The organism is Pseudokineococcus lusitanus (genome assembly GCF_003751265.1).
Taxonomy (GTDB): domain Bacteria; phylum Actinomycetota; class Actinomycetes; order Actinomycetales; family Quadrisphaeraceae; genus Pseudokineococcus; species Pseudokineococcus lusitanus.
Genome location: NZ_RJKN01000006.1, coordinates 114,764 through 230,106 on the forward strand (window position 1 = coordinate 114,764; position 115,343 = coordinate 230,106).

The 115,343-nt window shown below is 76.3% G+C and carries 96 protein-coding genes, 3 tRNA genes, 1 pseudogene and 1 riboswitch (2 of these 101 running past the window's edge); of the genes and pseudogenes, 42 read left to right on the forward strand and 58 right to left on the reverse strand.

Annotation, left to right across the window (positions count from 1 at the left end; all coding sequences use genetic code 11):
• The 5 genes from EDC03_RS17385 to EDC03_RS12090 form a co-directional block, all read right to left on the reverse strand.
• Positions 1-190, reverse strand: partial view of a hypothetical protein gene (locus tag EDC03_RS17385; RefSeq protein ID WP_148058076.1) — the 5' end (the start) only. 794 nt of this gene lie to the left of the window's left edge; 190 of the gene's 984 nt are visible here — the first part of the coding sequence; the start codon lies at positions 188-190; its stop codon lies off the left edge, out of view.
• 92 nt (positions 191-282) lie between these two features.
• The gene (locus EDC03_RS12075; RefSeq protein ID WP_123380502.1) at positions 283-1,254 is read right to left on the reverse strand and encodes a nucleotidyltransferase family protein; all 972 of its coding nucleotides are present in this window, start codon (positions 1,252-1,254) and stop codon (positions 283-285) included.
• A complete protein-coding gene (locus EDC03_RS12080; RefSeq protein ID WP_158674284.1) occupies positions 1,251-2,255 on the reverse strand; it encodes a DUF262 domain-containing protein in 1,005 nt (334 codons plus the stop codon). Before EDC03_RS12080 ends, EDC03_RS12075 begins: the two co-directional genes overlap by 4 nt.
• Positions 2,256-2,321: 66 nt before the next feature.
• Positions 2,322-3,464, reverse strand: a complete 1,143-nt coding sequence (locus EDC03_RS17390) for a hypothetical protein (RefSeq protein ID WP_148058077.1) — start codon at positions 3,462-3,464, stop codon at positions 2,322-2,324.
• Positions 3,461-4,867 carry a DNA cytosine methyltransferase gene (locus EDC03_RS12090; protein ID WP_123380505.1) on the reverse strand — a complete coding sequence of 469 codons (1,407 nt, stop codon included), beginning with the start codon at positions 4,865-4,867 and terminating at the stop codon, positions 3,461-3,463. Before EDC03_RS12090 ends, EDC03_RS17390 begins: the two co-directional genes overlap by 4 nt.
• A gap of 791 nt (positions 4,868-5,658) precedes the next feature.
• Positions 5,659-5,765: riboswitch (TPP riboswitch) on the forward strand.
• A 74-nt stretch (positions 5,766-5,839) separates the two neighbouring features.
• Between EDC03_RS12090 and EDC03_RS12095 the strand changes: the two genes are divergently transcribed.
• The 4 genes from EDC03_RS12095 to EDC03_RS12110 are packed head-to-tail and all read left to right on the forward strand — an operon-like array spanning position 5,840 to position 9,754.
• Positions 5,840-6,529 carry a YkoF family thiamine/hydroxymethylpyrimidine-binding protein gene (locus EDC03_RS12095; RefSeq protein ID WP_123380506.1) on the forward strand — a complete coding sequence of 230 codons (690 nt, stop codon included), beginning with the start codon at positions 5,840-5,842 and terminating at the stop codon, positions 6,527-6,529.
• Complete coding sequence (locus EDC03_RS12100) at positions 6,526-7,146, forward strand: ECF transporter S component (RefSeq protein WP_123380507.1); 621 nt, start codon at positions 6,526-6,528, stop codon at positions 7,144-7,146. Before EDC03_RS12095 ends, EDC03_RS12100 begins: the two co-directional genes overlap by 4 nt.
• A complete protein-coding gene (locus EDC03_RS12105) occupies positions 7,143-8,948 on the forward strand; it encodes an ATP-binding cassette domain-containing protein (protein ID WP_123380508.1) in 1,806 nt (601 codons plus the stop codon). Before EDC03_RS12100 ends, EDC03_RS12105 begins: the two co-directional genes overlap by 4 nt.
• Positions 8,945-9,754 carry an energy-coupling factor transporter transmembrane component T family protein gene (locus tag EDC03_RS12110; protein WP_123380509.1) on the forward strand — a complete coding sequence of 270 codons (810 nt, stop codon included), beginning with the start codon at positions 8,945-8,947 and terminating at the stop codon, positions 9,752-9,754. The genes EDC03_RS12105 and EDC03_RS12110 overlap by 4 nt, the downstream gene beginning before the upstream one ends.
• Before the next feature lie 167 nt (positions 9,755-9,921).
• On the opposite strand, the gene EDC03_RS12115 is transcribed toward EDC03_RS12110, so the two are convergent.
• A complete protein-coding gene (locus tag EDC03_RS12115; protein WP_123380510.1) occupies positions 9,922-10,665 on the reverse strand; it encodes a TSUP family transporter in 744 nt (247 codons plus the stop codon).
• Positions 10,666-10,716: 51 nt separating this feature from the next.
• Positions 10,717-12,981, reverse strand: a complete 2,265-nt coding sequence (locus EDC03_RS12120) for a glycoside hydrolase family 3 C-terminal domain-containing protein (RefSeq protein ID WP_123380511.1) — start codon at positions 12,979-12,981, stop codon at positions 10,717-10,719.
• A 94-nt stretch (positions 12,982-13,075) separates the two neighbouring features.
• Here EDC03_RS12120 and EDC03_RS12125 point away from each other — a divergent pair, with 94 nt between their 5' ends.
• Positions 13,076-13,681: a TetR/AcrR family transcriptional regulator gene (locus EDC03_RS12125; protein ID WP_123380512.1), complete on the forward strand. Its 606-nt coding sequence runs from the start codon at positions 13,076-13,078 to the stop codon at positions 13,679-13,681.
• Positions 13,682-13,824: 143 nt separating this feature from the next.
• Here the strand turns inward: EDC03_RS12125 and EDC03_RS12130 are convergent, their stop codons facing one another.
• The 3 genes from EDC03_RS12130 to EDC03_RS12140 form a co-directional block, all read right to left on the reverse strand.
• On the reverse strand, positions 13,825-14,157 hold the full coding sequence (locus EDC03_RS12130) for a DUF202 domain-containing protein (protein WP_123380513.1): 333 nt from the start codon (positions 14,155-14,157) through the stop codon (positions 13,825-13,827).
• Positions 14,154-14,519 carry a DUF202 domain-containing protein gene (locus EDC03_RS12135; protein ID WP_123380514.1) on the reverse strand — a complete coding sequence of 122 codons (366 nt, stop codon included), beginning with the start codon at positions 14,517-14,519 and terminating at the stop codon, positions 14,154-14,156. The genes EDC03_RS12130 and EDC03_RS12135 overlap by 4 nt, the downstream gene beginning before the upstream one ends.
• A gap of 243 nt (positions 14,520-14,762) precedes the next feature.
• Positions 14,763-15,752, reverse strand: a complete 990-nt coding sequence (locus EDC03_RS12140) for an EamA family transporter (protein ID WP_199720210.1) — start codon at positions 15,750-15,752, stop codon at positions 14,763-14,765.
• 73 nt (positions 15,753-15,825) lie between these two features.
• Here EDC03_RS12140 and EDC03_RS12145 point away from each other — a divergent pair, with 73 nt between their 5' ends.
• Entirely contained in the window at positions 15,826-16,377 is a 552-nt protein-coding gene (locus EDC03_RS12145) for a CGNR zinc finger domain-containing protein (RefSeq protein ID WP_123380516.1), read from the forward strand.
• A gap of 7 nt (positions 16,378-16,384) precedes the next feature.
• Here EDC03_RS12145 and EDC03_RS12150 read toward each other — a convergent pair whose 3' ends face one another.
• The 3 genes from EDC03_RS12150 to EDC03_RS12160 all read right to left on the reverse strand — a co-directional run bounded on the left by EDC03_RS12150 (position 16,385) and on the right by EDC03_RS12160 (position 19,533).
• Positions 16,385-17,179 carry an IclR family transcriptional regulator gene (locus EDC03_RS12150; protein ID WP_123380517.1) on the reverse strand — a complete coding sequence of 265 codons (795 nt, stop codon included), beginning with the start codon at positions 17,177-17,179 and terminating at the stop codon, positions 16,385-16,387.
• Between the two features lie 94 nt (positions 17,180-17,273).
• Positions 17,274-18,662 carry an SLC13 family permease gene (locus EDC03_RS12155; protein WP_123380685.1) on the reverse strand — a complete coding sequence of 463 codons (1,389 nt, stop codon included), beginning with the start codon at positions 18,660-18,662 and terminating at the stop codon, positions 17,274-17,276.
• A 10-nt stretch (positions 18,663-18,672) separates the two neighbouring features.
• A complete protein-coding gene (locus EDC03_RS12160) occupies positions 18,673-19,533 on the reverse strand; it encodes a maleate cis-trans isomerase family protein (protein ID WP_241967168.1) in 861 nt (286 codons plus the stop codon).
• A 183-nt stretch (positions 19,534-19,716) separates the two neighbouring features.
• Here EDC03_RS12160 and EDC03_RS12165 point away from each other — a divergent pair, with 183 nt between their 5' ends.
• The 3 genes from EDC03_RS12165 (at position 19,717) to EDC03_RS12180 (ending at position 25,415) form a co-directional block, all read left to right on the forward strand.
• Positions 19,717-22,821 carry a glycoside hydrolase family 2 TIM barrel-domain containing protein gene (locus EDC03_RS12165; protein WP_123380518.1) on the forward strand — a complete coding sequence of 1,035 codons (3,105 nt, stop codon included), beginning with the start codon at positions 19,717-19,719 and terminating at the stop codon, positions 22,819-22,821.
• 305 nt (positions 22,822-23,126) lie between these two features.
• Positions 23,127-24,668: a flavin monoamine oxidase family protein gene (locus EDC03_RS12170; protein WP_123380687.1), complete on the forward strand. Its 1,542-nt coding sequence runs from the start codon at positions 23,127-23,129 to the stop codon at positions 24,666-24,668.
• A 93-nt stretch (positions 24,669-24,761) separates the two neighbouring features.
• Positions 24,762-25,415: a Rid family hydrolase gene (locus tag EDC03_RS12180; protein WP_422393825.1), complete on the forward strand. Its 654-nt coding sequence runs from the start codon at positions 24,762-24,764 to the stop codon at positions 25,413-25,415.
• A gap of 55 nt (positions 25,416-25,470) precedes the next feature.
• On the opposite strand, the gene EDC03_RS12185 is transcribed toward EDC03_RS12180, so the two are convergent.
• The 5 genes from EDC03_RS12185 to EDC03_RS12205 all read right to left on the reverse strand — a co-directional run bounded on the left by EDC03_RS12185 (position 25,471) and on the right by EDC03_RS12205 (position 31,058).
• Positions 25,471-26,766 (reverse strand): SGNH/GDSL hydrolase family protein, encoded by a 1,296-nt coding sequence (locus tag EDC03_RS12185; protein WP_123380519.1) that lies wholly within the window; start codon positions 26,764-26,766, stop codon positions 25,471-25,473.
• A gap of 233 nt (positions 26,767-26,999) precedes the next feature.
• A complete protein-coding gene (locus EDC03_RS12190) occupies positions 27,000-27,821 on the reverse strand; it encodes an ABC transporter ATP-binding protein (RefSeq protein WP_123380520.1) in 822 nt (273 codons plus the stop codon).
• Complete coding sequence (locus EDC03_RS12195) at positions 27,818-28,897, reverse strand: FecCD family ABC transporter permease (RefSeq protein ID WP_123380521.1); 1,080 nt, start codon at positions 28,895-28,897, stop codon at positions 27,818-27,820. The genes EDC03_RS12190 and EDC03_RS12195 overlap by 4 nt, the downstream gene beginning before the upstream one ends.
• On the reverse strand, positions 28,894-30,009 hold the full coding sequence (locus tag EDC03_RS12200) for a FecCD family ABC transporter permease (protein WP_123380522.1): 1,116 nt from the start codon (positions 30,007-30,009) through the stop codon (positions 28,894-28,896). The genes EDC03_RS12195 and EDC03_RS12200 overlap by 4 nt, the downstream gene beginning before the upstream one ends.
• An 8-nt stretch (positions 30,010-30,017) precedes the next feature.
• Positions 30,018-31,058 carry an iron-siderophore ABC transporter substrate-binding protein gene (locus tag EDC03_RS12205; RefSeq protein WP_123380523.1) on the reverse strand — a complete coding sequence of 347 codons (1,041 nt, stop codon included), beginning with the start codon at positions 31,056-31,058 and terminating at the stop codon, positions 30,018-30,020.
• Positions 31,059-31,271: 213 nt separating this feature from the next.
• On the opposite strand from EDC03_RS12205, the gene EDC03_RS12210 reads away from it, so the two are divergent.
• The gene (locus EDC03_RS12210; protein WP_123380524.1) at positions 31,272-31,628 is read left to right on the forward strand and encodes a VOC family protein; all 357 of its coding nucleotides are present in this window, start codon (positions 31,272-31,274) and stop codon (positions 31,626-31,628) included.
• Positions 31,629-31,809: 181 nt separating this feature from the next.
• Here EDC03_RS12210 and EDC03_RS18435 read toward each other — a convergent pair whose 3' ends face one another.
• The 7 genes from EDC03_RS18435 to EDC03_RS12245 form a co-directional block, all read right to left on the reverse strand.
• Positions 31,810-34,143, reverse strand: a complete 2,334-nt coding sequence (locus tag EDC03_RS18435) for a M6 family metalloprotease domain-containing protein (RefSeq protein ID WP_199720212.1) — start codon at positions 34,141-34,143, stop codon at positions 31,810-31,812.
• 263 nt (positions 34,144-34,406) lie between these two features.
• Positions 34,407-36,164: a dihydroxyacetone kinase subunit DhaK gene (locus tag EDC03_RS12220; protein ID WP_123380526.1), complete on the reverse strand. Its 1,758-nt coding sequence runs from the start codon at positions 36,162-36,164 to the stop codon at positions 34,407-34,409.
• A gap of 82 nt (positions 36,165-36,246) precedes the next feature.
• Positions 36,247-37,980: a glycoside hydrolase family 13 protein gene (locus tag EDC03_RS12225; RefSeq protein ID WP_123380527.1), complete on the reverse strand. Its 1,734-nt coding sequence runs from the start codon at positions 37,978-37,980 to the stop codon at positions 36,247-36,249.
• Positions 37,981-38,180: 200 nt separating this feature from the next.
• The gene (locus EDC03_RS12230) at positions 38,181-38,807 is read right to left on the reverse strand and encodes a PIG-L deacetylase family protein (protein WP_123380528.1); all 627 of its coding nucleotides are present in this window, start codon (positions 38,805-38,807) and stop codon (positions 38,181-38,183) included.
• A 156-nt stretch (positions 38,808-38,963) separates the two neighbouring features.
• On the reverse strand, positions 38,964-39,992 hold the full coding sequence (locus EDC03_RS12235; RefSeq protein ID WP_199720213.1) for a glycoside hydrolase family 6 protein: 1,029 nt from the start codon (positions 39,990-39,992) through the stop codon (positions 38,964-38,966).
• A complete protein-coding gene (locus EDC03_RS12240; RefSeq protein ID WP_199720214.1) occupies positions 39,989-41,926 on the reverse strand; it encodes a galactose oxidase early set domain-containing protein in 1,938 nt (645 codons plus the stop codon). Before EDC03_RS12240 ends, EDC03_RS12235 begins: the two co-directional genes overlap by 4 nt.
• Complete coding sequence (locus EDC03_RS12245) at positions 41,923-43,743, reverse strand: glycosyltransferase family 2 protein (protein WP_199720215.1); 1,821 nt, start codon at positions 43,741-43,743, stop codon at positions 41,923-41,925. The genes EDC03_RS12240 and EDC03_RS12245 overlap by 4 nt, the downstream gene beginning before the upstream one ends.
• A 509-nt stretch (positions 43,744-44,252) precedes the next feature.
• Between EDC03_RS12245 and EDC03_RS12250 the strand changes: the two genes are divergently transcribed.
• The 3 genes from EDC03_RS12250 (at position 44,253) to EDC03_RS12260 (ending at position 47,739) form a co-directional block, all read left to right on the forward strand.
• Positions 44,253-45,662 carry a glycoside hydrolase family 6 protein gene (locus tag EDC03_RS12250; RefSeq protein WP_123380531.1) on the forward strand — a complete coding sequence of 470 codons (1,410 nt, stop codon included), beginning with the start codon at positions 44,253-44,255 and terminating at the stop codon, positions 45,660-45,662.
• Between the two features lie 186 nt (positions 45,663-45,848).
• Positions 45,849-47,360 (forward strand): SulP family inorganic anion transporter, encoded by a 1,512-nt coding sequence (locus EDC03_RS12255; RefSeq protein ID WP_123380689.1) that lies wholly within the window; start codon positions 45,849-45,851, stop codon positions 47,358-47,360.
• A gap of 1 nt (position 47,361) precedes the next feature.
• Positions 47,362-47,739, forward strand: coding sequence for a helix-turn-helix domain-containing protein (locus EDC03_RS12260; protein WP_123380532.1), 378 nt, complete (start codon positions 47,362-47,364; stop codon positions 47,737-47,739).
• 369 nt (positions 47,740-48,108) lie between these two features.
• Here EDC03_RS12260 and EDC03_RS12265 read toward each other — a convergent pair whose 3' ends face one another.
• From EDC03_RS12265 to EDC03_RS12300, 8 genes are all read right to left on the reverse strand, one after another.
• On the reverse strand, positions 48,109-50,220 hold the full coding sequence (locus EDC03_RS12265; protein ID WP_123380533.1) for a hypothetical protein: 2,112 nt from the start codon (positions 50,218-50,220) through the stop codon (positions 48,109-48,111).
• Positions 50,217-51,341 carry a glycoside hydrolase family 130 protein gene (locus EDC03_RS12270; protein WP_199720216.1) on the reverse strand — a complete coding sequence of 375 codons (1,125 nt, stop codon included), beginning with the start codon at positions 51,339-51,341 and terminating at the stop codon, positions 50,217-50,219. The genes EDC03_RS12265 and EDC03_RS12270 overlap by 4 nt, the downstream gene beginning before the upstream one ends.
• A gap of 10 nt (positions 51,342-51,351) precedes the next feature.
• Complete coding sequence (locus EDC03_RS12275; protein ID WP_123380534.1) at positions 51,352-52,284, reverse strand: carbohydrate ABC transporter permease; 933 nt, start codon at positions 52,282-52,284, stop codon at positions 51,352-51,354.
• The gene (locus EDC03_RS12280; protein ID WP_123380535.1) at positions 52,281-53,258 is read right to left on the reverse strand and encodes a carbohydrate ABC transporter permease; all 978 of its coding nucleotides are present in this window, start codon (positions 53,256-53,258) and stop codon (positions 52,281-52,283) included. The genes EDC03_RS12275 and EDC03_RS12280 overlap by 4 nt, the downstream gene beginning before the upstream one ends.
• Entirely contained in the window at positions 53,255-54,598 is a 1,344-nt protein-coding gene (locus tag EDC03_RS12285; protein ID WP_123380536.1) for an extracellular solute-binding protein, read from the reverse strand. The genes EDC03_RS12280 and EDC03_RS12285 overlap by 4 nt, the downstream gene beginning before the upstream one ends.
• 152 nt (positions 54,599-54,750) lie before the next feature.
• Positions 54,751-55,905, reverse strand: a complete 1,155-nt coding sequence (locus EDC03_RS12290) for a LacI family DNA-binding transcriptional regulator (protein ID WP_123380537.1) — start codon at positions 55,903-55,905, stop codon at positions 54,751-54,753.
• Between the two features lie 280 nt (positions 55,906-56,185).
• Positions 56,186-57,406, reverse strand: a complete 1,221-nt coding sequence (locus tag EDC03_RS12295) for a S8 family peptidase (protein WP_199720217.1) — start codon at positions 57,404-57,406, stop codon at positions 56,186-56,188.
• Positions 57,407-57,658: 252 nt separating this feature from the next.
• Complete coding sequence (locus EDC03_RS12300; RefSeq protein WP_123380692.1) at positions 57,659-58,405, reverse strand: HAD family hydrolase; 747 nt, start codon at positions 58,403-58,405, stop codon at positions 57,659-57,661.
• Positions 58,406-58,540: 135 nt separating this feature from the next.
• Between EDC03_RS12300 and EDC03_RS12305 the strand changes: the two genes are divergently transcribed.
• Positions 58,541-59,866 carry an acetamidase/formamidase family protein gene (locus EDC03_RS12305; RefSeq protein WP_123380538.1) on the forward strand — a complete coding sequence of 442 codons (1,326 nt, stop codon included), beginning with the start codon at positions 58,541-58,543 and terminating at the stop codon, positions 59,864-59,866.
• Positions 59,867-59,958: 92 nt separating this feature from the next.
• The gene (locus EDC03_RS12310) at positions 59,959-60,369 is read left to right on the forward strand and encodes a hypothetical protein (RefSeq protein WP_123380539.1); all 411 of its coding nucleotides are present in this window, start codon (positions 59,959-59,961) and stop codon (positions 60,367-60,369) included.
• A gap of 27 nt (positions 60,370-60,396) precedes the next feature.
• Here EDC03_RS12310 and EDC03_RS12315 read toward each other — a convergent pair whose 3' ends face one another.
• Positions 60,397-60,840, reverse strand: coding sequence for a universal stress protein (locus EDC03_RS12315; protein WP_123380540.1), 444 nt, complete (start codon positions 60,838-60,840; stop codon positions 60,397-60,399).
• Between the two features lie 226 nt (positions 60,841-61,066).
• Here EDC03_RS12315 and EDC03_RS12320 point away from each other — a divergent pair, with 226 nt between their 5' ends.
• The 8 genes from EDC03_RS12320 to EDC03_RS12355 all read left to right on the forward strand — a co-directional run bounded on the left by EDC03_RS12320 (position 61,067) and on the right by EDC03_RS12355 (position 66,625).
• Positions 61,067-62,056 (forward strand): Bug family tripartite tricarboxylate transporter substrate binding protein, encoded by a 990-nt coding sequence (locus tag EDC03_RS12320; protein WP_123380693.1) that lies wholly within the window; start codon positions 61,067-61,069, stop codon positions 62,054-62,056.
• Complete coding sequence (locus tag EDC03_RS12325; RefSeq protein ID WP_158674287.1) at positions 62,053-62,679, forward strand: tripartite tricarboxylate transporter TctB family protein; 627 nt, start codon at positions 62,053-62,055, stop codon at positions 62,677-62,679. The genes EDC03_RS12320 and EDC03_RS12325 overlap by 4 nt, the downstream gene beginning before the upstream one ends.
• A 1-nt stretch (position 62,680) precedes the next feature.
• Complete coding sequence (locus EDC03_RS12330; RefSeq protein WP_123380542.1) at positions 62,681-64,186, forward strand: tripartite tricarboxylate transporter permease; 1,506 nt, start codon at positions 62,681-62,683, stop codon at positions 64,184-64,186.
• A gap of 82 nt (positions 64,187-64,268) precedes the next feature.
• Positions 64,269-64,763 (forward strand): DUF3592 domain-containing protein, encoded by a 495-nt coding sequence (locus EDC03_RS12335; protein ID WP_123380543.1) that lies wholly within the window; start codon positions 64,269-64,271, stop codon positions 64,761-64,763.
• 33 nt (positions 64,764-64,796) lie between these two features.
• Positions 64,797-65,132 (forward strand): hypothetical protein, encoded by a 336-nt coding sequence (locus tag EDC03_RS12340; RefSeq protein ID WP_123380544.1) that lies wholly within the window; start codon positions 64,797-64,799, stop codon positions 65,130-65,132.
• On the forward strand, positions 65,129-65,740 hold the full coding sequence (locus tag EDC03_RS12345) for a hypothetical protein (RefSeq protein ID WP_123380545.1): 612 nt from the start codon (positions 65,129-65,131) through the stop codon (positions 65,738-65,740). The genes EDC03_RS12340 and EDC03_RS12345 overlap by 4 nt, the downstream gene beginning before the upstream one ends.
• Positions 65,741-65,864: 124 nt before the next feature.
• Positions 65,865-66,149, forward strand: a complete 285-nt coding sequence (locus EDC03_RS12350) for an antibiotic biosynthesis monooxygenase (protein ID WP_158674288.1) — start codon at positions 65,865-65,867, stop codon at positions 66,147-66,149.
• Between the two features lie 101 nt (positions 66,150-66,250).
• Positions 66,251-66,625 (forward strand): hypothetical protein, encoded by a 375-nt coding sequence (locus EDC03_RS12355; RefSeq protein ID WP_123380547.1) that lies wholly within the window; start codon positions 66,251-66,253, stop codon positions 66,623-66,625.
• Here the strand turns inward: EDC03_RS12355 and EDC03_RS12360 are convergent.
• The 5 genes from EDC03_RS12360 to EDC03_RS12380 all read right to left on the reverse strand — a co-directional run bounded on the left by EDC03_RS12360 (position 66,615) and on the right by EDC03_RS12380 (position 75,340).
• The gene (locus EDC03_RS12360) at positions 66,615-67,517 is read right to left on the reverse strand and encodes a carbohydrate ABC transporter permease (protein WP_123380548.1); all 903 of its coding nucleotides are present in this window, start codon (positions 67,515-67,517) and stop codon (positions 66,615-66,617) included. The two genes, EDC03_RS12355 and EDC03_RS12360, sit on opposite strands and share 11 nt — an antisense overlap.
• Positions 67,517-68,359, reverse strand: a complete 843-nt coding sequence (locus tag EDC03_RS12365; protein WP_199720218.1) for a carbohydrate ABC transporter permease — start codon at positions 68,357-68,359, stop codon at positions 67,517-67,519. The genes EDC03_RS12360 and EDC03_RS12365 overlap by 1 nt, the downstream gene beginning before the upstream one ends.
• 98 nt (positions 68,360-68,457) lie before the next feature.
• A complete protein-coding gene (locus EDC03_RS12370; RefSeq protein ID WP_123380550.1) occupies positions 68,458-69,876 on the reverse strand; it encodes an extracellular solute-binding protein in 1,419 nt (472 codons plus the stop codon).
• Between the two features lie 92 nt (positions 69,877-69,968).
• Entirely contained in the window at positions 69,969-73,127 is a 3,159-nt protein-coding gene (locus EDC03_RS12375; RefSeq protein WP_123380694.1) for an alpha-mannosidase, read from the reverse strand.
• A 218-nt stretch (positions 73,128-73,345) separates the two neighbouring features.
• Positions 73,346-75,340 (reverse strand): AfsR/SARP family transcriptional regulator, encoded by a 1,995-nt coding sequence (locus EDC03_RS12380; protein WP_123380551.1) that lies wholly within the window; start codon positions 75,338-75,340, stop codon positions 73,346-73,348.
• Between the two features lie 63 nt (positions 75,341-75,403).
• On the opposite strand from EDC03_RS12380, the gene EDC03_RS12385 reads away from it, so the two are divergent.
• Complete coding sequence (locus EDC03_RS12385) at positions 75,404-76,348, forward strand: alpha/beta fold hydrolase (RefSeq protein WP_123380695.1); 945 nt, start codon at positions 75,404-75,406, stop codon at positions 76,346-76,348.
• Positions 76,349-76,442: 94 nt separating this feature from the next.
• Positions 76,443-77,615: pseudogene (locus tag EDC03_RS18595) on the forward strand (DUF222 domain-containing protein); the annotation flags it as partial.
• A 1,388-nt stretch (positions 77,616-79,003) separates the two neighbouring features.
• On the opposite strand, the gene EDC03_RS12395 reads toward EDC03_RS18595, so the two are convergent.
• Complete coding sequence (locus EDC03_RS12395; protein ID WP_241967173.1) at positions 79,004-80,398, reverse strand: FAD-binding oxidoreductase; 1,395 nt, start codon at positions 80,396-80,398, stop codon at positions 79,004-79,006.
• A gap of 151 nt (positions 80,399-80,549) precedes the next feature.
• Here EDC03_RS12395 and murQ point away from each other — a divergent pair, with 151 nt between their 5' ends.
• The gene (gene murQ / locus EDC03_RS12400) at positions 80,550-81,560 is read left to right on the forward strand and encodes an N-acetylmuramic acid 6-phosphate etherase (protein WP_123380553.1); all 1,011 of its coding nucleotides are present in this window, start codon (positions 80,550-80,552) and stop codon (positions 81,558-81,560) included.
• Between the two features lie 6 nt (positions 81,561-81,566).
• Here the strand turns inward: murQ and EDC03_RS12405 are convergent, their stop codons facing one another.
• A complete protein-coding gene (locus EDC03_RS12405; protein WP_123380554.1) occupies positions 81,567-82,058 on the reverse strand; it encodes an FBP domain-containing protein in 492 nt (163 codons plus the stop codon).
• A gap of 316 nt (positions 82,059-82,374) precedes the next feature.
• Complete coding sequence (locus EDC03_RS12410) at positions 82,375-84,468, reverse strand: DUF6077 domain-containing protein (RefSeq protein ID WP_148058078.1); 2,094 nt, start codon at positions 84,466-84,468, stop codon at positions 82,375-82,377.
• Between the two features lie 203 nt (positions 84,469-84,671).
• Between EDC03_RS12410 and EDC03_RS17640 the strand changes: the two genes are divergently transcribed.
• The 3 genes from EDC03_RS17640 (at position 84,672) to EDC03_RS12425 (ending at position 86,356) form a co-directional block, all read left to right on the forward strand.
• Positions 84,672-85,016, forward strand: coding sequence for a DoxX family protein (locus tag EDC03_RS17640; RefSeq protein ID WP_158674289.1), 345 nt, complete (start codon positions 84,672-84,674; stop codon positions 85,014-85,016).
• 81 nt (positions 85,017-85,097) lie between these two features.
• Positions 85,098-85,598 (forward strand): GtrA family protein, encoded by a 501-nt coding sequence (locus tag EDC03_RS12420; RefSeq protein WP_123380557.1) that lies wholly within the window; start codon positions 85,098-85,100, stop codon positions 85,596-85,598.
• Entirely contained in the window at positions 85,595-86,356 is a 762-nt protein-coding gene (locus EDC03_RS12425) for a class I SAM-dependent methyltransferase (RefSeq protein ID WP_123380558.1), read from the forward strand. Before EDC03_RS12420 ends, EDC03_RS12425 begins: the two co-directional genes overlap by 4 nt.
• 3 nt (positions 86,357-86,359) lie before the next feature.
• On the opposite strand, the gene EDC03_RS12430 is transcribed toward EDC03_RS12425, so the two are convergent.
• On the reverse strand, positions 86,360-87,838 hold the full coding sequence (locus EDC03_RS12430; protein WP_123380559.1) for a hypothetical protein: 1,479 nt from the start codon (positions 87,836-87,838) through the stop codon (positions 86,360-86,362).
• Positions 87,839-87,907: 69 nt separating this feature from the next.
• On the opposite strand from EDC03_RS12430, the gene EDC03_RS12435 reads away from it, so the two are divergent.
• The 3 genes from EDC03_RS12435 to EDC03_RS12445 all read left to right on the forward strand — a co-directional run bounded on the left by EDC03_RS12435 (position 87,908) and on the right by EDC03_RS12445 (position 90,118).
• Positions 87,908-88,828, forward strand: coding sequence for an alpha/beta fold hydrolase (locus tag EDC03_RS12435; protein WP_148058079.1), 921 nt, complete (start codon positions 87,908-87,910; stop codon positions 88,826-88,828).
• A 64-nt stretch (positions 88,829-88,892) separates the two neighbouring features.
• Positions 88,893-89,834, forward strand: a complete 942-nt coding sequence (locus EDC03_RS12440; protein WP_199720219.1) for an alpha/beta fold hydrolase — start codon at positions 88,893-88,895, stop codon at positions 89,832-89,834.
• 26 nt (positions 89,835-89,860) lie between these two features.
• Positions 89,861-90,118, forward strand: a complete 258-nt coding sequence (locus EDC03_RS12445; RefSeq protein ID WP_123380561.1) for a hypothetical protein — start codon at positions 89,861-89,863, stop codon at positions 90,116-90,118.
• Between the two features lie 9 nt (positions 90,119-90,127).
• Here the strand turns inward: EDC03_RS12445 and EDC03_RS12450 are convergent, their stop codons facing one another.
• From EDC03_RS12450 to EDC03_RS12460, 3 genes are read right to left on the reverse strand one after another with little or no spacing between them, the layout of a single operon-like run.
• Complete coding sequence (locus EDC03_RS12450) at positions 90,128-91,816, reverse strand: glycosyltransferase family 2 protein (protein WP_148058080.1); 1,689 nt, start codon at positions 91,814-91,816, stop codon at positions 90,128-90,130.
• Positions 91,813-92,721, reverse strand: coding sequence for an NAD-dependent epimerase/dehydratase family protein (locus EDC03_RS12455; RefSeq protein WP_123380563.1), 909 nt, complete (start codon positions 92,719-92,721; stop codon positions 91,813-91,815). Before EDC03_RS12455 ends, EDC03_RS12450 begins: the two co-directional genes overlap by 4 nt.
• Before the next feature lie 7 nt (positions 92,722-92,728).
• Positions 92,729-93,910: an NAD-dependent epimerase/dehydratase family protein gene (locus EDC03_RS12460; RefSeq protein ID WP_123380564.1), complete on the reverse strand. Its 1,182-nt coding sequence runs from the start codon at positions 93,908-93,910 to the stop codon at positions 92,729-92,731.
• Positions 93,911-94,204: 294 nt separating this feature from the next.
• Here EDC03_RS12460 and EDC03_RS12465 point away from each other — a divergent pair, with 294 nt between their 5' ends.
• Positions 94,205-96,496 carry a diguanylate cyclase domain-containing protein gene (locus EDC03_RS12465; protein WP_123380565.1) on the forward strand — a complete coding sequence of 764 codons (2,292 nt, stop codon included), beginning with the start codon at positions 94,205-94,207 and terminating at the stop codon, positions 96,494-96,496.
• Positions 96,497-96,523: 27 nt separating this feature from the next.
• On the opposite strand, the gene EDC03_RS12470 is transcribed toward EDC03_RS12465, so the two are convergent.
• Positions 96,524-97,819: a PP2C family protein-serine/threonine phosphatase gene (locus EDC03_RS12470; RefSeq protein WP_123380566.1), complete on the reverse strand. Its 1,296-nt coding sequence runs from the start codon at positions 97,817-97,819 to the stop codon at positions 96,524-96,526.
• 129 nt (positions 97,820-97,948) lie between these two features.
• Positions 97,949-98,031, reverse strand: a tRNA-Leu gene (locus EDC03_RS12475).
• A gap of 265 nt (positions 98,032-98,296) precedes the next feature.
• Between EDC03_RS12475 and EDC03_RS12480 the strand changes: the two genes are divergently transcribed.
• From EDC03_RS12480 to EDC03_RS18445, 7 genes are read left to right on the forward strand one after another with little or no spacing between them, the layout of a single operon-like run.
• Positions 98,297-99,049, forward strand: a complete 753-nt coding sequence (locus EDC03_RS12480; protein ID WP_123380567.1) for an FhaA domain-containing protein — start codon at positions 98,297-98,299, stop codon at positions 99,047-99,049.
• Positions 99,046-99,540, forward strand: a complete 495-nt coding sequence (locus EDC03_RS12485) for an FHA domain-containing protein FhaB/FipA (RefSeq protein ID WP_123380568.1) — start codon at positions 99,046-99,048, stop codon at positions 99,538-99,540. Before EDC03_RS12480 ends, EDC03_RS12485 begins: the two co-directional genes overlap by 4 nt.
• Before the next feature lie 7 nt (positions 99,541-99,547).
• Positions 99,548-100,996 (forward strand): protein phosphatase 2C domain-containing protein, encoded by a 1,449-nt coding sequence (locus EDC03_RS12490; RefSeq protein ID WP_123380569.1) that lies wholly within the window; start codon positions 99,548-99,550, stop codon positions 100,994-100,996.
• A gap of 9 nt (positions 100,997-101,005) precedes the next feature.
• Positions 101,006-102,397, forward strand: a complete 1,392-nt coding sequence (locus EDC03_RS12495) for an FtsW/RodA/SpoVE family cell cycle protein (RefSeq protein WP_123380570.1) — start codon at positions 101,006-101,008, stop codon at positions 102,395-102,397.
• The gene (locus tag EDC03_RS12500; protein WP_123380571.1) at positions 102,394-103,866 is read left to right on the forward strand and encodes a peptidoglycan D,D-transpeptidase FtsI family protein; all 1,473 of its coding nucleotides are present in this window, start codon (positions 102,394-102,396) and stop codon (positions 103,864-103,866) included. The genes EDC03_RS12495 and EDC03_RS12500 overlap by 4 nt, the downstream gene beginning before the upstream one ends.
• Positions 103,863-105,731, forward strand: coding sequence for a serine/threonine protein kinase (locus EDC03_RS18440; protein WP_123380572.1), 1,869 nt, complete (start codon positions 103,863-103,865; stop codon positions 105,729-105,731). The genes EDC03_RS12500 and EDC03_RS18440 overlap by 4 nt, the downstream gene beginning before the upstream one ends.
• On the forward strand, positions 105,728-107,728 hold the full coding sequence (locus EDC03_RS18445) for a protein kinase domain-containing protein (protein WP_148058081.1): 2,001 nt from the start codon (positions 105,728-105,730) through the stop codon (positions 107,726-107,728). The genes EDC03_RS18440 and EDC03_RS18445 overlap by 4 nt, the downstream gene beginning before the upstream one ends.
• Positions 107,729-107,734: 6 nt before the next feature.
• Here EDC03_RS18445 and EDC03_RS12515 read toward each other — a convergent pair whose 3' ends face one another.
• The 4 genes from EDC03_RS12515 to EDC03_RS12525 form a co-directional block, all read right to left on the reverse strand.
• Positions 107,735-108,445 (reverse strand): aminodeoxychorismate/anthranilate synthase component II, encoded by a 711-nt coding sequence (locus tag EDC03_RS12515; RefSeq protein ID WP_123380574.1) that lies wholly within the window; start codon positions 108,443-108,445, stop codon positions 107,735-107,737.
• 38 nt (positions 108,446-108,483) lie between these two features.
• Entirely contained in the window at positions 108,484-108,660 is a 177-nt protein-coding gene (locus EDC03_RS17895; RefSeq protein ID WP_199720220.1) for a hypothetical protein, read from the reverse strand.
• Positions 108,657-109,475 carry a class E sortase gene (locus EDC03_RS12520; RefSeq protein ID WP_241967174.1) on the reverse strand — a complete coding sequence of 273 codons (819 nt, stop codon included), beginning with the start codon at positions 109,473-109,475 and terminating at the stop codon, positions 108,657-108,659. The genes EDC03_RS17895 and EDC03_RS12520 overlap by 4 nt, the downstream gene beginning before the upstream one ends.
• A gap of 89 nt (positions 109,476-109,564) precedes the next feature.
• Entirely contained in the window at positions 109,565-110,278 is a 714-nt protein-coding gene (locus EDC03_RS12525) for a DUF881 domain-containing protein (RefSeq protein WP_123380575.1), read from the reverse strand.
• Positions 110,279-110,432: 154 nt separating this feature from the next.
• Here EDC03_RS12525 and EDC03_RS12530 point away from each other — a divergent pair, with 154 nt between their 5' ends.
• The gene (locus tag EDC03_RS12530; RefSeq protein WP_123380576.1) at positions 110,433-110,759 is read left to right on the forward strand and encodes a cell division protein CrgA; all 327 of its coding nucleotides are present in this window, start codon (positions 110,433-110,435) and stop codon (positions 110,757-110,759) included.
• A gap of 689 nt (positions 110,760-111,448) precedes the next feature.
• Here EDC03_RS12530 and EDC03_RS12540 read toward each other — a convergent pair.
• Both EDC03_RS12540 and EDC03_RS12545 read right to left on the reverse strand, forming a co-directional pair.
• The gene (locus tag EDC03_RS12540; RefSeq protein ID WP_123380578.1) at positions 111,449-112,336 is read right to left on the reverse strand and encodes a rhomboid family intramembrane serine protease; all 888 of its coding nucleotides are present in this window, start codon (positions 112,334-112,336) and stop codon (positions 111,449-111,451) included.
• 136 nt (positions 112,337-112,472) lie between these two features.
• A complete protein-coding gene (locus EDC03_RS12545) occupies positions 112,473-112,997 on the reverse strand; it encodes a peptidylprolyl isomerase (protein WP_123380579.1) in 525 nt (174 codons plus the stop codon).
• Positions 112,998-113,270: 273 nt separating this feature from the next.
• Between EDC03_RS12545 and EDC03_RS12550 the strand changes: the two genes are divergently transcribed.
• On the forward strand, positions 113,271-114,080 hold the full coding sequence (locus EDC03_RS12550) for a hypothetical protein (protein WP_123380580.1): 810 nt from the start codon (positions 113,271-113,273) through the stop codon (positions 114,078-114,080).
• A gap of 63 nt (positions 114,081-114,143) precedes the next feature.
• Here EDC03_RS12550 and EDC03_RS12555 read toward each other — a convergent pair.
• From EDC03_RS12555 to gyrA, 4 genes are all read right to left on the reverse strand, one after another.
• Positions 114,144-114,216 (reverse strand) — tRNA-Ala (locus EDC03_RS12555).
• Between the two features lie 65 nt (positions 114,217-114,281).
• Positions 114,282-114,355 (reverse strand) — tRNA-Ile (locus tag EDC03_RS12560).
• Between the two features lie 89 nt (positions 114,356-114,444).
• Positions 114,445-114,969 carry a DUF3566 domain-containing protein gene (locus EDC03_RS12565; RefSeq protein WP_123380581.1) on the reverse strand — a complete coding sequence of 175 codons (525 nt, stop codon included), beginning with the start codon at positions 114,967-114,969 and terminating at the stop codon, positions 114,445-114,447.
• A protein-coding gene (gene gyrA, locus EDC03_RS12570; RefSeq protein WP_123380582.1) for a DNA gyrase subunit A crosses the window boundary here: on the reverse strand, positions 114,966-115,343 show its final stretch. Its footprint extends 2,385 nt past the window's final position; 378 of the gene's 2,763 nt are visible here — the last part of the coding sequence; its start codon lies beyond the right edge, outside the window; the stop codon is at positions 114,966-114,968. The genes EDC03_RS12565 and gyrA overlap by 4 nt, the downstream gene beginning before the upstream one ends.

The window sequence follows — 115,343 nt, forward strand, 5'->3', positions numbered from 1 at the left end:
GCGTCCAATGCTCGCGCGCCAGCCGACTCTTGACCAGTATCTCGATACTGGCAAAGAGATGCAGGGCCGCATATTTTTGCCGGTTGAGCCTTTCTCCAGCCATGTCCTCTACAGCACTAGCTGCAAAGTCGAGCCCGTTCTCGATGGCGGCTGTTGAGGCAATAAGCTCGTGACTATTTAACGTACCCATAAGCCTCGTCCCTTGCCGGCCGGTCCTACAGGTAAGCCGCCCGGGCCACGATCCAACAGGAAGCAACTGGGGAGCCGAAGCTCTCAACTACACTAAGGGTTGACCTGGACCTCCTGAGGATAATCACCGAACGGCGGGTGGACGCGAACCATGGTGGGCGTCACTAGCACACGACGGCTACCGCCCTTCAGTGCGGCAATTACAGTTTCACTGCCCGCCATACGGTCTACGGCGACGACCACAGCCTGACCGGGACCAATCTGTGGCGCCTCGGCGATCACTGACCGAAAGTCGTCGTGCTGCACGTAGTCGCTCACGGCCTCGACGGTCAACGCACACGCCCGGAGCAAGGCCAACGCCGTGCTCGAAAATCGAACCACATCCGCTGGGCGATCAGCGCCCCTCCAAAGGCTTAGCCACGCCGCACACTCCAAGGCTTCGAGATCCGCTCCCCCAGGTGGCGGTCCGACATCTTGCATCTTTCCAGCCGATGGTAGATCGGCGAGCACGGAATCAAGCATCTCCAGTGCCGCTCGAGTCTGTCCGACCGCTCGACGAACCCCCCAAGGTTGAGCTAAAGCCTCGGGGCCTCCCTTATAGAGTTGGTCGTGTGTGGCACGCCACCATGCATATTGCAGTCCTGTGCGAACCTGAACTTCGAAGTCTCGATCGATCACTTCGGCAACCACAGACCGTGGCGGGATTCTCGACCCCAGACGCACTCTGAGGTGGATGTCATCGTACTTGAAGGCTTCCGGCGAGAGGGTCCTCGGCGGCTTTATTTCTCCATCAAAGCGTTCGAGCACAACACCGACCGCCGCATTCAGGTGCTCGCGTGTAGGAACTACCACTTGAGTCGCCCATAGGTCAGGCATACTCTTCAATGGCTCACCACCCGCCTCAAGCTTAGACAACGCGCTTTCAGGCGATTTGATACGTTGGTCGAACAACCAGCCGTTCTCCTCGCACAGAATACGGAGTCTCGGTTCGGCCGTCGTCTTAAGCACGTCGATAACGGCCAGAGCCTCTTCATAAGCCGCTAGCACATCATCGGGCACTCTCATGCGACCGACGCCGATGCAGGAGCCTCAGCCGTCTCCCCCAACAGAACGTCCCGGAGAATCTCCGCTCGCAAAAGCCGCGAGGCCTCCTTGTTCGAACCTTGGCGCACGGCGTCGTAATACTCGCGAACCATCGACGTATTATCGAATCGATTAATGGCAGACTCGAAGTCGTTAAGCCGTTCCGCCGCCTCCTGAGCAGAAGGGAGATCGTCGGACGGCACGAGCAGGACTGCCGCCCACAAACCATATAGGTCGGACAGATTCTTCCATCGCGAGTATCGCCACTGCAGAGGAAGAGACTCAAGGAAGGACAGTGTCCGCACGTATGCGCGATCATGCTCCTGCTCGTCAGGAATCTCGGCGTCGTAGTCGGCGTAGGCATCGTCCATCACGTAGCCACTACCGTCTTGGACGCCCTTCATAGTCAAGAGGTAGAGATCAGACACAAACTCCACGTCGAGCATGCGTTGCACTCGCGCCCTCGTTGCGACAGTGATGTCCTCCCAAAATGGAGCTGCCGCCAGTTCGGTCATCTTGGAAATGAACGCTCCCTCGTACTGAGCCTTCCGCAACTCTTGGCGATTAAGTTTCGCCACGTTTCGGTTCAGCCGGTCGAAGGCCACCTTCAGCTCGGCATCTTCCGCACGGTCGATATTCTCGACACTGAGCACGTAATCAGCGAAAGCGTCTTGTTCCTCTTGCCTAAGGTCCTCGTAATACGGGTCGCTCAAACCGGCGTCGTCGAAGTAGGCGGCGAGGTGAAATTCGCCCTTACTGAAGCGAATAAGGGCTTCCAGTCGCTGCTTGCCGTCAATAACGTGGTAGACAGTAGGCGCTCCCGCTCGCGTCTCGACTTGTAAGAAGATTGCCGGAGACGGGTAGTCGCGGAGAACCGTGTCAATATAAAATCGGCGATAATCATCATTCCAGACACTACGCCTTTGATAAGCGGGGTCTAAGTCTAGTTGCCCACTTGCGGCGATCTCGAGAAACCACTGCACAGTCTGAGTGTTGGGGCGCCTACGCATGCGTCTTCCTCCTACGTGGTTAAGTCGACGCGCGCCAAGCTACGCCGTCGCCAGCGAGCCTAGCCAGCTTCCCAGCGCCTGCACCCGCTTCTCGGAAATCCGCCGAGAAGCTCTCGCCTGACCACCCTCAGTCTTCGCGTTAGAGCCTCGATCTGAGTACGCAGCAAGCACCCCTTGCGGATTGACGTGAACGACGTCCGTGAAAAGGGGGGCATTCTGCCGGCGCATATCGCAAGCTGCGGCCAGGCGGGCAGGGTCGAACTCATTAGTGACAAGAACGTAGCTGAAGTCTTTGCCAGCGTCCTCCAACTCGGCGTAGTCGCTAAAGTCGCTGGCGAACTGCTCCTCTCGGTCGCTACGCACGCTCCACTTGCAGGACACGAGGGTGCGGTAGCCGCTGACACGGTGAACGAGGGCGAGGTCGACCTGACGCTTCTTACTCCCGGCCCGCGGCGGGCGAAAGCCGGGCAGGTCATGCAGGGAGGGACGTACGTAGATGTCATGGACGTCGGGGACGCCGGTCACGCGGCGCAGAAGCGCAGCAATTGCATCCTCGAAACCTTCGCCGACGAGATTCTTTCGCTTATTTTCCTGACCAACGTGAGCTTGAATGCGCTCGGTGAGGTTCCGCATGACCTCAGCCGGCGGCGGCGTGACGAGGTAGGGGTCGAGGACAGCGGTGACAATTTCCTCGAGCTCAGGGTCCTCCCCAGGCTCGGGCATCCCGCGTCCGAGGTAAATGGAACGCTGCTTTCGTGCGCTCTCTGCAAGTCGCGCACGACGATTGGCTGCAGCGGCGGCGAGGTCGGCGCTGGCGCGACGGAAGAGGACATCAATGTGCTCGCCGAGGTCGCGAGGGTCTACGTCGAGAGATGCGCTCACCCAGTCGTGAAACGCGAGGCTGCGGGCGTACCAGGGTCGACCGGCTTGGCTCTTGTCGCTCTCGTAACAGTGCGCTAGGCCAGTGGTGCGGTCGAGCCAGAGCAACAGTCGGTAGGTGTGCTTCCAGGCGTTTCCCGGTTCAACGGTGCCGTAAGGGGCGAAGTACTCCTCTAGTAGGCGAGCGCGGTTGTCCTGGCCGAAGGCGCGATCGACCGCGACCGGCGCCACTGCGGGAGGAGGGCTGTCCCCTTCAGGCGCTGGGTTGCTAATGCCGTCAAGCTCGAAGGGCTGGTCGCTCATGAACGCAGGGTGGCGTCGCGGCGAGCCCGGGCGGCCAGGACGGTCTCGCGTAGAACCGTCGCCGCAGCGGCGGCGAGCAGCGGGGGTACGGCGTTGCCGGCCTGGCGGTAACGGGAGTGGGCGGCGCCACCGTCGATGCGCCCGGTCAACGGGCCGCGGCGGGCGTCAGTTGTGAAAGTGAAAGAGTCAGGGAAGGACTGCAGGCGGGCGAACTCGCGCACGCTGAGGCAGCGGGCGCTCGACCAGTGGTATGCCGAGTCGCCCTTGGTGTTGAGGGTCCAAGCCCACATCTCCGGGTGCAGGCGGCGGTATGCGTAGTAGTGCGCCCGGCCGAGTCGGCCGCTGCCGTTGCTGGGTCCCCACTTCGCGCCGGTGAGGTACCGGGCTTGCAGCTGCTCGCTGAGGTCGCGGTGGTTACCGCCTGCAGGGATGCCCGCTAGCCGCAGTGCAGTATCGGCTTGCATGCGGGGGACGCTGACGTTGCCCAGCTCGTCACGGTGCCCGTCACGCATCATCCGTTGGTAGGCCGACGTCGGATCCGGCAGCTCGCTAGTGCTAAGGGTCTCCGCACGGCGCCCGGTCTGCAGGGCTGTGAGATCACCGAGGGCCTGCTCGACCGACACCACGGACGGGTCGAACGGGTCGGCAAGCGCGAGGGCGACCCGCTCTCCGCGGGCGTCGGGCCGGGCGGTGGGCACATAGCCGGGGATCGGCGCGTCCGCGGACACCGTCGTGCCGCCGACGGCGGCGCTGTGGTCGGCGAAGCGGACGAGCTGCACGGCCCCGGTGGCGCCGGTGCCGACCAGGGTCGGCGGCTCAGCGCTCAGGGCGGTGCGGACACCGAGGAATAGTAGCCGCTTGCGGGTCTGTGGAACACCGAAATCGGCGGCGTCGACGAGCTGGGGCACGACGGTGTACTCACCGTCCAGGCTCAGGTCGGTCATAACCTGCTCCTTGACGCCCATCTGCGCCATGCCGGGGACGTTCTCCATCATGAAGGCGTCCGGCAGGGCAGCTCCGACCGCAGAGACGAACTCTCGATAGAGAGAATTTCGTGGGTCATCGATTAGTCGGGTGTGATTGCGGACCTGGGAGAAGGCCTGGCAGGGCGGGCCTCCAACAAGGACGTCAGCACCGGCGGCGGCCTCGTCGAGCTGCTCACGCAGCTCAGCGTCGCGGACGTCGCCGCACAGGGCGACGGCATCGGGGAAGTTGGCCGCGTAGGTGGCGATCGCGTCGGGGTCGTGGTCGCTGCCGGCGGTCACCTGGTAGCCGGCGCGGCGAAAGCCTTCCGACAAGCCACCAGCGCCGCAGAACAGGTCGACCACGGTGAGCGCGCCGCCGTCCGCGTCGGAGCCGACCGGGACGACGTGGTCGCCGAGGACGTTGACGACCGTGCTCATCGGGCAGTCCGGTCCTGGTGCGATAGGCCGGCGCGGATGAGCGTCTCGGCGGTAGCCGTCAGCGACTGGTCCCGGCGGTCGGCCTCGGCCTGCAAGCGGTCGGCGAGGTCGACCGGCATCCGCACGAGGACCGCCCGCCGCTCCCCTAGCCAGTGCTTGCGTCGCGCCCGGGCATGGGGCGCCAGAGTCGCAGGGGCGGGTTCGGTCGTCATAGGCAACTTGTATCAGCATCGACCGGGGTGGCCCGTGACCGGGGCTGCGACGCGCTGAGCCCGCACCCCCTCCACCACTCAACTCGTCGACTAATCAGCTCGCCGGTCAAGCGCTATGGCGTCATAGGCCTCGAAATGCTCATCAAAGACACTACCGCGCTCGAAGGCGGCGTGGCCGTCGTCGCGGGCCTAAGCACGGACGGCGCCGAGGTCGCCCGCTTCACCGTCCAGGGTGCCCGGCTGGTGTTGAGATGGTCGGCCGAGCCAGAGCTGCTGCGACGTCCGACCTTGAAGGGTGCCCGTTCGGCGACTAAGGAGCCTTCGGCGAAGGCGCTGTTGCTGTTGCTTGGCCGCGCCGGGCATGGGCGCTTGCCCGTGCGCATCGGCAGCCCGAGGTCGGGGGCGTCCCTCAAGCAGCGAAGCCCGCGGCGATCAGCAGCGACGCAGCTCCGACGGGCCCTACGGGTCAGGCCCACCGATCGTCGGTAGGCACGGCCTCGCGCCATGGACGGGTGATGCTGCTCGCCCAGGCCGGCGATGCCCCAGCGACCGACCGCACCCTGACGCGGGGCTACGGTGACCGCACCCCCGGGGAGCGCAGCAGCGCTGAGAGTGCGGATGGTCCGCAGACCCGTCAGACCTGATCCGGTTCGCACCGGCGTAGGGAGCTGGGCACGCGACGTCGTGCGGGTCGGCGACCCGTCGGCCCCGCCCGCGTCCGCGTCTCGACGTACCCGCGGGCCCGGAAGGGACCGCCCTCATGAGCACCACCACGGAAGAGACCCGGCGTACCGCCGCGGTCACCGAGCTGGGCGTCGGCGCCCGCGTCTCCGTGCACCCGCACACGGACGCGTTCGTCGACGTCATCACCGGCGCGCTGGACGACGTCCGCGCCGCCGGCCTCACCGAGGGCCTGCAGCTGCAGACCGACGAGGTGAGCACCTGGGTCGGCGCGCTCGAGGCGCCGGCCGAGCAGCGGATCGCCGCGTACGTCAGCGGCCTCGTCGCCGCGACGTCGCGCCGCAGCGGCGGCGGGCACGTCGTCGCGCACGTGCTCCTCTCGCGGGGCTGCCCCGGCGAGGCGACGTGCGACCTCAGCCTCGGCAGCGGCGTCGGCCTCCCCGTCGCCGCGCCCGTCGAGCTGGCGCCCACCGGCGTCGATGCCGTCGCGCAGTGGTCGCTGTACCCGCTCATGGACGCCGCGACCACCACGGCCGAGGGCGTCAGCGGCGAGCACATGGCCCACATCGAGGCGGCCATCGCCGCGGCGCAGCGCCGCGGGACCGCCTCGGCGGCCGCGCACTACGCGACGGTGCTGCGCGGCGACGTCGCCGACGTCCTCGCGACCGCCGTCGACGCGTGGGCGTCGGTGGGCGCCGTCGTGCCCCACGTCGTCACGCACCTCACCGTGTCCACCGGCTCGCCGACGCCCGCGGGCGGCCCGCGATGACCGCCCCCGCGCCCACCGACCGCCCCACCGCGCGCGGCCGCTGGCAGCTGCGCGACATCGTGCTGCTCGTCGTCCTCGGCGTCGTCTTCGGCTTCGTCTACTGGGTCTTCGTCCAGGCGTACTACGGCCTCGCGATCGTGCTCGGGCCCTTCGCCGACCTGTCGGCCAACGTCCTCCACGGCAGCTGGTTGATCGTCGCGCCCATCGCCATCGCCATCACCCGCAAGCCCGGCGCCGGCGTCGTGGCCGAGGTGCTGGCCGCGGCGGTCGAGGTCTTCCTCCTCGCGTCGCCGTTCGGGGCGCCGCTGCTGCTCACCGCCGTCCTCCAGGGCGTCGGGAGCGAGCTCGCCTTCGCGCTGTACCGCTACCGCCGTTTCACGTGGAGCGTCTACGCGCTGTCCGGGCTCGGCGGCGGCTTCGTCGTGTTCTGGTACACCGCGCTGACGAGCGGCTGGTACGGGCAGGACATCTTCGCCGTGCGCCTGGGCATCCAGCTCGTCTCCGGCGTCCTGCTGGGCGGGCTGCTGGCCAAGGTGGTCGTGGACGCGCTCCTGCGCACCGGCGTCCTCGACGACTTCGCCATCGGCCGCGACCGGCGGCGCGTGCGCCGCTCGTGACCGCCGCCCGTCCCAACGACGCCGCCGAGGTCGTCCGCCTCGACGGCGTCGCCGTCCACCACCAGCGCCGCGAGGAGCCGCTGCTCGCCGGGGTCGACCTGCGCGTCGCCCCGGGCGAGCACGTCCTCGTCGTCGGGCCCTCCGGCTCGGGCAAGTCCACGCTCCTGCGCGTCGTCTCCGGCGTCGTGCCGCACACCGTGGCGGCCGAGCTCGAGGGGACGGCCGTCGTCGCGGGCACCCCGACGGCGGGCTCGAGCGTCGTCGAGCTGTCCCGGCACGTCGCGGTGCTCGCCCAGGACCCGGCGTCCGGCGTGTGCCTGCCCGTCGTCGAGCAGGAGCTGGCGCTGCCGCTGGAGAACCGGGCGACGCCGCCCGCGGCGGTCGACGGGCTGGTGGACGCGGCGCTGGACGTCGTCGGGGCGGGCGCGCTGCGGCGTCGTCGCACGGCCGAGCTGTCGGGCGGCGAGGTGCAGCGCGTCGCGCTCGCCGCCGCGCTCGTGGCGCGGCCGGACGTGCTGCTCCTCGACGAGCCGACGTCGATGCTCGACCCGGCCGGGGTGGCCGCCGTGCGCGGCGCCCTGGCCGGGGCGCTGGGCCCGGACGCCGACGGGGCGGGCCCGGCGGTGCTCCTCGTCGAGCACCGCCTCGACGAGCTGGCCGGCGGGGACGGCGTCGCCGGGCTGCCCGCGCGCACCGTCGTCCTGTCCGCCGAGGGGCGCGTGGTCGCCGACGGCCCGACCACCGAGGTGCTGCACGCGCACGCCGCCGCGCTCGTCGCGGCGGGGTGCTGGCTACCGCTCGAGGTGGAGCTCGCCGCGCTGACCGGCCGGCGCGGTGGCCTGGCCGACGTCGGCGTCGTCGAGCGCCTGCGAGAGGCGCTGCCGCGAACGGCCGTCGACGACGCCGCCCCCGAGGAACCCGTGCTCCGCGTCCGCGGCGTGGCCGTGCGGCACCGCGGCGAGCGCGCCCGCCGTCGGGCGCCGGGCTGGCTGACGCCCTGGGTCACCCCGGCGGCGCGGCGGCGACGCGACGAGGAGACGGCGGCCGCGCTGCTCGACGCCGCGCTGCTGCGCGACGTCGACCTCGACGTCCGCGCGGGCGAGGTCCTCGCCGTGCTCGGGCCCAACGGCGCGGGCAAGTCGTCGCTGCTGCTGACCCTCGCGGGACTGCTCCCGCCGGCCGCCGGGACGGTCGAGGGCGCCCGGCCGGCCATGGTCTTCCAGGAGGCCGAGCACCAGCTCGTCGCGACGTCGGTGCGCGCCGAGGTCGAGGCCGGGCTGCCCGCCGCCGCCCGCGAGGACGGCCGGGTCGAGCGCGCGCTGGCCGACCACCGCCTCGCGCACCTCGCGGACGCCGACCCGCACCGCCTCTCCGGCGGCGAGATGCGCCGGCTGTCTCTCGCGGCGCTGCTCGTCCACGACCGCCCGTGCCTCCTCGTCGACGAGCCCACGCTCGGGCTCGACCGGCGCGCCGTCGCCGAGCTCGTCCGCGCCCTGCGGCGGGCGGCGGCGGAGGGACGCGGCGTCGTCCTCGTCAGCCACGACCTGCGGACGGTCGCCGCGGTGGCGGACCGCGCCGTCGTCCTCGGCCGCACCGGCGCGGGGACGACGGGCGTCGTCGCGCAGGGGCCGCTGACCGACGTGCTCCGCGACGACGCCGCCCTGGCCGCCGGGCGGCTCGAGGTGCCGCCGCTCGTGCGGTGGCTGCTCGACGAGGGCCGCGACCCGGCCGGGGTCCGCGCCGCGCTGGCGGCGCTCGACGAGCCGGTGCTGGCCCGCCCCGTCGCGGCGGTGGCGGCGTGACCGCGCTGCTGGCGGCCGGGGAGGACCCGCGCCCGTCGCTGCTCGCCCGGCGCGACCCGACGGCGAAGCTGCTGCTCGTCCTCGTCGTGACGACCGCCGTCGTGCTCGTCCTCGACCCGGTGACGCCCCTCGTGCTGTGGGTGCTCGCGCTCGTCGGGCTGCTGCTCGGCGCGCGCGTCCCGGTGCGGACGGCGGCGCGGGCGCACGTGCCGTTCCTCGTCCTGGCGGTCGGCCAGCTGACGGTCAACCTCGTGACGCGGCCCGGCGAGGTCATCGCGACGCCGGGACCGCTGCGGCTCACCGCGGAGGGGCTCGAGGTGGGGACGGCCATCGCGCTCCGGACGCTCGTCATCGGCGTCCTCGCCGTCGCCTTCATCACGACGACGAGCCCCGTGCGGCTCATGACGAGCCTCCAGCAGAACGCCCGGCTGAGCCCGCGCGTGACGTACGCGATCCTCGCCGGCTACCGGATGCTCCAGGAGATGCCGCGGGAGTGGGCGTCGCTGCGGGCCGCGCACGCCGTCCGCGCGCCGCTGCGGCCCGACGGGACGCCCACCCGCTCGCCGCGGGTGCTGCTCGGCGCCGCCTTCGGCCTCCTCGTCGTCTCGGTGCGCAAGGGCGAGCGGCTGTCGCAGTCGCTCGAGTCCCGCGGCCTCGGCCTGACCCCGCGGACGACGTGGCGCCCGTCGCCGTGGACCCGCGCGGACGCGGTGCTCGTCGTCGTCGTGCTCGGGGTGCTGGTCGCCGTCCTCGCGACGAGCGCGGCGCTCGGGGTGCTCGCGGGACCGGCGGTGCTCTTCGGCTGAGGGCCGCCGGCCCCGACACCCCGCGACGTGTGCCCATGTGCGCCCTCGGGCGGACTTCGAGGCGGCGTCATGGCCACACGTCGCGGGGTGAGGGGGCGCGGCGGGGCGCTCATGGCCACACGTCGCGAGGGAGGCGCCGAGCCCTCGGGGGGACGGAGGCGGGCGTCTCAGCCGAGGAGGTCGGAGGCCCCGCGCGCGGCGACGGCCAGGGCGCCCAGCGAGGCGACGACGACGAGGGCCGTCCGGGCGCGGGCGGGGCTCGTGCGGCGGGCGAGCAGGTCGCCCGCCGCGACGCCCACGAGCACCGCGACGACGACGGCGACGAGCGCCGGCCATCCGACGTCCGGGACGGCACCGGGGTCGAGGACGAGCTTCGTCGCCGCGGAGGCGGCGCCGGTCAGCATGAAGAGGGGCTGCAGCGTGGCCGCGAGGGAGCGCTGCGGCCAGCGGCTCGCGACGCCGTAGACGCTGAAGGCGGGGCCGCCGACGCCCGCGGTCGCGTTCATGACGCCCGCGAGGAGCCCGGCGCCGACGGCGGGACCGCGGCCGGTGACGGCCGGGGCGCGGCCGGCGAGCAGCGTCGTCGCCAGCGCCACGAGCACGAGCACCCCGACGACGAGCTCGAGCCAGGCGCTCGGGACGCTCAGCGCGAGGACCGCGCCCGGCACGATCCCGACGAGCGCCGCGCCGCCGAGGAGGGCGAAGCGGCGCCAGTCGACGTCCCGGCGGACCCGCGTCAGCACGAGCCCGGCGGTGAGGACCGCCGTCGCGTTGACGAGGACGACGCCCTGCACGGGCCCCAGCAGCAGCGCCATGACGGGCGCCGCGAGCAGCCCGAAGCCGAGGCCCGCCACGCGCTGGACGCAGCACCCCACCGCGAGGACGAGGAGGACCAGCGCGGCGACGAGCACCGGCGGAGCCTGCCACGCGGCGTCCGGTGCCCCGGACGCCGCGCGGCCGGGTCAGGCGCGGCCGCCGACCTCCGCGACGAGGGCCGGCAGGTCCGCCTCGCGGACGGGGAAGCCCGGGAAGCGGGCCAGCCGCACGAGCGGGATGGCCCGCATCATCTGGCCGTGCTGGGGGTCCTCGAGCATCGCCATGGCGTCGCCGAGCAGCTCCCGCAGCCGGGGCCCGGCGACGGGGTGGGCCAGCCAGCGCTCGGCCTCGTCGCCCGCCGCGAGCGGCGCCGTGAGGTCCTCGCCGTCGAGGCGGACGACGGCGCTGGCCCGGACGTCGCGCGACGAGGCGCCGACGCGCACCTCGTACCGGCCCGGCTCGAGGACCCAGCGGCGGTGCTCGGCCGACCAGTGGCCGAGGTCGCGCGCCGTGAGGGTGACCGTGACCGGCGTCGACGCGCCCGGCTCGAGCTCGACGCGGGCGAAGCCGACGAGCTCCTGCGCGGGCCGGTGCACGCTCGCGTCGAGGGGCGCGGCGTAGACCTGGACGACCTCGGCGCCCGCCCGGTCCCCGGTGTTCGTCACGGTGAGGGAGACCTCGACCGTCGTCCCGGGGCCCTCGCCGGCGGGGGCGAGCGCGAGGTCGGCGTGCTCGAACGTCGTGTACGACAGGCCGTGCCCGAAGGGGAAGCCGACGGGCGCGCGGCGCGTGTCGTACCAGCGGTAGCCGACGAGCAGGCCCTCGCCGTAGCGGACGACGCCGCTGTCGCCGGGGAACGCGCCGAAGGCGGGGGTGTCCTCGAGGCGCAGCGGGACCGTCTCGGCGAGCCGGCCCGAGGGCGAGACGACGCCGTAGAGGAGGTCCGCCGTCGCCGACCCGCCGGCCTGGCCGAGGAGCCACCCCTCGAGCAGCGCGGCGGCGTGGTGCTGCCAGCTCGCCGTCGCCACGGCCGAGCCGTTGGAGAGGACGACGACGACCCGGTCGGTCACCGCGCGGACGGCCTCGAGGAGCGCCACCTGCGGCGCGGGGAGGTCGAGGTGCTCGCGGTCGTAGCCCTCGGACTCGAAGGACGCCGGGAGGCCGAGGAAGAGGACGGTCACCTCGGCCGAGCGCGCGGCCTCGACCGCCTCGACGACGAGGGCGTCGTCCGCCTCGACCGACTCGGTGACGTACCCGGCGGCGAAGACGACCTCCCGGTCGGTGCCCTCCTGCAGCGCGGTGAGGGCGTCGTCGAGCCGGGTGGGGACGACCTGCGAGCTGCCGGCGCCCTGGTAGCGCGGGCTGCGGGCGAGCTCGCCGACGACGGCGATGCGGCCGCCGGAGCGCGGGTCGAGCGGCAGGACGCCGTCGTTGGTGAGGAGGACGGCGCTCTGCCGCGCCGCCTGCCGGGCGAGGGCGTGGTGCGCGTCGACGTCGAGGGCCTCCCCCGAGCCGAGACCGGGCAGCGCCCTCGCGACGAGCTCGAGGTTGCGCCGCACCGCGACGTCGAGCTGCGCCTCGGTGAGGTCGCCGGCCGCGAGCGCCGCACGGATGCTCGCCTCGCCGGCGCCGTCGGACGACGGCATCTCGAGGTCGAGACCCGCGGCCACGCCCTTCCACCGCACGTCGACGGCGCCCCAGTCGGAGACGACGAGGCCCTCGAAGCCCCACTCGTCGCGCAGCACCTGCGTGAGCAGCCACGGGTCCTGGCTCGCGTACACGCCGTTGACCTTGTTGTAGGCGCACATGACCGTCCACGGCTGCGCCCGCGTGACGACGCGCTCGAAGGCCGGGAGGTAGATCTCGCGGAGCGTGCGCTCGTCGACCTCGGCGGAGACCGTCATGCGGCCGGTCTCCTGGTTGTTGGCGGCGAAGTGCTTGAGCGAGGTGCCGACGCCACGGCTCTGCACGCCCAGGACGAGCGCGGTCGCGAGCTCGCCCGCGAGCAGCGGGTCCTCGGAGAAGTACTCGAAGTTGCGGCCGCACAGCGGGCTCCGCTTGATGTTGACGCCGGGGCCGAGGAGGACGGCGACGTCCTCGGCGCGGCACTCGTCGCCGAGCGCCTCGCCGACGCGGCGCAGCAGGTCGCGGTCCCACGTGGACGCGAGGCCGGTCGCGGGCGGGAAGCACGTGGCGGGGACGGACGCGTGGAGGCCGGCGTGGTCGGTCGAGCCCTCCTGCTTGCGGAGGCCGTGCGGGCCGTCGGTGACCATCACCGCGGGGACGCCGAGCCGCTCGACGCCCTGCGTGTGCCAGAAGTCGGAGCCCGAGGCGAGGGAGATCTTCTCCTCGGTGGTGAGCGCGGCGAGGACGGCGTCCACGTCGAGGCTGCGGGGGTCGGTGCTGGTCATCGGTGTCCTCCTCGACGTGGCCGGGTGCCGGGCCGACCGTAGCGCCGATCCCGACCGAGCGGTAGGTTTTCGGTCCGGCGACCGAGGGGGACGGATGAGCGGCACGGACGGGGCGCGGCGGGGCGGCTACGCCAAGGGCCGGGCCGCGCGGGAGGCGGTGCTCGACGCGGCGCTCGCCCTCTTCGGCGAGGCCGGCTACCGCGGGGCGTCGCTGCGCGACGTCGCCGCCCGCGCCGGGCTCAGCCACCCCGGTCTGCTGCACCACTTCCCGCGCAAGGAGGCGCTCCTCGAGGCGGTGCTGCAGCGGCGCGACGCGGAGGACGCCGAGGCGGTGGGGCTCGCGGGTGCCCGCGGCCGCGCGGCGCTCGAGGGGCTCGTCGACCTCGTCGAGCGCAACGCGGGGTCGCCCGGCGTCGTCCGGCTCTTCACGGTCCTCGCCGCCGAGGCGACGGACCCCGGGCACCCGGCACGGCCGTGGTTCCGCGAGCGCTACGCCCGCACGGTCGCCGACCTCACCCGGGCCTGCCGCGAGGCGGCGGAGGACGGCGAGCTGCGGGACGGCGTCGACCCCGCCGCAGCCGGTCGGGGCCTCGTGGCGCTGCTCGACGGGCTGCAGGTGCAGTGGCTCCTCGACCCGGACGACGTCGACATGGCCGCCGACGTCCGCGCGCACCTCGCGGGGCTGCTGCGCGCGGGGTGAGCGGGCGGACGGACCTGCACAGCTCAGGGCGTGCTGGCGTCGTCGCAGGTGGAGGGCTCGTCGGCCGGGAGGGGACGGGGTTGTGCAGGTCGGTGGGACCGACGTGTGCCCGGGCCGAGCGTGCGACTTCTCCTGCGGTCCGGTCAGGCGGTGAGGACCAGGGCCAGGCCCACGACCCCCACGACGAGCAGCGAAGCCGTCAGCGCGAGGACCGCGGCGCCGGGCGACAGGAGCGCGCCCGTGGCGTCGAGGCCGCGGGCGACCTGCCGGTAGCGCAGCGAGGCCCCGACGAGCGCTGCGGCGCACAGGGCCACGCCGAGGACGCCGGCGACGACGGCGGGCGCCCCCAGCGTCGGCGCCCCCAGGCGGACGACCGCGGCGGACGCCACGGCGACGGCGAGGAGGGTGCGGCGCCAGGCCAGCAGCGTGCGCTCGGGCTGCAGGCCGCCGTCGCGCGGGAGGGGGACGTCGCTCACACGACGAGACCGACGAGCAGGAGCGCGGCGGCCACGACGACCCCCGCGGCGACCGCCGGCCCGAGGACCGGCGCCGGCAGGGGACGCCGCAGCCGCAGCGACAGCTCCGCGCGGGCCCAGCCCCACCCCGCCTGGACGGCGGCGAGGAGCCCGAGGACGACGAGGAGGACCGCCGCGGTGAGGCGCAGCGGCGCGGGCACGGGGACGTCGAGGGCCTCGAGCGCGACGCCGGCCGCCAGCAGCGCGAGCGCCGTGCGCACCCACGCGAGGAAGGTGCGCTCGTTGGCGAGGCTGAAGCGCACGTCCGGCTCGTCGCCGACCCCGTAGACGCGGCGGGGCACCCGCCGGTCGCCGACCGCCATGCCTCCTCCTCGTCGTCGTCCGTCCCGACGCACCCTGGCACGGACGGGCGGGGCCGGGTGCGGTCGAGGGTCGGCGTCCGCAGCGCCGACGCGGCGACCGGGGCCGCGACGTCACGCCCACCTCGGACGGTGAGGTCGGCGTCGACCTCGCGTCCTGAGGGCACCTGGGGGTGAAGCCGGCGTCGACTGCTCGTCTCGGTGGCGCCCGGGGTGACGTCGGCGTCGACGTCACCCCCGGGGTCCTCAGGCGGACGGGCGCCGCTCGCCCGCGGCGACCGCGGCGGCGCCGCCGACGACGAGCACCCCGCCGAGGAGCTGGACCGGCGCGGGGAGCTCGCCGAGGAGCAGCCACGCGACGAGGACGGCGAAGAGCACCTCGGTGAGGCCGACGAAGGACGCCGTCCGCTCGCCGAGGCGGCGGGCGCCGACGATGCCCGTCGCGTAGGCGAGCGCCCCCGCCACGAGGGCCAGCGCGAGGACCGCGACCCACCACGGGACCTGCGCGCCGGCGAGGGCGACGTCACCGCGGGCCGTCTCCAGCGGGAGCACGCCGACCGCCCCCGCGACGGCGAGCGCGAGCGCACCGACGAGGAGCCCGCCCGCGGCGAGCGCCAGCGGCGGCAGGCCGGCTCCGGGCCGCGCCGAGAGCGCGAAGTAGACCGCGAGCCCGCAGGCCGCGAGCAGCCCCCAGACGACGCCGACGGCGTCGACCCGCACCGAGCCGGTGAGGTCGAGCACGAGGACGAGGCCCGCCAGCGCGGCCACGGTGCCGGCGAGGACGAGCGGCGCGGGACGCCGTCCGCGCGCCCAGGCGAGGAGGACCAGCAGCGCGGGCGCCAGGTACTCGAGCAGGAGCGCGACGCCGACCGAGAGCGTCTGCACCGCCGAGAAGTACGCGAGCTGGCAGCCGGCGACCGCGACGAGCCCGTACGCGACGACGGTCCGGCCGTCGGCGCGCAGGAGGTGCCAGCGGCCGCGGAGCTGCAGGGCGGCGGGCACCGCGAGGACGAGCCCGCCGACGAGGACGCGGGCGAGGACGACGGCGCCCGGCGACCAGCCCGCGGTGAGCAGCCCCTTGGCGAGCGTCCCCGACGTCGCGAAGACGAGCGCCGACAGCAGCGCGACGGCGAGGCCGACGAGGCCGCGCGCCCCCGCGAGGGAGGTCCTCGCGCGACGTCGACGGGACGCCCACCGCTGGGTGGCCCCGAGGGCCACCGGCTCCGCAGCCGCCACGCCGACCTCCTGTGTCATGAGTCATCACGTCGTACGCTGATGACGCTACGCAGCCCCGATGTCAGGAGTCAACATGGTCTTCACCCATGACACGGAGATCTCCCTCCGGGCGGTGGCGGCGCTCGTCAACACCGACCCGGAGCACCGGGCCGACGGCGCGGACCTCCTCGCGACGGAGGAGGAGCTCGAGGCCTTCGTCGACGAGTGGCAGTACTCCGGCTCCCGCACGCACGACGCCGCCGAGCTCGACGCCGTCCGCGGCCTGCGCGCCGAGCTCCGCGCGCTGTGGACCGCCGCCGAGGACGAGCAGGTGGCCGGCGTCAACGCGCTGCTGGCACGGGAGCGGGCGCTGCCGCAGCTCGTCCGGCACGACGGGTGGGGCTGGCACCTGCACGCGACGACGTCGGAGGCGCCGCTCGCGGAGCGGATCGCGGTGGAGACGGCGATGGCGCTCGTCGACGTCGTCCGCTCCGGCGAGCGCTCGCGGCTGCGGACGTGCGCGGCGGACGACTGCGAGGACGTCCTCGTCGACCTGTCCCGCAACCGCTCCCGGCGCTTCTGCGAGGGCGGCTGCGGCAACCGCGCCGCCGTCGCCGCCTACCGCGCGCGGACCGCGGCACGGTAGGCAGGGCTCAGGCCGGGGGCGACGGCGCCCCGAGGAGGACCGACGCCCGGGCCGCCGCCGCCGCGACGCGGGGACCCAGCGCACGGGCCGCGTCCTCGTCGACCCGCTGCACGGGGAAGCCGAGCCCCAGGACGCCGGCGAGGGCGCCGACGTGGTCCAGGACCGGGGCGGCGACCGACCCGACGTCGAGGTGACGCTCCCCGAGGGCCGCGCACCAGCCCTGCGCGCGGGTGGCGGCCGCCTGGGCGTCGAGGTGGGCGAGGTCGACGGGCGTCCGGGGCGTGAAGGCCTCGAGCCGGCCGTCCACCAACGCCTCGCGCGCGCCGGGGTCGAAGGCCAGGAAGACCTTGCCGGGCGCCCCGGCGTTGAGGGGCATGACCTGGCCCACGCGGAAGGGACGCATGACGACGTGGCGGGTCTCGGCCACGGCGACGACGGTGCGGAACGCGCCGTCACGGACGTACAGGCAGGCCGTCTCCCCCGTCGCGTCCCGCAGCTCCGCGAGGACGGGGGTCACGAGCCGGACGACGTCGAGGCCGAGCGTGCCGGGGGTCGCCCAGCGGACGAGGCCGATGCCGATGCGGTACCGGTCGCCGACGCGGTCGAGGAAGCCCTCGCGGACGAGGTCCTGCACCAGCCGCTGGCAGGTGCTGCTGGGCAGGCCGGTCCGGCGGGCGAGCTGGGCGAGCGTCGGCTCGGGGTCCTCGACGGAGAAGGACGCGAGGAGGCGGGCGATCTTGCCGAGGACGAGCGTGGTCGACCGCGCCTCGCCGGCCCCCGGCCGCGGGTCGTCGTCGGTCACCGCCCCACCCTCCCGCGCCGGAGCTCCCGGCGACGCGGCGTGATGCTAGGCGGCGGCCCTCCCCGCCCGGGGGCGGGGAGGGCCGCGGCCCACGTCAGAGCCCGACCTGCACGAAGAGCAGCCAGGCGACGAGCGGCACGACCGCCACCATGGCGATGGCCCACAGCAGCAGCGCCCGGAAGAAGCGGCGCTCCTCGTCGGGCCGGGCGCTGGCCATGAGCAGCGCCCCCGAGGTCGACATCGGGCTCGTGTCCACCACCGACGAGCTGATGGCCACGGCCGTCACCACGCCCACCGGCGTGAGCGCCGGGTCGAGCGCCACGGGCACGACCACCGGGCTGATGACGGTGAGGGTGCCGGTCGTCGACGCGAAGGCCGAGACGACCGCCACGACGTAGCCGGTCACGAGCGCCGCCACGGACCCGCTGCCCAGGCTCTCGATGCCGCGCTGCAGCTGCTCGAGCGCCCCCATCTCCTCGAGGACGCCGACGTACGTGACGATGCCGGTGACGAGGAGGACGGCCGACCACGGCACCGCCTCGACGGCGGGCTTCTGCAGCCGGGGGCTGACGACCACCAGCACCAGCGCGATGGCGAGCGACGCGACGCCCACGTCGACCCCGAGGACGGTGGTCAGGACGAGCAGCGCGACGAGCCCGAGGAGGGACAGGGCCCTCACGGGGGTGAGCCGGACGGGCTCCTCCGTCGCGGCGGGCCCCGCGGGGGCGACGTCGACGGCGGTCGCCGTCGTCGGGGACGCCAGCACCGCCGTCCGGGAGCCTCCGGACGTCGCGGCACCGTCCGGGAGGGCGACGCCCGCCCCGCTCGCCACCGGGGTCGCCCCGTCCGAGGACGCCCCGTCGTCCCGGCGCGCGGCGCGCCGGCCCAGGAGCACCTGCACGAGGACGTAGGCCACGACGGCGAGCACGGCGTTGAAGAGGAAGCAGGCCACGTAGAGCCGGAGGGTGCCGTCGGCGGCGCCCGCCTCGCGGAGCATGAGGTTGGCGACGACGCCGAAGGGGTTGACCGGCGAGAAGCCGCCGGCGTTGGCGCCCTGCACGACGACGAGGCCCATGGCCAGCGTGCTGACGCCGAAGCGCGAGCCCAGGGCCAGCGCCACCGGCGCGACGATGGCGATGGCGGCGGGCGTGAAGGCCCCGGCCGAGGTCAGGACCGCGGTGAGCAGGAACATGAGGACGGGCACGAGCAGGCGCCGTCCGCCCGCGAGCCGCTCCGCCCACGCGGCGAGCAGCTCGACCGTCCCCGTGAGGCGCACGACGCCGAAGAGCAGCGTCGCGCCGACGAGGATGAGGAAGAGACCGGACGGGAACTGGGCGACGACGTCCTCGACGGCCTGCCCGGCCAGCAGCGTGCCGACGACGAAGGCCGCGACGAGGGCCACCAGGCCCGCGCTGACCCGCGTGAGCGAGCCCACGACGAAGGCGCCGACGAGCACGGCGAAGGCGACGACGGAGAGCACCACGGCGACCGCCTCAGGAGACGGCCGGCACGAGGCCGCCCGCGAGCAGCCGGCCGGCACCGGTGACGGCGGGCTCGTGACCCAGCGCCCGGAGGACCTCGTACGCCGTGGCCGTGGCCGCCGTCAAGACGGGCAGCCCGAGCTCGTCCTCGACCACCTGGACCGCGTCCAGCGACGGCATCTGCACGCAGGCCGACAGCACGAGGGCGTCGGCGCGGGAGAGGTCGAGGCCGCGGGCGATGCCCGGCAGCTGCCCGGCGTCGAGGCAGCCGACGGCGAGGTTGTCGGACACCTCGAGGCTGACGGCCTCCAGGACCTCCACCCCTCCGCCCTCGACGTACGCGGCGACCATGTCGGTCAGCGGACGCATGTACGGGGTGACGAGCGCGACCCGGCGTGCGCCCACCTCGCGGAGCACGCGGGTGAGCGCGCCGGCGCTGCTGACGACGGCGGCGGGGTGGCCGTTCTCGGCGGCGGCGCGGGCCATGACCTCCTCGGAGGAGGTGTGGGCGCCCGGCCCCTGCGCCATGACGGCGACGAGGCACGCGTAGGCGATGACGTCGACGTCGGCGTCCGAGACCGCCGTGGCGCACTCGGCGGCCCGGTCGACCATCGCGAGGAGCTCCTCGTGCGTGACGTTCTTCAACGCCGCCCGCGCCGAGTGGAACGTGTAGCTGTGCCCCGTGGCCTCGGTCTGCCGCCGGAAGAGCTCCGGCAGCTCGGTCTCCATCGTCGTGTTCGAGCTGGGCACCACGAGCCCGATGCGCGACCGGCCGGGGCGGCGCGGCTCGGGCGCGTGCTCCTCGGCCGCGGCGGCGGCGGCGCCGTCCGCGACGAGGTGGGGGGTGCTGGGTCCGGATGGGGTGCTGCTCATGGGTCCTCCACGTCGATGTGTCGGCATATCCCGCGATGCGGGTCGTGTCCCCACCATGCGGGATCCGCGTCCTCGCCGTCAACGCCCTCAGCCGCCGCGCCCTCCCGCCGTGCGCCCCGGTGGCACGCCGCGGGAGGGTGACCCCGCCGTCGTCCCCGCCGCCCGCCCGCCGAGGAGTCCCGCGTGACCTCCCCCCGCCCCGCCGCCCCCCGGTCCCGCCCGCCGTACCTCGAGGACCCCGCCCCCGGCACCGGCCGCCGGTGGGCCCCCCGCGCACGGGTGCGCAGCGACGCGCCCGAGCTCGACCTGTCGGGCACCTGGCGGTTCCGGCTGTGGCCCACCGCCGTCGGCGGCGGCGAGGACGACGACGCCCTCGCGGCGCTGTCGGTGCCCGGCGCCGTCCCCGCGGACGGCCCGGCCGCGGGCTGGGACGACCTGCCCGTCCCCTCGCACTGGGTGCTCCACGGCGACGGGGCGTACGGCCGCCCCTGGTACACGAACGTCCGCTACCCCTTCCCCGTCGACCCGCCGCACGTCCCGGACGCCAACCCGACCGCCGACCACCTGCGCGCCTTCACGGTGCCGGACGAGGCCGCGTGGACCGGCGCCGCGCGCCACCTCCTGCGCCTCGACGGCGTCGAGAGCGCCTGGCGCGCCTGGCTCAACGGCACCGAGGTCGCCACGGGCACCGGCAGCCGGCTCGCGCAGGAGCTCGACGTCACGGGGCTCGTGCGGCCCGGCGCGAACGTCCTCCTGCTGCGCGTGCACCAGTGGTCGGCGGCGTCCTACCTCGAGGACCAGGACCAGTGGTGGCTGCCCGGCGTCTTCCGCGAGGTGCACCTGCTGGCCCGCCCCGCCGGGGCGCTCGACGACGTCGTGCTGAGGGCCGACTACGACCACCGCACCGGCGCCGGCCGCCTCGACGTCCGGCCCTCCGCCCCCGCCGACGCCTACCCCGTCGTCCTGCGCGCGCCCGGTCTCGGCGTCGAGGTGACGTGGGCGACGCCGGCCGACGTCGCCCCGGTCGACGTCCCCGACGTGGCGCCGTGGAGCGCCGAGGTGCCCGTCCTCCACGACGTCGAGGTCGTCGCGCGGGGCGAGACCGTCTCCCTCCGCGCCGGTTTCCGGACCGTGGAGATCGACGGGGACCGCTTCCTCGTCAACGGCCGCCGCGTCGTCCTCCGCGGCGTCAACCGCCACGAGGTCGCCGCCGACCGCGGGCGCGTCTTCGACGAGGCGCACGCCCGCGAGGACCTCGCCCTCATGAAGCGGCACGGCGTCGACGCCGTCCGCACGAGCCACTACCCGCCGCATCCCCGCCTGCTGGACCTCCTCGACGAGCTCGGCTTCTGGGTCGTGCTCGAGGACGACCTCGAGACGCACGGCTTCGAGCTGACCGCCGGCGAGCCCTGGCGCGGCAACCCCAGCGACGACCCGGCGTGGGAGGCGGCGTACCTCGACCGCGTCGCCCGCACCGTCGAGCGCGACAAGAACCACGCGTGCGTCGTGCTGTGGAGCCTCGGCAACGAGGCCGGCACCGGGCGCAACCTCGCCGCCGCGGCCGCCGAGCTGCGCCGCCGCGACCCGAGCCGCCCCGTGCACTACGAGGGCGACCACACGGGCGCGTACACCGACGTCTACAGCCGGATGTACCCGACGCTCGAGGAGGTGGAGGCGATCGGCTCCGGCGTCGGCCCGGTGGCGTGGACGACGCCGGCGCAGGCGGCCGTCGTCCGCTCGCAGCCCTTCGTCATGTGCGAGTACGTGCACGCCATGGGGAACGGGCCGGGCGCCGTCGCCGAGTACGACGCCCTGTCATGGCGGTACCCGCGCGTCCACGGCGGCTTCGTCTGGGAGTGGCGCGACCACGGCCTCGCGCACCGGACCGCCGACGGCACACCGTTCTTCGCCTACGGCGGCGACTTCGGCGAGCCGCTGCACGACGGCAACTTCGTCACCGACGGGCTCGTGCTCTCCGACGGGACGCCCTCGCCCGGCCTCGCCGAGTGGGCGGCCGTCGTCGCGGCCGTGCGCCTCGACGTCCTCGCCGACGGCGACGAGCGGGTCCTCGCCGTCACCAACCGCCGGCACTCCGGCGCCACCGACGACCTGACCTTCGCCTGGCGGCTCGAGCGCGACGGCGTCGCCGTCGCGGCGGGCGACCTCGCCGTCCCGCCGGTCGCGCCCGGCGACGACGCCGTCGTCGCGCTGCCGGACGTCGCCGCCGCGGCCGGGCCGACGCCCGCGGGGTCGGAGGACCACCTCACGGTCGAGGCCGCCCTCGCGGCCCCGACGGCCTGGGCCGGGGCGGGGCACGTGCTGTCCCGCACGCAGGTCGACCTCACGCCGCCCCGGGCGGCCGCCCCGACGACGCCCGCGGCGGCGCCCGTCGTCGTCGCCGGGGACGGGCGGACGGCCCGCGTGGGCGACGCCGTCCTCGACCTCGTCACCGGACGGCTCACCGCCGTCGGCGACCTCCGCGTCGACGGCCCCGTCCTCGACCTGTTCCGCGCGCCGACGGACAACGACCGCGGCCGCGCGCCCCACGGGTACGAGGACGTCGGCCCGGCGGAGAGCCACGGCGAGGGCACCGACCACCCCTCGTCCGCCGAGCGTTGGGCCGCAGCGGGTCTCGACCGGCTGGAGCACCGCCTCCGCGCGGTCGAGGTGACGGACGACGCCGTCGTCGTGCGGGTGCGGGCGGCGGTCGCGGCCTCCGACGTCGGCGTCGACGTGACGTACCGCTGGACCGCCGCGGCGGACGGCGCGGCCTCTCTCGCCGTCGGCGTCGTGCCCACCGGCGCGTGGACGGGCACCTGGCCCCGGGTCGGCGTCCGTCTCGACCTGCCCGGCTCGGTGGGGACGGCCTCGTGGTTCGGCACGGGGCCGGCGGAGTCCTACGCGGACTCGAGCCACGCGGCGGTCGTCGGGCGCTTCGAGAGCGCCGTCGACGACCTCGTCGTCGCCTACAGCCGGCCGCAGGAGAGCGGCCACCGCCCCGACCTGCGCGAGCTCCGGCTCACCGGTCCGGACGGCGGCCTCCACGTCACCGCGGACGCCGACCGGCCGGGCGAGCGGCGGGTCGGCTTCACCGCACGGCGCTGGACGCCGCAGGAGCTGGCCGCGGCGGCGCACGACCACGAGCTGCCGCCGAGCGACCGCGTCGTGCTCCACCTCGACGCCGCGCAGCACGGCCTCGGCTCGCGCGCCTGCGGCCCGGACGTGCTGCCGCAGCACGCCCTCCGGCCGTCCGCCCGCACGTTCCGGGTGACGTTCCGCCCCGCCTGAGCCGCCCCTCCGGACGACGACCGCCGTCGGGCGGGGCCACCACCGGCCCCGCCCGACGTCGTCCTGCCCCCGTCCGCCGAGGTCCTTCCGCCTTCAACGGGACACAAGAACGTCACAGACCTCGCTCATCTCGCGAAACACGTCGCCAACAGGCTCCTCGCCCATCGCCTCCGTGACCGGGTGTCACGCAGCGCGAGACCCCGCTGCGTCCGCGTCCTGCGCGCGCCCCGAGCCCGAGGAGCCCCGTGCCCACCACCCGCCGCCAATTCCTGCAGTCCGTCGGCGTCGCCGGCGGCGCCGGCGTCATGTACTCGACGATGGGCGCCCTCGGGCTCGCCCCGACCGCCGCCGCCGCGCCGTACACGCCCCCGCGGTCGGGCGACTTCACGCTGGCCGGCCGCAGCGCCGCCCGCGTCGTCGTCCTCGGCGCCGGCATCGCCGGGCTCACCACCGCCTACGAGCTGCAGAAGGCGGGGTACCAGGTCACCGTCCTCGAGGCCCGCGACCGGCCGGGCGGCCGCAACTGGACCGTCCGCGGCGGCACCCGCGAGACCGACCTCAAGGGCGAGACGCAGCACGCGCGCTTCGCCGAGGGGCAGTACCTCAACGCCGGTCCGGCCCGGATCGCCCAGCACATGGTGACGCTCGACTACTGCCGCGAGCTCGGCGTCCCCGTCGAGGTCTTCACCAACGTCAACGCCGACTCGTACTACTTCGACGAGGGCACGACGCCGCTGTCCGGCACGCCCGTCCGGCACCGCACGACGAAGGCCGACACCTACGGCTACGTCTCCGAGCTCCTCGCCCGCGCCACGGACTCCGGCAGCCTCGACGGCTACCTCACGGGGGCCGACAAGGAGGCGCTGCTGTCCTTCCTCGGCGGCTGGGGCGCCATCGGCCGGCGCGTGGAGGGCGACCCCGCCGCGAGCTGGAAGTACACGGGCACGAGCCGGCGCGGGTACGAGGTGCTGCCGGGCGCCGGGACGCAGGCGGGAACGCCGCTCGGCCCGCCCCCGTCGCTCTCCGACGTCCTCCAGAGCAACCTGGGTCGCAACATCTCCTTCGAGTTCGGCTTCGACCAGGCGATGCTCATGTTCCAGCCGGTCGGCGGCATGGACCGCATCCCCTACGCCTTCGAGCGCGCCGTCGACCGCCGCAACATCGTCTACCGGGCCGAGGTCGGCGGGATCACCAACACCCCGACCGGCGTCGACGTCACGTACACGACGCGCGGCCGACGTCGCACCGTCACCGCCGACTTCTGCGTCTGCACCATCCCCCCGATGGTGCTCAAGAAGATCCCGACGAACTTCGCGCCCGAGGTGGGCACCGCCCTCGCGTACGCCCAGGCCGCGCCCGCCGGGAAGATCGCCCTCCAGTACGACCGCCGCTGGTGGGAGACCGACGAGAACATCTACGGCGGCATCACCAACACCAACATGGACATCGGCACCATCTGGTACCCGTCGTCCGGGTACCACGGCGACCGGGGCACGGTCGTCGGCTACTACAACTTCGGGAACAACGCCCTGGCCTACGGGCGGCTGTCGCACAAGGAACGCCTGTCGCGGGCCCTCGTCCAGGGTCAGAAGGTCCACGGGCAGAAGTACGCCCGGGGGATCGAGGCGTCGTTCTCCGTCTCGTGGGAGAACACCCGCTACAGCGAGGGCGGGTGGGTGAGCTGGCCGTCGCGCGAGAGCGCCGAGTACCGCCGCCTGCTGCAGCCCGAGGGCCGCACGTACTTCGCGGGCGACCACCTCAGCCACTACACGTCCTGGATGTCCGGGGCCATCGAGTCCGCCCGCGCGAGCGTCACGGCGCTGCACCAGCGCGCCCTCGCCGGCTGACCACCCCTCTCCCCCATCCCGTCCCGGAGGACACCCGTGCCCACGACCAGCCCCAGCCCCCGCCCCGCCGACCGACGCGCCCGTCGACGTCGCCTGCCCGCCCGTCGGGCGCTCGTCGCCGGCGCGCTCGCGCTGACCCTCACCGGCGGCGCCGCCGTCACCGCCGTCGCCGGCGGCCGTACCCCGGCGCCGCCGTCGCGCGGCGCCGTCCAGAACCTTCCCGCCGGGTCGGCCAACCCGATGATCGCCAACGGGACGACGATCGGGCCGCTCGTCACGACGTACAAGAGCAGCGGCACCGGCCCCGGCCGCCTCAACCCCGCGGGGGCGGCGGGCACGCCGGAGTCCTACGTCGACGCGTCCTTCTTCCCCGGCGGCACGCTGCCGGCCGGCGTGACCATCACCGAGGCGCAGGGCCTCAACGCCCTCGCCCGCATCGAGGCCAACCTCGCGTCCGTCGGGCTCGGGCTCGACGACGTCATCACCATGCGCGTCTTCGTCGACGCGCCCCCCGGGGCCGCCGTCGCCGACTACGCCGGCTTCAACCGCGCCTACCGGCAGTACTTCGCCAACGTCGACCTCGTCACCGGCGCGACGTTGCCGCAGCCCGTCGGCTCGGCCGCGCCGACGCCGCCCCTCGTCGTCAACGCGCAGCGGCCGTCCCGCAGCCTCATGGAGGTCGCGTCGCTGCCCGTCGCGGGCTGGCTCGTCGAGATCGAGGTGGACGCCGTCGTCGGGCGCCGCTGAGCGCCCCGTCCCCGGGCGGGCGTCCCTGCGTCGCAGGGGCGCCCGCCCGCGCGCGTCAGCGGCGGCAGTCGAGCGAGCGCAGGTCCACGGCCGCGGCCATGGCCGCGTACCCGGCGTCGCTGGGGTGCAGGTCGTCGCCGCTGTCGTAGGCCGGCAGCAGCTTGTCGGGGTTGGACGGGTCGCGCGTGGCCGCGTCGAAGTCGACGACGGCGTCGAACTCGCCGCTCGTGCGGATCCACTCGTTGACCGCCGTGCGCTCCGCCTCCCGGGCCGGGCCGGCGGACTCGAAGGCGGTCAGCGTGCCGCCCTGGATGCAGACGCCCGCGGCGTGCGTGCGGGCGATGAGCTGCCGGTACCCCGCGATGACCTCCTCCGCCGTCGCGCCGCCGGAGATGTCGTTGATGCCCTCGAGGAGGACGACGGTCTCGACGCCGGGCGACGTGAGGACGTCGCGGTCGAGCCGCGCGAGCGCGCTGACGCCGGCGCCGTCGGACAGCACGCGGTTGCCGCTGATGCCCTCGTTGACGACGCCGGTGCCGTCGTACCGCGGGGTGGCGAGGAGGCGGCGGGCCAGGTGGTCGGGCCAGCGCTGGTCGCCGTCGACGGTCGCGCCGTAGCCGTCGGTGATGGAGTCGCCGAGCGCGACGACGGTCCCGTCGCCGCGCGCGCCCGTGACGACGAGCCCGTCGACGACGTGCCAGCGCGTGAGCGCCGTCGTGAAGGCGTCGGCGCCCTCCTCGGCGGCGACGTCGCCCGGCTCGGAGACGTACGACGTCGCGACGGCCAGGTTGTGGCCCGTCGCCACGCCCGGGTCGCCGTCGACGTGGACGGACACGGCGAGGTCGAGCTGCTCGGCCCACCGGCCCGTCAGCGGGTCGCTGAGGACCTCGGCGCCGGGCGGGACGAGCACGGAGGTCTCGCCGCCGCCGAAGGTGAGGCCGCGCAGCGAGCCGGGCTCGACGGCGCCGCCGCCCGCCGAGACGCCGACGGTGCCGGAGTAGGTGACGGCCGCCGTCCCGACGACGTTGGACAGCGAGACGCGGAGGTCCCGGCCGCCGACGTTCGTCCGGACGACGTTGCGCACCGTGCGGCCGGCGACGTCGCTGTCGGTGCGGTCGGCGCTGGCGCCCCACGTGCCGACGAGCGCGGGCAGGCGGCCCGCCGTCGACGCCGCGGGCGCGGCCGGCGCAGCGGGGACGGAGGGGTCGGCGGCCACGGGCCCGGCCCCGCCGGCGGCCAGCAGGCCGGCGAGCAGCAGGCCGCCCGCGGCGGTGGCGGCCACGGCGCGCAGCCGGCCGGGCGGCGTCCGGCGGTCGGGCGAGGGGTCGGACGGGGCGGGGCTCGCGGGCATCGGGTGACCTCCGGGGTGCGCCGGCCGGGCCGGGTCCGTCGCCGTCGACGGGCACGACGACGGTACGTCCGGTTCGTCCGGGTGGCGAGGGTCGGTCGGGCGCCGGTCCCGCCCGTCACCGTGCCTCTCGTCCGCGACGTGTGGCCATGACGGGTCCCGCCGGGCGCGCGATGCCCCCTCATGGCCACACATCGCGAAGAGGGGAGGCAGCAGGCGGGCGTCGGGGGGCGGGGTCAGAGGGCGGCGACGTCCGCCCGGACGTGGTGGCGGCCGATGGGGAGGACGAGGGGGCGGCCCGAGACGGGGTCGACGACGACCTGGCTCTCGAGGCCGAAGACCGCGCGGATCACCTCGGGGGTGACGACCTCCTCCGGCGGGCCGGGAGGGGCGGCGAGGCCGCCGCCGGCCATGGCGACGAGGTGGTCGGCGTAGCGCGCGGCGAGGTTGAGGTCGTGGAGCACCATGACGACCGTCGTCCCGCGGGTGCGGTTGAGGTCGGTCAGGAGGTCGAGGACCTCGACCTGGTGGGCGACGTCGAGGAACGTCGTCGGCTCGTCGAGGAGCAGCAGGTCGGTGCGCTGCGCGAGCACCATGGCGATCCAGACCCGCTGCCGCTGACCGCCGGAGAGCTCGTCGACGGGGCGGTCGGCGAGGTCGCCCGTGCCGGTGAGGGTCATGGCGTCGGCGACGGCCTCGTCGTCGGCCGCGCTCCACCGCTGCAGGAGGCGCTGGTGCGGGTGGCGGCCGCGGCCCACGAGGTCGGCGACGGTGATGCCGTCCGGCGCCACCGGCTGCTGCGGCAGGAGGCCGAGGGTCCGGGCGAGCTCCTTGGCCGGCACCTTGTGCACGTCGCGGCCGTCGAGGACGACGTGCCCCCCGGACGGGGCGAGCAGGCGCGACATCGAGCGCAGGAGCGTCGACTTCCCGCAGGCGTTGGCCCCGACGACGGCGGTCACGCGGCCCGGCGGCACGACGAGGGAGAGGTCCTCGACGACGGTGCGGCCGCCGTAGCCGAGGGTGAGGCCGGCGGCCTGCAGGCGGTGGGCGTCGGTCACAGGGAGCCTCCGGTCCGGTGCGTGCGGACGACGAGGTGGACGAGGTAGGGGGCGCCGAGGACGCCCGTGACGACGCCGACCGGCAGGCGCGTGCCGAGCAGGTTCTGGCCCACGAGGTCGGCGGTCAGCACGAGCACGGCGCCGACGAGGGCGGCCGGGACGAGCACGGGCGTGCCCGGCCCGACGAGCCGGGCGGCGATGGGTCCCGACAGGAAGGCCACGAAGGCGATGGGCCCGGCGGCGGCCGTCCCGAAGGCGACGAGACCGACCGCGGCGACGAGCAGGAGCAGGCGGGTCCGACCCACCCGCACGCCGAGCGCGGACGCGGTGTCGTCGCCGAGCTGGCCGGCGGCGAGGTCGCGCTGGAGGAGCAGGAGCACCGGCGCGAGCACCGCGAGGGCGAGCGCCAGCGGCCACGCCTGCTCCCACGACGCGCCGTTGAGGCTGCCCGTGAGCCACCGCGAGGCGGCCTGCTGGTCCCAGACGGCGGCCTCGGAGAGGAGGTACGTCGTCACGCTGTCGAGCATCGCGGCGACGCCGATGCCGACGAGGACGAGCCGCGTCGTCGCCGACGTCCGCCCGGCCGCGAGCGCGTAGATGACGAGGGCCACGGCGAGGCCGCCGGCGATGGCGAAGGTCGACACCCCCGTCGCGCCGAGGCCGAGGGTGACGATGCCGAAGGTCGCCGCCGCGCTCGCCGCCGAGGTGATGCCGATGACGTCGGGGCTGGCGAGCGGGTTGCGGAGCATCGTCTGGAACGTCACGCCGCCGAGGCCGAAGGCCAGGCCCGTGAGGACGGCCAGCGCGGCCCGCGGCAGGCGCAGCGTCCCGACGGTGAACGAGGCGCCGTCGACGTCCTGGCCGAGGACGACGCGGAGGACGTCCGCCGGCGGGTAGACCGTCCGGCCGACGACGAGGCTGACGCAGAAGAGCACGACGACGAGGACGGCGAGCACCGTGACGACGGTGCGGCGGTGCCGGGTGCGGCGTCGGCGTCCGCGCGCGACGTCCGCGGGCGTGACCCCGGCGGACGGGCCGGCCGTCGGGGCGTCCGCGTGGACGGGGACGGCGGTCACAGCTCGCGCACCTTCTGCCGCCGGACGAGGGCGACGAACAACGGCGCCCCGACGAGCGCCGTGATGATGCCGACGTCGATCTCCGCGGGGCGGGCGACGACGCGGCCGAGGACGTCCGCGCCCGTCAGCAGCGCGGCGCCCGCGACGGCGGAGAAGGGCACGAGCCAGCGGTGGTCGACGCCGACGAGCAGGCGGCACGCGTGCGGCACGACGAGGCCGACGAACGCGATGGGTCCGGTGACGGCCGTCGTCGCCCCGCAGAGGACGACGGCGCCGAGCGACGCGACGCCACGGGCCACCGCGACGCGCTCGCCGAGGCCCGCGGCCAGCTCGTCGCCGAGGGCGAGGGAGTCGAGCGAGCGCGCGGTGAGGAGGCAGACGACGAAGCCGGCGACGAGGAAGGGGGCGACCTGCTGCACGGTGGGCCACGTGGCCCCGCCGACGCCGCCGACGAGCCACGACCGCACGCCGAGCGCGATGTCGTTGCGCGGCAGGACGACCGCCGTCGTGAGGCTCGTCAGCGCCGCGGCCGTCGCGGCCCCCGCGAGCGCGAGCTTGAGCGGCGTCGCGCCGCCGCGGCCCAGCGAGCCGACGGCGTAGACGAAGGCGGCCGTCACGGCGGCCCCGGCGATGGCGACCCACACGTACGAGCCGGGCGCGGTGAGGCCGAAGAAGGCGATGCCGACGACGACCGCCAGCGCCGCCCCGGTGTTGACGCCGAGGATGCTCGGGTCGGCCAGCGGGTTGCGCGTGACCCCCTGCATGACGGCGCCGGCCACGCCGAGGGCCGCGCCGGCGACGACGGCGAGCAGCGTCCGCGGCAGCCGGACGGCGACGGCCGCCTGGTCGAAGCCCTCCACCGAGCCGCCGAGGGCGGCGAGGACGTCGCCCGCACCGACGCTCCGCGAGCCGACGACGACCGAGGTGACGACGAGCGCGGCGAGCACGACCGTGCCGAGGCCGAGCCACAGCGGCCGGGCGCCCGGCCCGGGCCGGGCGCGGACGGGCGGGGGCGTCGCGCGCGACGCCCCCGCCGTCGTCGGGGCGGCAGGACCGCCGGAGGGGTCCGCCGGGGGACGGACCTCCCCCGGCGCACCTCCTCCGGTGGTCATCGGGGGCCTCAGCGCGCGGTCGGCGCCGCGGCGTCGGCGAGCAGGCCGACGTACTCGTCGAGGATGTAGGGGATGGCGAGCGTCGTCGGGTTGGACGCCGTGCCGAGGGGGCCGTCGCCGGGCAGGCCGACGATCGCCCGGTTCTGCACCGCGGGGATCTGCGACAGCAGCGGGTCGCCCTCGAGCGTCGCCACGAGGTCCTCGCCGCCGTAGGTGACGATGACGTCGACGTCGGAGAAGACGTCCGCCTGCTCGGCGCTGACGCTGCCGGAGAAGCTCTCGTTGCCCTCGGAGGCGTCCTGGACGCTCTGCGGCGTCGTCATCCCGAGGTCCTCGAAGAAGGCGACCCGGGTGTCGAGCGGCGTGTAGAAGTTCACGGTCGACAGGTCGGTCGTGTCGACGTGCGTCATGAACATCGCCGAGGCGCCCTGCACCTCGGGGTGGGCCTCGACGGTGTCGGCGATCTGCTGCTCGAGGTCGGCCACGAGCGCCTCGCCCTCCTCGGCCATGCCCAGGCCCTCGCTGTTGAGGAGGATCGTGTCGCGCCACGTCGTGCCCCACGCCACGTCGGGGTAGGCGACGACGGGGGCGATCTGCTCGAGGGTGTCGTAGTCCTCCTGCGTGAGGCCGGAGTACGCGGCGAGGATGACGTCCGGGTCGGTGTCGGCCACGGCCTCGAAGTCGAGCCCGTCGGTCTCGTCGAAGAGGACGGGCGTCTCGGCGCCCAGCTCGGTGAGCTTGTCCTCGACCCACGGCAGCACCCCGTCGCCGTCGTCGTCGCCGAACGTCGCGGCGGCCATGCCGACCGGGACGACGCCGAGCGCCAGCGGCACCTCCTGGTTGGCCCACGCCACGGTGGCCACGCGCTCGGGGCGCTCGGGCAGCTCGGTGGTGCCGAAGGCGTGCTCGATCGTCACGGGCGTCCAGCCGGCGTCGGCGGCGGCACCGCCCTCCGCGGCCGGGGCGGCGGGCTCGTCAGAGCCGCAGGCGGAGACGCCGAGCAGGAGCAGCGCGGCGAAGGCGCCGACGACGGGGCGGGCAGCAGGCATGGGACCTCAGACGTGGGAGGGACGACGGGCTCGTCAGGTCTCGTCGGGAGGCCGGCGGGGTCGCCACGTCGTGCGGCAGCCACCGCGGGCGGACCCGGGCTGACGTGAGGGGAGCCTAACCACACCTGGTGGACGCGGGGTGACGTCGGTCGGACGTCGGGGCGACGACGAGCCCCTCCCGCGGGCGGCCGGTCCCTCTGGCACGGTGGCCCCGTGACCTCCGTGGAGATCGTCGTCGTCACCCCCGACCTCGAGCGCCTGGCCGCCTTCTACACCGGCGTCCTCGGCCTCGACCCCGTCGGCCGCACGCCCGCCGAGGGGGAGGCGCTCGCGCTGACCTACGACCTCGACGGCGTGACGCTCAGCCTCATGGCCGAGGAGGACGCCGAGGCCGGCCCGGGGCGCACCGTCCTCTCGTTCGGCGTCCGCGACGTCGCCGCGTCGGTCGGCCGCGCGCAGGACCTCGGCGGCGTCGTCCTCGCCCAGCCGCAGGACGTCTCGTGGGGCCAGCGGGTCGCCTCGGTGCAGGACCCGGACGGCGCCGCCGTCACGCTGACGCAGGACCTCTGACCGCCGGCCCTCCGCACCCTGCCGACAGGGTGCGGTCGGGAGGCGCTCCTGCGGGCGGGGTGTCGACAGGGTGCGGCCGTGGGTGCGGCCCCCCGGACGAGCGACGAGCCCCCGACCCGTGTCGCCGCAGGTCGGGGGCGCGTCGTCGGACCACCGTCACCGGCGGTCCTGCGGCCCGGCGTCAGCCGACCCGGAGCACCTCCACCGCGGCGAGGAGGTCGGCGCGGGCGGTCTCGTCCGTGACGCGCGAGGCCAGGGCCTCGGCGCGGTCGAGCGACCGCTCGGCCTGCGCGGCGAGACCGCGCTCGGTCGACCGCGCGGCGGTGGCGAGCGCCGAGGCGAGCCGCGCCTCGACGCCGCCGCCGAGCGCGCCCTCGCCGCCGAGGTCCGCGACGAGCTCCTGCGCGTACGCCGCGAGCAGCGGGTGCACCGCGACCTCGGCCGTCGCCGTGGCACCCGGGTCGGACTCGCTCGTCACGGTGACGGTCGCGGTCCCGAGGCCGCCCGGCTCGCGGACGAGCTGCAGCGGCACCTCGACCGTCTCGCCGGCCGTCGCGCCGAGGAGGTCGTACGGCTGCACCGCCTCCCAGCCGCCGGCGACGGCGGAGGAGAGCCGGTAGACGTCGCCGTCGGACGCGCCCTCCCCGGCCTCGCCGGTGTTCGTCATCGGCACACGGAGCTCGGCCGCCGCGCCGCCGTCGACGGGGACGGCGGTGGCGCCGGCGAGGTCGAGGGCCGCGCCGCGGGCCTGGTCCCCGGAGCCCTCGAGCGAGCGGACGGCGACGTCGTAGGACAGGACGCCGTCGGCGTCGCGCTGCCGGTCGAGGACGTAGACGTGGAGGCCGTTGGCCTCGTCGACGTGCTCGTCCTGGCTGCCCGAGCGCGTCCCCGCGCGGAACATCGCGTCGTTGAGCTGGCGCTGGTCGCCGACCGTCACGGGGACGGGCGTGCCGTCGGGGCGGACGAAGTCCGTGAGCCCGATGTCCTGCGGGTTCGCGTCGACCGTCCAGACGAAGGGCGCGCGGTCGACGGGCTTCGTCTTGGCCACGTGGACGCCGGACGACGGCGTGAAGGAGTCGGTGCCCATGCGGTCGACGACCTCGACCGAGTACCCCTCGTAGCCGCCGCGGTCGCAGCGCCAGGCCTCGGTGCCGACGTACCCCTCGGCCTGGCAGGACGAGCGGTCGCCCGCGCCGAGGCCGTCGTCGTCGAGCGCGACGGTGAGGCCGGCGAGGTCGCCCTCGCGGTTGACCGACCGCGCCTGGACCGTCGCGCGGGCGACGCCGTCGGCCGCCAGCCCGGCCCGGGACAGCCCGAGCACCTGCTCGGGCGAGACGAGCTCGAGCCGCTGCTTGTTGCGGAGGGTGAAGTGCGAGCCCATCGACGCACCGCCCGCGTTGGGCACCTGCCACCGCAGGTGCGTGCCGCCCGGGCCGTTGAAGGAGCCGCGGCTCAGCATGTCCCACGGGCCCGTGTACGAGCGGACCGGCGGGTCGCCGAAGGGGTTGTTGTAGTTGTCGCCGATGCCCAGCAGGTGGCTCATCTCGTGCTGGAAGACCGCCTGCCCGCTGGACTCGGCCTGCGTCGAGTTGGGGATGACGCCGCGGCTCGTGGCGTTCGGCCAGTGCGTCGCGGCCGACCGCCACGACGTCCACGGCACGTACCGGGTCGGCGCCCAGCTCGGGATCTCGTTGCCCGCGTCGTTGTAGACCGGCCCCTCGGTCGCCCCGGGCGGGCCGAGCTCGGCGGGGACGTCCTCCGGCGCGGCGAACTGCATGTCGCCGAACTCCTGCCAGGTGCCGGACTCGTCGTGGCCGGCGGTGACCCAGAAGAGGACGTCGTAGTCCTCGTGGACGTCGTCGCCCTGGTCGGCGTACCAGGCGGCGAAGCCGTCGGTGCGGATGTCCTTCGTGCAGTCGTCGCCCGCCGGGCAGACCGAGTCCGGCCCCGTCACGGGCGCGTGGCCGGCCAGCCCGTACTCGTGGAGCTTGCCGGGCAGCGTGTACGTGCCGAAGGCGTCGACGTCGACCGAGTACCGGCCGTTGCTGTTCTCCATCCAGTACTCGGTGATGGTGTGGCCGTGGTTGGCCTCGGTCGGGGTGTTGAGGTAGTCCTCCCACCACTGCGGCGCGTCCTCCGGGGCCACCGGCTCGAAGTCCTCGGCAGGGCTGCCGAAGGGGTGCGAGCCGGGCGGCTGGGTGACGAGCAGCGGCTGGTCGGTGAAGTCGAGGAGCACGACGGCGGCGCGGAACTCGCGCACGGAGCCCGTCGCCGTCCCGTCGGCCCAGCCCGCGGGCGCCCCGGGGACGGCCGTGTAGTCGTCCCAGGTCATGTCGTCCTGGTTGACCCAGTCGGCCGGGTCGACGGGCGCGAGCGCGGAGCCCGGCCCGCCGGGCTCCGCGGCCGCCGTGGCCGGCGCGACCGCCGTCCCGACGCCGGCGGCGAGCAGGGCCGCGAGGCCGGCCGCCAGCCCGCCGCGCCCCACCGCCCTCGGGGTGAGCAGGTGTGGTGCCACGGGGAGGCCTCCGACGGGTCGCCAAACGGACAAGTCGGACGGACGCTAGACCGTTGGGCCACCTCGCGGGGCGCTGCGTCGGACGTCGGGGCGGGCGGACGCGCCGTCGTGGGCCGCGACATGGCCACACGTCGCGGCTCGGCGGTGCGCGCGACGAGCCACATGGCCACACATCGCGAGGAGGAGGCGGCCGGGCGGGGCGACGTGGCCACACATCGCGGGATGGAGGCTCCCGGGACGGGGCGACGCCGGGCGGTGGCCCGTCAGCGGCCGGCGGCCAGGAGCCCCGCGACGGCGTCGCCCGGGCCGGCGTCGCCCGCCGCCGCCCGCAGGAGCATCGCCATGGCGACGGCGCCCGGGTCCGGCGTCCCGACGACGCGGTCGCCGAGGTAGGCGGCGCGGCCGCGGCGGGCGCGCACCCGCGCGGTGGCGTCGGCCCCCGCGGCCGCGGCCGCGGCGGCGTCCGCGAGCGACCCGCCGTCGGCGAGCGCGCGGACGGCGGGGTCGAGGGCGTCGACGAGGGTGCGGTCGCCCGGCTCGGCGCCGCCGACCCGCCGGACGGCGGCGAGCCCGGCACGGAGGCCGTCGCGCCAGGCGGCGTCGTCGGCGGCGGTCTCGCCCCCGGCCCGCTCGGCCGCGGCGGCCAGCTCGGCGAGCATCAGGCCGACCATCGGTCCGCTCGTGCCGCCGACCTCGTCGAGGAACACCTCGCCCGCGGCGGCGAGCGCGTCCGCGCCGCTGCGGCGGGACGCGGGGCCGTCGGCGTCGAGGCGGGCGACGACACGCCGCAACCCACCGCGCACGTTGTCGCCGAAGTCGCCGTCGCCGGCGAGCCGGTCGAGGCGGGTGAGGTCGCCGTGGGCGGTCTCGACGTCACCGGCCCACCGGCGCAGGGTGCGCTCGGGGGCCGACGCCCCCTCGGGCACGGAGCCGTCGGCGGCCGGGGCGCCGTCCGTCCCGCCCGCGGCGGCCGGGGCCGTGGCCCCGCCGCCCACCCACGGCGCGTCGACGACCGGCGCGCTCCCCCGCGTCAGCGCGGCCGACGACGACGGCGCGCGCCACAGGTCGAGCCAGCCCGGCTCGAGCGCCGTGAGGGTCACCGAGAAGCCGTGCATGTCGAGGGCCGCGACGTAGGTGCCGACGAGCGCGTCGGCGACGGCGGCGCCCCGGCGGCCCAGCGCCTCCGCCACCTCCTCGAGGACGGCGTAGAGCTCGAGCTGCGTCGTCGCGCCGAGGCCGTTGACGACGACGAGGAGCCCGTCGCCGCCCCCGGCGGGCAGCGCGTCGAGGACCTGGCCGACGAGGTCGTCGACGAGGTCCGGCAGCGGCGGGCGGGCCACCGTCCGCTCGGCGCGCTCGCCGTGGATGCCGACGCCGAGCTCCAGCTCGTCCGGGCCGAGGGCGAACGCCGGCTCGCCCGTGGTCGGGTCGGTCTGCGCGCGCGAGGCGACGGCGAGGCTGCGGCTGGCCGCGGCCACGCGGGCGCCGAGGTCCGCGAGGTCGTCGACCCCGCGCCCCTCGTCCGCCGCCGCGCCGAGGAGCTTCTCGACGACGACCGTCGCCGCGGTCCCGCGCCGCCCGGCGGCGTTGTCCGCGGAGTCGGTGGCGAGGTCGTCGTCGACGAGCACCTCGCCGACGCGGACGCCCTCGAGACGCAGCCGCTCGGCGGCGATGCGGAAGTTGACGACGTCGCCCGTGTAGTTCTTCACGACGAGCACGACGCCCTCGGGCCCGGCGGCGGACCGGCCGGCCTCGAGCACCTGCCGGTTGTGCGGGGACGTGAAGACGAGACCCGGTGCGGCGCCGTCGAGCAGGCCGGGGCCGAGGAGGCCGACGTGCAGCGGCTCGTGACCGGCGCCGCCGCCGGAGACCAGCCCCGTGCGCCGGCCCTCGTGGCGGGTGCGCGCCAGCAGGTGCAGCGGCTCGGGGCGCAGCGCGACGAGGTCGGCGTGCGCGCGGGCGAAGCCGGCGGCCGCGCGGGCCACCGGCTCGTGGGCGGGGTGGACGAACGGGGCGCTCACGGGTCCTCCTCCGCGCGCGGCGTCGGCACCGCGCGGCAGGGCGATCCTGCGGGCCCCGGCTCACCCCGGCAAGGGCACGGCCTCAGCCCTGGCGCACCCACACGGCCGTGCTGGCGGGCAGGTGCACCCAGCCGTCGCCGTGGTCGACGGACGGCTCGGAGACGAGGAGGACCTCGGCGCCCGCGGGCACGGCGGTGTCCTCGTGGCCCATGTTGACGAAGCACGTCACGGCCCCGGGGCCGCCCTCGCCGACGTGGACGGCGAGGAGGTCGCCGCGCCGCTCGAGCCGGGCGCCGGCGCGGCCGAGCACGCGGGACTCGCGCCGCACGAGCAGCGCCTCGCGGTAGAGGCGCAGGGTCGACGTCGGGTCGACCGCCTGGCGCTCGACGGAGAGGTCCTCCCAGCCGGCGGGCTGCGGCAGCCACGAGGCGCCCGTCCCGGCGGGCGAGAAGCCCCACGCCGAGCCGTCCTCCGTCGTCGTCGTCCACGGCAGCGGGATCCGGCAGCCGTCACGGCCGCTGCGCAGCCCCCCGGACCGGAAGAAGATCGGGTCCTTCTTCACGGCGTCGGGGACGACGACCTGCGGCAGGCCCAGCTCCTCGCCGGCGTAGAGGTACGGGGAGCCCGGCAGCGCGAGCAGGAGCATCGCCGCGGAGCGGGCGCGCGAGAGGCCGTGCGCGCCGCCGCCGAAGCGGGTGACCTGGCGGTCCTTGTCGTGGTTCCCGAGGACCCACGAGACCGGCGCGCCGACCTTGTCGAAGGCCTCGAGCGCCGTGCCGACGCCGTCGGCGAAGGCCTTGGCGTCCCACGGCGACTTGAGCAGCCGGAAGGCGAAGGACTGGTGCATCTCGTCGGGCCGCACGTAGGCGGCGACCCGGTCGAGGTCGGAGAGGCAGACCTCGCCGACGAGCATGCGGGGCGCGCCGTCGGCCGCCTCGTACGAGTCGACGAGCGCGCGCCAGCGGCGCCACACGTCGTGCACCTCGGGCTGGTCCCACGTGTGCCGCTGCTCGTCGCCGTGGCCGAAGAGGGTCGGCGAGTAGGTGCCGGGGTTGTCGCGGAGCTCGCGGTCCTTGAAGAGGCCGTAGGCGACGTCGACCCGGAAGCCGTCGACGCCGAGGTCGAGCCAGAAGCGCAGCGACTCCTCGAAGTCGTCGGCGACGGTCGGCTCGCGCCAGTCGAGGTCGGGCTGCTCCGGCGAGAAGAGGTGGAGGTACCAGCGGCCGTCGGGCGTGCGCGACCACGCCGGCCCGCCGAAGAGGCTGACCCAGTTGTTGGGCGGCTCCGGCGACGGCGGGGCGAAGACGTACTTGCGGGCGTGCTCGGAGGTCGGGTCGGCGACGGCCTCGCGGAACCACGGGTGGGCGTCGGAGGTGTGGTTGGGGACGACGTCGAGCAGGACGCGCAGGCCGAGGGCGTGGGCGTCCTCGACGAGACGGGCGACGTCGTCGACGGAGCCGAGCTCGGCGTCGACGGCGCGGTAGTCGGTGACGTCGTAGCCGCCGTCCGCGCCGCCCGACGGGTAGTGCGGGGTGAGCCAGAGGGCGTCGACGCCGAGCCACGCGAGGTACGGCAGGCGGGAGCGGAGGCCCTCGACGTCGCCGACGCCGTCGCCGTCCGCGTCGGCGAAGGAGCGCAGGTACACCTGGTAGACGACCGCGTCGCGCCACCACGCCTCGTCGACGGCGCGGCGCCCCTCGGCGGGGCGCGCCGCGGGGGCGGCTGCGGTGCAGGCGGAGCGCTGCCGCACGAGCGCGGACGTCGCCCGGCGGGTGCCGGCGGAGCCCGTGGAGCAGGAGCCGTCAGAGGTGGCCATGCCGCACTATCGGCCGCTTCCGCCCCCGGCTTCAGCACGTCCGCGCCTCGGGACGGTCGGGACGGACCGACCATCTCGGACCGGGAGGAGCCGGACGTCCCGACGACCGCACCCCGCTCCCGCGCAGGGCGGGAGCAGGGTGCGGGGCGTCGGGGGACGACGCCCGGTCGCGCGGCTGAAGGGGGACGCCGCGCGACCCGTCACACGTCGAGCTGCACCCGGTGGGGCACGAAGCCCTCGGCGTGCTCGACGCGTGCCTGGAAGCCCCGGTAGCCCGCCTGCGTCGTCACCAGGGACGTCGACGCCATGGCGGAGTGCGCCACCTGGGAGGCGTGGCACCGCAGGGCGGTGACCTTCTTGTCGAAGGCGTCGGTGATGTCGACGAAGACGGACGGGGCGAAGTGGTAGCTCGACGGCGAGTCGTAGCAGAGCACGCGCTTGCAGTGGCGAGCCGCACCCAGCGTGGCGAGCGCGACGGCACGGTGGTCCTGGTGCGTGTCCTGCAGCCCGTGGGTGTAGACGACGTCGACGCCCTCCTGGCGGATGAGGCTCTCGATGGTGTGCACCAGCTGCAGCTCGTGGGCCGACACCGACCCGTCCGGCAGCCCGCCCCACCGCAGCTCGGCGCCCAGGACGGCGGCGGCCTCCTCCTGCTCGCGGGTACGGGCGGTGACGTCGCCGGGACCCGCCTGGCCCGTCGTGATGACGAGCATGATCACCCGGTCCCCCCGGGCGACGTGCTTGGCGAGGGCTCCCCCGCAGCCGAGCTCGATGTCGTCCGGGTGCGAGCCGACGGCCAGGACGGTCGTGGTGGTGCACGTGCACATGAGGTTCCCCCCTCGTCGTGGTGCCCTCCGGGTGGCGCCCGTCCGTCGGGCCGCCCCCGCCCGGGCGTGGTGGTGCCGGGCCCGGGGCGCCGTCGGGCGCCCCGGGCGGTGGGTCGCGGTCGGCGTCGCCGACGGCCGCGACCGGACGACGGCTGCTCAGCCGTCCCCGGGCGGCAGGAGCTGCGCGCCGCCGCGGTCCCGGACCAGGGCGCGCGCCTGCTCCGGCCACCAGGCGCCGGCCTCGGGCTCGCCGTCCCGGCACGCCCCGTCGGAGTTGCCCGGCTGCTTCACCCAGAGGAAGGCGACGGCGAGCGGTGACCCGGTGGCGAACGTGGGTGAGTCCCCCAGCGCCCGCCCGGGCGGGTTGCACCACGCGTCGACGTCACCGGCCGCGGCCTCCGGCGGCCCGTTGCCGTTCCGCGAGGTGTCGACGACGAAGGACGTCCCGTCGAGCAGGTCGGAGAGCTCCTCGCCGTAGCGCAGGGAGTCGGCCGTGGTCTGGAAGTTGGACGTGTTCAAGGCGAAGCCGTCGGCCCGCGAGACGCCCGACTCCCGCAGGGCCGCGGCCAGCGCCTCCGCGTCCTCGACCCAGCCCGCGTGCCCCGCGTCCACGTAGACCTGCGTGGCCTCGCGCTGGCCGAGGATGTCCACGGCCGTGGTCAGCAGGGCATAGGTGTCCTCGGGCGCCTCGCCGGCGCCGCAGCCCTGGAGGGCGTGCGTCACCGCGTCCGGCTCGAGCACGACGAGGGCCGGCCGGTCCCCGATGCCCGCGGACAGGGCGCCGAGCCAGTCGTAGTACGTCTGCGCGTCGGCGGCCCCCCCGGCGGAGTACTGCCCGCAGTCCCGGTGGGGCATGTTGTAGACCACGAGGACGGGGACCTGCCCGGCCCGGGCCGCCGCCGTGGTGAGGCGTTCGGCCGCGGCGAAGGTGTCCTCCTGCTGACCGGAGAACCAGGTGGCCACGGGCTGCTCGGCGATCACCGCGTAGGCGTCGGCGTCCGCGTAGCGCCCTGCGGCCTCGGCGGTCGCCGCCTCGACCGCCGCGGGGCTCGCCGGGTCGACGTACAGCGGCATCCCGCCGAAGAGGGCCTGCGGCGCCTGCGGCTCCTCGGGGGGTGACGGGACCGTCCCGCAGCCCGCCAGGGCGAGGACGCCGAGCAGCGCGACCGCCGCGGTGACCCTCACGGGACGTGCACCCACTGCGCGACCGACGGCTTCCCGTTCTCGTCGACGAGGAAGAGCATGTAGTGACCTGCCGGCGTGAGGTTCTCGTTGGCGTCCAGCGTCAGCGCCAGGGCACCGGAACCGGTCCGCTCGACGTCCAGGGCGACCGACCGCTGCTCGGTGTCGGTGACGTGGGTGACGGCGGACGGACGCACCAGGCGGGCGGAGGCGATGTTCCCCGACGCGCGGACCTCGAAGGTCGTGCCCCGCTCCACCGACTCGGGCGCCTTGAGGACCATGGGTCGGGCACCCTCGGTGAAGAAGTACGGCGGCTGGTAGATCTCGAAGCGCTTCTCGAAGGTCCCGGCGGTCTCGTTCTCGGCGTCGCCGTACAGGGGGTCCGACCCCAGGGTGAGGACCGAGCCGTCGGGCAGCAGCAACGCCTCGGAGTGGTAGTTGCGCCCGACGTGGTTCGGCGCGACCTCCTCCATCGTGTTGGTGGCCGGCGTGTACAGCTGCGCGGCGAAGTTGTCGGACCTGTTCGAGCCGCGGTACCCGCGGGACCCGCCGGTCAGCAGTACGTCGTCCGTCGGCAGGTTGACCGCCGAGACGTACCGCCCGGGCTGCACCAGGTCGGGCGCCGGCGTGACCCGGGCGTCGTCGAAGCTGATGACGTCGACACGGGCGGTCGAGCCGGGGGTGTCGCCCACGGGGCCGCCGCCGGCGACGAGCACGTCCTGCTCCTGCGCCGGGGCGAGGAGGATCGAGCTCGACGTCTCGTTCATCTCCGGCTCACGCAGGCCCCCGGGGATCTCGGCGAACTCGTTGGTGGTCAGGTCCCAGGTGCCGGGCGCCCGCAGCCGCTCGGCGGGGCCGTAGCCGGTGGAGGAGCCCGAGTAGAGGATCTTCCCGTCCGCACCGCGGAAGAGCGCCGGGTACGTCGGGAAAGGCATGTCGAGGTCGGGGCGCGGCGTCCACGTCTTGGCGTGGACGTCGTACTCCTCCGTGGTGCCCTGGTTCTCGTCGATGAACTGGCCGTACTCGTCGAGACCCGACACGGCGAAGATCGAGTCGTCGTCCGGGTTCGACCCGGCGGCGGAGAAGAGCGAGGGGTACCAGCGCGCCCGGTTGAGGTCGCCGACCTCGACGTACTGCTCCTTGTAGATGTCGAACTCGTAGGACGCGTCGAGGCCCCAGTAGTCCTGCTTGGCGGAGTCGATGGTGTCGGCCTGGCCGTAGAGGCCGGGGCGGTCGTCGCCCTTCCAGGTGAGCTGGTGGCCCTCGCCGGTGAAGTCGTCGCCGGTGCCGGGCTCGACCGCCTCGACCCACACCCGTACGGAGGTGGGCTCCTTGCCGCCCCCGGCGAGCTTGCGCACCATCGGCAGGACGGTGTCCTCGGTGGTGCGGTACTCCACGCCGGTGGCGTCGTCGACGAAGACGGTGCCGACCGGGACCGGGGTGTCGACCTCGTAGATGGCGTCGTTGTGGATCGTCAGGACACCGGCGGCTCGCTCGACGTCGGACTCGAGCACCTCGTACTTCTTCGTGCCGCCGGCGATGAGGACGTTGCCGTTGGGCAGGAAGGCGTGGCCGCCGCAGAAGAGGTCCTCCGGCGTGTCGATGGTGCGCATCTGGTCGGTGGCGGGGTCCCACAGCAGGGTGCGGAACGTCCCGGCCTCGAAGTGGTGCTCGTTGTTGCCGGACCCGGCGACGACGAGCACCTTGCCGGTGGCCAGCAGCACGGAGTGGACCCCGTTGAGCTGGTACTCCGGGGGGAGCTCGACCGTCGTCCACGAGCCGTTGGCGGCCATGTAGTCGGGCCGCGACTCCTGCCAGAAGGTCGACGCACGGTCCGTGCCGATCGCGACCTGAGGGCCGTTGACGGCGACCAGCAGGACGGCGACGCCGCCGACGACCGCGCGGTTGCGGAGCTTGAGGGCGGTGCTGCGCTTCACGGGCGGGCCTCCAGGACGGCGGGCGTGTCGGGCTGGTGGTCGGTGTCGAGCGGCACGACGAGGTCGCGGGGGGCGGCCGTGCGCACCCGCTGGTGGGGGATGCGCCGGCCGGCACGGCGGGTGACCGAGGCGCCGTGCAGCTCGGTGCCCTTCCAGATCAGCACCGGCGTGAAGCAGATGGCCAGGGCGAGGAAGGCCCAGAACAGCATCGTGGGGTGGTGGTGGCCGAGGACGGCCGACGCCACGAGCGAGATGCCGATGAGCACGCCCCAGGCGATGTTCTTGCGGAAGACCGCGAGGCTGTCGCCGACCGATCCGGAGCCCTTCGGGGTGACCGCGAAGGGGACGTTCTTGCCGCGGACCGCGTCGATCAGCGCGACCACGTACATGGGCGCCGAGAGGATCGACACGAACATCCCGAGGATGCCGGAGGACCCCTCCTCCTCGTGGGGAGAGACGTTGTACCGACGGTTCCAGAAGTAGATGCCCACCTGCATCACCGCGGCGTTCAGGTACAGCATCAACCAGATGTTGGCCGCCACCCGGACGCCGCCGGCCCCCGTCCACAGGTAGATGGCGACGTTGATGTTGCCGAGGATCCAGCTCATCGCCGCCGACGGGTAGTACGACATGAGGAACAGGTAGTGCAGGCGCCGGCCCCAGGAGAGCTTGGCGGCGAACCTGTGGAAGGAGCGGACCATCACCTCGTTGGTGCCGCGCGCCCATCGGTTCTGCTGGGTGAAGAAGTCCGACCAGTTCCCCGGGCCCTCGCCGACGGCGAGCACGTCGGGCGTGTAGACCGACTTCCACGTGCGACCGGTCAGGCTGTTCTTCCGGGTGTGCCACACGAGCGACGTGGCTGCGTCCTCGGTGATCGAGTCGGCGAGCCCGTCGATCTCCCGCAGCGCCTGCAGCCGGACGGCGTTGTTGGTGCCCACGAACATCGGCGTGGTCCAGCGGTTCCCGGCGCGCTGCAGCACCGAGTGGAACAGGTACTGCTGGGACTCGCTCGCCTTGGTGACGAAGTTGTCGTGGTTCTGCCCGTACACCTGGGGGCCGACGACGAAGGCGACGTCCGGGTCGCGGAAGTACCCCATCAGCCGGCGCGCGAGGTCCGGGTGCGGGACGTGGTCGGTGTCGACCGACACCCAGAAGTCGTAGGCGTGGCCGTGCTCGACGAACCAGGCGTTGTAGTTGCCGTGCTTGGTCCTGCGCTTGTGCTTGCCGGACTCCTGGTTCCACTTCTCGACCCCGTGGCGGGTGAAGTGGCGGACACCGATCCGCTCGCACATCGCCCGCACGTCGGGGTCGTCCCCCTCGTCGAGCAACCAGATGTCCAGGACGCCGTCGTGGCGGATGGCCTTGGCGGCCACGAGCGTCTTCTCCGCCATCTCCACCGGCTCCTTGCCGGGGACGATGGTGGTGAGGAACGCCAGACGATGACCGGCCTCGGGCAGCACGGGGACCGGGTCGGCCGCGTTGAGAGTCGCCCGCACGAGGGTGGTGACGTTGATGAGCCGCAGCACCTCGATGAGGCCGACGGCGGCGATGAGCCCGAAGCTCACGTAGTGCGCCCACCCGACGAGGTCGGTGGGGTGGTGCGCCGGCTGCAGCAGCCAGACGAGGAAGGTCACCTCGAAGACCACGGCGGCGGCCAGCAGCGGGTAGGCGTGCCGGCGGCGGCCGTCCCGGGCGATGAGGTTGCGGAAGCGGACCGTGTAGGGCCCGGGGCCCGGGTCGGTGAGCGGCCCGGCCAGACGCGTGTAGGCGTCGTACGTGTGGATGTTGTCCCGGTGGATGCCCTCCGTGACGCTCACGCGAGCGTCACCGACCGCATCCGGGCAGGCTGAAGCAGACCGTTCATCGGAGTCCCCCTTGGACGAAGAGTCATCGCGCAGTCCCCCCGCGCGGCTCGTCCTCAGGACCATATCCACGCTGCGTGACAACGAAGTTCACGGCAGGTGACTTCTCTCCGTCGGCAGTCACAAGGCGTGATCGCCCCTGACGCGGAGAAGGCGGCCGGTGCCCGATGTGACCCGGACTGCAACAGATCGGCACATCCGCCAGATCACGGCCGGGTTAAACTGTGATCCGTGTCACATGTGATCCGGGGCGCAGTCACTTGACCTCCACGCCTTCGCGTTTTCTGGCCGAAGGCGCTGTGGCAGAGCGTTTGTCACAGGGCCCGGCAGGGGGTTGGCCGCCCGCCGACCACGGCGCCGGTCACGGACGCCTCCGGTGACGAGCGCTGCGCCGTCAAGTCCCCCCCGCCCCGCGACGAGGGCACCGGGGAACGCCCCACCTCGTCGCGCAGCCAGGAGACCCGATGCCCGTCCGCCACGCCACCTCTCGCCGCCATCGCCTCCTGGCCCAGGTGGGGACCGCCGTCGTCACCGCCGCCCTGCTCACGGGGACCGGGGCGCCGGCCGTCGGGGCCGAGCCGGTCGCCAGCCGGTCGTGGACCCTCTCCGCCGGGGCGGGGGCGGTCCGCGCGGCGACCGGGACGCCCGGCGGGACCGAGGCGCTGCTCCGCTCGCCGGGGTCGGCGACGACGACGCTGACCGGCGCGGGACGGGTGGTGCTGCGGGCGCGCGGCGACCAGTGCGCGGGGGCGCCCCGGGCGCAGGTGGCCGTCGACGGGCGGACCCTCGGGACCGTGCAGGTGGTCAACGCCTCGGGCTGGTGGGAGTACCCGGTGGGCGATCCCGTGAGCGCAGGCCGCCACCAGGTCGTCGTCACCTTCCTCAACGACCACCGCACCGCGACGTGCGACCGCAACCTCTTCGCCGGCTGGATCGCCCTCGTACCCGGCCCCACGACGCCGGTCGTCCGCCCCACGCCGACGCCGCCCCCGCCCACGACGCCTGCCCCGACCACGGGCAACCCCTTCGCCGCCGCAGCGCCTTTCGCGGACCCGGCGTCCACCGCGCTGCGGGACGCGCGCCGGCAGGCAGACCCCGCGCTGCGCGAGCTGGAGCTGCGGACCGCGTCCCCGGCGACGTCGCTGTGGGTCGGCGACTGGCTCAGCGCGAGCGCGGTCCGCTCCGAGGTCGGGCGGTACGCGACGGCCGCACGGGCGGCCGGCCGCACGGGTGTCCTCACCGTCTACGCGATCCCCGGGCGGGACTGCGGCAGCTACTCGGCGGGCGGGCTGGCGCCCGACGCCTACCGCACCTGGGTGCGCGCCGTCGCCGACGGCCTGCGCGGGACCGGGACGGCCGTCGTGCTCGAGCCGGACGCCCTCGCGCAGCTGGGCGCCTGCCCGCAGGGCGACCGCGTCGGCCTGCTGCGCGACGCCGTCACCGTCCTGGCGGACGCGGGCGCCGTCGTCTACCTCGACGCCGGCCACTCCGGCTGGACGACCCCCGAGGTCATGGCCACGCGCCTGCGCCAGGCCGGCGTCGACCGCGCCCGCGGCTTCGCCACGAACGTCAGCAACTTCCGGACGACCGCCGACGAGCGGGCCTACGGCCAGCGGCTGTCGGCGCTGCTCGGCGGCAAGCGCTTCGTCGTGGACACCTCGCGCAACGGGCAGGGCCCGGGGTCGACGTGGTGCAACCCCACCGGTCGCGGCCTCGGGACCACGCCGCGGGCCGTCCAGGACGGCACCGCCCTGGACGCGCTGCTGTGGATCAAGCGGCCCGGGCAGTCGGACGGGACGTGCGGCGGCGGCCCCGCCGCCGGTACCTGGTGGCCGCGCCAGGCCCAGGAGCTCGCCCGCAACGCCGTCCGGTGACGCCCACGGCAACCCTCGGGACGCCTTAGAGTTGTCTGCGGGCCCGGTCGCGCGACCGGGCCCGCAGGGCGCGCTGCTGCGCCGCCGACACCCCGGTGCGGCCGCGCGCGCGACGTCCTCGGGCTCGTGACCGCCCGACGTCCCTCCGGAGAGCCGTTGTCCCAGCACGTCCCCGATGCCGCACCCATCGTCCGGCGCGCCGTCGACCCGCCCGCGCGCCCGCACGGCGGCGTCACCGTCCGCGAGGCGCTGCGCGACCCGCGCCGCCTGCGCGTCGAGGTCCTCGCCGGCCTCGTCGTGGCCGTCGCCCTCATCCCCGAGGCCATCGCCTTCTCGATCATCGCGGGGGTCGACCCGCGGGTCGGCCTCTTCGCGTCCTTCACGATGGCCGTGAGCATCGCGTTCCTCGGCGGCCGCCCGGCGATGATCTCGGCGGCCACGGGCGCCGTCGCGCTCGTCATCGCCCCGCTCGTCCGCTCGCACGGGCTCGACCACCTCGTCGTGGCGGTGGTCCTCGGCGGGGTGCTGCAGGTCGTCCTCGGCCTGCTCGGCGTCGCGCGGCTCATGCGCTTCCTGCCGCGCAGCGTCATGGTCGGCTTCGTCAACGCCCTGGCGATCCTCATCTTCACGAGCCAGCTGCAGTACCTCGTCGACGTCCCGTGGGTCGTCTACCCGATGGTCGCCGTCGGCATCGCCGTCATCGTGCTGCTGCCCCGGCTCACCTCGGCCGTCCCCTCGCCGCTCGTCGCCATCGCCGCGCTGACGGGCTTCGTCGTCGCCGCCGGGATAGCGGTGCCCGACGTCGGCGACGAGGGCGCGCTGCCCGACACCCTGCCGACCCTCTTCCTCCCCGACGTGCCGTGGACCCTCGAGACGCTGCAGGTCGTGGCGCCCTACGCGCTGGCGATCGCCGTCGTCGGGCTCCTGGAGTCGCTCATGACGGCCAAGCTCGTCGACGACGTCACCGACTCCGGCTCGTCGAAGACCCGCGAGGCGTGGGGCCAGGGCGGCGCCAACATCGTCACGGGGCTCTTCGGCGGCATGGGCGGCTGCGCGATGATCGGCCAGACGATGATCAACGTGAAGGTCTCGGGAGCCCGCACGCGGATCTCGACCTTCCTCGCCGGCGTCTTCGTCCTGCTGCTCGTCGTCGTCCTCGGCGACGTCGTCGCGATCATCCCCATGGCCGCGCTCGTCGCCGTCATGGTCATGGTGGCCGTCGGCACCTTCGACTGGCACAGCGTCCGGCCCGCGACGCTCCGGCGGATGCCCCGCTCGGAGACGCTCGTCATGGTCGCGACCGTCGCCGTCACGGTGGCCACCCACAACCTCGCCTACGGCGTCGGCGTCGGCGTGCTCGTGGCCATGACGCTCTTCGCCCGCCGGGTCGCCCACCTCGCCGAGGTGGACCGGTTGCCGTCGGACGACGACGGCGTCGCGCGCTACGCGGTGAGGGGCCAGCTGTTCTTCGCGTCGAGCAACGACCTCGTCCACCAGTTCGACTACGCGGGCGACCCGGCGCGGGTCGTCGTCGACCTGTCGGGGGCGCAGGTGTGGGACGCCTCGACGGTCGCCACCATGGACGCCGTGGAGAGCCGGTACGCCGCCCGCGGCACGCACGTGACGTTCGAGGGGCTGGACGCGCAGAGCGCCGCCCGCCACCGCCGGCTCGCCGGCCACCTGGGCGGGGGGCACTGAGGTGCCCCCCGGCCTGCTGCAGATCGGGGCGGTCGCCGAGCGCACCGGCCTGTCCCTGCACACGCTGCGGCACTGGGACGAGGTGGGCCTCGTCCCCCCGTCGGTCCGCAGCGACGGCGGCTTCCGCCTCTACACCGAGGGCGACGTCGAGCGGATCCTCCTCGTCCGTCGGATGAAGCCGCTGGGCTTCTCGCTCGAGCAGATGGCCGGCCTCCTCGAGGTCGCCGACGCGCTGCCCGGCGCCGACGGCGAGGAGGCCGCCGCCCTGCGCGAGCGCCTCGAGGAGTACCGCCGTCTCGCGGAGGAGAGCCGCGAGCGCATGGTCCGCCGCGTGGCGATGGCCGAGGAGCTCGTGGAACGGCTGGGCGCGCTCGGCTGACCCCGCGGCCCCGCCGACCGACACCGCGGAAGGGCGCCGACGTGCGGCACGAGGCGGCCCCGGGCGGCAGAAGGGCGCCGAAGTGCCAGTACGAGGTGGCCCCGGCGGCAGAAGGGCGCCGAAGCGCCGGGACGAGCTGGCCCAAGCGGCAAGAGGGCGCCGAAGTGCCGGGACGAGCTGGCCCGGGCGGCAGAAGGGCGCCGAAGCGCCGGGACGAGCTGGCCCAAGCGGCAAGAGGGCGCCGAAGTGCCGGAACGAGCTGGCCCGGGCGGCAGAAGGGCGCCGAAGTGCCGGGAGGGCGTGCGGTCGGCGACGCGCCCCTCGAACCGGTGCGGGGCGAGGGGCACGTCGGTGCTGTGCGCGCGGGCGTCAGCCGGCGACGACCACGACCGTCCCGTCCGCCGGCACGACGACGTCCCCGCCGCCCGCGGGGACGTCGGTCGTCCCCACGAGGCGGCCGACGGCGTCGTAGCGGGTGGCGACGGCGCCGCCGGGGCCGGCCTCGACCGCCGCCGTGCGGGGCGCGGCGACGGCGCTGGCCAGCAGCGTCGTGCCCGGCCCGCCGTCGTCGGCGGCGAGGACGAGCCGCGAGACCTCCGGGCGCAGCAGCACGGCGTCGAGGTCGACGGGGCCGGTGAGCGCGCGGGCCCGCAGGCCCGTGGCGCCGGCGGGCAGCGGACGACGCAGCTGCTCGGGCAGGAGCGCGCCCGGCGCCCCGGTCACGCCCTGGGCGCCGACCGCGCGGCCCGGCGTCGTGCCGAGCACCGCGGCGGTGCCGCCGTCCCCGGTGGCCGCCCACCGCGCCGGCCGGGCCGCCCCCGTGGCGCCGCGCCACGTGACCGGCTCGACGCTGCGCGGCTGGTCGGCCGCGGGCAGCTCCCACGTCGCGGTGCGGCCGCGGTCGAGGCGCAGGGACGCCGACCCGCTCCACGACGACTCCCCCGTCCACGCGGGGTCGCGGGCGACGACGCGCCCGCCGCCCGCGGCGGCCTCGCCCTCGACGGACGTGAGCCCGTCGCGCTCGAGCACCTGCCCGGCGTCGCCGCCGGCGGTCGCGATCGCCCGGACGTCGGGCGCCGCGTCGAGCGCGAGCATCGTCAGCAGCCCGTGGATCGTCGACTCGGCGCCGGAGTTGACGTTGACCCGGCCGTCGGCCTCCACGCCGTCGTTCGTCACGCCCGTCGCCGGGTCGTACACCGGCTCGCCCGAGGTGTTCGCCCCGAAGTACCAGGCGGCGGTGACGCCGGCGACGGCGCGAGGGCCCGGCCGCCCGGTCGCCTCGGCGACGGCGAGCAGCGACTGCACGCGCGAGTCCGTCCCGTAGGCGATCTGGACGACCTCGGTCGGCGCCGGCGCCCAGGCGTTGACGACGCCGGTGCCGGTGAGGAGCGTCGGGGTGAAGGACGTCGCGTCCGCGACGGCGGGGCGCACGAGCGCCGGGTCGTCGAGGAGGTCGCCGGCGTCGGCGAGCGCCGCGGGCGTGAAGGAGGCCCACGCGTGCCACTGGGAGGTCGAGCGGGCCCACGGCAGGACGGCGCCGTACGGCCAGCTGCGCCGGTCGCCCGCGACCGCCGGGTCCCCCATCGCGGCGACGCCCACGGCGAGCTGCCCGAGCGCCTCGCGGGCCTCGGCGTCGTCCGGCGCGGCCTCCGCGTAGGCGGTGAGGCCGACGACGGCCTCGGCCGTCGCGTCGGCCGCGTCCGTGATGAGCCACGCCGGCACCCGCTCCCCGTCGGCGACGAGCGTCTCGCCGTACCGGGACAGGTCCTCGCGCTGGACGGCGTCGAGCGACAGGTGCAGCCGCTCGCGGAGGAAGGCCGCGAAGGCGCGGTCCTCGGCGTCGCCCGCGGCGAAGGCGGCGTAGCCCTCGCCGAGCGCCCACAGCGTCCGGGCCACCCAGTAGGAGGTCTCCGAGTCGCTCGGGTCCGGCAGCTCGACGGGCTCGGCGCTCGGGTTGAGGTCGCCGTCCGGCTGCATCCAGAGGACGACGTTGCCGGCGTCGGGGCCGGTCGTCGTCTGGAGGTAGGTCGCGAGCCGCAGCAGCTCGTAGGCCGAGTCGCGGCTGGACCGCTCCCCCGTCTGCTGCCAGTGGCGGACGTAGACGACGGCGGCGCGGGTGATGTCGTCGGCGTTGTACGCGCCCTGCGTCCAGTCGCCCGTGGCCGGGTCGAGGGTCCCGCCCCCGACGCGCCGGAACGGCTCGCCGGGCGCCACGGGGGCGTCGGCGTAGGTCCACGGCGACAGCAGCACCGGCTCCTCGGCCAGGCGGTACGTCGTGTGGTCGGCGAGGACGGGCGGCGAGACCTCGTCGAGGAGGAAGTCGAGGTGGTCGAGGTTGGTCAGCGGGGCCTCGTCGGCCGCCGCGGAGGGGACGGCCCCGACCGATCGGGCGGACGGGGCCGCCGTCGCGGGCACCGCACCGCCGAGCGCGAGCCCGGCGACGGCGAGGACGGCGACGGCGGTGGCGCGCCGGCGGGTCACGCCGCACCCCCGTCGGCACCGTCGGTCCGGTCGAGCCGGGCGACGCCGATCTTCGAGTCGGCCATGCCGTAGAAGACGTAGCGGACGCCGTCGACCTCCTCCACCGCGGTGGGGAAGACGACGTTGGGCACGATCCCCGAGCGCTCGTCCTCGGTCTCCGGCTCGAGGACCGGCTCCGACGTGCGCGCGAGCACCCGCGCCGGGTCGGCCGGGTCGAGGATCATCGCGCCGGCGGCGTAGCTGACGCGCTGCTGCTGGTCGACGCCCTGCTCGAGCTCGCCCGTCACGCCGTGGTGCAGGAGCAGCCAGCCCTCGGGGACGCGGAACGGCGCGGGGCCGGCGCCGATCTTCAGCGCCTCGAAGGGGTGCTCGCTCATCGCGACGAGGCGGTGGTCGCGCAGGCGGGTCAGCGCGGCGAGCCCGTCGCGCTCCACCTCGGCCACGGGCACCGACGAGATCCAGATGCCCGGGCGGTCGTCGGTGATGCCGGCGGGCAGGTGGACGCCCTCGCCGTCGCGGACCCACCCGAGGTCCCACATCGGCCGGTGCAGCGCCGCCCACACCATCTCCCCGCCTCGACCCGGCACCGGCTCGGGGAACCACACGACGTCCTTGTTGGGGAAGAGGTTGAGGTCGGTGTCGAGGTCGTGCTGGTAGCGGAAGTGCAGCGGGCCGTGCCGCTCCCACGTGCGGAGGTCGGTCGACGTCGCGAGCGCGGGGTGCGGGCCGAGGGGGCCGTAGGCGACGTACGTCATGAGGTGGACGCCGAGGTCGGGCGCCCACGTCGTCCGCGGGTCCTCGACGCCGGCGTTGGCCAGGCCGCGCTCCCAGCCCCGGTCCGGGGCGAGGACGACGCGGTCGGCCTCGTCGCGCACCGTGCCGACGGGGACGCCGTCGGCCAGCTCCATCCGGGCGAGGCCGACGGAGGAGACGTTGCCCTCCGCGACGAGGCGGGGCAGGAGGTGCAGGACGCCGTCGGGCGTGCGGCCGGAGGCGGGGTTGAGGACGCCCTCGGCCTCCTGCGGGTCGCCGGCCAGGGGCTCCATGACGACGCCGAGGCGCGTGAGCGTGTAGGGCACGGTCGTGGCGGTGGGGCGGTCGGTCACGTCGGTGCTGCTCATGGTCTGCGGGTCAACCCTTCACGGAGGAGCCGATGTCGGTGGAGGTGAAGCGGCGCTGGAACACGAGGAACAGCGCGACGGCCGGCGCGGCGAGCACGCAGGCCCCGGCCAGGACGGCCCCGGTGGGGTTGGCGACCTGGCCGGAGAGGGTGGTGATGAAGTTCGCGAGCGAGACCGCGAGCGGCTGCTGGTCGGCCTCCTTCGTCACGAGGAAGGGCCAGAGGAACTCGTTCCACGGGCCGATGAAGGTGACGAGGACGACGGTGAGCAGGGCGGGCCGCACCATCGGCAGCGCCACCGAGCGCAGCACCCGCAGCTCCGAGGCGCCGTCCATCCGGGCCGCCTCGAAGACGTCCTGCGGCAGCTGGAGGAAGTACTGGCGGAAGATGATCACCGCGGTCGAGTTGATGAGGAACGGCAGCATCACGCCGAGGTGGGTGTCCGCCAGGCCGTAGTCGCGGGCCACGAGGATGTAGAGCGGCACGAGCAGCAGCTGGAACGGCACGACCTGCACGAGGAGGGCGAGGGCGAAGACGGCCCCGCGGCCGCGGAACTCCAGCTGCGCCAGGGCGTACCCGGCCAGGGAGCCGAAGACGATCGTCGCGAGGATGACGCCGCCCGCGAAGATCCCGCTGTTGAGCAGGCCGCTGCCGAGGCTGATCGCCTCGTCGATGGCGCGGTAGTTGTCCAGCGTCGTCTCCCCCGCGCCGGGCAGCAGGCCCGCGGGCGAGGGGTCGGCGGCCACCTGGAGCGAGCCGCTGACCATCGAGAGGAACGGCACGAGGAAGAGGAGCGCGCCGAGCGCCAGGACGACGACGCGGACCACCGCGGCGCTCGGGCGGACCCGGCCGCGGGGCGGACGGGTGCGGCCGGCGGCCTCCCGGGCCGCCGCCGTCGGGACCGGCGTCGCCGGCCGCTCACCCGGGAACGGGACGGTGCTCATCGGTCTCCTCCGACGACGCGGCGGTTGATCAAGGACACGGCGAGGACGAGGACGACGAGGACGAGGCCGATGGCGGCCGCCTCGCCGGGCTCGTTCTGCTCGATGCCGCGCTGGTAGAGCAGGAGCACGGGGGTGCTCGACGCGCCGTCGGGCCCGCCGCCGCCCGTCAGCAGGTAGGGCTCGGTGAAGAGGTTGGCGCCGACGACCGTCGAGAGCAGGACGACGAGGAAGGTCGCCGGGCGGACGCCGGGGACGGTCACCGACCAGAAGCGGCGGAGCCGGCCCGCGCCGTCGACCGAGGCGGACTCGTGCAGCTCCTTCGGGACCGCCTGCAGCGCCGCGAGGTAGAGGAGGATGTAGAAGCCGAGCTGCTTCCACGTGACGAAGACGGCGATCATCGGCATCGCCCAGGAGCTGTTGACGAGCCACGACGGGTCCGGCACGAGCCCCAGGGGGCCGAGGACGCGGTTGACGAGGCCGTCGCCGCCGAAGAGGAAGAGCCAGACGCCGACGACGGCGACCGAGCTCGTGATGTACGGGACGTAGTAGGCGGCGCGGAAGAAGGACAGGCCGCGCATCGGCGCGTCGAGCGCCACCGCGAGGACGAGCGCCAGCACCACGGTCAGCGGGACGTTGATGACGAGGAAGATCGCCACGTTGAGGAACGACCGCTGGACGGCCGGGTCGGTGAGCACCGCGGCGAAGTTGTCGAGGCCGACGAAGGGCCGGTCGACGTCGGCGCCCGGCGCGGCGAAGAAGTAGTCGTGGAACGCCATGTACACGGCGAAGACGAGCGGCACCGCGAAGACCGCGAGGACGAAGAGCAGGTAGGGCGCGGCGAAGAGCCCGCCCAGGGGCTGCCGGCCGAGGACGCGGCGCAGGCCCGACGCCGGGCGCTCCCCGCCGTCGCCCGCCGCGTGCCGCGGCGGCGCGGCGGCCGGGCGCGGGGTCGCCTGGCTCGTGCGGGCGCTCACGACCGCTCCCCGCGCGCGGCGTCGGCGGAGACGAGGTCGGCGACGTCGGACGACGCCTCGTCGAGCGCCTGCCCGACCGGCTCGGAGCGGAAGATCACCCCGGCCGACCAGGCGTTGCGGAAGGCCTGCCAGACCTTGGTGGACGACGTCACGTTGGGCACCTCCACGGTGCGGGCCGCCTGCTCGGCGAAGGGGACGTACGCGGGGTTCTCGGCGAACCAGTCGGGGTAGGTGCCGAGGAGGTCCGAGCGCAGCGGCATCTGCCCGGTCATCTCGAGGAGGAGGCGGTCCTGCTCCTCGCTCGTCGCGAAGCGGGCGAGGTCCCAGGCCGTCGCGCGGTTCTCGCACGCCGAGTAGAGGGCGATGTTCTTGGCGTCGGAGAAGCTCCACGTCTCGTCCGCCGGGGTCCCCTCCGCGGTGGGGACGGGGACGACGCCCCAGTCGACGGTGTCGGTGTAGGCGGCGACGGCCCACGGGCCGGCCATCGACATGGCCGCGGCGCCGTCGGCGAAGGCGTCGCCGTTGTAGATCTCCGGGCTCGACAGGCCCTCGGCGTACATCGTCCGCCAGAGGTCGAAGACGGCTTCCCCGTCCGCGTCGTCGAAGGTCGGGCGCCCGTCCTCGACGAGCTGGGTGCCGCCCGTCTGCGCCGCGTAGAAGGGGTAGAAGTCGAACCAGGGCTGGAAGAACTGGCTCGACGGCGACGGGTAGAGGCCGTTGGGCGCGGCACCGGACCCGACGATCGTCCGCGCCGTCTCGAGCAGCTCGTCGTAGGTGCCGAGCGGCGGGTCCTCCGGGTCGAGGCCGGCCGCGGCGAAGGCCTCCTTGTCGTAGAGGACCATGACGGGGTTGGACTTCCACGGCAGCTGCCGGAAGTGGCCGTCCTCGGACGCGTACTGCTCGGCGAGGTCGCCGCTGCGGGCCGTGACGTAGTCCGTCGCCGTCTGCCCGTCCTCGCCCGGCGGGAGGGTGTCGAGGTCGACGAGGCCGCCCTGGCGCTCGAACTCCGGCACGGCGGCCGGCGAGGTGTTGAAGACGAGGCACGGCGCGTTGCCGGCCGTGATCGACGCCGACAGCACGGCCTCCGACGACGTCCCCGCGGGGATCTCCTGCGCGCGGACCGGCTCGTCGGGGTGGGCGGCGTTCCAGGCGGCGACCATCTGCTCGCCCCAGGCGACCTCCTGGGGGTTGTTCGAGTACCAGATCGTGATGGGGCCGCGGGCCGTCGCCGCGGTCTCGGCGTCCACCGCCTGCGGGGCGCCGCAGGCGCCCAGCGGGAGCGCCAGGGCCAGGGCGGCCGCCGTCGCCACGGCGGCGCGGTGGGGGGCTCGGGTGCGCATCGTCGCGCCTCTCTCGTGCTCGTCGGCTCGTGCTCGTCGGCTCGTGCGGAGCGGGCAGGTGCTCGGACCTGCGGGGCCGCGGACGACGTCGTCCGGGGCCGGTCGCCGGGGTGCGGCGGGGCTCGCGGGGAGGGCTGCTGCGGGGACGGGCGTCAGGCGCGCGGCGCGGCGGTCGACCCGCGGACGACGAGCTCGACCGGCGGGAGGAGCACGTCGTACGCCTCCGGCGGCTCGTCGGCCACCCGAGGGCCCTCGTCGGACGGCGGCGCGTGCTCGCGCGCCAGGAGGGCCACGAGCGCCGTCGCTGCCGCCGCGCCCCACGCGCGGCTGTCGGTGCGGACGGTCGTCAGCGGCGGGTACACGTGGCCGGCGAGCTCGACGTCGTCGAAGCCGGTGGTCGAGAGCTGCTCCGGCAGGCGCAGGCCCCGGTCGTGGGCGACCCCGAGGCCGGCGACGGCCAGCGGGTCGGAGGCGTGGACGACGGCGGTGGGCGGCTCGGCGAGGTCGAGGAGCCGCGCCGTCGCCCGGGCCCCGGCCGCCGCGGTGAAGTCGGTCTCCACGACCGCGACGGGCGTGAGGCCCGCGACGGCGAGCTCGTGCTCCACCGCGCGGCGGCGCCGGGCGGCGTGCTCGAGGTCCGACGGGCCGGCGACGTGCGCGACGCGGCGGTGCCCGAGGTCGAGCAGGTGCCGGACGGCGAGCCGGGTCCCGGCGGCGTCGTCGACGACGACGGCGGGCAGCGGCGACGGCCGCCCCTCCCGCTCCGGCCGGTTGAGCGTCACGGCGGGCAGGCCGAGCGCGCCGACGAGGTCGACCCGGGGGTCGTCGCGGCGGAGGTCGGTGACGAGGACGCCGTCGACCCGGCGGCCGCGGGCCAGCCGCTCGTACGCGGCGCGCTCCTCGGCGTCGTCCGCGACGACGTCGAGGACGAGCGACCACTGCTCGAGGGAGACGACCTGCTCGACGCCCGCGATGAGGGCGGCGAAGAAGGGGTCGTCGGCGATGGTGTCCGGCGAGCGCCGGAGCACGAGGCCGACCGCGCCGACCCGCCGGGTGCGCATCGCGCGCGCCCGCTGGTCGGGCTGCCAGTCCATCTCCTCGGCGACGCGGAGGATCCGGCGCCGCGTCCCCTCGCTGACGCCGGGCCGCCCGTTGAGCGCGAAGGAGACGGCCCCGGCGCTGACGCCGGCCGCACGGGCGACGTCGGCGATGGTCGGCCGGGTCGCCCGGCCGTCGGGGCGGCGGGCGCGCCCGGGGCGCTGCTCGGGGCGCTGGTCGGTGCGCTCGGGTCGGTCGGCGGGTGCCACGGCGCACCTCCTCGTCGGCTCGGCGGCAGCCTCGGTGCTGCCGGACGACGAGGACTAAATCGCTATAGCGACGAGCCGTCAAGTGCTCGGCGGGCCAGGACCACCCGGGGGCGGCGGCACGACCGCAGGAGCGGCGGGCGTGGAGCCGGGCATCACCGCGGGTCAGCGGCCTACCGCCGTCCTGCCGCGGCGGTCGGCCCTGCGGTCCCGCCCCGGACGCACGACGACGCCGCCGGCACCGCCCCGGAGGGCGGCGCCGACGGCGTCGGGGTCCTGCGGGTCAGAGACCGTTCGTGAACAGGAGCCGGTTCGGCGTGCCCGAGACGTTGCCCGAGACGACGTTCGTCGTCGCGTTCCCGATGAGCCAGCTCTTCACCGTCGAGCTGGCGGCGTCACCGCCCCGGCCCTTGTAGAGGGCCATGACGCCGGCCACGTGCGGGCTGGCCATCGAGGTGCCGCTGATGGTGTTCGTCCCGCCGTTCAGCCACGCGGAGGTGACGCCCACGCCGGGGGCGTAGAGGTCGGTGCACGTGCCGAAGTTGGAGAAGGACGCCTTGGCGTCGTTCCGGTCGGACGCTGCGACCGACACCGCCGAGTCCGCGGAGGCCGGGGACACGTTGCAGGCGTTCTGGTTCTCGTTGCCGGCCGCGACGGCGACGGAGACGCCGCTGGCGGAGAGCCGGTCGACGGCCGCGTTGAGGGCGGAGGAGAAGCCGCCGCCGAGCGACATGTTGGCGACGGCCGGCTTCTGGGCGTTGGCCGCGACCCAGTCGACGGCGGCGATGATGCCGGAGGTGCTGCCGCGCCCGTCGCAGCCGAGGACCCGCAGGCCGCGCAGCTGGACGCCCTTGGCGACGCCGTAGGTCGAGCCGCCGATGGTGCCGGCGACGTGCGTGCCGTGGCCCTGGCAGTCCTGGCCGTTGCCGCCGAGGGAGTCGAAGACGTTGGCGGCGCGGCCGCCGAAGTCGGCGTGCGACGTCGCGATGCCGGTGTCGATGACGTACGCCGTGACGTTCGACGCCGTCGTCCCGTACGTGTAGCCGCCCGACAGCGGACGGTTGCGCTGGTCGATGCGGTCGAGCCCCCAGAGCCCGCCGGCCGGGTTGATGCCCTGCGTCGCCGCGACCGAGAAGACCTGGTCCTCCTCGATGGCGACGACCGACGGGTCGGCGCGCAGCTCGGCGAGCTCGGCGGCGTCGAGGTCGCCGGCGAAGCCGTCGACGATGTCGTCGTAGACGTGGTCGACGTCGAGGTCGAGGTCGGCCGCGAGCGCGCCGGCGTCGGTGCCGGGGTCGAGCGTGACGACGTAGGCGCCGGCGACGGCCGCGTCACCGGCGTCGGCGACGGCGACGAGGGCGCTGGGCGCCGATGCAGCCGAGGCGGGGAGGGCCAGTGCGGGGCCGGCCGTGGTGAGGCCGAGGACGGCGGCCGCGGTGGCGGCGAGGAGGGGGGCGCCGAGGGCGGAGCGGGCAGCGCGGGTGGCGCGGCGGGGCTGGGTCACGGGACCTCTTCGGGGCAGGCCCGCGGCGGACCGCGGGCGGACGGGGGGCGCGCCCGAGGTACCCGACGGCTCCGCTGCCGCAGGGCACCCGTCGTCACGGCCGGCAACCAGCCGTGGCTCCTGGTGAGCGCGAAAGGGACGTTATGGACGATCTCGTCCAGGCGTCAACGACCCGACGCCCACCTGACGGGAGACGAACGTCACGTCGCGCGCGACCCATCGCCCGGGCGCACGCCTCCGAAGGGCGGGGTTTCAGCCGCGCAGCAGGACGGCCGTCACCGCGGGGTCGTCGAGACGCTCGAGCAGCTCGCGCGGCGAGGTGAGGACGAGCGCGGCGCCCGCCTGCTCGAGCTCCTCGCGGGAGATGCCGCCGCAGGTCAGGGCGATGCAGGGCAGCCCGGCGGCCTTCGCGGACTCGACGTCCCAGACGGTGTCGCCGACCGCCGTCGTGCGGTCCGGGTCGAGGCCGTGCTGCTCCACGGCCGTGGACAGGAGGTCCGGCGCCGGCTTCGCGTCCTCGACGTCGCCGGACGTCGTGGCACCCGCGACGGCGTCCTCGGCGCCGATGGCGGGCTGCATCCAGTCGAGGTCCTCGGCCGCCCCGCTCGTCGCGAGCACGACGGCGAGCCCCTTCCCGGCGAGCGCGTGGAGGAGGTCGGCCACCCCGGGGAAGGCCGTGACGTGCTCCCGCAGCTCCTCGTAGTGCGCGGAGTGGCCGTCGGACGCCCGCTCGACGAGGTCGTCGTCGACGTCGCCGCCGCCCCCGCCGGGCGGCTGGTCGAGCCCGCCGCTGCCGACGACGCGCTCGACGAGGCCCTCGCTGGCGATGCCGATGGCCCGGTGGACGGTCGCCATGTCGACGCCCTCGACCCCGGCGTCGCGCAGGGCCCGCCACCACGCGAGCACGTGGAGGTAGTTGGTGTCGAGCAACGTGCCGTCGACGTCGAGGAGGACACCGGGGCGCAGGTCGGCGGGAGCGCGGTCGGCAGGGTCAGCCACCGACCGACCGTAGGCGCGGCCCCGGGCCCCCGCCACGCCGCGCAACCTTCCCGACACACCGGGTCACCGGCACGACACACCGGAACGGGAGCGTGCCGCGACGGCCCCGCCCGGGGGCCGGCCGAGGAGGACGACGTGAGCCCGCACGCCGGCACGAGCCCCGCCACCACCCACCCCGCCTCCCCGGCGCCCTCGCCGTCCGACGCGGCCGAGGTGCTGGCCCGCGGCATCGGGCGGCGCGGCCTGCTGCGCGCCGCGGCCGGCGTCGGCGGGCTCGCCGCCGCGGGCGCCGGCGGCATCGCCGCGTCCGCCCCGGCGTGGGGCGCGACGACCGCGCTGCCGCCCGTCCTCCAGCCGCTGCGGCGCGCCCCGGCGCGCGAGACCTACGTCCGCTGCGACCCGGCGACGGCGCTGTGGGGGCGCCTGCCCAACCGGCGCACCGACCCCGTCGCGCGAGTCACCTCCGGGGCCGTGCTGACGATGGACGCCGTCTCCCACGAGGGCCTGCTCGAGGACCAGGGCAAGGACCCGCTCGCGTACTTCACCTCCTTCGGCGTCCGGCCGCAGGACGTGCTCGAGGACGCCGTCGGTGTCGCGGCACGCACCGCGCACGACGGGCCGGGCCCGCACGTCGTCACGGGCCCCGTCGCGGTCCGCGGGGCGCAGCCGGGCGACGTCCTCAAGGTCGAGGTGCTCGGCCTCGCGCCGCGCGTGCCCTACGGCGTCATCTCCAACCGGCACGGCCGGGGCGCGCTCCCGGGCGAGTACCCGGAGGCCTGGACCGGCGACCCGGCCCTGGCGCCCTACCTCAACGTCGGCGGCAACGTCAGCGTCTTCACGCCCGTCGAGACGAGCGACCGCGGGCTCGTCGGGGCGATGCCCGGCCCGGTGACGGCGCGGTTCCCGCTGCAGCCCTTCCTCGGGACCATGGGCGTCGCCCGCGACACCGGCGTGACCGTCGACTCCGTCCCCCCGACCGACGCCGGCGGCAACCTCGACGTCCGGGACGTCGGCGTCGGCGCCACCCTGTACCTGCCGGTCCGGGTGCCCGGCGCGCTCTTCTACGTCGGCGACCCGCACATGGCGCAGGGCGACGGCGAGGTCGCCCTGACGGCGATGGAGGGCTCGCTGCGGGCCCGGCTGCGGCTGTCCGTCGTCCGGCCCGGCGACGGCGCCCCGCTGCAGACCGCGACGCGACCCTTCGCCGAGACGCCCGAGCACTGGTTGCCGATCGGCCTCTCGGACCCCGACGGCCCCGTGGGGGGCCAGGTCACCGACGTCGGCGTCGCCGTCAAGGACGCCGTGCGCGCCGCGCTGGCCTTCCTCACCGACGACCTCGGCATGGAGGGCCCGGTGGCCTACGCGTACCTGTCCGCGGCGACCGACTTCACGCTCTCGCAGGTCGTCGACCGCACGACGGGCGTCCACGCACGCATCCGGAAGGCGGACTTCGCCGGCTGAGCCGGACGGCGTCGTCCACAGGCGGCGCACAGCGGGAGCCACCAGGCTGGTGACGGCGCAGCCCGCGCCGTCACCAGTCCCGGAGGACCGCCATGACCACGACGTCGTCCGCACCCGCCACCACCGCCACCGCGCCGCTGCGGGCGCTGCAGGTGACGGCCGCGCTCGCCCTGCTCGTCCTCGGCTGGCAGTTCGTCTCCGCCGGCGAGCTCGTGGCGTCGGGGCTGCGCGACGGCCTCGACGGTCACGCGGCGGGCGCCGTCGTGCTCCACGTCGTCAGCGGCCTGGCCGCGGCCGCGGCGGTCTGGCTCCGCCTGCGCGGCGGCTCGACGGCGCTCGCCGCCCTCGCCGTCGGGGTCTTCCTCGTCGGCTTCCTCCAGGCGTGGAGCGGCGACCACGCCCCGCTGACAGTGCACGTGCCGCTCGCGATCATCACCGTGGCGACCGCCGTGTGGCTCGTCGTCGCGTCCTTCACGGCCGGTCGGCGGCGGGCGGTCCGCTGACGCCGGCCGGCCGTGCGGCGGGGGCGGTCAGCCCTCCCGCGCCGGCTTGACGACGAGCACGGGGACCTCGGCGCCGAGGATGACGCGCTGCGCCGTGCTGCCGAGGAGGAACTTGCCGACGGGCGAGCGCCGCCGCGTGCCGACGACGACGAGCTCGGCCTGCTCGGCGACCGCCGCGTCGAGCAGCGCGTCCACGGGGTCCTGCTTCTCCGGCCGCTCGACCGCCCGGACCGTCAGGCCGCCGTGGCGCCCCGCCACCTCGCCGACGACGCGTCGGGCGGCCTGGCCGCGGTCGTCGGCCGCCGTGAGGTCGAGCACCGCCAGCGACCCGCCGCGCAGCGTCGCCTCGGCGACGGCGCTCTCGAGCGCCGCGGCGCCCTCCTCGCTGCTGGACCAGCCCACCAGGACCGTCACGCGGCACCCCCTGCGTCGTGCGGCGCGGTGCGCGCCGTCGGGCGTCCTGCCTACCACGCACGGGTGACGCCGGGCCTCCCCCGACGACGTCCCCGCGGCCCGGCGTGAGCCTCGTCACGCCGGGGGCCCGGCGACGCCCGGGAGCCGGTCGGCGGCGCGGGGCGGGTGCCCGGGGCAGGTAGCGTCGCCCGCCGGACGAGGGCGTCGGCAGGGGACGCCCGCCCGGCGGACGGCCCTCGCGGCCCGTCCGCCCGTCCGACGAGACGGACGGGAGCAGGCCGTGGTGAGCCGGGTGCGAGGACGCGCGGGCAAGGTGGTGGCGGTCGCGCTGCTGGTGCCGCTGGTGGCGGCGGCGGCGTGGGACGCCCGCCGGACGGGGACGCTCTCGGGCGCCCGGACGGGGCTGACGATCATCGCCCCGGCGTCGCCGGGCGGCGGCTGGGACACCAACGCGCGCCAGCTGCAGGCGGCGATGCGCGAGGCCGGGGTGGTGACGAACCCGCAGGTCGTCAACGTGCCCGGCGCCGCGGGCACCATCGCGCTGTCGCAGCTGGCCGAGATGGAGAGCCAGGGCGACGTCCTCATGGTCACCGGCACCGTCATGGTCGGCGGCGTCGAGATCAACGACAGCGAGAACGGCTTCGAGGACGTCACGCCCATCGCCCGGACGACCGACGACTACGAGGTCATCGTCGTGCCGGCGGACTCCCCGCTGGAGTCGGTGGACGACCTCGTCGCCGCCTGGCAGTCCGACCCGCGCGGCGTCGCCGTCGGCGGCGGCTCCCTCGGCGGCACCGACCAGCTGCTGGCCATCCAGCTCGCGCTCGCCGTCGGCGTCGAGGCGACGGACGTCAACTACATCGCCTACTCCGGCGGCGGCGAGGCCGTCCAGGCCCTGCTGTCGGGGGCCAGCGACATCGGCATCAGCGGCTACAACGAGTTCGCCGACCAGATCGAGGCGGGCACCATGCGCGCCCTCGCCGTCTCGGCGCCGGAGCCCCAGCCCGAGATCGGCATCCCGACGCTCTACGAGCTCGGCTACGACGTCCACCAGCCCAACTGGCGCGGCCTGCTGGCCCCGCCCGGGCTCAGCGAGGAGCAGGTGGCCGAGCTCGACGCCATCGTCGCGGAGACCCTCGCGACGCCGGAGTGGCAGGCGACCCTCGAGCGGAACCGCTGGATCGACGCCGAGCTCTTCGACGCCGAGTTCGCCGCCTTCGTCGACGAGGAGGTCGCCCGCGTGCGGCAGATCTTCGACGAGGCCGGCCTGTGAGCGCCCCCGCGGGCGGGCCCGGCGGGCAGCCGACCCCCGTCGACGCGCCGGCGCCCGACACCGCGCTCGTCTCGCCGTCGGACGTGCCGCCCGCGACGACGACCGACGGCCCGCCGCCCCGGCCCGCCCCGGCCCCGGCGCCCGGCTCCTTCGCCGTCGTGGCCGTCGTCGTCGCCGTGGCGGCCTACCTCACCTACGGCTACCTCACGATGCCCGTGAGCGAGGGGAGCGAGGGTCCTGGCCCGCGGTTCTTCCCCGGGATCGTGCTGGTCGTCGCGTGGGGCGTCGCCGTCGGTCTCGCGGTCGACGCCGTCCGCGCCCGTCGTCGCGCCCGCTCCGGGGCGGACCGGGGCGAGGACGAGCACCCCGACGGACCCGCACCGACGGACTGGCGCGCCGTCGGCACCGTCACGGCCGTCTTCGCCGTCTTCGTCGTCGCGCTCGTGCCGCTCGGCTGGCTGCTGTCCGGCGCCTTCCTCTTCTGGGGCGTCGCCCAGGCGCTCGGCAGCCGGCGCCGGCTCTTCGACGCCGGCGTCGGGCTCGCCATCTCGTCCGTCGTCCAGCTCGTCTTCGGCGCCGTGCTGGGCCTCGGCCTGCCGGCCGGTCTCCTCGGGGTGGGCTGACGTGGAGGCGCTCGCAGACCTCGCCGGTGGGTTCTCCACCGCGCTCTCGCCCATCAACCTCGTCTGGGTCGTCGTCGGCGCCCTGCTCGGCACCGCGGTCGGCGTCCTGCCGGGCCTCGGCTCGGCCATGGCCGTCGCCCTGCTCCTGCCGGTGACGTTCGCGCTCGACCCCACGGGCGCGCTCATCATGTTCGCCGGCATCTACTACGGCGGGCTGTTCGGCGACTCGACGACCGGCATCCTCCTCAACACGCCGGGCAACTCCTCGGCCATCGCCTCGACGTTCGAGGGGCACCGCATGGCGCTGGCGGGACGGGCGCCGCAGGCGCTCGCGACGTCGGCCATCGGCGCCTTCACCGGTGGGCTCGTCGCCACCTCCGTCGTCGCGCTCGGTGCCCCGCTCTTCGCCAGCCTCGCGTCGGCCTTCGGGCCGGAGGAGTTCTTCGCGCTCACGGCCTTCGCCTTCGTCGCGACCTCCTTCGTCGTCGCCGACTCGGCCCTCAAGGGCCTCGCCGCCCTCGTCATCGGGTTCGCGGTCGGCGTCGTCGGCATCGACTCCCAGACCGGCACGGTGCGCTACACGCTCGGCCTGCCGCAGCTCTTCGACGGCATCGGCATCGTCGTCATCACCGTCGGCCTGCTGGCCCTCGGCGAGGTGCTCTACATCGCCTCGCGCGGACGCTGGCAGAGCGGCGACAAGCTCGTGCGGGTGACCGGTCGGCCCTACCTCTCGCGGGCGGAGGTCAAGGAGGCGGCCCCGGCGTGGCTGCGCGGCACCGCCTTCGGCGTCCCCTTCGGCGTCATCCCCGTCGGCGGGTCCGAGGTGCCGACCTTCCTCGCCTACGGCACCGAGCGGCGCCTCGACGCCCGCCGGGCCGACCCGCAGTTCGGCAAGGGCGCCATCCGCGGCCTCGCCGCGCCGGAAGCGGCGGGCAACGCCACCGCCGGCACGGCGATGGGCGCCCTGCTCGCCATCGGGCTGCCGACGTCGGCCACCGCCGCCGTCATGCTCACCGCACTGCAGCAGTTCGGCTTCCAGACCGGACCGCTGCTCTTCAGCCGCTCCGGCGACCTGGTGTGGGCCCTCATCGCGAGCCTGTTCATCGGGCTCTTCGTCCTGCTCATCATCAACCTGCCCTTCGCGCCCGTATGGGCCAAGCTGCTGCTCATCCCGCGGCCGTACCTCTACGCCGGCATCAGCGTCTTTGCCGGCCTCGGCATCTACGCCGCCTCCGGGTCCGTCTTCGACCTCGGGCTGCTCCTCGGGCTCGGGCTGCTCGGCTTCCTCATGCGGCGCCACGACATCCCGTTGGCGCCCGTCCTCATCGCCGTGATCCTCGGCCCGTTGGCCGAGGTGAACCTCCGCAACAGCCTCGCCATCAGCCAGGGCGACCTGACGGTGCTCTTCTCGAGCGGGACGACACGTGTCATCTACGGGCTGCTGCTCGTGGCGGTCGTCGTGGCTGTCGTGAACAAGGTGCGCGCGCGGGGCAGCGCGGACGTCTGAGCCGTCCGACGGCGGACCGGTCACCCGGACGGGGTGACCGGTCCGCCGGACACGGGCCCCGACCGCACGCCAGGGTGGCGGGGTGACGACGGACGACGCCGTGGCGGACGAGACGACCTCACGGGAGGGACGACGTCGCGCGACCGTCGGCGTCGTCCTCCTCGCCGCCGCGTTGGCGGGAGCGGCCCTCACGGGCGCGGGCGTCTCGTGGGCGCAGCAGGCCGACCTCCGCGACCTGCCGTCCCTCGAGCGGGTCGACGCCGTCGTCGTCGGCGAGGACTACCGCCGCCGCATGGCCGACCTCGTCGAGGTCCGATACCCCGTCGACGGTTCCGACGTCACGGCGTCCATCCCGACCGGGGAGGACTTCGACGAGGGCGACTCGGTCGAGGTCGCCTTCGTCGCCGACGACCCGAGCCGCGCCCGACTCGTCGACGGGTGGGCCCCGCCCTGGCACCAGTGGCTGTTCTACGCCGCCCTGTCGCCGGCCGTGCTGCTCCTCGTCCTCGTCCGCCGGTCCGTCATGGGAGGCGCGCGCCGCGCCGGCCAGTCGCTCCGCCGCCGCCGACGCGCCTGACCCGTCGCGCCGGCCCCGGACTACCGTGCCGACGTGAGCCCCACCGTCGAGCACGCCCCCGCCGACACCCCTCCCGACACCGGCCCCGGCACCGGCCCTGGCACCGGCCCTGGCACCGCCGCCCCCGCGAGCACCCCGGACCCCCGCACCGACGCCGGCCGCACCCTCGCCGGCGTGGCCGCCGAGCGGGACGCCCGCCGCGCGGCCCTCGACGTCGCCGAGAACGACTACGCCGCCGCCCACGCCGCCGCGCTGGAGGCCGGCTGGACCGCCGCCGAGCTGACGAAGGTCGGCCTCGGGCAGCCGGACGCCCGCGCCGTCCGCCGCCTCCGCCGCCGGGCCGACGCCGCCGCGGGGGGTGCCGCGTGAGCGTCGACGCCCCCGCGCCCGGCACGTACCGGGTCGCCGACCGCTCCGCCGTCGCCTTCCCCGACGCCCTCGACGCGTGGACGTCCGCCGCCGTCGCCGTCCTCACGGCCCGTGCCCGCGTCTACGGGACGACGGTCCCCTACGGCGAGCTGGCGCGGGCGCTCTTCGCCCGCTCGGGCATCGCGACGCGCACGCTGCTGCACCAGTGGATCGGGGACGTCCTCGGGCGCGTGGCCGACGTCTGCGCCGACCCCGCGAACGACCACCCGCCGCTCACCGCGCTCGTCGTCCGCGAGGCCGACGGCGCCGTCGGGGCGGGCTACGCCGACGCCGTCGAGCGGCACACCGGCACCCGCCCGGCGGACGTCGAGCAGCACGCCGCCGAGGCCCGCCTGGCGTGCTACCGCGCGCTGGCCCGCGACCTGCCGGCCGACGGCGGCACCGCCGTCCGCACCGGCCGGGTGGCGGGCGCGGCGACGACGCGGCAGCGCGCCCCCCGCGCCACGGCGGCCCCCAAGGCCGCGGCGCCCGTGCCGCCGCCCCCGCCCCGCTGCCCGACGTGCCACATGGAGCTGCCCCGCAGCGGCCAGTGCGACATGTGCGACTGACCCACCCCGCCGACGAGGCCGCTCCCGCCGGCCCGGTCGCCGCCCGGGTTCCCCGGCGCGGCGGCCCGGCAGGTGCGACGCTGCCGACGTGCGGACGACGGCGTCCGCGCGGAGGGGAGCCACCGTGCACGTGCTGGCCGAGGTCCGGATCGGTGACCTGGAGCAGTTCCTCGACGTCTTCGCGGACGAGGGCCTGGGGGTCCGCAAGGGCCACGGGTGCCGCGGCACCCAGGTCTTCACGCCCGCCGACGAGGACGGTCGGGTTGTCGTCCTCCTCGACTTCCCCGACCACGCCGCCTTCGAGGCCTTCCGGACCGACCCGGACGCCCCGCCGGTGATGCGCCGGGGCGGCGCCCAGGGGCCGCCGACCTTCACGGTGCTCGAGCGGGTCGGCGTCTTCCCGCACTGAGGGGTCGCCGGGCGGTCCCGCGGGCGTCCGGGGCGGCGCCGCTACGGTGGCGCGCTCCCCGGCCGTCCGCGCCGGGGGCGCCGAGCCCGCGAGGAGACCCCGTGACCACGCTGACCCCCGTCGTCGGCGCCGCCCTGGTGGTGCTCGGCGTGCTCGGCTACGTCCTCACGGGGGCGGACAGCCTGACCGCGCTGATCCCTGCCGTCGTCGGGGTGCTGATGCTCGCCGCAGCCGCCGTCGCGCGGTCGCCCCGGCTGCACCGCCACGGCATCCACGCCGCCCTGCTCGTCGCGCTCCTGGGGCTCCTCGGCTCGTCGATGAACGTCGTGCGGCTGCCCGCCGTCCTCACCGGGACGGCGGAGCGGCCCGCGGCCGTCGTCGTCAGCACCGTCATGGCGGTGCTGCTGCTCGTCTACCTCGTGGCCGGCGTCCGCTCCTTCGCGGCGGCGCGGCGCCGGCGGCGCGTCACCCCTTGACGCCGCCCCCGAGGGTGAAGGCGCCGCCGAGCCAGCGGGACACGACGAGGTAGAGCACGACGACGGGCAGCGTGTAGAGCAGCGAGTAGGCCGCCAGCTGCCCGTAGGCCGCGGCGCCGTACTGCCCGAAGAACTGGTAGATCGTCACGGCCGCCGGGAGCTTGTCCTCGCTGAGCAGGAGGACGAACGGCACGAAGAAGTTCCCCCACGCCGTGATGAAGGTGAAGATCCCCACGACGAGCATGCCGGGCAGCATGAGCGGCGCGACGACGGAGCGCAGCGACTGCATCGCCGAGGCCCCGTCCGTCCACGCCGCCTCCTCGAGCTCGACGGGCACGCCGTCCATGAAGGACTTCAGCAGCCACACGGCGATGGGCAGCGACGTCGCCGCGAGGAACAGCACCGTGCCGTAGCGGGTGTCGACGAGGTCGAGCCGCGCGAAGAGGCTGTAGACGGGGACCATGACCGCGGTGAGCGGCAGGCCCGTCGCGAAGAGCACGGTGTAGAGGAACGGCCGCCCGTACCGGAGCTGGTAGCGCGAGAGCGGGTAGGCGGCGAGCGTCGCGACGACGACGGTGATCGCCGCCGCCGACAGGCACAGGACCAGCGAGTTGAGCAGCGGCCGGAGCGTCGTCTCCGGCGTGAGGACGGCCGCGAAGTTGTCGAGGCCCGGCTCGTCGGGCACGCGCAGCTGCAGCGTCGCGCCGGGGTCCACGGCCGCGAGGAGCAGCCAGAGCAGCGGGACGGCGAAGCAGACCGCCACGACGACGAGCACCGCCGTCACGAGGACGTCGGACGCGCGGCGGCGGGGCGAGGCGACGCTGGGGACGGGACGGCCGGCACGGCCGGCACCGCCGCCGGCCCTCGTGCGCGGGGCGGTGGGGGCGGCCATCAGATCTCCTCCTTGCCGATGGCGCGGATGTAGCCGAGCGAGAAGACGGCGCCGATGGCCAGCAGCACGAGCGCGATGGCCGTGCCGTAGCCCAGGGCGGCGTACTGGAAGGCCTGCTCGTACATGAGGAGCGGGAGCGTCTCGCTCTTGTCGCCGGGCCCGCCGGCCGTCATGACGAAGATCAGCGTGAAGACCTGCAGCGTCTGCAGGGTGACGAGCACGAGGTTCGTCCCGATGGCGCGGCGGATCATGGGGATCGTCACGTACCGCAGCCGTGTCCAGCCCGAGGCGCCGTCCACCTGCGCCTGCTCGTCGACGTCGGCCGGCACCTGGCTCAGCGCGGCGAGGTAGATGAGCATCGAGAAGGCCGTGCCGCGCCAGATGTTGGCGAGGACGACGGCGAGCACGGGCACCGTGAAGAGCCAGGACTGGCCGGGGAGCCCGAGGCCGCCGAGGGCCGTGTTGAGCGTGCCCTCGGGGTTGAGGAAGGCGTACCAGACGAAGGCCGCGACGATCTCCGGGACGACGTAGGCGGCCATGACCGGCAGCGTGACGAGGGAGCGCACGGCCGTCCCGCGGCCGCGGAGCATGAGGGCGAGCGCGAGCCCGAGCCCGTTCTGCCCGATGACCGCCGACCCGACGACGAAGACCACGGTGATGACGACGGCGTTCCACACCGCCGGGTCCTGCACGAGCGTCACGACGTTGTCGAGGCCGACGAAGGACGTGCCGCGGGCGGCCGAGCCCGTCAGCGAGGCGTCCGTGAAGGACAGCAGCACGCTCCACACGACCGGCCCGGCGAAGAAGACGCCCAGCAGGACCACGGCGGGGGCCAGCGGCACGAGCCACCGGCTCGCCGGTCGCCTCCGGGGCGGCCGCGGGGCCGGGGCGTGGCCGGCGGTGGGGGCGGGGGGCGGGCCCCCGGCCCGCTCGACGACGCTCACCGCGCCCGCTCCGCGGCGTCCTCGGTGGCGTCGGCCCCGACGATGTCGGTGACCGCCGCGTCGTAGTCGGCCGTGGCCTCCGCGGGCGTCCGCTCGCCCGTGATGACCGACTCGGCGACCGTGCTGATCTCGTTCGAGATGCGCGGGTACTCCTGGTAGGCGGGCCGGAAGCGGGTGACCTCGACGAGCTCCGTGAGCGCCGCCGTCCGCGGGTTCTGCTCGGCGTACCGGGGGTCGGCCGTGACGTCCGCCCGCACCGAGATCTGCTGCGCCGCGAGGTAGTACGCGAGCGAGCTCTCGCGGCCCGCCGCCTCCGCGACGAGCTCGAAGGCGAGGTCCGGGTCGGGTGCCGTCGCGCTGACGCCGAAGGCGAAGCCGCCGGACATGCTCACGGCCCCGGGGTCCTGGCCCTCCTGCGTCGGCATGGGCGCGACGTCGAGCACCTCCGTCCACTCCGGCCACTCCCCGGCGCCGCCCTCCTGCCAGTTCGTCACCTGCCACGAGCCGTCGAGGGCGATGGCCACGCGCTGCGCCGGGATGAGCTGCCCGGCCATCGCGTACTGCAGCTGCGGGTCCAGCGCGAGGTCGAGCGACGGGCCGAGCCCCTCGGCGTAGACGGTCGAGAGGAAGCCCATCGAGTCCTCGAAGCCCCTGCTGCCGGTGACCCAGCGGTCGGTCTCCTCGTCGTAGAGGACGTCGCCCGTCCCGGCGAGGAGCATCTGCACGCCCTGCATGGAGGTCACCTCGCCGACGGACGAGCCGCCGTAGACGTTGAGGGGGATGACGTCCCGCCCGTCGGGGGCGGTGAGGCCGGCGTCGCGGACGGCGCGCGCGGCGTCGAGGACCTCCTCCCACGTGGAGGGGCGCCACGGCGTCTCGACGCCCGCCTCCTCGAGGAGGTCGGTGTTGTGCCAGAGGCCGCGCGTGTCGGTGCCCATGGAGACGCCGTAGACGCGGCCGTCGCGCCCGGTCGTCGCCGCCTCGGAGCCCGCGAACTGGGGCCAGTCCTCCCACTGCGCGAGCCGGTCGTCGAGCGGGAGGAGAAAGCCGGCCTCGATGTCGGAGTTGATCTGGAAGGTGTCCTGGAGGACCACGTCCGGCGCGGTCCGCGGCGAGCCGCGCATGAGGTTGAGCTTGGTGAAGTAGTCGTTGCCGCCCGCGACGACGGGCGTCACCTGGAGGTCGACGCCCGGGTGGGACGCCTCGAAGCGCTCCTCGAGGTCGTCGAACCACAGCGGGACGTTCTCGCTGCCGCCGAACTGCTGGTAGGCCACGCGCAGCACCTGCGCGCGCTCGGCGTCCGACGGCCCGCCGCAGCCGGCGGCGACGAGCGTCACCGCCGCCCCGGCCCCGAGGAGGGCGGCCCGCCGCCGGCGACCCCGTGGTCGGCGTCCCCCTGCTCCGCTGGTGCCCATCGGTGCCTCCTCCCGGTGGCGCCGTCGCCACCCGTCGGCCCTGCCCCGGCGCCGGGGCGGTCCCGGCGCCGTCGTGCGTCCGTGCCGCCGCGTCAGCCGCCGGCGCCCCGCCGCAGGCGCAGCGTCACGACCTGGAACGGGCGGAGGGCGAGGGACGCCCCGCCCTCGTCGGTGCCGACGAGCGCGCCGCGCAGGTCGTCGGCGAGCGGCCGCTCGAGGAGGTCGACCTCCTCGGTGCCGGTCGTCGCGACGTCCGCCACGAGCCGGCCCCGTGCGCGGCCGCCGAGCGCCTCGTAGAGCCGCACGACGACGTCGCCGGAGCGGTCGTCGGCGAGCTTGACGGCCTCGACGACGACGGCGCCGGGCGCGCTCTCGTCCTCGACCCGGACCACCGGGCGCACGTGGGCCGCGGCGCCCGCGGGGACACGACGCCCGGGGAGGTTGAGCGCGTAGCCCTCCCGCACCGCGTCGCCCACGCCGGCGCCGACGACGAGGGCGGCCCGCAGCTCGTGCACGCCCTGGTCGGTGTCCGGGTCGGGGAAGCGCGGGGCGCGCAGGAGCGAGAGCCGGACGGTCGACGTCGTGCCGCCGCCCTCGCGGGGGTGGCGGGCGACGTCGTGCCCGTACGTCGAGTCGTTGACGACCGCGGCGCCGTAGCCGGGCTCGGCGACGTGCACGAAGCGGTGCGCGCAGACCTCGAAGCGGGCGGCGTCCCACGTCGTGTTCTCGTGCGTGGGGCGCACGAGGTGGCCGAACTGCGTCTCGAAGGCCGCGGCGCCGGTGTGGACGTCGAGGGGGAAGGCGAGCTTGAGCACCTTCTCGCGCTCCTGCCAGTCCACCTCGACGCGGACGTCGACCCGGGCCGCACCGGGGGCGAGGGTGAGGTCGGTGGTGAGCCGGCTCGCGCCGACGGTCCGGGTGACCCGTACGCCCGCGACGCCGTCGCCGCCCGCCGCCGCGCCGACGAGGGGCTCGACCGCGTCGACGTCCGTGAGGTCGGTGACGCGGTTCCGGTAGAAGGCGTCGAGGTCCCAGGCGTCCCAGGCGTTGGGCGTGTCCGGGTGCAGCTGGAGCAGCGCGCCGGCCTGCCCGGGCGCGAGGACCTCGCGGTCGGCGGCGAGGTCGCGGACGGACGCCAGCGTCCCGTCGGCCGCGACGACGACGCGGACCCGGCCGTTGTCGAGGACGTGGGTGTCGCCCTCCCTGGCCGCCGTCACGGTCGACGACGGCGGGCCGGTGACGGCGCCGCCGAGGGCGGGGACGCCGTCGCGGGCGTGCGGGGCGGCGTTGAGGACGAGCTCGGCGCCGTCGTCGCCGGCGGGCACGGGGCCGGCGAGGGCGGTCAGGGCCGCGGCGACGAGGGCCTCGAGCTCCTCGGCCACGCGGGCGTAGGTGGCCCGCGCCTCGCGGTGCACCCAGGCGATCGACGAGCCGGGGAGGATGTCGTGGAACTGGTGCAGCAGCACCGTCCTCCAGATCCGGTCGAGGTCCTCGTACGGGTAGGCGAAGGACGGGTTGGCGAGCGCCGCGGCGGTCGACCACAGCTCGGCCTCGCGCAGGAGGTGCTCGCTGCGGCGGTTGCCCTGCTTGGCGCCGAGCTGCGAGGTGTAGGTGCCGCGGTGCATCTCGAGGTAGAGCTCGCCCACCCACACGGGCCCGCCGCCGCCGCGCGGGCCGCCGGGGCCGTACTCGGCCTCGGCGGCGGTGAAGAAGGCCGAGGGCGGCTCGACGGCCACGCGCGGCGAGCCCTCGAGGTCCGCCGTCCGCCGGGCGCGCTGGAGCATCTCGCGGGTGGGGCCGCCGCCGCCGTCGCCCCAGCCGAAGGGCACGAGCGAGCGGTTGGAGCCGGCCTTGTCGCGGTGGTTGCGGGAGGCGTGGGCCAGCTCGGCCGCGGACAGCTCGGAGTTGTAGGTGTCGACGGGCGGGAAGTGCGTGAGGACGCGGGTGCCGTCGATCCCCTCCCACCAGAACGTGTGGTGGGGGAAGACGTTGGTCGTGTTCCAGCTGATCTTCTGCGTGAGGAACCAGCGCGAGCCGGAGAGACGGACCAGCTGGGGCAGCGCGGCGGAGTAGCCGAAGGAGTCGGGCAGCCACAGCTCCTGCGTGTCGACGCCGAAGCGGTCGAGGAAGTACCGCTTGCCGTGGACGAGCTGGCGGGCCATCGCCTCGGCGCCGGGCATGTTCGTGTCGGACTCGACCCACATCCCGCCGACGGGCACGAAGCGGCCCTCGCGGACCTTCTCGGCGACGCGCTCGTAGACCTCGGGGCGGTGCTCCTCGAGGAAGGCGTACTGCTGGGCCGAGCTCATGGCGTAGACGAGGTGCTCGCCCTCGGGGCTGTCCATGAGGTCGACGACGTTCGACGTCGTGCGCGCGACCTTGCGGACCGTCTCGCGCAGCGGCCAGAGCCACGCCGAGTCGATGTGCGCGTGGCCGACGGCGCTGACGCGGTGGGCGCTCGCGGCGGCGGGGGACGCGAGGACGTCGGCCAGCTCGGCGCGGGCCGCCCCGGCGCTCCCCTCGACGTCCTGGAGGTCGAGGACGTCGAGGCTGCGGTCGAGGGCCCGGGCGAGCTGCCACGTGCGCGGGTCGCCCTCGCCGAGCTCGCGCAGCAGGCCGTCGGCGACCTCGAGGTCGGCGACGAGCTCCCACACCTCGGTCTCGAGGACGGCCACGTCGGCGCGGGCGAGCCGGTAGAGCGGGGCGTCGGAGGACGTGAGGCGGTCGCCCAGCGTCGTCGGGCGGAACGGGTCGACGTCGAGGACGAGCGGGTTGGCGGCGGCCTCGACGTAGAGGTCGACGCGCTCGCCGCCGCGGGCGTCCCGGACGAGCGGCACCCAGCCGTTGCGCGGGTTGAGGCCCTTCACGGGCCGTCCGTCCGGCGTGTAGACGAGCCCCTCGGCCTGGAAGCCCGGCGAGTGGTCGGCCCAGCCGAGGTCGAGGGCGAGCTCGACGTGTCGCCCCGCGGCCTCCGCCGGCACCTCGCCCGTGACGTGCAGCCACGTCGTGCCCCACGCGGGGCCCCACGCGTCGCCGACGGCCATCGGCCCGTAGGTCGCGTCGGGGTCCTGGGGGCCGCCGCCGGCGTCGCCGGGCAGCGCGGCGGACGGCGGCACGGGCTCTCCGCGCCCGCCTCCGACGTGCCACGCCTCCACGACCAGCGGCGCGACCGTCCGGTGGACGAGGGGGCGCAGCCGGTGCGCGAGCGTGCGCTCGACGCGCTTGCGGAGGAGCTCTCGGTCGTCGTGCACGGGCGGTGGCCCCCTGGAGGTCGCGGGTCGTCGTCGGTCGACCGGCGACGTGGGTCGCCGGTCGTCGTCCGTCGGGCACGTGCACCGGACCGGGTGCCGGTGCGTCGGCGCACCGGTCGGCACGACCCACACCACCACAGACCTCTGGTCCAGGGAAGGGCGTGGCGGTCGGGCGTGTCGGCGGACCGGCGCGCCGGCGGGGCCCGGACGCCGGCCCGTCAGGCGTCGAGGCGGGCGAGCACCGCGTCGACGGGGCCGACGTCGAGGACGCCGCTGCCGGCCGTGCGCAGCCCGCGGGCGGGCCGGAGCGCCGCGGCCGCACGGGCGGTCGCGGGACGGTCCCCGACGACCGCGGCGGCCAGGCCGCCGAGGGCCAGGAGCGCCTCGAGGAGGTGGCCCGGCGGTGGGTCGGGCAGCGCGGCGACGGCGCGGGCGGCGGCGTCGGGACGGCCGTGCGCGAGGTGGTGCCAGGGCAGCGCCCAGGGGGCGTACGCGCCGGCCGTGGCGGGGTCGTCCGGCCACGGGAGCCCGTGGCGGACCCGGGTGGCGAGGACGGCCAGGGCCGGGAGGCCCTCCGCGACACCGGGCATGCCGGCGGACGGGAGGAGCGCAGCGGCGTCGCGGGCGGCGGCCTCGACGACGTCGGCGGGCCGGTCCGTCAGCGAGGTGCGGACGGCGGCGTACCAGCGGGTGAAGACGGCGACCAGCGGCGCCTCGCTGCGGCGCCCGAGGTCGTCGGCCGTCGCGGCGGCGCGGTCGGCGCCGTCGACGTCGCCGAGCGCGCAGAGGGCCTGCAGCCGGACGAGGTGCCCGAGGACCTCGTGCGCCGTGAGGCCGTGCCGGGCGGAGACGGCGACGAGCTCGGCGCCGAGGGCCTCGCGCCGCGGCGCCGCGCCGACGTCGTCGAGGGCGTGGAGGGCGGCGGCGCCGAGGGCGTGGACGAGCAGGCGCGCGTCGCCGAGCTCCCGCGCCAGCGCCTCGGCCTCCTCGGCGGCCGCCCGGCCGCGGGCGCCGAGGACGCCCGCCTCGCCGCGGGTCTCGACCGCGAGGGTGGCGAGGAGGCGCCCGCGGAGGACGGGCGGGGCCTCGGCGGGCAGCCGCGCGAGGGTCCGCTCGGCGACGGCGACGAGCTCGCGCGCCTGCACCGGGTCGTCGGCGCGGCCCCACAGGGCCGGGACGTCGTGCTCCCCGACGAGGCGGGCGACGAGCTCGACGTCGTCGGTCGCCGCCGCGGCGCGGACGGCGTCGAGGCGCTGCTCCCGCGCGGCCACGAGACCCGCCGCGCCCGTGACGGCGAGGGAGCGGAGCAGCTCCGCACCCGCGCGCAGGCGTGCGCCGGAACCTGGCCCCACGGAGAGCGCGAAGGCGGACGCCGCACGCTCGAGCGGGGCGTCGCCGGCGCCCCGGCCCGCGGGGACGGCGTGCCGCAGCACGTCCTGCTCGAGCCGGACGAGGGCGGGGCCGGGGTCGACGCCCAGCTCGTCGGCGAGCAGGGCGCGGGCGCGGCGGAGCGCGGCGAGGGCGTCGGCCTGGCGGCCGTCGCGGTACAGGGCCAGGGCGAGCAGCCGGTGGCCCTCCTCCCGCCACGGCGCCTCCTCGGCGTGGGGGCCGAGGGCGGCGGCGGCCCCGGCGGCGTCGCCGTCGTCGAGACGGGCCGCGGCGAGGCGCTCGACGGCGGTGAGCCGGAGCTCGTCGAGCCGCCGGGCCTCGGCGCGGGCCCACGGGCGGTCGGCCACGTCGCCGTACGCGGGACCCCGCCACCGGGCGAGCGCGTGCTCGAGCCGCGGGACGGCGTCGCGCGGCGAGAGGTCGCGGGCGGCGGCGAGGTCCTCCTCGGCCGCGTTGGCGTCGAGGGCGCCGTGGGGCAGGCGCAGGGCGTAGCCGCGGCCCTCGGTGACGAGCAGCCGCGGGGGCGTGCGCGCCGGCCGGCCCGGCTCGAGGACGCGGCGGAGCGCGGCGACGAAGGTCCGGACGGCCGCGACGGCGCCCTCGTCCGGCACGTCCCACAGGTCGTCGACGAGGACCCCGAGCGGGACGGTGCGCCCGCCGGCGACGAGGAGCCGGGCGAGGAGCTCCCGCGGGCGGGGGGCGAGGGGGCGGAGGGCGCCGGACGTGCCCGCAGCCCCGGGCGCGTCGCGGACCTCGAGCGGGCCGAGGGCACCGACGGCGAGGGGGGCGGGGGCTGGGTCACCGGCAGCCGGGTCGGGCGTCACGACGTCGTGCCCCGCCGGGCGGCGCTCATCGGACGCTCATCGGGGGCGACGAGCGTGGACGCCATGACGACGACCGAGCCCGTCCCGGCCCCTGCCCCCAGCGCTGCACCCACCGCCCCTGCGCCCGCCACGCGCCCCAGCATCCCCGGCCTCGCCGAGGTCGACGTGCGGGTGGCCGACGGCGTCTCGCTGCACGCCGCCGTCGGCGGGAGCGGCACGCCCGTGCTGCTGCTGCACGGCTTCCCGCAGACCCACCTCATGTGGCGGTCCGTCGCGGCGGACCTCGTGGCCGACCACGCCGTCGTCGCCGCCGACCTGCGCGGCTACGGGGCCAGCAGCGCCCCGCCCGAGGACGGGCCGGGCACCTACAGCGCCCGGACGATGGGGCGGGACGCGGTCGCGCTGATGCGGGAGCTCGGCCACGACCGCTTCGCGCTCGTCGGGCACGACCGCGGCGGGCTCGTGGGCGTCCGGGCGGCCCTGGACCACCCCGAGGTCGTCACGCACCTCGGCGTCCTCGACGTCCTGCCCACGCTGGACAGCTGGGAGGTGCTGCAGGGGCGGTCGGCCGCCGTCGCCTTCCACCTCTACCTCATGGCGCAGCCGCCGGGGCTGCCGGAGGCGCTGGTGGCCGGGGCACCGGACGCCTTCTTCGGCCACTTCCTCGACGCGTGGGGCGACGGCTCCGCCTGGCTGCCGGACGACGTCCGCGCGGAGTACCTGCGGGCGAGCCGAGAGCGGGTGACCTCGGTCGTGGCCGACTTCCGGGCCTCGGCGGGCGTGGACGCCGACGACGACCGGGCCGACCGCGACGCGGGCCGGCGGCTGACCATGCCCGTCGGCGTGCTGCAGCAGCACTGGGGCGGAGCGCTGGGCTTCGACCCGGTGGCGCGGTGGGCCGCCTGGGCGCCCGACCTCGACCACCGGCTCACGCGGGCGGGGCACTTCATGGCCGAGACGGCGCCGGGCGAGGTGGTGGCGCTCGTGCGAGGGCTGCTCGCCCGGTGAGGTGTGGCGCGACCGGGCGGGAGGACGGGCAGGACGGGGCTCGGCACCGCCCCCCTCCGAGGGGCGACGACCCACCGCCTCACGAGGACGGCCGATGTCCGTCGATGACGCCGTCTGCCGCCGGATAGCGGCAGCACTAGATGCCGCGAGACACCGTCATCGACGAGGCGTCGCCCCGACGGGAGGGCGAGACGTCGGTGGACAGGTCTGGCGGTGGCGCGGTCGGTCGACTATCATTCGAACACACGTTCGGACGGGTTGTCGAGGGGGTGGCGCGGTGGGGCAGGAGCCGACCGACGACGCCCCGCGCGAGGACGACGTCCCGTGCCGCGACGATCGCCGTGACCTGCCGCCGCGCGACCTGCCCGTCGCCCGGCGCGCGGGTCGGGCCGTCCTGGACCGGCTCCGCGACGCCCACGCGGCAGCGTCGGCCCAGCACGCCGCCCTGCTGGACCTGGTGGCCGACCTCGTCGACGAGGTCGCCGCCGCCCTGGGCGTGCCGGTCGGCGGGGACCCGGTCGAGACCGCCCGGTTCGGCCGGCTCGGCGGGGACCCGGCCGAGGCCGTGGTCACCGAGATCGCCCTCGCCCTGCGGGTCGGGGTCGCGGGGGCGCGGCGACTGGTGCAGGACGCGCTCGCGCTGACGACCGTGCTGCCGCAGACCCGGGCCGCGCTGCGCAGCGGAGGCATCTGCCCCGCCCGGGCGCACGCGGTCGTCACCGGCACTGCCGGTCTGACGCCGGAGCAGGCCCGCTGGGTCGACGCCCACCTCGCCGACGACCTCCCCCGCCTGGACCCGCCCGGTGTGAAGCGGAAGGTCCGGGCGCTGGTCGCCCGGCTCGAGGTCGACGCGACCAACCGCGGGCTCCGCTACGAGACGTGCCGGCGCCGCGTCCTCGTCCAGCCGCTCGGCGACGGGGCGGCCGAGCTCGTCGCCACCGGACCGGTCGCCGACATCACCGCCCTGTTCCACCGGATCACCACCTGGGCCACCACCCGCACCGGCCCGAACGCGGGGGCGGACCCGCACGCGGCGGTCGCCGCGGGTCTGGACCCCGTCACCACCGACCCGGCCGGTCTGCCCGACCAGCGCGGCGTGGACGCCCGCCGCTTCGACGCGTTGGTCGGCCTGGCCACCGGCGCCGACCCGCGCTCGGACGGTCGGGCGCACGCCGGGCCGTGCCACGGCCCGACGCTCAACGTGTCCCTGCCCACCCTGCTGGGCCTGGACGACGAGCCCGCGTGGCTCGCCGGCCACGGCGCCGTGCCCGCCGACGTCGCCCGCGAGCTCCTCGCCGCCGGCCACCCCTTCCGCCGGATCCTCACCGACCCCTTCACCGGGAAAGTGCTCGGCGTCGACGGACACCTCCACCACCTCGACACCAGCACGACCCGCACGACCACGCCGCGGGCCGCCGACGACACGACGACCCCGATCGCGGACGTCCTCCCCACCCCCAACTCCGGCGCGCCAGCGGCACCGACCACGACGGCGCCACCGCCCATCACGCCGGCTCCGGTGGAGGGCGCCCACGCGGTGCCCCACCCACCGGGCGACAGCCGGAAGAGCACACCACCCGTGCCGCCGCCGGCCACCACGGGCCAGGTGCCACCCGGCCTCGCCGACAAGCTCGCCCGCATCGCCGACGCAGCCGCGCCCGGCACCACCACGCCCCGATGGGCGTCGGCGGGAGCCGACACGTCCGACCACGGCACAAGGACCGCACCGACCTGCCCTCTCGCGGGCCTGCCCACCGACTACGTCCCGACCGCCGAGCAGACCCGCTACATCCGCGCCGCCCTGCCCGAGTGCACCCACCCCGGCTGCACCCAGCCCTCGGTCCGCTGCGACCTCGACCACCAGACCCCCCACGGCGCCGGCGGACCCACCTGCGAGTGCAACCTCCGGCCCCGCTGCCGCAAGCACCACCAGTGCCGCACCCACTACGGATGGCTCGTCCAGCCGATCACCGACGACCCGACCGACCTGCACGGCCTCGGGACCCGGTGGACCTCACCCCTCGGACTGGTCCACGACGACCCCGCACCGCCCTTCCTCCCCCGACCCATCGCCCGGGAGAAGGACGGTGGCCCGCCGCTGCCCGCCGGCTGGGGCAAACCTCGGCGAGCCCCTCGACTGCTCCTACCCGACCGTCGACATGGCCTGGCCCGGCGCGCAGCTGCTCATCAGCGCCACCACCGTGACCCACCACCGCGACGCACCCCGACCGCCCGACCCGCCGGCCGAGGAGGACGACGACCCACCGCCCTTCTGACCGGGCGACCGCCCGCCGACCACCCGCCGACCACGAGCCGTGGCCGCCGTGGAGCCGTCGATGACGGCCTCTACGGCGGTCTAGTCCTGCCGCGAGAGCGCCGCAGACGACGTCATCGGGGGCGATCGACCGACGGCCGGACGCACGGTCGGCCCGGGCGGGGACGACGGGAGCGGGAGCGCCCTCGGCCGGCTCCGGCGTCAGGACTCGCCCCCGACCGCCGCCGGCCGCCGGCCCGCGCCCTCGGTCCCCAGCCGCAGCCCCCGCGCCCTCGGTCCCCAGCCGTCGGCCCGCCCGCGCCCTCGGTCCCCGGCCTGCAGTCCTCAGCCTCCAGTCCGGGCCGTCAGCCCGTCAGCCGTCAGCCGTCAGCCGTCAGCCATCAGCCGTCGACGATCGCCTTGCCCGGGTTGAGGATCCCCAGCGGGTCGAAGGCCGCCTTGACCGCGGCGTGGAGGTCCATCGAGACGTCGCCCAGCTCCTGGCGCAACCAGGCCCGCTTGAGGAGGCCGACGCCGTGCTCGCCGGTCAGCGTCCCGCCGAGCCGCTGGGCCAGCGAGAAGATCCGGCAGGCGGCGTCCCACGGCGCTCCCGACAGGACGTCCTGCTCGGGGGGCACGACGACGACGGGGTGGAGGGTGCCGTCGCCCGCGTGCGCGAAGACGGCGATGCGCACGCCGGTCGACGCGGAGATCTCCTCGATGCCGGCGACCGCCTCGGCGAGACGCGAGCGGGGCACCGCGACGTCCTCGATGACGGCCCGGCCCAGCCGCTCGAGCGACGGCAGGGCCTCGCGGCGCGCCGTCATGAGCTCCGCCGCGCGGGCGGGGTCCGTCGTCGTCTCGACGCCGCGGGCCCACGGGGAGACGGCGGCCAGGACGGCACGTCCCTCCGACTCGGCCCCGGCGCCGTCGGTCTGGGCGAGGAGCATGGCGGCGCCGCGGGCCCGGAGGTCGAGGCCGAGGGCGGCGTCGACGGCCTCGAGGGTGGCCGCGTCGACGAGCTCGAGGACGGCGGGCTCCACCCCGGCGCGGGTGATGGCGGTCGCGGCACGGGCGGCGTCGGCGACGGTGTCGAAGAAGGCGCTCGTCGTGGCCTGCTTCCGGCGCCGGGGACGGAGGCGGACGGTCGCCTCGACGACGACGCCGAGCGTCCCCTCCGACCCGACGAGCAGCGCCGTGAGGTCGTAGCCCGCGACGCCCTTCGTCGTCTGCCGGCCCGTGCGCAGGACACGGCCGTCGGCGAGGACGACCTGCAGCCCGAGGACGGCCTCGCGGGTGGCGCCGTACTTCGCGCACCGCAGGCCACCGGCGTTGGTGGCGATGCTCCCGCCGACGCTGGCGGTCGCCGCGCTGGCCGGGTCGGGGGCGTACATGAGGCCGTGGACGGCGGCCGCCGCGTCGAGGTCGGCGACGAGCACCCCGGGCTGGACGACGGCGACCTGGTCGTCGGGCCGGACCTCGACCAGGCGGTCGAGGCCGCGGACGTCGAGGACGACCTCGCCGGCCCCGGCGGTGGCCCCGCCGGCCAGGCCGGTGCCGGCGCCGCGGGTGACGACGGGGGTGCGGGTGGCGGTGGCCCAGCGCAGGGTGCGGACGACGTCGTCGACGGAGCGGGCCCGCACGACGCCGTCGGGCAGGCCGTCGGGACGGTGACCGGACCAGTCGGTCGCGGCGGCGGTCCGGGACTCGATGTCGCGCAGCACGTCCGGCTCCTCCGGAGCCGCCGGGGCGGGGGCCGTACCCACCTCGCCCGCCGTCGTGCCGTCGTCACCCACGTCGCGCCTCCCGCGTCTCGAGCCGTCACCCGCGCCGACGCCCCCGGGACCGCTCGCGCCGGGGGGACGACGCCGTCCGGCCGCCCGCCCCGCGACCGTGTCCCCCGACCGTCTTGACGGTACAGGACAGCCGCTGTACCAAAGGTCCACCATGGACGCGCGACGAGACAGGCCCAGCCCCCCTCCTGCCCCCGGCACCCCTGCGCCGCAGCTCGTCACGGCGTCGGCGCCGCCGACGGGCGGTGGTCCGGCGGGCGTACCGCACCTGGACCGGCTCGGGACGGAGCACGCCCGGGCGGACCTCGCCGACCTCGACACCCGCAGCACGCGCGAGGTCGTCGCGGTCCTCGCCGCGGCGGACGCCGAGGTGCCGGCCGTCGTGGCCGCCGCGGGCGACGCGATCGCCGCGGCCGTCGACCTCGTCGTCGACGGGATGGCCCGCGGCGGACGGCTGGTCTACGTCGGCGCGGGCACCCCCGGCCGGCTGGCGCTGGTCGACGCCTCCGAGGTGCCGCCCACCTACGGCACGGACCCGGGCCTCGTCGTCGGCGTCATGGCCGGGGGCCTCGGCGCCCTGCAGGCGGCCCGCGAGGGCGTGGAGGACGACGAGGAGGCGGGCGCGGCCGACGTGACGGCGCTCGGCGTCGGGCCCGCGGACGTCGTCGTCGGCATCAGCGCCTCCGGGCGGACGCCGTACGTCCTCGCCGCCGTGGCCGCGGCCCGTGCCGCCGGCGCCCGCACGGTCGGCGTGAGCAGCAACGAGGGTGCCGAGCTGAGCGCCGTCGTCGACGTCGCCGTGGAGGTCCCCACCGGTCCCGAGGTCGTCGCCGGGTCCACGCGGCTCAAGGCGGGGACGGCCCAGAAGCTCGTCCTCCACCAGATCTCGACGGCCACGATGGTCCGCCGCGGCCGGGTGCTCGGGCCGCACATGGTCGACGTCCGGGCGACCAACGCGAAGCTGCGCCGCCGCGCCGTGCGGATCGTCGTCGAGGCGACGGGCACGGACGAGACCACGGCGGCCGACGCGCTCGACGCCGTCGGCGGGCACGCGGGCACCGCCGTCGTCGTCGTCCTGGCCGACGTGGACGCCGCCCGCGCGCACGAGCTCGTGGCGGGCGCGGGCGGCGTCGTGCGGCGGGCGCTCGACGCCGCCCGCGGCTGACCGGCCTCAGGAGCCCCCGGCCACCGCCCGCACGAAGGCGAGCGACCGTGCCCGGAGGTCGGCCACGCGCTGCTCGCGGGCGGCCGCCCGGTCGAAGCCCTCGTAGGGCAGCGGCGGGTCGAGCCGGACGTTGGCCGAGCAGGAGAAGTCCTCGCAGACGAGCGTCCCGACCGTGTCGCCGCCCCGCCCCGCCGGACCCGCGAGGCGGGCGGCGACGAGGACGACGTCGACGGGCAGCCGGACGTCGGCGCACCAGGCGCACTGCGCCCGGCGCCGCGGGGACGCGTCGGCCTGCCGCAGCAGGACGCCGACGGGCTCGCCGTCGACGGGCACGACGACGTAGGAGCGCTTCGGCAGGCGCGGGTCCTGCCAGCCGAGGAGGTCGAGGCGGTCCCAGGGCCGCGCGTCGAGGTCGGCCGGCGGGGTGAGGTCGGCGCGCTCCTTGCGGGAGGCGTTGACGAGGCAGGAGCGCAGGGCGGCGGGCGTGAGGGGGTCCATGGGTCGTCCTCCGGGACGGGCACGGGCGCACCCGGTCCCCGACCGGAGGGGGCGGGGAGGGCGCGGCCGTCGTGCCGACGGGTGGGGTGGGTGGGGGCGCGTCGCGGCAGCGGTCCCCGGGGGGACCGCTCGTTCGCGGGGCGCCGCTGCCGGTCGGCCCTCCCGTCGTGCGGGACGAGCGCCGGGAGCGGCCGCTACCTCCTGCCGGCGGACGGGCCGCCGACCACCTCCGTGCGCCGCGGGGGCGCCGTCACCGGGATCTGCACGCGGCGAGGGTACGCCCGGTGCCCCGGGCACGGGTCGACGAGCGGTGGCGTCACCGCGCCCAGCACGCCGTCCGGCCGACCGTCGCCGTCGCCGCGAAGCCGGCGTCCTCGAGGAGGGCGACCCGCTGCGGCGCCTCCGCCCGGCGGCGGTCGGCGTCCTCCTCGCTCCCGGAGGGCAGGAGCAGGCACGCCTGCCGCACGTCCAGGTCGGCCAGCGCGGCGAGGACGTCGGCGTCGTCCGTGCCCGCCGGCAGCGCGTCGAGGTCGGCGAACCGGACGAGCAGGAGCCGCTGGTCGTAGCGGAACCCGGGCACGTCGCGGAGCTGGTCGAGGAAGTAGTCGCGGGGCGCGACCGTCTTGACCCGCGTCGTCAGCACCGCCGTCGTGATGGCGTCCTGCTCGGGCAGGAGGACGACGTCGCCCGGCTCCGCCCGCGCCAGCACCGCCTCCGCGACGACGACCGAGCCCGGTCCCCGCTTGAGCGTCGGCGGCCACGCCTGCTCGACCCGGTTGCCCGCCGTCCAGATCGGCTGCCCGCCGGCGACGAGCGCCGCCACGAGGGCCACCGGCACGACCACGCGGCGCACGCGCGGGGCGCCCGGCGTCCCCGCCCCGGCGAGCCGCACGGCCAGGACGCCGACGAGCGCCGCGACGGTGGCGACCCAGCTGACCCGCCACAGCGTGGGGCCCAGGCCGACGACGTCGTAGACGAGCAGCGTCACCCCCGGCACGAAGGTCACGCCGACGGCGAGCGCGAGGACGCCGGTCGTCAGGCGGGCGTCCCGGTGCGGCACGAGGAGCGCGCCGAGGAGCACCGCCGCGACGCCGACGAGGGCGACCGTGCCGTCGCGGAAGATCTCCGGGCCGAACCAGCCGGGGTCGAAGCGGAACGTCCGCCGCTCGAGGAAGTCGTCGGCCGACCGCCCGCCCACCGCGACGGTGACGACGCCCGCGGCCAGCGGGTAGGCCGACGCGGCGACGAACCCGCCGGCGGCGGCCCGCCACCGGCGCCGCACGAGCAGCGGCGCGACGCCGCCCACGGCGAGCACGGGGACGAGGAACATCGCCGTCGTCGACAGCCCGACCGCCGCCGTGCCGCCCACGGCGAGGGCCGCGACGGTCCGCCGCGACGGTCGGGCGGCGTGCCGCAGCAGGGCGACGAGGAGCAGCGGGACGAGCAGGCAGAGCAGGAGGACCTTCCCCTGCCACATCCGGATGAGGAAGAGGTTGCCGGGCGCCGCGTAGCCGGGGCCGCCGTCCCAGAGGAGGAAGGCGAGGGCGACGACGAGCGCGAGCCCGACGGCCGGCACCCGCCACGCCCGCAGGAGGCGGTGCAGGGCGAGGACGGCGAGCGCCGTCCCCAGCGGCGGGACGACGAGGTAGACGACGTCGGCGGCCCGCACGCCGGCGAGCAGCGCGGCCGTCCCGACGAGGCCGTCGTAGGAGGCGACGGGCGGGAAGCTCGTCATGGGGAAGACCTCGTCGCCGAAGATCGTGTCGCGCAGGGGGAAGGTGCCCCGCTCGGCGGTCCACTGGGAGAGGTTGACGTAGTAGAGGTCGTCCGGGTTGGGCCAGCGGCTCGTCGCGGCGAGCACCGCGAGGCCGGCGGCCGCGACGAGCGCGAGGCCGACCCCGGGGCGGCGCGACGCCGCCGGCGCCGCCGACGCTGCCCGTGGCGTCGCCGGGTGCAGCGTGCGCGCCGCCCACGCCGTCCCGGCCGCCGCGGCGACGAGCCAGAGCACGGCGACCGCCGTCCAGGGGGCGCCGACCGCGCCGAGGACGGCGGTGACCACGGCGGCCGCCGCCGCGGCGACCAGCAGCGGGCGGTGCGCGCGCGGGGGGCGGACGTCGCGGGCCGGCCCGGGCGCGGCTGTCGCGCGGAGGCGTCGCCCGACGACCACCGCGACGACGAGCAGCGCCGCGGCGAGCGCCACGGCGACCTCGGCGTGCCACCCCAGGACGAGGCACAGGTGGTACGCGGGCGTCCATGCGGCGAGGACGGCGACGGTGCCGTCGAGCGTCCGCCGGACGGCGCGCTCGGCGCGGCCGACGGCGACGTCGTCACCCTCACCGGCGGCGGCGACGCCGGCCCGCCGCGGGCGGGCGCGACCGCGCGACGGGGCCGTCCGCGCCGCTGCCGCCACGGGCGTCACGGTAGGTGAGGAGCGGCGTCACGGCCGGGGACGGGGACGGCCGTCGACCGGTCACGGCCGGGCCCACGCCGCGGCGGGCCGCGGCCGGGCACGCCCCGACCGGGGCGCGTGCCGGGTGCCGTGCGGCGACGACGCGGTGCCGGGCCCCCGACGGCGTCCCGCCACGGCCGACCGCCCGGCGGCAGGATCACGCCGTGCAGACCGCCGCCGTCGTCCTCTCCCTCCTGCTCGCCGTCGCCCTGGCCGGCTCCGCCGTGGCCAAGCTCGTGCGCGTCCCGGCCGTCGTCGCGTCGATCACCGGGGTGGGGTGGCCTGCCGAGCGGATCTGGGTGCTCGCGGTGGTCGAGCTGGTCGGCGCCCTGGGTCTGCTCGTGGGGCTCGCCGCGCCGGGGATCGGCCTCGCCGCGGCCGTCGGGGCGACGCTCTACTTCCTCGCCGCCGTCGTCTCCCACGTGCGGCTGCGGCAGTCGCCGGCGCAGGCGTCGGTGCCGCTGCTCCTCGCGGTCGCGACGACGGCCGTCCTCGCCGCGACCCTGTAGCCGCGACCCTCCGGCCGCGACCCTCAGGCCGCGACCCCGCAGCCGCGACCCCGCCGGCAGGACGCCACCTACGCTCGCGGCATGCCCGGGCGCCGCGACCTCCTGGCCCGGCACGCCGGGCGGCTGGTCCGGTACGCCACCGGCTCGGGCGTCGCGACGGTCTGCTCGGCGGTGGCCTTCTTCGCCGTCTACGCCCTCGGGGCCGGCACGACGGCGGCGAGCCTCCTCGGCTGGCTCGCCGGGGCCGTGCCCAACTACCTGCTCAACCGGGCGTGGGTGTGGCGGGTCGGCGGCCGGCCGGACGTGCGGCGCGAGGTGGTGCCGTACGTCGTCGTCGTCCTCGTCACCCTCGCGCTCGCGACGGGCGCGACCGCGCTCACCGAGGACCTCCTCGAGGGTGCGGGTGCGGCCGGCGGCGTCGTGACGGCGGGCGTCAACGTCGCCTTCCTCGGCGTCTACGCGCTCATGGCCCTCGTGCGGTACGCCCTGCTCCATCTCGTCTTCCGCCGCCTGCCCGGCCGTACCGGGCAGCCCACGGGGCCCGCACGGCCCGGCCCCCCGCCCACCCAGGAGACCCGATGACGGACAGCCCGACCGACGGCGCCGGCGCCTTCAGCCAGGCCACCGGCCGCTCGCTCGAGGAGGGCTCGGGCGGCGGGCAGCGCCGCTACAAGGCGTACCAGCTCGAGCTCATGCGCCCCCACGTCGGCCGGTCGCTCCTCGAGGTGGGCGCCGGGCTCGGCGAGCTCGCCGAGGTCTTCGCCGCGGGCATGGACCTCGAGCGGCACGTCGTCACCGACGTCGACCCCGGCGCCGTCGCCCACGTCGCCCGGCGCTTCGCCGACCGCCCCGAGGTGGAGGCCCGGCGGCTCGACCTCGACGGCGACCTGCCCGACCTCGGTGCCCCCGTGCAGACCGTGCTCGCGTCCAACGTCCTCGAGCACCTCGAGGACGACGCGGGCGCGCTGCGCCGGCTCGCGCGGCTCGTCGAGCCCGGCGGGACCGTCGTCATGTTCGTCCCCGGCTACATGCAGCTCTACGGCGACTTCGACCGCCGCGTCGGCCACGTCCGCCGCTACACGCCCGCGACGCTGCGCGCAGCCTTCGAGGGCGCCGGGCTGACGCCGCGCGTGGTGAGGCCGGTCAACCTGCTCGGCGGGATCGCCTGGTGGGCGGCCGTGCGCCGTGGCGGCGTGGGGTCCCCGAAGCCGGCGCTCGTGGCGGTCTACGACGGCGTCGTCGTGCCCGTCACGCGGCTGCTGGAGAAGGTCGTCACGCCGCCGTTCGGGCAGTCGGTCCTCGGCGTCGCCACCGTGCCGCCGGAGGCCGCGGCACGCTGAGGCTCAGGCGTCGCCCGGTGCGACGACGCCCGCCCCGGCACCCCGCCGCCCCCGCCGCACCGCCGACACGCCCAGCACCGCCGCGACGGGCAGGAGCACGACGGCCGGCAGTTGGTAGCGCCAGACGAACTGGGTCGTGAGGTCGGGCAGCACCGACAGGCCGAAGCCGCAGAGGACGAGCAGCAGCACGTACGGGCGCGCCGGGCCCGCCCGGCGGTGCACCGCCCCGACGACGCCGAGGACGAGCGAGAGCAGGACGAGCGGTCCCCCGACGTAGACCACCCGCTCGTAGGCGACGAGGAGGTCGGCCCACGGCTGGTGCGTCTGCTGCTGCACGCCGCCGTGCTCGGCGAACCCGGGCTCCGTCCACGGCGTCGGCGTGCGGTCGACGTACGAGACGAACTGCCACTTGAAGGCGGTGCTGTACTCGTAGCGGTCCACCCGGTACGGGTCGAACCCGAGCGCGACGTCGCGCAGCACCGTCCGCACGTAGTCGCCCGGCTGGGCGCTGATCGCCTGCCGGGCGAAGTCGCGCAGGACGTCGTCGCGCGCCACCCCTGGCGGCAGCTCGAGCGCCGTCGCGCCCACGCCGATCTCGTACCAGCCGTAGTCGGTGGGGTCGCGGCGCTCGCCCACGGGCTCCGGCGGGCAGAGCACCTCGGCGTACGGCTCGAGGTCGAGCAGGTCGCAGTCGACGAAGGTCGTCGTCCGCATGTACGCCGACGTCCCGCCGATGCCGGACAGCGCGTAGGTGCCCCACGTCGAGTGGTACCAGGCGGCGTAGGCGCCGACGGGCAGGACGAAGCCGACGACGAGCAGCGCCGCGGGCAGCACCCGCCCGCGCAGCCCGGCCCCCGCGAGGAGGCAGAAGACGACGCCGGCGAGGACGAGCGGCGTGCCCACCTGCCGCACGAGCACCGAGGCGCCCATGACGAGCCCGGCCGCGAGCGCGACCCCCGGCGTCGGCCGGCGCCGCCAGCCGAGGAGCACCATCGCGAGGACGAGCAGGTGGACGAAGAAGGCGTCGCTGAGCGGGCCGTGCTCGAGGACGAGCAGCATCGCGTCGAGCAGCAGCGGCAGGACGGCGACCGCCGCCCACCAGCGCCCGACGCCCCACCGGCGGAGGACGGCGTAGAGGCCCGTCGCGGCGGCGAGCCCGAGGACGTGCTGGACGCCGACGAAGAGGGCGACGTCGTCGCGGACGAGCGACAGCGGCAGGAGGAAGAAGAGGCCGTAGCCGTCGGGCCGCTCGACGCTCGGCGTCGTGTCGCCGACGAAGCGCAGGTACGACGGGGCGTCGCTGACCATGATCGCCGGCGGGAAGGCCGCGAGGACGACGAGCCGGACGACGACGCCGAGGGCGAGCGCGCCGAGGAAGGGCGCGTGGTCCGCCGCGAGCGCGCGCAGGCGGGCCGAGCGCGGGGTGCGCCCGTCCGGACGGGGCGACGACGCCGCCGGGGAGCGCGGCGCGGTCGTCGTCACGGGCCCAGGGTGCTGCATCGCGGGCCCGACGTCACGGCCCGGGGGCACCCCGCGGCTAGCGTGCCGGGCATGACGAGCCCTGCGGCGGACCGACCGGGCGACGACGCGCCGCGTCGGGGCCGCCGCGCCGGCCTGGCCGTGCGGACGTGGGGCGGGACGGGCACGGGGCCGGGGTCGGGCACCGCCGTCGTCGCGCTCCACGGCCTCACGAGCACCGGCGACGTCTGGGACGGCCTGGCCGGCGCGGTCCTGCGCGCGGCGCCGGGGGCCGTCGTCGTCGCCCCGGACCTGCCCGGCCGCGGGCGGTCCGTCGCCGTCCCCGCCGCGCCCGGGCTGGGCGGGCTGGCCGAGCGGGTGGTCGCGGCCGCGGGCGACCTCGGGGCGACCCGCGTCGTCGTCGTCGGGCACTCGATGGGCGCGTTCCTCGCCCCGCTCGTCGCGGCGCGCCTCGGCGGGCGGGCCGCGGGCGTCGTCCTCCTCGACGGCGGGGCGGCGCCGGAGCCGTCGCCGCTGCTGCACCCGCTGGCCGTGCGCGCCCTCTTCACCGTCCAGGCGCGCCGGCTCGCCCGCACGTGGCCCGACGTCGACGCGGCGGTCCGCGCCACCGACGGACGGGCCGTGGCGGTCCGCACGGACCTGCGCCCGGCCGTCCGCACGTGGACCGCGGAGGCGCTCACCGGGCCCGACGGGGCGCTGCGCCTGCCGCTCGACCGCCGCCGGCTGGTCGCCGACGCCGTCGACACGCTCGCCGGTCCCTCCCGGCTGCCGCTGCTCACGCAGCCCCCGACGACGGACGTGCCCGTGCACCTGCTGGCGGCGACGCGGGGCGCCGACGACGGCCGCGACCCCTTCCTCTCTGACGCGGCGCTCGCGACGGCGCGGGGCGAGCTGCCCCGGCTGACGACGGAGCGCGTCACGGCCAACCACGTGACGCTCCTGCTCGACCCGGCACCGGTCGCCGCGGTGGTGCGCCTGCTCGCCGGGGGCTGACGCCGCGGACCTCCCCGCCGGAAAGGGCTGGCGCGACGCCCCGGACGTCGCCCAGGGTGCGGGCATGCCGACGACCCCCGCCCTGCCCGGAGCCGTGGAGCACCTCGTCGACGTCGCCGACGGCGTCCGCCTCTGGGCCCGGACGAGCGGCGACCCCGGCGGCAGCCCCGTGCTCCTCGTCATGGGCGCCGCCTCGAGCGGCGTCGTCTGGCCGGACGCCCTCGTGGAGCGGCTCGGCCGGCAGCACCGCGTCGTCGTCTGGGACCACCGGGACACCGGCCGCTCGAGCGCGGCCATGGACGTCGCCCCTTACGCGCTGACGGACCTCGCGGAGGACGCCGTGCGGGTCCTCGACGCGGTCGGCGCGGACCGGGCGCACGTCGTCGGCATGTCGATGGGCGGGCTGCTCGCGCAGCTGCTCCTGCTCGACCACCCCGACCGGCTCCTCTCGGCGACCCTCTTCTGCACCGGGCCCCTCGCCGGCGCCCCCGTGCCCGAGGACCTCGTGCCGCCCGGCACCACGCCGCCCGGGCCGTCGCCGGAGCTGCTCGCGCTGTGGGGGCGCCTCGGCGAGGAGCGCGACGCCGCCGCGGAGCTCACCTTCCGGGTCGAGCACTGGCAGGCGCTCGCGGGCGGCGGCGTCCCCTTCCCGCGCGCCGAGGTCGAGGCGCTGGAGGCCCGCGTCGTCGCGCACGGCGGCCCGGCCGACGCGTCCTCGGCCACGGCGCACGCCCGGGCCGGCACCGACGGCCTCGCCCGGGGCGCGGAGCTGGCCGCCGTCACGACGCCGACCCTCGTCGTCGAGGCGCCCGAGGACCCCGCGTACCCGCCGCCCAGCGCGGCGCTGCTGGCCCGGGCCGTCGGCGCCGCGACCGGCGGCGCGCGCCTCGTCACCGTCCCCGGCATGGGCCACGCCCTGCCCGCCGCGGTGCTGGGACCCCTCGGCGACGCCGTCGCGGCGCACCTCGACGCCGTCGACGCGGCGGGGGGCGGCACGTCCGGCTGACGTCCCGCCGTCGCTACGGTCGGCCGGTGAGCACCCCGCCCCGCCGCCCGGCCGGACCGTCGCCGCACCTCGTCGCGGCGGTGCTCCTCGTCCTCGTCGGCGCGGCGCTGCTCGTCGCGGGGGCCTACCTGCCCCGCGCCCTCACCGACGACGAGGCGCTGCGGGCGACGGCGAACGGCGTCCTGCGGCTCCTCGGCTTCGGCTCGATCGGCGCGGCCGCCGTCATGCTCGTGGCCGGACGGGCCCGCCGGAGCCAGGGCGACTCCGGCAGCGAGGACGCCTAGGGACGATGCCTACGGACGCAGCGCCGGCGCCACCTCGGTGACGGGCGCCGGGAGCCCCTCGCGCCAGGCGGTGCCGAGGACCACCCGCGCGTACCGCGAGCCGTAGACGAGGTTCTTCCCCTTCTTGCTGCTGCCGGCGGCCCGCACGGCCATCGAGGCCGGCACCTCGGCCACGCGGTAGCCGTGCGCGTGCGCGCCGAGGAGCAGCTCGGAGGACTGGTACTGCGGCTGCCGCAGCGTGACGACCCCCGTGAGGTCCGCCCGCATGGCGCGGAGCCCGAAGGACGTGTCCGTCGTCCGGTGCCCCGTGAGGAGGGTGACGACGCCCGCGAAGACGTGGACGCCCGTGCGCCGCACCCGGTCGCGGGTCTCCTGGCGGCCGAGCAGCCGCGAGCCGGTGACGAAGTCGGCCTCCCCGCGGACGACGGGCCCGAGGACGGCGGGCATGTCCGCGACGTCGTACTGGCCGTCGGCGTCCGTCGTGACGACCAGGCGGGCGCCGTGCTCGCGGGCCACCCGGTAGGCCAGGCGCAGCGCGGCGCCCTGCCCGCGGTTGACGGGGCAGGCGACGGAGAGCGCCCGCGGGTGCGCGGCCACGACGGCGGCCGTGCCGTCGGCGCTGCCGTCGTCGACGACGAGGACGTCGACGGGCAGGCCGCACAGCTCGGTGGGCATGCGGTCGAGCACGGCGCCGATCCCGCCCTCCTCGTCGTACGCCGCGACGGCCACGACGACGGGCGCGAGCGCCGGCACCCCGACGCGGGCGTGGAGGTCGGCGACGGCGGCGCGGTCGACGTCGTCGGCGGGGACGGGTCCCGCGCGGCGGCCGCGCCGGCCGCGCAGCAGCGCCGTCACGGCCAGCGCGCCCGCGGCGGGCACGACGGCGAGGGCCGGCAGCGCCGCGGCGGGCGTGAGCCCCTCGACGAGCAGCGGTGCGACGGCGAGCAGCAGCGGGACGACCGCCGTCGTCGCCACGGCGCCGCGGCTGCGGGACGGCCGCGCCCGCCCGAGGCCGAGGACGGCGGCGAGCGCGAGGACGAGCGCCACGAGCACCGCGCCGGTCTCGACGGCCGACGGCGCCAGCGCGCCGAGCAGCCCGTCCGGGCCCTGGCCGCCGACGAGCGGCTCGCCGGCCAGCGGCGCGAGGACGCCCAGGGCTCCGTCGTCCGGGGCGCCCGCCGACGCGGCGAGGACGGCGAGCGAGGAGCCGGCCGCGCAGACGAGCCCGACGAGCGCGGCGACGACGCCCGAGGCGGCGCGCCAGAGGACGGCCAGGAGGCCGAGCGCGACGAGGGCGACGAGCACCGGCTCGAGCGCGCCCCGCCCGGCGGCGGCGAGCTGGGCCGGGCCGAGCGCGGCGGGCGCGGCGGCGAGCGCGGCGAGCCAGCCCCAGCCGCCCCAGCGGCGGACGAGGAGGCCGACGGCGGCCGCGGCCACGAGGGCGGCGGCCGTCTCGGCGGCGGTCGTGAGGCCGGCGGGCGCCCCGGTGGGCCCGCCCGCACCGGCGGGGTCGGCGGGGTCGAGCAGCCGCGCGAGCGCGCCGGCGACGAGGACGCCCGCGAGGGGCAGCCATCCCGTCAGGAGGCCGGTGAGCCCCTGCGCCGTCGAGCCGCCGGGCCCGCGCGGGGCGGCACCGGGGCGCTCCCCCTCCCCGGGGGGCGCCGGGGGGACGGCGGCGTGACGGCCGGGCGAGCTCACGGGGCCGGGCGGAAGTCCGGCCACGCCGACGCCATGCCCGCGGCGAGCGACGTCGTCGGCGCGTACCCCAGCGAGCGGGCCCGGGCGACGTCGACGACGACGGCGGGCATCTCGCCCGGTCGGGCCGGCTGGTGCTCGACGGGGATCGCGGCGCCCGTGGCCTCGCGGGCCGCCGCCACCATCTCGTTGACCGTGTACGAGGTGGCGCCGCCGACGATCGTCGGGCCGCTCGGCCAGCCGAGCGCGGCCTGCGCGAGGCCGCGGGCGGCGTCGGAGACGTGGACGAGGTCGCGCCGCTGCTCGCCGTCGCCGTAGACGACGACGCCCTCCCCGGCCGCGGCCGCGCGCAGCAGGCGGGGCACGAAGGAGTCCTTGGCCCGCATGCCCGGCCCGTAGACGTTGGTGAGCCGGACCGCGGGGGCGCGCAGGCCGAAGGCGCCCGCGTAGCCGGAGAGCAGCATCTCGCCGGCGGCCTTCGTGGCGCCGTAGGGCGTGAGCGGCCGCAGGGGCAGCTCCTCGGTGATGGTGCCGCGCCCGTCGACCCCGGCGCCGACGTCGCCCACGACGGCGTTGGTCGAGGCGAGGACGAAGGCCCCGACGCCCCGCTCGCGGCAGAGCTCGAGGAGCCCGGCCGTCGCGACGACGTTGAGCGCCGTCGTCGCGGCGGGCCGCTCGACGGAGCCGAGCACCGACGTGACGGCCGCGAGGTGGACGACCGCGTCGACGTCCGCCGTCACCGCGGCGTCGCGGACCGCGGCGTCGGTGAGGTCGCCGACGACCGTGGGGACGTCGGGGTGGGCGGTGCGGTCGACGCCGACGACCTCGGCGCCCAGCCCGCGCAGCGCCGCCGCGACGTGCCGGCCGACGAAGCCGTTGACGCCGGTGACGAGGACCCTGCTGCTCACGAGCTGCTCACGAGCCGGACAGCCGCAGCGCCGGCGCCTGGTTGGCGGCGCGGCGCCAGTCGACGACCGGGCGCATGGCCTCGAGGTCGACCCGGTGCTCGTTCTCGCGGATCACCGCGAACATCGACGTCAGGAGCGTCTCCGAGAGCAGGTGCGGCTGCAGGCCGAGGGACTCCAGCGCCGTGTGCGTGAAGGCGTAGTAGTGGTCCTCGATCTCCACGCGCGGGTTGTCGACCTTCACGACCTCCGCCGTGCCGGGGTAGGCGCGGGCGACGACGTCGGCCATCTCCGTGAGGGAGAACTTCTCCGTCGCCTGGTTGAAGACGCGGAACTCGCCGCGGTCGGCGGGGTTCTCGCACGCCAGGCGCACGCACTCGACCGTGTCGCGGATGTCGATGGTGGCGCGCGTCTGCGACCCGCCGCCGTAGACGGTGAGCGGCTGGCCCAGCACCGCCTGGATGGCGAAGCGGTTGATGACCGTGCCGAAGACGGAGTCGTAGTCGAGCCGGGTCGCGAGGCGCGGGTCGAGCGCCGTCTCCGGCGTCTCCTGCCCGTAGACGACGCCCTGGTTGAGGTCGGTGACGCGCAGGCCCCAGATGCGGCAGCCGAACTCGAGGTTGTGCGAGTCGTGCACCTTGGACAGGTGGTAGAAGCTGCCGGGCTTCTTGGGGAACATCATCCGGTCGGTCCGGCCCTTGTGCGTGACCTCGAGCCAGCCCTCCTCGATGTCGATGTTGGGCTGGCCGTACTCGCCCATCGTCCCGAGCTTGACGACGTGGACGTCGCGGTCGAGCTCGCCGATCGCGTACATGAGGTTGAGCGTGCCGACGACGTTGTTGACCTGCGTGTGGACCGCGTGCTTGCGGTCGATCATCGAGTAGGGCGCCGCGCGCTGCTCCGCGAAGTGGACGACCGCCTCGGGGCGGAAGTCCCGCAGCGCCGCGTAGAGCGCGTCGGCGTCGCAGAGGTCGACCGTGTACGAGCGGAGCGCGTGGCCGCTGACCTCGCGCCAGGCGCGGACGCGGGTGGCCATCGACTCGATCGGCACGAGGCTGCCGGCCCCGAGCTCGTGGTCGTACTGGCGGCGCAGCCCGTTGTCGAGCACCCCGACCTCGTGGCCGTGGGCCGACAGGTACATGGCCGTCGGCCACCCCAGGTAGCCGTCGCCCCCCAGCACCAGGATGCGCATCGTCGTCCTCCCTGCGGGCCGTGCCCGCGAGCACCGGCGCGCCCGGGCGGGCGGACGCCTGCGCCGACCGTAACGGTGCGGTCGTCGCCGCGAGGTCGCCCGCACGGGCGCGCCGCGACGGGGCCGACGGGGGCGGCCGTGCGGGCGTCCGCGCGACGTCGCGGACCGCCGCTCAAGGACGGGGCCCGACGTGCCGATGTCCTCCGCGGGGGACCCGTGCAGCCCTCAGGGCGGCACGGGGACGGCACGGGCACGGCAGAGGAACGGCAGAGGATCGGCAGAGGACGGGACCGGATGACCACGGACGCACGCCGCACCACCGGCCGCGCGACGGCGACCGCCGGCGCGGCCGCCGGCTTCGCCGCCGTGGCGACCGCCGCCGTCCTGCACCCCGCCCTCGCGACCCTCCTGTGGCCCTCCACGGGCGCCGCCGCCCTGTGGCTGCTGTGGAGCTGGCGCCGGCCCCGCGAGGTCGTCCTCGCCGGCGGCCTCGTCGTCACCACCCTCGTCCTCCTCCACGCCGTGGCGGGCCGCGGTCCCGGGTACGGGCTGCTCGCCGGCGTCGTCGTGCTGCTGTCCGCGGTCGTCACGGCCGCCGTCCTCGACCGGCTCACCGGCGGGCGCCGCGAGCTCGGGCGCCCCGGCGACCTCCTCGCCCTCGTCCTCGCCGCCGCGGCGGGCGGTCTCGTCTCCTCCCTCGTCGGGCCCGGCCTCGTCCGCGCCGCCTCCACCGAGGTGCCGGCCTTCGCCACCTCGTGGCTGACGCGGCCGGCCCTGGGCTCGTTGCTCGTGCTCGCCGTCGGCCTGCGCGTGCACGCCTCCGTCGTCCGGTACCGCCGGGCCCGCGCCGGCCGACCCGTCGAGCGCCCCGCGGCCCTCCGCGCGCTGCCGACGCTGAGGGCGGCCGAGGGGCTCGTCCTCGTCGGCCTGCTCGGCGTCGCGCACGCGGTCGCCGCCACGTCCACCACCATGTCCCTCGCCGCGCTGACCGTCCTGCCCCTCTCGGTCTGGGCGGGGCTGCGCCTGCCGACGACGTGGGGCGCGCTGGTGGCGCTCGGCAACGGCGTCGTCCTCGTCGCGCTGACGACGACCGGTCACGGCCCCCTCGCCGGCCTCGACCCGGTCGGCCGCGAGGTCACGACGCAGCTCCTCGTGGCGGCCCTCGTCGTGGTCGTGCTCGCGCTGGCGCTGCACCGCGACGGCGCCGCCCGGGCCGTCGAGGCCGCCGAGCGCTCGCGCCGCTCCTCCGCGCAGCACGCCGAGATGCTCTCGGCCGTGGTCGGGAGCGCCTCCGAGGGCGTCATGGTCGTCGACCCCGCCGGGCGCGTCGTGCTCGAGAACGCCGCCGCGCGGCGCCTGCTCGGCGTCCTGCCCGACTCCACCGCGTGCCTGCGCGTCAGCGCCTTCCACCTCCAGGACCTCGACGGCCGGTCCCTCCGCCCCGAGGAGCGGCCGATCCACCGCGCCCTGCAGGGGGTGGCGACGACGGAGCTGGAGCTGGTCGTGCGCCGCGCCGACGGCGGGCGCTCCCGCCTCGTCATCAGCGCCTCCCCGCTCCCGGGCGGCCGCGGCGCCGTCGCGACCTTCCACGACGTCACCGCCGAGCGGCGCGCCACCGCGCGGCTCGCCGAGAGCGAGCGGCTGTTCCGCCGCGCGCTGGAGTCCTCGCCGCTCGGCCTGCTCGTCCTCCCGCTCGGCGACGGCCCCTGCACCGTGCGCCGCACCAACCCCGCGCTCGACCGGCTGCTCGGCCGCACCGACCTCGTCGGCGTCGACGTCGCCGAGGTCGCCGAGCCGACCGACCGCCCCGTCCTCGCCGCCGCGCTCGCCGAGATGGCCGAGGGCCACGAGGTGCGTCGCCTCGAGCTGCGGCTGCGCTCCCCGCGCGGCCCGGTCCACGCGCGCTGCGCCGCGTCCGTCGTCGAGCAGCCGGACGGCCGCCGCGAGGCGCTGCTCCTCCTCGAGGACGTCACCGCCTCCCGCGCGTCCGAGGAGCTCCTGGCCCACCGCGCCCACCACGACGCGCTGACCGGCCTGCCCAACCGCGTCCTGCTCGCCGAGCGGCTGCGCGACGCGCTCCGGGCGCGGCAGGAGGAGGCCGTGGGCCCCGCCGCAGCGGGCGGCCGGCTGGGCGTCGTCTACGTCGACCTCGACGGCTTCAAGGCCGTCAACGACGCCGAGGGCCACCACGTCGGCGACGCGCTGCTGCGCGACGTCGCCGCACGGCTCACCGGCGTCGTCCGCCCCGGCGACACCGTCGCCCGGATCGGCGGCGACGAGCTCGTCGTCGTCTGCCCGGGCCTCGGCGGCGAGGACGACCTCGCGCTCGTGGCCTCCCGCGTCGTCGACGTCCTCGGCGCCCCCTACGCGCCGCCCGCGCGACGCCACCGCGTGACGGCCAGCGCCGGCACCGCCCTGGCGGGCCCCGACGACGACGCCGCCGGGCTGCTGCGCCGGGCCGACCGGGCGATGTACGCCGCCAAGCGGGCGGGCGGCGACCGGTGGGTGCCGGCCGACGCGACGGTCGCGCCGCTGCCTCCCGTCGACGTCGCGACGGGCCCGGTGCCGGAGGCCCTCGCCGGCTGAGCCGGGGAGCGCGCCCGCGGGGCCGCGTCAGCCCGTGGCGTCGCGCGCGACGACGAGCAGGGTGAGGTCGTCGGTGGACCCCTGCCCGGTGTGCGCGTCCACGGCGGCGAGGACGGCGTCGGCCGTGCGGCCCGCGGCCCCCGGGCCGGTGCGCTCGGCGGGCGCCAGCGCGTCGAGCGCCGCGAGGAGGCCTGCCTCCCCGAGCATCCGCCGGTCCGTGCTCATGGCCTCCGTGACGCCGTCCGTGTAGAGGACGAGCTGGTCGCCGGGGCCGACGGGCACGGGGACGTCGTGGACGACGACGTCCCGCAGCACCCCGAGCAGCGTGCCCGGCCGGCCGACGAGCCGCGCGGGGCCGTCCGCCGGCAGCAGCACGGGGCGCGGGTGGCCCGCGAGCGCCACGACGACGTCCTCGGACGCCACGGGCAGGTGGCGTCCGCCCTCGGCGCCGGGCAGGCCGGCGACCGCGAGGGTGGCGAAGCGGCCGGACAGCGCGTCGCCGATGGCGCCCGCGGTCTCGACGAGGAGGGTCGAGGGGCGCGCCGCCGTCGTCGCGACCCCGCGCACCGTCCACCGCAGGACGCCGGTCGAGGCCGCGGCGCGGGGGCCGCGCCCGGAGACGTCGCCGATGAACGCGTACCAGCCCCCGCCCGGGCGGGGCAGGAGGTCGTAGACGTCGCCGCTGACCTCGCCGCGCGAGCCGTCCTCGCGGCTGGCGGGCGCGTACCGCACCGCGGTGCTCCAGCCCACCACCTCGGGCAGCGAGGACGGGACGAGGGTGCGCTGCAGCTGCTCGGCCAGCTCGGCCTGCTCGCGCCGCAGGACGTCGCGCGCCCCCTCGGCCCGCTGCTGCGCGGTGAGGTCGCGCTGGACGGCGACGTAGTGGGTGACGACGCCGCCCGAGTCCCGCAGCGGCGAGAGCGACAGCTCGTTGAGGTAGACCTCGCCGTCGGCCCGGGCGTTGGGCAGCGTGACGACGCCGGAGCGCCCCTCCCGCAGCAGCTCGCGGATGCGCCGGGGGGCGTCGCCGACGTCGAGGCCGTCCTGGAGGAAGCGGCAGTTGCGGCCGAGGGCGTCGGCCGGTGTGAAGCCCGTCGCGGTGGTGAAGGCCGGGTTCACGTAGACGAGGGGCTCGTCCGGCAGCCGCATGTCGGCGATGCAGACCGCCTGGTCCACGGACTCCAGCGCCTGGACGAGGAGGGCCACGGGCGTGCCGTCCGCCGAGCTGCCGGGCACGTCGGCCCGTGCGTCGAGCGCCCCCGCGTCGACCGCCCGTGCGTCGTCCGCGCGTGCGCCGGGGGCGGCCGGGCTCGTGCTCGTCATGGCTCTCCTCGGCTCGCCGTGGTCTCGACGCTACCCGCGGCCCCCGGGCGCCGCAGCGACGACGCGGGCGGCCCACCCGTGGGAGCAGAGCAGCCCCGGACCCACCGGGCCCGGGGCTGCTGCTCTCGGTGCGCGAAGGGGGAGTCGAACCCCCACGCCCTTTCGGGCACACGGACCTGAACCGTGCGCGTCTGCCATTCCGCCACTCGCGCGAGCAGGGAAGACGCTAGCACGCAGCAGGGGTCCACCCCGCCGCCGAGCGGGCGGGGCGGGGCCGCCGGCGGGGGCGCGGAGGGGCCCGCGAGGGGCACCAGAGCGGTACGGGAGGGGCCCGGACGGGCGCGTCCCGGCGTCGCCCGCCGGGCACCCGGGGCCGTCGTGGCTAGGGTGACGGCGACCTGGCTGCCGGGCCGCCCCGGTGCGCCGCACGACCGACCCGTACCGATCGACCACCGACGCAGGGAGGGGGCAGCCGGCATGGGGGTCCTCGACCGCTTCGAGCGCCGCGTGGAGCGCGCCGTCAACGGCGCCTTCGCCAAGGTCTTCAAGAGCGAGGTGCAGCCCGTCGAGCTGGCGAGCGCGCTGCGCCGGGAGACGGACACGTCCGCCCAGGTCATCAGCCGCGACCGCACGCTCGTCCCCAACGCCTTCACCATCGCCCTGGGCCCCGGGGACCACGACAAGGTGCAGAGCTGGGACGAGACGCTGTCCGAGGAGCTGGCCGACGCCGTCACCGAGCACGCCCGTCAGCAGCGCTACGCCTTCCTCGGCCCGGTCTCCGTCGCCTTCGAGCGCGACGAGGACCTCGACACCGGCGTCTTCCGCGTGCGCAGCGCCCGGGTGAAGGGGTCGATCGCCCCGGCCACCGCGGCGGCGGCCACGCCCGAGCACCCCGTGCTCGACGTCGACGGCAGCCGCTACCAGCTGACCGGCACGACGACCGTCGTGGGCCGCGGCGGCGAGGCGGACGTCGTCGTCGACGACCCGGGCGTCTCCCGCCGGCACGTCGAGGTCCGGGTCACCGGCGGGCGGGCCACCGTCCGCGACCTCGGCTCGACCAACGGGACCTTCGTCGACGGCCGCCGCGTGGAGCAGGCCGTCCTCGTCGACGGCAGCACCGTCACGGTGGGCCGGACCCGCATCACCTTCTCCAGCCGCGACCGCAGCCGCGGCCGCACGGGCGCCGTCGACGAGACGGGCGCCCACGACCTCGGCGGGCCCGCGCGGTGAGCGAGCTCACCTTCACGGTCCTGCGCCTCGGGATGCTCGTGCTCCTGTGGGTGCTCGTGCTCTCGGTCGTCGGCGTGCTCCGCCGCGACGTCTTCGGGACCCGCGTCGTCGCCCGGCCCACCGGCGACGACGCCCCGCGGCGCGGCCGCGCCCGCCGCGAGCGGGACGCCGCGCCCGCCGCCCCGGCCGAGGACCGCGACGCCCCCCGCCGCGTCGCCGTCGTCGAGGGGCCGCTGCGCGGCACGACCCTCGCGCTCGGGACGGGCACGGTGCTGCTGGGCCGCTCGCCCGACTGCTCGCTCGTCGTCGAGGACCAGTACGCCTCCGGCCGGCACGCCCGCCTTTTCCCCCAGGACGGGCGCTGGTACGTCGAGGACCTCGGCTCGACGAACGGCACGCTGCTCGACGGGCAGCCGCTCGGCCAGCCCGCCCCCGTGCGGGCCGGCTCGCGCCTGCGCATCGGCGGCACCCTCCTCGAGCTGCAGCGCTAGGAGGCCCGTGCCCACCGCCCTGCGCTACGCCGCCCGCTCCGACGTGGGCCTCGTCCGCTCGTCGAACCAGGACTCCGCCTACGCGGGGCCGCACCTGCTCGTCGTCGCCGACGGCATGGGCGGGCACGCGGGCGGCGACGTGGCGTCCTCCATCGCGGTCGGCGAGCTGAGCCGCCTCGAGGGCGAGTCGCACGGCGCCGACGCGCCGCGGCACCTGTCCGAGGCGGTCCGGCGGGCCGCGACGCTGCTGGCGCAGCGGGTCGCCGAGGAGCCGGCGCTGGCCGGCATGGGGACGACCATCACCGCGCTCCTGCGCTCGGGCGACCGCCTGGCGCTCGCCCACATCGGCGACAGCCGCGCCTACGTGCTGCGCGAGGGCGCGCTGCAGCAGGTCACCCGCGACCACACCTTCGTCCAGCACCTCGTCGACGAGGGCCGCATCACGCCCGAGGAGGCCGATCACCACCCGCAGCGGTCGGTGCTCCTGCGCGTCCTCGGCGACATCGACTCGAGCCAGGAGCTCGACACGTCCGTCCGCGAGGCCCGCCCGGGCGACCGGTGGCTGCTGTGCAGCGACGGCCTGTCGGGGATGGTCGGCGAGGGCACGCTCCGCGAGACGCTCGCGGGGGTCGCCGACGTCGGCGCGTGCGCCGACGTCCTCGTGCAGCTGGCCCTGCGCGCCGGCGGCTCGGACAACGTCACGGTCGTCGTCGCGGACGTCGTCGACGTCGGGACCGCCCCGCCCGACCACACCGAGGTCGTGGGCGCGGCCGCCGCGCAGCACGCGCGCCGCACCCGCGCCGCCGCCTCGCCGGCGGCCAAGGGGGCCGCGCTGGGCCGCGACGACCACGACGACGACGACCACGACGGGGACGGGGACGGGGACGGGGACCACGACGCCCCGGGCGCCCACGCGTCCGGCCGGCGCCGGAGCCCGTGGCTGCGCCTGGCCGCGCTGGCCGCCGTGCTCGTCGTCGCGGCCGCGGCGGTCCTGGCCGTGTGGCGCTGGGGCACCGCGCAGTACTTCGTCGGGGCCACGCCGGACGAGCAGGTGGCCGTCTTCCGCGGCCTGCCCGCCGAGATCGGCCCGCTGCGGCTCTCGTCGGTCGTCGAGGAGGCCGGGCTGACGCTCGACGACCTCCCGCCCGTCCCGCGGGCGGCCGTCGCCGACGGCGTCGCCGCCGACGACCTCGCCGGCGCGCGCTCGACCGTGCGCTCCCTGCTCGAGGAGGTCTGCCCCGAGCCCACGGCGGAGCCCGACCCCACGGTGACCGCCCCGCCGACGGCGGAGCCGACCGCCGCGCCGACGGCGACGTCCGCGCCGCCCACCGCCGTCGCCACGGCCACGACGGCCGCGGCGGTCACCCCCGCGCCCTCCGCGAGCCCGACGCCGACCCCCGCCCCGTCCCCCACCGACGACGTCGACGCGCCCGCGGGCTGCGCTGCGCTGGGCTGAGGAGGACCGATGGCCGTCGTCACCGAGCACGCCGCGCGCAGCCGCCGCGGCACCGAGCTGTGGCTGCTCCTGCTCGCCGTGGGCGTCGCGATGCTCGCGTACGGGCTCGTGGGCGTCGGCGTCGACGGCACGTGGAGCCCGCGCGTCCTCGCCTACGGCGGCGGGCTGGCGGGCCTGGCCCTCGTCGTCCACCTCGTGCTGCGCTGGCGCGCGCCCTACGCCGACCCCGTGCTGCTGCCGGCCGCCGTGGCGCTCAACGGGCTCGGCCTCGCGATGATCCACCGCCTCGACCTCGCCACGGGCTCGGCGCAGGCGCCGCGGCAGCTGCTGTGGTCGGCCATCGGCGTCGTCGCGGCCACCGTCCTCGTCGTCGTGCTGCGCGACCACCGGCTGCTGCGCCGCTACACGTACGTGGCGATGGTGGCGAGCCTCGTCCTGCTCCTGCTCCCGCTCCTGCCGGTGCTGGGCCGCACCATCAACGGCGCCCGCATCTGGATCGGCGTGGGGCCGCTGTCCTTCCAGCCCGGCGAGATCGCCAAGATCACGCTGGCGGTGTTCTTCGCCGGCTACCTCGTCACGGCCCGCGACACGCTGTCCCTCGCCGGGCCACGGGTGCTGGGCCTCCAGCTGCCCCGGGGCCGCGACCTCGGGCCGATCCTCGTGGCCTGGGCCGGGAGCGTCGGGATCCTCGTGCTGCAGCGCGACCTCGGCACCTCGCTGCTCTTCTTCGGGCTCTTCGTCGCGGTGCTCTACCTCGCCACCGAGCGCACGAGCTGGATCGCCATCGGCCTCGTCCTCTTCGCCGCGGGCGCGTACACGGCGTTCCGGCTCTTCGGCCACGTGCAGCAGCGGGTCGACGGGTGGCTCGACCCCTTCGCCGCGGACGTCTACGACCGCCAGTTCGGCGGGAGCTACCAGCTCGTCCAAGGGCTCTTCGGCCTCGCCAACGGCGGCCTCACCGGCACGGGCCTCGGCCGCGGCCGGCCGGACATCGTCCCCTTCGCCAACAGCGACTTCATCCTCGCGAGCATCGGCGAGGAGCTCGGCCTCGTCGGCCTCGTCGCCGTCCTCATGCTCTACCTCGTCGTCGTCGAGCGCGGCCTGCGCACCGCCATCGGGGTGCGGGACGGCTTCGGCAAGCTCCTCGCCGGCGGCCTCGCCTTCACGGTGGCGCTGCAGTGCTTCGTCGTCGCCGGTGGCGTCCTGCGGGTCATCCCGCTCACCGGTCTGACCATGCCGTTCCTCGCCGCGGGCGGCTCCTCCCTCCTCACGAACTGGCTGGTCGTCGCCCTGCTCCTGCGCATCTCGGACGCCGCCCGACGCCCCGCCCCGCCGGTGGCCGACCCCGCGCGCCCGGTGGACCCGGGCGCGGGCGAGACCCAGGTGGTGAGGACCGTATGAACACGCCGCTGCGCCGCCTGTCCGTCGTCGTCGCCGTCCTCTTCGCCCTCCTGCTCGGCAGCGCCACGTGGGTGCAGTTCGCCCAGGCCGGGGCCCTGCGCGACGACCCCCGCAACTCCCGCACCCTGCTGGCCGAGCTCGGCCGCGACCGGGGCGCCATCACGGCCGCCGACGGCAGCGTCCTCGCCGAGTCCGTCGAGGCCGAGGGGCCCATCGCCTACCGCCGCACCTACCCCGAGGGGGCCCTGTACGGGCACCCCGTGGGCTCGTACTCCGTGGTCTACGGCGCCACCGGCGTCGAGGACGCGCTGGGCGGGCTCCTCGCCGGCACGTCGGACCAGCTCTTCTACCGCCGCCTCGCCGACCTCGTCACCGGGGCCCAGCCCGCCGGCGCGAACGTCGAGCTGACCCTGCGGCCCGAGGTCCAGCAGGCCGCGGCCGACGCGCTGGGCGACCAGCGCGGCGCCGTCGTCGCCCTCGAGCCGAGCACGGGCCGTGTCCTCGCCCTCGTGTCCTCGCCCGGCTACGACCCGAACCTGCTGTCCTCGCTCGACACCGAGGCGGTCCGCTCCTCCTACGCCGAGCTGCTCGAGGCGCCGGGCAACCCGCTGCGCCCCAACGCGACGGCGGAGACGTACCCGCCCGGGTCGGTCTTCAAGCTCGTCACCGCGGCGGCCGCGCTGGAGACCGGCGGGTACACGCCGGACAGCGTGCTGCCGGGCCCGGCGGTCCTCGACCTGCCGCTCACCGATGTCGGGCTGCCCAACGTCACGGGCGACGCGTGCGGCGCCGACGACCTCGTCTCCCTCGCCGACGCCCTGCGGATCTCCTGCAACACGGCCTTCGGCGCGCTCGGCCTCGAGCTCCCCGAGGACGCCGTCGCCGACACCGCCGCCGACTTCGGGTTCGGGCGCTCCCTCGAGATCCCCGTCGACGTCGTCGCCAGCAGCTACCCCGAGGACCCCGACCAGCCCCAGCGGGCGCTGGCGGCCATCGGCCAGTTCGACGTCCGCGTGACCCCGCTGCAGGTCGCCATGGTCAGCGCCGGGATCGCCAACGGCGGCGTCGTCATGCAGCCCCAGCTCGTGGGCCAGGTGCGCGCGCAGGACCTCTCGCTCGTCGACGCGCCGGAGCCCCGCGAGCTCGGCCGCGCCGTCTCCGCGGGCACCGCGGCCTCGCTGACGGAGATGATGCAGCTCGTCGTCACCGACGGCACCGGCACCTCCGCCGCGATCGACGGCGTCGCCGTGGCCGGCAAGTCCGGCACGGCGGAGGTCGGGGACACCGACGGCGACGGCGAGCCCGAGGACCCGCACGCGTGGTTCACGGCCTTCGCGCCGGCCGACGACCCGCAGGTCGCGGTCGCGGTGGTCGTGGAGAACGGCGGCGACGCCGGCAGCGAGGCGTCGGGCGGACGGACGGCGGCGCCGGTGGCGCGCCAGGTGATGGAGGCGGTGGTCGGCCGATGAGGCCTCGGGCGGGCGACGAGCTGGGGCGGTACCGCCTCGAGCGACGGATCGCCGTCGGCGGCATGGGCGAGGTCTGGGCGGCGCGCGACGACGTCCTCGGCCGCGAGGTGGCCGTCAAGATCCTCAAGGAGGAGTTCCTCGGGGACCCCGGCTTCCTCGCCCGCTTCCGCGCCGAGGCCCGCCACTCGGCGGCCCTCTCGCACCCGAGCATCGCCGGCGTCTACGACTACGGGGAGCTCGAGGGCTCCGCCTACCTCGTCATGGAGCTCGTGCCCGGCGAGCCGCTCAACGACCTCATCGCCCGCGAGGGCCCTCTGGACCCGCGCCGGGCCGTCGGGTTCGTCGCGCAGGCCGCCTCCGGCCTGGGCGCCGCGCACGCGGCCGGCGTCGTCCACCGCGACGTCAAGCCCGGCAACCTCCTCATCACGCCCGACGGCGACGTCAAGGTCACCGACTTCGGCATCGCCCGCGCCGGGGACCAGGCGCCGCTCACCCGGACCGGCCAGGTGATGGGGACGGCGCAGTACCTCGCGCCCGAGCAGGCCATGGGCCGCCCGGCCCTGCCCGCGAGCGACGTCTACGCCCTCGGCGTCGTGCTCCACGAGATGCTCACCGGCCAGCGGCCGTTCACGGGCGACTCGCAGGTGGCCGTCGCGATGGCGCAGGTCAACGACGAGCCGCCGCCGCTGCCGACCTCGGTGCCGGCGGGCGTGCGCGAGCTCGTCGACGTCTGCCTGCGCAAGGACCCGACGGGCCGCCCGGTCGACGGCAGCCAGCTCGCCGCCGTCGCCGCCGCCCTCGCCCGGGGCGACGACGCCGGGGCGCACCGCGCGCTGGCCGCCGCCGGGCTCGTGGGTGCCGCGGCGACCGCCGCGACGAGCGTCCTCGCCCCGCCGACGGCCGCCGCCCCCGCCACGCGGGTGCAGGCGCCGGCGACCCCGCCGCGTCCCGTCGCGGCCGTCCCCCCGCCCGACGACGAGCCCCGGCGGCGCTCGCGGACGCCGCTCGTCGTCCTGCTCGTGCTGCTGCTCGTCGCGGCCCTCGCCGTCGTCGGCTGGCGCGTGCTCGACCAGGGGGGCGACACCCCGGGCCCCGCGCCGTCGACCGGCCCGGCGCCGTCGTCGAGCCCGCCGCCGACGTCCGACCCGCCCCCCACGCCGTCCGACGAGCCGACCGAGGAGCCCACCGAGGAGGTCGACACGGCCGTCGTCGACCCCGACGAGCTCGTCGGCCTCTCCCTCGAGGAGGCCAGCGCCCGGCTCGACGACCTCGGCTTCGTGGTCGCCTCGACCGTCGAGACGACCGACGCGCAGGACCCGGGCGACGTCACGGACGTCTCCCCGACGGGCGAGCAGCCCGTCGGCACCCGGGTCACCCTCACCGTGGCGAGCGCGCCCGAGCCGGAGCCGGAGCCGACCCCCACCGAGAGCGAGCCCGCGCCGGAGCCCTCGCCCAGCGACGACGCGACGACGCCCGCACCGACGCCGACCGACGACGGCAGCAGCAGCGGCCCGGGCGGCGGCGACGAGGGCGGCGAGGCCGCCGGACCGGGCTCCGGTCCCGGCGGCGGTCAGGGCGACGGCCAGGGGAACGGCCAGGGCGGCGGCCAGGGCCAGGGCGCCGGTCAGGGCCAGGGCGCCGGTCAAGGCCAGGGCGCCGGTCAGGGCAGCGGTCAGGGCAGCGGTCAGGGTGCCGGTCAGGGTGCCGGTGGCGGTGCGGGCGACGTCGTCGACGTCGGCAGCGGTCCGGGCGGCTCCGGCGGTCCGGGGAGCAGCCGGGGCGGTGGCCGGGGCGAGGCCGGGCCCGCCGACGACGGCCCCGCCGCGGCCCCCGGCCTGCCGGCCGCCGTGCCCGGGCAGCCGTGACGGACGGCGCAGGGACGGGTGCCCCCGGGCCGCGGGTGCTGGGCGGCCGCTACGAGCTCGGCGACGTCGTCGGCCGCGGCGGCATGGCCGTCGTCCACGCCGCGCAGGACCGGGTGCTCCACCGGCAGGTCGCCGTCAAGCTCCTCCACGCCGACCTCGCCCGGGACCCGGAGTTCCAGACCCGGTTCCGCCGCGAGGCCCGGTCCGCGGCGGCGCTCAACCACCCCGACGTCGTCGGCGTCCACGACGTCGGCGAGGACACCGGCCCGGCGGGCGAGCAGCTGCTCTACATCGTCATGGAGCTCGTCCGGGGCGTGACGGCCCGCGACCTCCTCCTCGAGCGCCGCCGGCCGCGGCGCCCACCGCCCGGCACGCCGGGCACGACGGACACCGCGACGCAGGCGATGACCCTCCCGGTGCGCGACGAGCCGGACGACGCCCCGCGCACGCCCGGCGGCGGCACCGAGGTACCGGGCGTCGGGGGCTCCGGCGAGGACCTCGGCCTGGAGCTCGACCTCGCCGTCACCATCACCACGGGCGTGCTGTCCGCGCTGGCGTACAGCCACCGCCAGGGGATCGTCCACCGCGACATCAAGCCGGCCAACGTCATGCTCACGCAGGACGGCCGGGTCAAGGTCATGGACTTCGGCATCGCCCGGGCCCTCGCGGACGTCTCCGCCACCTCGACGCAGACGTCGGCCGTCATGGGCACGGCCCAGTACCTCTCCCCCGAGCAGGCGCGGGGCCGCCCCGTCGACGCCCGCACGGACCTCTACTCCACCGGCTGCCTGCTCTACGAGCTCCTCACGGGCCGCCCGCCGTTCCGCGGCGAGTCGGCGGTCTCGCTGGCCTACCAGCACGTCAGCGAGGTGCCCGAGCCGCCGAGCACGCACCGGCCCGGGCTGCCGCGCGGGCTCGACGCCGTCGTCCTGCGTGCGCTCGCGAAGGAGCCGGACGACCGGTACCCCGACGCCGACGCGTTCCGGGAGGACCTCCTCGCGGCCTCGCGCGGGGTCGACGTCGCGGCGACGACGGCCGTGGCCGCCGCCGCGACGACGGCGGTGCCCGTCGCGGCCCCGCCGCCGCTGACCCCGCTGACCCCGCGGGAGGACGAGCCCGTGGAGGAGCCGCGGCGCGGCCGTCGGGTCGCCGTCGTGCTCGGCGTGCTCGTGGCCCTCGCGCTCGTGGCGCTGGCCGCCGTCGTCGTGCCCGGGCTCCTGACGGAGGACGAGCCGACGGCGCCCCCGCCGGTGACGGTCCGGGACGTCGTCGGGCAGACCGCCGAGGCCGCGGAGGCGGCGCTGGTCGGCCAGGGCCTCGAGGTGACGACGAGCGAGGCGCCCTCGCCGGACGTCCCCGAGGGCCGGGTGGCGGCCACGGTGCCCGCGGGCGGCCGCGAGGTCGAGGCCGGCAGCACCGTGGACGTCGTCGTCTCCACCGGGCCGTCGTCCGTCGAGGTGCCGTCCGTCGTCGGCGAGGACGTGGACGACGCCCGGGCCCTCCTCGAGGAGGCCGGGCTCGGCGTGGGCGACGTGGACGAGGGACCCGACGTCGACGCGCCGGCCGGCGAGGTGCTGTCCTCCGACCCCGCGCCGGGCGTCGCGGTCACCCCCGGCAGCGACGTGGACCTGCGCGTCAGCGACGGCACCGTCGAGATCGACGACTACACCGGCCTGCCGCTGCAGGCCGCGCGCGAGGCGGTCCAGCAGCTGGGCCTCACGCCGGACGTCCGCTTCGAGGAGTCGTCCGCGGAGCAGAACAGCGTCGTGCGGCAGGACCCCGAGCCGGGGGCCGTGCGCCAGCGCTCCGACGTCATCCTCTACGTCGCGACGCCGCCGCCCCCCACGCCGAGCACGCCGCCGACGACCACGGAGCCGCCGGCGACCGAGCCGCCCGCGACGACCGAGCCGCCGGCCACCGAGCCGCCGGCCACGGGTCCGCCGCCCACGGACCCGGGCACCGAGGCACCGCCGACGACGGACCCGCAGGGGCGCTGACGCCGGTCAGCGGTGGACGAGCGGCGCCATCCCGGCCGAGCGGGCGGGGGCGCCGGCGTCGCCGCACACGGCGAGCCAGTTGGCGAGGAGCCGGTGGCCGCCCTCGGTGAGCACCGACTCCGGGTGGAACTGGACGCCGTAGAGCGGGAGCTCGCGGTGCTGCAGCGCCATGACGACGCCGCCGGCGGTGCGGGCGGTGACGACGAGCTCGTCGGGCACCGTCCCGTCGACGACCGCCAGCGAGTGGTACCGCGTCGCGGTGAAGGGCAGCGGCAGGCCGTCGAGCACGCCGCCGCCCTCGTGGTGCACCTCGCTCGTGCGCCCGTGCATGAGCTCCTCGGCGTGCGTGACGACGGCGCCGTGCGTCTCGGCCAGGACCTGGTGGCCGAGGCAGACGCCGAGCATCGGCAGCGAGCGCGTGGCGCAGGCGCGCACGAGGCGCGGGCTGGAGCCGGCGTCCGCCGGGGCGCCGGGTCCCGGGGAGACGAGGACCCCGTCGAAGGCCTCGAGGGTGGCGGGGTCGTCGAGGGAGGGGTCGTCGTTGCGGACGACCGTGCAGCGGGCGCCGAGCTGCTGGAGGTAGCCGACGATCGTCCACACGAAGCTGTCGTAGTTGTCGACGACGAGGACGCGCGGCCCGCCGTCCGGGGCGACGCCCTCGCCGGCGGCGGTGGACGAGGGGGCGGTGCCCTCGCGGGGGGCGGCGGGTGCTGCCACGGCGGGCCTCCGGGTGCTCGGACGGGCCGCCGTCGGGGTCAGCCCCCGGCGGTCCCGTCGACCGTGCTGGAGTTCCAGGGTACGGAGGGCGCGACCGCGGGGAACACCCACGTGAAGCACACGGCGACGACGCCCGCGACGAGCAGGACCGCGAGCAGCAGGCGGACGACGGTCGGGCCGGGCAGGACGCGCCAGAGGGCGCCGTAGAGGCTCACGCGGCGGCTCCGGGGGCGGTCGGGGTGGTGGGGGCGGCACCGGCGGTGCCGGCGAGCTCGGGCGGCACCCCCGCGGCGCGGGGGACGAAGCGGTCGAGGGCGGCGTGCTGGACGTAGCGCTCGCGCGCCGACCCGATGGGGTGGCAGGCCGTGAGGGTGAGCAGGCGCTCCGTCGGGACGGCCGCGGGGTCCCCGGGGACGGGGGCGACGACGTCGACGTCCCGCGGCCGGACGACCTCCGCCGTCGTCGCGCGGTAGACGAACCAGCCCTCGGCCGTCTCGACGACGACGGGGTCGCCCGGCTCGAGCGTGGCGATCTCGTGGAAGGGCCGGCCGTAGGTGTTGCGGTGCCCGGCGAAGGCCGCGTTGCCGACCTCCCCCGGCAGCGCGGTGCCCGGGTAGTGGCCGACGCCGGCCTCGAGGTCGTCGGCGGACGTCCCCTCGACGACGGGGCGCGGCTGCCAGCCCGCGCCGAAGCGCGGGACGTGGACGACGGCGAAGGCCTCGCCGTCCGCCGGCGCCGCGAGGTCGGGCGGGGGCGCCGAGGCGGGCGCGGGGTCGGCGGTCGGCGGGACGGTCGTGGCGGGGGCGGCGGCCCACCCCTCCTGGAGCATGGACGTGACGACGGCCTGCTCGCGGTCCGCGACGACGTCGGTCCACCACAGCTGCCAGGCGACGAAGAGGAGCAGGAGCGCCCCGGCGGTGAGGAGCAGCTCGCCGAGCACCGAGGTGGCCGCGGCCAGCGCGCGGCCGGCCCGTCGGGCGGGCGGCGTGGTCGGGGACGTCGGGGGTGCCGTCGTCGTCGGCGCTGCCACCGGTGACCTCCTCCGGGACCGCGCGGCGCGGTCCCTCCCCTCCGTCGTCGGCGCGGGGGGCCGCCGGCTTGAGCCGGACGGGTGGTGCGTCAGGCGGGGCGGGCCCAGGAGAGGTCGAGCGTGCCGCCGTACGCGGGGAGGTCGAGGTCGGCCTCGGACACCTCGTAGACGAGGCCGAGGTCGTCCGAGGCCTGGCGGTACAGCGCCACCTCCGGGGAGGCCTCGAGCGCGGCGCGCAGCGCCTCGGGGTCGCCGACGGCCTCCACGCGGTAGGGCGGCGGGTAGTAGCGGCCCTGCACCCGCAGCGTCGAGCCGACGCAGCGGACCGCGGTCGTCCCGATGACCCGCTGGTCCATGACGCCCATGCCCTCGGCGCCGCCGCGCCAGAGCGCGTTGACGACGGCCTGGACGTCCTGGCTGTGGACGACCGTGTCCTGCAGGTCGTAGCCGGCGCCCAGCACGGTGCCGCGCGGCGCGTCGGCGAGGACGACGACGAGGCCCTCCCCGCTCACCGGGGCCGTCTGGCCCGCGGCGGCGAGCGCCTCGGACGGGCCGGCGTCGGCCTCGCCGGGCGGGGCCGCGAGGGCGTCGACCTCGGCGCGGGCCGCGGCGACGCGCTCCTCGAGCGTGGCCACGCGGGAGCTCTCCTCGAGGACGACGGCGCGCAGGTCGTCGTCGTCCTCGCGCAGGTCCGTGCCGTCGGCGGTCCCGGCGCTCGTGGCGAAGAGGAGCCCCGCGAGGCACAGCACGCCCGCCACCGCGGCGGCGCCCCCGCGGGAGAGCCGCGACCCCCTGCCAGCCACCTGACTACAGTAGGTCAGGCCCCGACCACGGCCCGACGACGCCGACGTCCTCCGTCGCCGTCGCCCGGGCTGCGGCCGTCGTCCCGGACGGCGGGCACGCCAGCACCCCGAGACCAGAGCACGCACCGCCGTCCAGCCGAGGAGCGCAGCACCGATGCCGGAGTCCCGACGACGCCGCCGCCGCGGCAGCAACCAGCCCGTCAAGGGCGGGCCCACCGCCCCGAAGGGCGCCGCCGCCGCCGCGGCGGAGGCCCCCCAGGTCTCGGACGACGCGCCCCGGCGCACGGCCGACGTGCGCACCCCCAACCCGCCGTGGTTCGTGCCGGTGATGCTGGGGCTCATGGTGCTCGGCCTGGCGTGGATCGTCGTCTGGTACGTCACCGAGAACCGCTACCCGGTGCCCGGCATCGGCAGCTGGAACCTCGTCGCCGGCTTCGCCGTCGTCCTCGTCGGCTTCCTCATGACGACCCGCTGGCGCTGACCCGCCGCACGTCCTCCCCGCACCCCCCGACGCCCCCGGCGTCGGGGGGTGCGCTGCGTCCGGGGCCGTCCGTCAGCACGGACGGGGGGACGGTCGTCACCGCGGGCGTCGACGTCGTCCACGGTCGGTGGACAGCCTTGGGGACGACCAGCGGCCGGGGCGCGGCCTCCGTGGACGCCGGCAGGGCGCTCACCTGCTGAACGACACGCCTGTGCTTCGTCCCCAGGCGTTCTCCACAGTGTGGATGACGGATCCGTCATCCACAGGCTCATCCACCGGTGTGGACAGGTGTGCGGGTGGGACGGGTGGGGACAGGCCTCTCCCCTCCTCGTCATCGGCACGGTGCGGGTCGTCCTTGACCCGCTCTCGGGGGTTGCGGTGATGACGACGTCGGGCCCGCGACGGCGCACGGCTGCGTGTCCCGGGGGCACGGGCGCGGGTCCGACGTGGTGCCCCGCCTCGGCGCCGCGGGCGGTGCGCGACGTCGGACTGGCGACGGGGGGCGGCTCAGGCCCGCGACCAGGCGCCCGTTCGCCGTCACGACCGGCTCAGGGACGCGAACAGGCGCCCATTCGCCGTCAGGACCGGCTCAACAGCGCGAACAGGCGCCCATTCGCCACCTGGACCGGGTCTGCAGCGCGAACCGGCGCCTGTTCGTCGTCGGGACCGGCTCGGGAGCCGGGGGCGGGTCAGGCGGCGACGGCGGCCGCGACCGCGGCGAGGAGGGCCAGGGCCACGACGACGGCGGCCAGGGCCACGAGCTGGGCGCGGGGCTGCCGGGCCGTCCGGGACAGCACCGCCGCGACGCCGGCGCCGACGGCGAGGCCGCCGAGGTGGGCCTCCCAGGCGATGCCGGGTATGAGGAAGCCCAGCGCGAGGTTGATGGCCAGCACGACCCCGATGGAGCGGACGCCCCCGGGGAAGCGGCGGCGGAGGACGACGAGGGCGCCGAAGAGGCCGAAGACGGCGCCCGACGCACCGACGGCGACGCCCGGGCTGCCGAGGAGGCCCTGCACCAGCGTGAAGGCGACCGAGCCGCCGAGGGCGCTGAGGAGGTAGAGGGCGAGGAAGCGGCCGCGCCCGAACAGCTGCTCGAGGGCGGGACCGGTGAGGAAGAGCACGTACATGTTGAGCAGGAGGTGGAACGGGAGCAGCGAGCCGGTCGAGTGGAGGAACGCCGACGTCAGCAGGCGGTAGGGCTCGGTGGCCACGAGGGGGGTCGCGAGCGAGAAGAGGCCGGTGACGACGCCACCCGACGCCAGCTGCAGCGCGTACGCCAGGACGCAGGCCGCGATGAGGGCGTACGTGACGACCGGCCGACCGCCCCGCGCCGTCCCGCCCAGGGCGGTGCGCACGGTGGGGGCCTGCCGCCGGGCCTCGGCGACGCAGTCGACGCACTGGACGCCGACGGGCGCCTCGCGCTGGCACTCCGGGCAGGTGGGGCGTCCGCAGCGCTGGCAGCGGACGTAGGCCTCGCGCTCCGGGTGCCGCGGGCAGACCGGCGGTCCCGCGGGACCGCCGGACCAGGGACCGCCGCCGGTGGCGCCCGGGGGGACCCCGGGGTCGCGGTCGCTCATCGCGGGCCTCCCGGCGCTCGTCGGCGCACGCTCGTGGGTCGTCCGGCGGTCGCCGAGGGCGGTCGCACCGGTCGGCGGACGTCCCGGCCGGTGCGGGGCACCGGCCGGGACGGGGGCGGCCCGGGGGCCGCGGGGGTCAGGAGGCGTCGACCTCGACGCGCTGCAGCACGACGTCCTCGACGGGACGGTCACCACGGCCCGTGCGGACGGCGCCGATGGCGTCGACGACCGCGCGGCTCTCGTCGTCGGCGACGACGCCGAAGATCGTGTGCTTGCCCTGCAGCCACGTCGTCGGCGCGAGCGTGATGAAGAACTGCGAGCCGTTGGTGCCCTTGCCGCCGCGCGTGCCGGCGTTCGCCATGGCGAGGACGTAGGGCTGCGTGAAGTCGACGCCCGGGTGGATCTCGTCGTCGAAGGTGTAGCCGGGGCCGCCGGTGCCGGTGCCCAGCGGGTCGCCGCCCTGGATCATGAAGCCGCTGATGACGCGGTGGAAGACGACGTCCGAGTACAGGGGCTCCGTCGAGGGCTTGCCCGTGCGCGGGTCCGTCCACTCCTGCTCGCCCGTGGCGAGGCCGACGAAGTTGCGGACCGTCTTCGGCGCCTTCGTGTCGTAGAGCTCGACGCGGATGGTGCCGGCGGAGGTGTGCAGGGTCGCGAACATGCGCCGATCCTCGCACGCGCGCCTTCCCCCGCCCCGCGCCGTCCACCGGCCGTCCGCTGCCCCGGCCCGCCCGTCGCCGGGGCCGCGCCGGGGGCCCGTCCCGGGTCCGTGCCCCGGACCCGCGCCGTCGAGCGGCGCCGAGGGGCCCGAGACGGCAGGATGGCGCGACGTCCCGGCCGGGCGCCCCGTGCACCGGCCGGCTCGAGACACCGGCAGACCGATCGCCGTCGCCCGGCCGCGAGGCCGCCGGCGGCCAGGAGCGAGGAGGAGCGCGTGCACTTCGGCACGAAGTCCCGCAGCGAGAAGGCCGCCGACGCGGTGAAGGACCAGACGGCCGCGCTCAAGGACCGCGTGAGCCCGGCGGCCGAGGCCGCCCGCGCGCACGCCGTCCAGTACGCCGGGGTCGCCCGTGACTGGGCCACCCCGCACTACGAGCGCGCCCGCGACAAGGGCGTGGAGGCCGCCGCCCCGCGCGTGGCCGCCGCCGCCGGCACGCTGGCCCCCAAGGTCGACGCGGCCCACGACAAGATCGTCGACGACCTGCTCCCGCGGCTCGTCGACTCCCTCACGGCCGCCACGGCCGCGGCGTCGTCCAAGGTCGACGACGCGTACGCGCCGGTCAAGGGCCAGCTCAAGAGCACGAAGAAGGCCGCCAAGAAGGCCGAGAAGAAGGCGCGCCGCAACCAGCGCTCCTTCGGGCCCGGCAAGCTCCTCCTCGTCCTCGGCGTGCTCGGCGCGGCGGGGGCGGCGGGCTACGCCGCCTGGAAGTCGTCGCAGCCGACCCAGGACCCGTGGGCCGCCAGCACCGGCACGTCCGGCTACTCGGGCGCCCCCGGCGGTGCGGCGTCGTCGACGTCCGGCACCTCCACCAGCGCGAGCAGCAGCTCGACCCCGACGCCGGCCGACCTCGCCGACAAGGCGAAGGCCGCCACGGCCTCGGCCGCGGACTCCGTGAAGGAGGCGGCCGACAAGGCCGCCGACGCCGTCAAGGACGCCGCGGACACCGGCAAGGACAAGGCCGCCGACGCCGCCGACGCGGCGAAGGACAAGGCCGAGGAGCAGCAGGGCAAGCACTCGTCCTGACGCCCCACGCAGAAGGGCCCGACCCCCGCGGGGGTCGGGCCCTTCTGACGTCTTGCGTACCGGTGGAGGCGAGGGGACTCGAACCCCTAACCCCCTGCTTGCAAAGCAGGTGCGCTACCAGTTGCGCCACGCCCCCGGACGCAAGGGCACGGGGGCCGCTGCGAGGGGCACCGGTCCCGGCCGGGGCCGGGGCGTGATGGGTGGGCCTAAGAGGACTTGAACCTCTGGCCTCTTCCTTATCAGGGAAGCGCTCTAACCGTCTGAGCTATAGGCCCGGGTGGTGCGGTGCGCCGAGGCTACCCCACCTCGGCCGGGGAGCCGAACCGGACCGCCCCCGGACGGGCCGGCGCGGGCGGGCCGGCCGTCAGTCGTCGGTGAGGGTGACCCGCAGCCCGCCGACGAGCGCCGCCGAGATGTTGTAGACGACGGCGCCGAGCGTGGCCAGCGCCGTGAGGAGCACGACGTCGACGACGGCCACGACGGTCGCCGCGGAGACGACCTGCGTGAAGCCGACGAAGTCGGTGACGTCGACGTCCCCCGTGCCCGAGAGCTGGGCGATCATCGAGTTGACGCTGTCGTAGAGCCCGATCCCGTCGAGGACCGTCCACAGGACCGCCGTCGTGACGACGAGCGCGATGCCCACGACGACGGACAGCAGGAACGAGAGCTTGAGCGCCGACCACGGGTCGACGCGGGAGACCGACAGCCGCACCTTGCGCTGCGAGACCTTCGGCGGGCGGGCGTCGCCCCGGGTGTCGTCCGTGCGGGTGGGGCCGGCCTGCGGACGGGCGCCGCGGTCGGCGTCACCGCCGCCGGACCGGCCCGGGCGGTCGCCCCCGCCGGCGGCGCGGCCGCCGCCCCGCTGGGTCTGCGCCTGGCTCGCGCTCACGCCTCGTCCCCTCGCTCGTCGGCGTCGCCGTGGGCCGTGTCGCTCGGCCCGGGCTCGCCGTCGCCCCCGTGGGCGGTTCCGTCGTCGCCCGACGCTAGACCATCGTCCTCGCCGAGGTCCCGCGCCGCGGCGTCCACGGACGGGTCGTCGCCCACCTGTGACCCGTCGGCCGGGGCGTCGCCGGCCCCCTCCGAGGCCTCGACCTCCTCCTCGATGACGCGCTCGGCGTTGCGGGCGACGGCGATGATCGCGTCGCCGGCGTCCGGCGTCGCGAAGCGCACGCCCGTCGTGTCGCGCCCGGTGGGACGGACCTCGTCCACCCGGCTGCGGACGATCCGGCCGCGGCCCATGACGACGAGGACCTCGTCGCCGTC

Coding starts and splice junctions, on each gene's coding strand:
- EDC03_RS12540 (WP_123380578.1), bottom strand. CDS start 112,336: ATGAGCGACCGCGACCCCGGGGTCCCCCCGGGCGCCACCGGCGGCGGT.
- EDC03_RS12500 (WP_123380571.1), top strand. CDS start 102,394: ATGAACACGCCGCTGCGCCGCCTGTCCGTCGTCGTCGCCGTCCTCTTC.
- EDC03_RS12495 (WP_123380570.1), top strand. CDS start 101,006: ATGGCCGTCGTCACCGAGCACGCCGCGCGCAGCCGCCGCGGCACCGAG.
- EDC03_RS12465 (WP_123380565.1), top strand. CDS start 94,205: ATGACCACGGACGCACGCCGCACCACCGGCCGCGCGACGGCGACCGCC.
- EDC03_RS12435 (WP_148058079.1), top strand. CDS start 87,908: ATGACGAGCCCTGCGGCGGACCGACCGGGCGACGACGCGCCGCGTCGG.
- EDC03_RS12270 (WP_199720216.1), bottom strand. CDS start 51,341: ATGAGCAGCACCGACGTGACCGACCGCCCCACCGCCACGACCGTGCCC.
- EDC03_RS12135 (WP_123380514.1), bottom strand. CDS start 14,519: ATGGCGGTCGGCGACCGGCGGGTGCCCCGCCGCGTCTACGGGGTCGGC.
- EDC03_RS12145 (WP_123380516.1), top strand. CDS start 15,826: ATGGTCTTCACCCATGACACGGAGATCTCCCTCCGGGCGGTGGCGGCG.
- EDC03_RS12250 (WP_123380531.1), top strand. CDS start 44,253: ATGCCCGTCCGCCACGCCACCTCTCGCCGCCATCGCCTCCTGGCCCAG.
- EDC03_RS12425 (WP_123380558.1), top strand. CDS start 85,595: ATGACGGACAGCCCGACCGACGGCGCCGGCGCCTTCAGCCAGGCCACC.
- EDC03_RS12420 (WP_123380557.1), top strand. CDS start 85,098: ATGCCCGGGCGCCGCGACCTCCTGGCCCGGCACGCCGGGCGGCTGGTC.
- EDC03_RS12200 (WP_123380522.1), bottom strand. CDS start 30,009: ATGACCACCGGAGGAGGTGCGCCGGGGGAGGTCCGTCCCCCGGCGGAC.
- EDC03_RS12170 (WP_123380687.1), top strand. CDS start 23,127: ATGTACTCGACGATGGGCGCCCTCGGGCTCGCCCCGACCGCCGCCGCC.
- EDC03_RS12120 (WP_123380511.1), bottom strand. CDS start 12,981: ATGACCAGCACCGACCCCCGCAGCCTCGACGTGGACGCCGTCCTCGCC.
- EDC03_RS12230 (WP_123380528.1), bottom strand. CDS start 38,807: ATGTGCACGTGCACCACCACGACCGTCCTGGCCGTCGGCTCGCACCCG.
- EDC03_RS12440 (WP_199720219.1), top strand. CDS start 88,893: ATGCCGACGACCCCCGCCCTGCCCGGAGCCGTGGAGCACCTCGTCGAC.
- EDC03_RS12460 (WP_123380564.1), bottom strand. CDS start 93,910: ATGCGCATCCTGGTGCTGGGGGGCGACGGCTACCTGGGGTGGCCGACG.
- EDC03_RS12545 (WP_123380579.1), bottom strand. CDS start 112,997: ATGTTCGCGACCCTGCACACCTCCGCCGGCACCATCCGCGTCGAGCTC.
- EDC03_RS12095 (WP_123380506.1), top strand. CDS start 5,840: ATGAGCACCACCACGGAAGAGACCCGGCGTACCGCCGCGGTCACCGAG.
- murQ (WP_123380553.1), top strand. CDS start 80,550: ATGGACGCGCGACGAGACAGGCCCAGCCCCCCTCCTGCCCCCGGCACC.
- EDC03_RS12160 (WP_241967168.1), bottom strand. CDS start 19,533: ATGAGCAGCACCCCATCCGGACCCAGCACCCCCCACCTCGTCGCGGAC.
- EDC03_RS12530 (WP_123380576.1), top strand. CDS start 110,433: ATGCCGGAGTCCCGACGACGCCGCCGCCGCGGCAGCAACCAGCCCGTC.
- EDC03_RS12185 (WP_123380519.1), bottom strand. CDS start 26,766: ATGCCCGCGAGCCCCGCCCCGTCCGACCCCTCGCCCGACCGCCGGACG.
- EDC03_RS12370 (WP_123380550.1), bottom strand. CDS start 69,876: ATGGGCACCAGCGGAGCAGGGGGACGCCGACCACGGGGTCGCCGGCGG.
- EDC03_RS12205 (WP_123380523.1), bottom strand. CDS start 31,058: ATGCCTGCTGCCCGCCCCGTCGTCGGCGCCTTCGCCGCGCTGCTCCTG.
- EDC03_RS12225 (WP_123380527.1), bottom strand. CDS start 37,980: ATGGCCACCTCTGACGGCTCCTGCTCCACGGGCTCCGCCGGCACCCGC.
- EDC03_RS18440 (WP_123380572.1), top strand. CDS start 103,863: ATGAGGCCTCGGGCGGGCGACGAGCTGGGGCGGTACCGCCTCGAGCGA.
- EDC03_RS12125 (WP_123380512.1), top strand. CDS start 13,076: ATGAGCGGCACGGACGGGGCGCGGCGGGGCGGCTACGCCAAGGGCCGG.
- EDC03_RS12480 (WP_123380567.1), top strand. CDS start 98,297: ATGGGGGTCCTCGACCGCTTCGAGCGCCGCGTGGAGCGCGCCGTCAAC.
- EDC03_RS12360 (WP_123380548.1), bottom strand. CDS start 67,517: ATGGCCGCCCCCACCGCCCCGCGCACGAGGGCCGGCGGCGGTGCCGGC.
- EDC03_RS12285 (WP_123380536.1), bottom strand. CDS start 54,598: ATGCGCACCCGAGCCCCCCACCGCGCCGCCGTGGCGACGGCGGCCGCC.
- EDC03_RS12275 (WP_123380534.1), bottom strand. CDS start 52,284: ATGAGCACCGTCCCGTTCCCGGGTGAGCGGCCGGCGACGCCGGTCCCG.
- EDC03_RS12075 (WP_123380502.1), bottom strand. CDS start 1,254: ATGAGAGTGCCCGATGATGTGCTAGCGGCTTATGAAGAGGCTCTGGCC.
- EDC03_RS12090 (WP_123380505.1), bottom strand. CDS start 4,867: ATGAGCACGGTCGTCAACGTCCTCGGCGACCACGTCGTCCCGGTCGGC.
- EDC03_RS12405 (WP_123380554.1), bottom strand. CDS start 82,058: ATGGACCCCCTCACGCCCGCCGCCCTGCGCTCCTGCCTCGTCAACGCC.
- EDC03_RS12310 (WP_123380539.1), top strand. CDS start 59,959: ATGACCACGACGTCGTCCGCACCCGCCACCACCGCCACCGCGCCGCTG.
- EDC03_RS12100 (WP_123380507.1), top strand. CDS start 6,526: ATGACCGCCCCCGCGCCCACCGACCGCCCCACCGCGCGCGGCCGCTGG.
- EDC03_RS12385 (WP_123380695.1), top strand. CDS start 75,404: ATGACGACGACCGAGCCCGTCCCGGCCCCTGCCCCCAGCGCTGCACCC.
- EDC03_RS12470 (WP_123380566.1), bottom strand. CDS start 97,819: ATGACGAGCACGAGCCCGGCCGCCCCCGGCGCACGCGCGGACGACGCA.
- EDC03_RS17390 (WP_148058077.1), bottom strand. CDS start 3,464: ATGAGCGACCAGCCCTTCGAGCTTGACGGCATTAGCAACCCAGCGCCT.